Genomic DNA, 93531 nt, shown 5'->3' on the forward strand with positions numbered 1-93531 from the left:
AGAAGCAGCTTGAAATTGAATTTAATGATGAACGCAATAAAATAATTCAGAACAGAGCAAAGGCAAGTGCGGCTGATATTACCCAGTGGTTTATCCTAGGATTAGCATATGTTATGATTTTATTTGATTATCCATTATGGCTAGTTGGAATTACCGTTGGAATTTTCCTTTTATATTACCTAATATCAATTTTCTTTGCGGTTAAATATCAAAAAGAAATGTAAGATTCATTCAAGGGACCGCCGAAATCAACTTGCTAAAGCTTTCCAGACTAAGAAGTGCTATTATATTAGTAGTATTTCAGGAATGGAGATAATTACAATGCCAACAGGAAAGAAACTAATTTATCCGATATTATTGTCAGTTGTCTTATTATGGGGCCTAAATGTTGTAATGATTAAGTTCTTAACCCAGCAAATGTCCCCGATCTTGGTAGCTGCAGTACGAATGCCCCTGGCGGGAATTGTATTGCTGTTGTTCGTTTTTAAGAAATATGGGTTGTACAATCCAAGTAAAAAACAATGGGGATTGCTTTTTTGTATAGGACTAATCTCTGTTTGCCTGCATCAATTGCTTTTGGGGTACGGAGTTTCTGTGACATCATCCACCAATGCTTCACTTATCCTGGCCCTAAATCCTCTGACTACCGCGCTTCTGGCGTCCATATTTGTGCAGGAGAAATTCACCAGGAATTTAGGGCTTGGCATACTACTAGGATTTGCGGGGGTTGTGTTGGTTGTGTTTTCAAAATCTCCGGAGGGTGCTATCCAATTTTCCTTAATCGGTGATGTTGCGATGGTATTAGCCATGTTGACCTATGTCATTGGGGGTTTGCTTATTAAAAAGCTGTTGGAAAACCCGATTCCAACCTTAGTAGTGACTGCCTATTCTACCTTAATAGGGGGACTATTGTTAAATTTGGGGACGCTGGTTTCCTTTGGGCCTGCGGTTTATGGACAAATTCACTTATCATCTACAGCAATACTTGTCTTATTAATATCAGCTTGGGGAGCTACAGCTTTAGGTACCTTAGGATGGAATGACGGTATAAAACAGTTGGGGGCCAACAGAACGGCTATGTTTCTAAATGGTATGCCTTTTGCGAGCATGTTCGGTGGGTTCGTCTTTTTAAATGAGAAAATTGCCTGGATACATATCTTAGCACTTATCCTCACTACGTTAGGGATTGTGATTGGGAGTATTCCTAAAAAGAAGGTCATTCTTTTGGAGTCCTGCAAACAATAGACTTGTTGTTAAATAAGAACAATGGACAAAGGCAGACTTCAGGGATCTTTTTAAGGATCTTGAAGCTGCCTTTTACTTTTACTTGACATGACTCACTCAAGCACTTTCAAGGTAGGAGTTAAATACAGAGTTAGAGGCCGGCCAGTAATGGCCAGGAATAAAGATACAAGTACGTACTTTTTTCTGCCTATATAAAGGGAGGGTAATTAGATTTTAGGTTCCGTTTGAAGATCTTGTATTATTATTTAGTTGAAGGGATAGAGGAACGTTCAGCGAAGAACTATTAATCATAATTTGGCTAAGGGGAACTTGGAGGTGAAAACGAATGAAGCGGAAAATTCTTTTAGCAACAATCATAGTTATTCTACTTACAACCGGATGTGGGAAAACGGCTCCAGCTGATACCAACCCCCAACCCAGGGAGCAATCTGAGGAATCCCCCTCATTAGATACTAAAGCCCAGCCACCGGAAGGGACTTTCCGGTTCACTCCGCATAATCTTAAAGATATCGTGGGCTTTAGGCCCATACAAAATCAATCATTCATGGTGGATTTAAATTCCTGGGGCAAGGTTAAATTCGTCTCCGGAAAATTGACAGGAGGCAACCATATACCTGTAGTCTTTTACCTAACCGATAAAGATGGGGAGATCCTATATGATTTTCAGGCAAATCTTCCTTATATGGTAGACGTTAAAGCCGTTTCCTTTGAAGATGTAAGTCAAGACGGTCTAAAAGATATAATTATTATTGTAGATGATGCTTATCCCGGACAAGGGAATAATCCTCTAGCTACCGTCTACTTTCAAAAATCCGATGGGTCCTTTGCTAATGATCTGTTGTTAGATCAAGAGATAAACGATTCAAAGAACAATAGAGATGTAAAAACTGTAGAAAGCTACTTGGCTGGAAAGTATTGACTTTCTTTCATTCTCTTAGGGGCACTTGATTAAATACTATCGTAGAAAGATCTCCGACCTAGAATCGTCCAATAGTCACTTTGCACCACTCTATCCAGAAAGCGGTTGAGAGTTATCGGGTCGGTGACGAAGCAAAGGTGTATCTGCGGACGCTTAGAGTAAAATAAGGTTGGGCACAGAGCTCAATGAGCGGCAGTAGGTATAAAATCTTGCAAGAAGACCAATGTAAAAGGCACGTAAAGATTGAACTGGTAATATTTAACTAGTTATGCTACGATACAATTAGGATTTGTAAATTAAAGGAGAGGCGGTATGCAAAATAGCGGCTTTTAATAAAATTGTAGATCTTTTACAGGAGTTAAATTCATATAGACCACTTACTGCAGGGGAGCTACAACGATTAAGTGAGGAATTTCTGATTAATTTTACGTATAATTCTAATGCAATAGAAGGCAATACCCTTACCTTACAGGAAACCGCTTTAATCCTCAAAGAGGGAATTACCATAGATAAAAAGCCACTTAAAGACCACTTAGAGGCTGTAGGTCATAAGGAAGCATATCATTATGTTGAGGAATTGGTAAAGCAAAAAGTCCTACTGTCCGAAAAGGTCATCAAAGATATTCATAGTTTGGTTCTAATGGACAACCGTGCGGATAGAGGAATATACAGACGTGTGCCTGTAACAATTATGGGAGCTGTCCATACGCCGCCGCAGCCATATCTTTTGCCTACTCGAATGGAACAACTTATTATTAAATACCAGGGATGTTTTTCTCATGTGGTTGAACGTGTTTCCCAATTTCATTTGGAATTTGAAGCCATACACCCATTTATTGATGGTAATGGCAGAACCGGTCGCTTGCTTTTGAACCTCGAGTTGATGAAGGAGGGTTATCCTCCTATTAACATTAAGTTCAGTGATCGTAAACGATATTATGATTGTTTTACAAGCTATCACATAAACGGGGAAGATCCATCAGAGATGGTTTCTCTTGTCCGGGAATACCTCGAAGAAGAACTGTTAAGGTATATAGAAATTGTCAGAAACGCAAATGAAATGTCAAAATTCCAATAAAAATAGTTAGGGACGATACGAAGGCGTTGTCATTTGAAAAATTCCTCGTTCGGACAGCTTCACCAGCTCGACAGAGAGGATAGCTCATGGCGTTATCGATAATCCAAAGTGTCAATGGTTTTACTTATAACATCAGCCCGGAGACTAAAATCTCTGGGCTGATGTTATTACTGAAGCAGAAACGCCTGCTTCCATGTCGATCATGACATGCTTGATAATCTCAAATTCCAAAGACATTCCCCTGTCAAGCAACTTGATATTTGGACACGCACAGATATATAATTGAATAATAATAAGCAATAATAATACAAAAATAATCATAAATTATTTAAGCCATTTGAAATAAGATGTGACTAAAGTTATCGACTGGCAGCCAAAGCGCAAACAGCGTCGGCAACGAACAGTGTCTCTTCTCGAGTGTTGAAATGAGAGAATGAAAAGCGGACGGAGCCGGATAGTTTGAGTCCATCATGCATTAATGGTGCACAATGGGCCCCTGCGCGTACTGCGATGCCATACTTTTCAAAAAGCAGAGCTGCGACTTGAGCGGAATCATATCCTTGGATATTGAGGGAGACTATGGGTGTACGAAGTGGCGCGGCTAAATCTCCATAGAGGGTAACCTCGGGAATATCCGCCAGGGAATGGGCAAACAGGCGCGCCCAGGTATCCGCCCGGTAGTGGATTGTCGATAGTCCGGTGGACTGTATATATTGCACGCCGGCCAGTAGTCCTGCGATGCCGTGGGCATTTTGCGTCCCGGCTTCCAGGGCATCGGGCAATTCCCCGGGATGTTTGGAGTCGAAGGAATGATGGCCGCTTCCTCCGACATACAGAGATTCGGGCCTGTAATTAGGTCCTAAACAGAGTCCGCCGGTGCCTTGGGGCCCGAAGAGTGATTTATGCCCTGTAAAGCAGAGGGCGGATATGTTTTTCATCTCAATAGGCAAAAGTCCGGCGCTTTGTGAGGCATCAACAATGAAGTCCAGGCCGCGTTCTGCACATAATTCACCGACAGATTGGATATCGAAGACGTTGCCGGTAACATTGGAAGCATGGGTAAGTACTACTGCCCCGGTATCCGGACGGATGGCCGAAGAGATTGCTTCCGTGGAAACGCATCCTAAGCTGTCACAAGGGACAATGGTATAATTATCCCGTTTGTAGATGGGCCGCAGTACCGAATTGTGCTCAGCGGCGGTTGTCACAATATGCCCCCGGATTCCGGAAATGGCGATGTTTAAGGCAACGGTGGCGTTAGGAGCGAATACCACACGCATAGGATCATCAACCCCAAAGAGGGAAGCCAAGGCGATTCGTGCTTCCATCAACATGCGGAGAGCGTCCAGAGCCGGTGCATGTGCTCCCCGAGAAGCGTTGCCAAAGGTATCCATAGCCCGCACAACAGCTTCCTTGACGCAAGGAGGTTTCTGAAGAGTTGTTGCGGCATTGTCCAGATAAATCATTTTTTTCTCCTATCTCTAATAAATGGTGTTTTTATATTTTAGTATAAGTCAAACAACTGTGTAAAGGAAGGGATCTCATGATGAGTTTATTGTCAAACTGTACCTCTGGGGGCTGCGGAGCCAAGATTGGTCCGGGCGAGCTATCCAAGGTGTTGTCCGGCATGCCGGTTTTTGGTAACCCTAATCTGTTGGTGGGCTTTGATGCCTCGGATGATGCTGCTGTTTATCAAATTAATCAAGACACTGCCATTGTTTCCACAGTGGATTTCTTTTCACCCATGGTGGACGATGGTCGCTCCTTTGGCCGAATCGCGGCAGCTAATGCCTTAAGCGATGTATATTCCATGGGAGGTACACCACTTTTTGCTCTCAATCTCGTTTGTTATCCCGAGAGAATGGAACTGGACGCCTTGGGAGAAATATTATTAGGCGGGGCAGAAAAAATCCAAGAGGCGGGAGCGGTACTTTGCGGCGGCCATTCCATCTATGACAAAGAGCCCAAATATGGGCTGGCAGTCACCGGACGTATCGACCCGAAACAAATCTGGCGCAATAATACTCCGGTTCCGGGGGATCAACTGATCCTTACCAAACCCCTGGGGATTGGCATTGTCATGGCTGCCCTGCGGGGAGAAATGGCCGATGATCAAGCCGTTCAGGCGGCGATTTCCTCTATGCAGAGGCTCAATAAATATGCGGCGGAGAAGATGCACAGTTTTCCCATTAGTGCCTGCACAGATATCACCGGTTTCGGACTGTTGGCCCATGCCAGGGAAATGGCTGGGGATGCTACATCCTTGGTCATATATAGCTCGGAATTGCCTTATATCCCTCAGGCTTATACCTATGCCGGAGATTTCTTGATAACTGCGGCTGCCCAGCGCAATCGCAACCATATGCAAGGCTTTGTGGATCTCGGCGATACCCCCTTTGCCTTGCAGGAATTGATGTTCGATCCCCAGACCTCGGGAGGGTTGTTTCTCAGCGCCCCGAAATCCTGTGCTCAAGAGCTGTTAAGTGCCATTCAGGAAGTGGAACCCCAGGCAAGAATCGTAGGAGAAGTGCTCCAACCACAAAATTCACCGATTTTGGTACGCTAAGGAGGAATATTTATGAATAACATTGATTGTCTTGGGCAGGTCTGCCCTATCCCAGTCATAAAAGCCAAAAAAGCTCTGGAGAGCTTGGGGGAAGCAGGCGGTGTGGTAACTGTATTAGTCGATAACGACATCGCCCGCCAAAATCTCCAAAAGATGTCCACAGAACTGGGTTATCAAAGCGAATATGAGCAGAGAGAAGACGGTAATATCCAGGTTACCATCGTAGCAGGAGAAGGCTGCGCTGTGGAAAGCTGCCCGACAGAAGGAGATTCGGGCCTGGTCGTAGCCATCGGTCGGAATACCATGGGGGAAGGAAGTCAGGAACTGGGCCAAATACTGATCAAAGGTTTCATCTTTGCCCTCAGGGAGCTTGTGCCGCCGCCCACCCATGTTTTGTTCTTCAATTCGGGGGCATACCTTACGGTTAGTGAGTCTAACTGCTTGGAGGACCTGCGCGCTCTGGAAGCTGCGGGAACGGTTATTCTAACCTGTGGGACTTGTACCAATTATTTCGAAATTACCGAAAAGCTAGGGGTCGGTGAGATCGCCAACATGTACGGCATCGTCACCGCTATGGCTGGGGCAAAACGGCTTATCAATATCTAGGAGGATTTTTGTGTCTTATATTCTTACGTTTGCCAACACCCATGGGGCTATTTTAGCCGAAAAAACCCTCCTGCAGGCCGGTCATTCCGTAGGGGTGATGCCCTTGCCCTCAGGCATCAAAGCCGGCTGCGGCATCGCCCTTCGGGTAGCGGATTATATTGCCGCAAAGGCCCTATTGCAGGAGACTAACATAGTTGTAGCGGCTGTCTATCAAGCAATGTTAAATTCACAGGAGACGGTGTACAATGAGGTTCAGGGATGAATGAAAAATTTCATGGGATGTGCCCAATAGACGTCCTATGGAGGCATGTAAGGAATGATAATTAGGGGCTTTAGGTATTGAATATAAGAGAAATTTGAACAGCGGCTCTTTGTGGCCCATCTGATGATGTGTTATAATATGGTAATACTTAATGTTGTTCAGATAATCGAATAGTTGATATTATGGGGGCGAGGTTTAATGTCAATATTTCCGCATAGTAGTGATAAGAAATATACCTATGCAGATTATCTTACCTGGACTGATGGAGAAAGATGGGAAATAATTGATGGCGTGCCCCATATGCAATCTGCTCCTACGTGGCAGCATCAAGCCATATCCAGTGAACTTATGTTGCAATTTGGTGAATACTTACGGAATAAGCCCTGTAGAGTTTTTGCTTCACCTTTCGATTTAAGGATACCTGAATTAAATGAAGATGACGAAGAAACAACGTTTGTATGCCAGCCTGATCTTACTATCATTTGTGATAATGCTGGTTTAAAAGGTACTGGGTATTATGGTACTCCCACCCTGATAATTGAAATATCATCTCCTTCAACCGCAAGGATAGATAAGCTTTTTAAGTTTAATAAATTTGAAAAGGCCGGGGTTAAAGAGTATTGGATCATTGAACCGGATGGTAAGTTCGTGAGTGTATTTACCTTACAGAACAATAAGCGCTATGGACGGCCAGCTGTTTATTCAGATGAAGAAAAAATAACCGTGAGTGCCTTGCCGGACTTGATAATTGATCTTAATCCGGTTTTTGCTGCTCTGTAAAATGGACTTTGATATTTGCCGGATTTTAATGAAGAAGTTGAAAGTCTGGCATAATCTTATGCTAAAGCCTAAAGTGATTCACGCTTAAGTGGATCACTTTAGGCTTCAGTTGTTTATCTGAATCTTATTTGGGCAAAAATTTGACAAATCCTCTTTTTGAACTCAGCAATCCAGGTCAAGAATTAGTTCTCCGGTTGATTTATGCTAGATACGGGAGGTGAGAAAATGAATCAGGTTGAAGCAATAAGGGCGGTGCAAAAAATGCAGGATTATATTGAGGATCACATATATGAAGAGATTACCCTTAAGCAGCTCTCAAAGGCTGCCGGATATTCATCCTGGCACTCAGCGAGAATTTTCAAAGAGATAACGGGAAGAACCCCCTTTGATTATATTCGTGCTTTAAGACTAACCAGAGCTGCACTGGTTCTACGTGATGAGGAACGAAAAATTATCGATGTTGCCTTGGATTTCGTCTTTGACTCTCATGAAGGCTTTACTCGTGCTTTTGCCAAAGAGTTTGGCTTGCCCCCCAAAAGATATAGTCAAAATACTCCGCCTATCCAACTTTTTATGCCTGCAAGAGTTTTCGATACCTTCCGAGCATTGCATAATGGAGGAATGAAGATGAGTGAGAAAAAAGCAACTAAAACGGTATTCGTGCAAATTATTGAACGTCCGGCCAGAAAAGTACTTCTCAAGCGGGGAATCAAAGCAACCGAGTATTTTGGATACTGCGAAGAAGTCGGCTGTGATGTGTGGTCCATGCTTTCAAGTGTTAAAGAAGCAATGTATGAACCCATTGGAATGTGGCTGCCGAAAGACCTGATAAAAAGTGGTACTTCCCAATATGTGCAGGGAGTGGAGCTGCCACTTGCTTATAATAATGCAGTTCCCCCTGGATATGATCTGATTGACTTGCCGCCGTGCATGATGATGATATTTCAGGGAGAGCCTTATAACGATGATGACTTTATGGAGGCAATCGGCGAAGTATGGGAGCACATTGAAAAATTTGACCCGAATATTTACGGATATCACTGGGCACCTGAAGCAGCACCGAGATTTCAACTTGCCCCGATGGGGTATAGAGGGTATATTGAGGCTAGACCTGTTGTCTCTCAGTCAATGGGGAGCACGCAAAGACAGGATAAGTAATGCGAAGTCCTTTATGATTGAATCAGAAGGGAGAGGTACAATGGAGTGGCTTAGAGCAATGAATAGGGCAATTGACCATTTAGAAGCAAACATTTTCTTCCCCATTTCATTTTCAGCGGATGTATCATATGCTTTAAAGCATTTCCAAAGCTTTCCTTTCATATTTCAATCAAAGGAGATCAGGATATGGATTACAAATTAATCGAAAAAGACTCGTTTAAAGTGATCGGCAAGACTAAAAGAATAACAACTCAGGATGGAGAAAATTTAAATCTAGTTCCGCTTTTTTGGAAGGAATGCCAGGCAGACGGATCCTATGAAAAGATTTGCTCCATGGCAGGCGGCAGGGGGGTCTTTGGGATCTGTATGGATTTTGAACCCAACTATGAAGCATTTATGTATATGATAGCTGTGGAGGACAATGGGGAAATTCTGGAAGATTTTTCGTCTGCTGAGATACCTGCTGCACGGTGGGCCGTCTTTGAGTCCGTTGGTCCTATGCCGGGTGCCATACAGAAGGTATGGGAACGGATTTATTCCGAGTGGATTCCTGCAACGGGTTATCAGCAAGAGGAAGGACCACAATTGGAGGTTTATCCACTGGGTGATATATCTGCTCCGGATTATAAGTGTGAGGTTTGGATTCCGATAAAAAAGTAAGGTAATGACACCGTAACGTGATTTCCTCACCGCGATTACGCAGTTTTATCCATACCCTGTTATTGGTCTATTCAGCGCTAAAGATCTATTGAAGATTTATGTTACTGTGATAAGGAAAACCACTGAAAAGTTTTTTCAGTGGTTTTTGTCCTGTCGCGCGGGCCTGCTCATCAGTAACTATAATTTTACTTGAAAGTGAAAATTATCGGAAAGAAAATGGTAACGATCAGCGCCCACAGTGAATAGATCGGCAAATATCGCGTAATGGCAGCTTCAATCATCTCCACTTTAACTTTACCCAGTATAAACCGGAAATAATTAACCGTAATCCTCAATAAGTGGACAAATACAATTAGATTCATACCCAAAACGGCCAACCGGTTTGGAGTTATGCCATATGAAGTTAATCTGAACAAGATAGCCGATAATGCTACGCAGTCAATTACTATAGCAACTGTTAACAATGCGAAGATTATTCGGTCATTGAAAGTTATTTTTGAACCAGTTTCTCTTCCCGCGACGGAAAAAATCGTGATTGCTAAGACTAAGATCAGCATTAAGTTAAATATTAATAAGAATTCTCTATCAGTATAAGGATTCTTCTGGGTTACGATAATTGTAGCTAAATAGACACCTAAGGTTATTAAAACTAAAGGACTAAAAACCTTTGCTAAGTATGGCGCAATATTTTTGGTTATGCCCCTGGCCCTCGCTAAATAAGTGCCAACAAAGGGTGCAGCAGCAACTCCATAAATTGCAATGTTGTTCATATAAAAATCTTCTATTTTGACTTGAATTGCCGCAAATAAACCAATGGTCAAAGCTGTTAAAACGACACCACAAATAAGTAACAGACCGGCACTAATTAAAAGCTCACCGTTGTACTTCAGGTATTCCAATACTTTTCCTGGCTGCAGGCGATAGTCTCCCGTGAATGATATGGCAACTAACGACCATAAGAAAAAGGGTAAATGCAGATTAGCCAAAATAATACTATCTGAGTATTTTACAGGTAGAAAGTTTAGGTAAATCAATGTCACCAGATAGAATAGGCTAATTGACAGAATAAGCTTTTTCGAAGGGCGGTTCTTTAAAAGAAAATAGACTGAAAGCAAAGGAAAAATCGAAAAAACAATATTTGCCGGATTAATTAATTCTTTTTCAATGGATGGTAACAAAAACCTGGCAATTGTTCCCGCCAGCAACGAAATCACAATTACTAGCAGAAGGTCTTTCCACCTAGTATCAGTTTCCATCTTTTCATCCCTTGGCATATCAAAATTTAGCCTTTCCTGCCAAACTTTCAGGATGGTTAGATTCTGATTTTCGCTAAATACCTCGGGAAAGGCTTTAATAAATTTCTCCGGCTCCTGCCGATAATACCTTTCCAACTCAGCTGGCTGTTCAAGATTTTCAGAAATGAAGTTTTCCATAATAACCTCCAATAAATCTAATTCTTACTGTATTTGAGACCTTTAAAAACAGTGTTTCTCGATTCATAAACAGCACCTCAGTTATCATAACGTTATCATGAGTTGAGTAAATTGTAATACATTATTTATCGAATATCAATAAATAAATATTGGTATTAGTTGTTTTATTATTTTAATACGATAATTTAACTTGGTGTGATTTTTTTATTAACTTACTTGAAAGACGAGAGGCCACTTTGTAAACCAAGAAGCAATTTTTGTAACCGACAACTGAATATTTGTAAACGAAACGCAGTTTTTGTATCCGAAAAGCCTGTTTTGAAAACGAAAAGCCGCTTTTGTAACCCAAATGCAGTTTGATTTATTCGTTTTTCTGGCGTATTATGAGAAAAATGGGCATTCCAAATGGGGATCGACTCCCTCTCGATTTTATTGTAATCGGAGAATCCACCCCTGTTTATGGATTGTTCATGGAGGGTTGGCGCGTTAGTATTATGGTTCTATCTTTTGAGAAGACTAGGTTTTAACAGGATGTCACTGGCGGCTACCGGCGAACATCCAAGTTTGTGCAAAACTTCTTCTCCATGGTAAAAGCTGAACGTTTCGTAGGGGCTACGATTGTTCAGCTTTTTTCTTTTATAAGAATTGATATGGTTCATCATCCGGGTGACTTCTTCCTGTGTCAGGTGATTGAAGCCTGTCCCTTTGGGAAGCACTCTTCGGATCAGACCGTGATTGACTTTAATGGCCCCTTTCTGGTGAGGGCATCCGGCATCGCAATAGTAAATCTGCGTGCGCAAGCATTCATCCTTTAGGAATTCTGGTCGTTTTTCCGAACATTTCTTGACACTATCCAATCTTTGTATGCCAGAATGCAACCGCCTATCATCAATGGATTCAGTTACTGAATAATGTTCAATTTGAATCGGTTGCATTTCGATTTGCAATTAAGGACGTGGACTAAAAACGTGGACTAAACGTAGGAGGACATTTTTCTAGGGTGCCTATTAACTTACTCTCAAGTTGATAAAAATGTATGGAATGAACATTGACTTAGAGTTAACTCTCAATGTTAAAATACGTAGATGGCAGTTTATCTACAAAAGATGAAAATCATAGATTGGAATTACTATTCACCTAGGGACGTAAATGAAAAGAGGGAAAATATGCGAGTATATTTATTCGGTTTTTTGGTAGTATTGGGTCTTGGACTTATAATGTTTATAAACCTACACCCATCCTTTGGTGGAAATCCATCTAAAAAAGCAAAAGAGATTTATCAAAGTCTTAATAATTATGTTGCAGGTAGATTTGTCAATCAGGTGCCAACAAAAATGAACATGAGTGCCTCTAATATTTTCTCCATGATTAAAGATTATATTTTAGAGGGTACAAACCGCAATCCTACCGGTTCTATTCCTGTTATCACGATTGATTGGAACAAAATTAATGGTGAAGGGGATAGTATCACTTGGCTGGGGCATTCTGCTTTTTTACTAAGTATCGATGATAAAAAGATGCTGATAGATCCAATGCTAGGACCTATTGCCTCACCGGTTTCCTTTGCAGGGAGTAAACGCTATAAATATAGTGAAGACATGAAGGATATTATTGATGAGATGCCACCAATTAACGCAGTGTTTATTACACATGATCATTACGACCACTTAGATTATCATTCTATCCTAAAGCTGAAGAACAAAGTCGGTCATTTCTTTGTTCCTCTTGGAGTAAGTGTACATTTGATCCGATGGGGAATTGCAAAGGATAAAATTACAGAGCTCAATTGGTGGAATGAAGCGGAATTTCAAGGTTTGACCGTTGCCTTGACCCCAGCTAAACACTTCTCCGGCAGGGGGATTTTTAATCAAGATTCCACCTTATGGGGCGGTTGGGTTATTCTTGGAAAACATACACGTTTTTATACCAGCGGAGATGGTGGATATGATGAACATTTTAAGGAAATTGGAAAAAAATACGGATCTTTTGATATCACCTTACTTGAAGGTGGTCAATATGATCAACGATGGTCTTGGGTCCATATGACACCGGAACAAGCAGTTCAGGCTCATCTGGATATAAAGGGCAAAGTTATGATGTTAATGCACTGGGGAGGATTCACATTAGCCTTTCATGGCTGGAATGAACCTATAGAGCGAGCAGTCAATGAAGCAAAAAAGGCAGACATTAACCTGATAGCCCCTAAGATTGGTGAAACTCTCTCCATAAATTCAGACCTATACACTCCTCCTTCACCATGGTGGGAAATGTGTGAGGCATTACAATAAGAGGAGCAATACAATCAATTTTTAACTGAATCTCAGTATGGTCATTCAGAGTAAAAGATATAGTATAAAGAATAAATAGTGTCTATGCGGAAACTATCTCATTTTAATGAGGTAGTTTTTTTGTTGGTAAATACTTTGTTATTAACTTCCCATTGACCCCTATGGCCCCGGGGGGTATAATGTAATTACTGAAGCAAGTAAGCTTGCTGTCGAAGCTCGAAATGGACTCGGAAAATAAACCTAGCATTTCATGCCAAACTATAAGTTACTAAGCTTTTATGGAGGGATATTTTTATGACAAAAAAAGTACTCATTGTCGGCGGTGTAGCTGGGGGAGCTTCTGCTGCTGCGCGCTATAGAAGACTAGATGAAAAAGCCCAGATCATCTTGTTTGAAAGAGATGACTATATTTCTTTCGCCAACTGTGGTTTGCCCTATTACATCGGTGAAACTATCAAGGAACGGGAGAAACTTCTCGTCCAAACTCCTGAGGCTATGAAAGCCAGGTTTAACATTGATGTGAGAATTAATAGTGAAGTCGTTGGCATTGACACAGAAAAGAAAATCGTGACTGTCAGAAGTAAGGATCAAGGGATTTACAAAGAATCCTATGATGCTCTAGTATTATCACCGGGAGCCAAAGCTCTTCGGCCCAATATTCCGCGGATAGACAGTTCGAAAATATTTACTTTGAGAAACATTCCGGACACAGATAGAGTTAAGGCTTATGTTGATCAAAAAGGTATAAGTAGCGCTCTAGTTATTGGCGGAGGTTTTGTCGGAGTTGAAATGGCTGAAAACCTGATCGAGAGAGGTTTGAAGGTCACTTTAATCGAAGCCGCTCCTCACATTTTAGCTCCTTTTGATTCAGACATGGTGGTAATGGCTGAAAAGGAATTAGCTGAAAATGGCGTGGATCTTATCTTGGGTGACGGAGTTAAAGCTTTTAAAGAGGTTGGCAGTCAAATCGAAGTAACCTTGAGCAGTCAAAAAATGGTGACTGCTGATCTAGTCATTCTGGCTATCGGGGTTGCACCTGACACTGCTTTTTTGAAAGACTCGGGAATAGGGTTAGGGGCGAAAGGGCATATCATCGTTGATGAAAGAATGCAGACCAATGCAAAGGATGTTTACGCAGTAGGAGATGCCATCGAGGTTATCGACTTTATTACAGGGGAAAAGACGGCTGTTCCTTTGGCGGGACCGGCCAATAAGCAGGGACGAATCGCTGCGGATAATATTGCGGGTTTGAATTCCATTTATAAAGGCACGCAAGGAACCTCGATCCTTAAAGTTTTCAGCTTGACGGCGGCCAGCACAGGGGCCAATGAGAGAACCCTGCAAAAAGCCAATCTACCTTATCGGGTTGTCTACGTTCATCCTGTGGCTCATGCCTCCTATTACCCGGCTGCTTTACAGCTAACCTTGAAACTGATTTTTAATGATGAAGGCCGAGTATTGGGAGCACAGGGCATCGGTTATGATGGCGTTGACAAACGAATTGATGTTATAGCTGCTGTCATTCGCTTAAAAGGCACGGTAGACGACTTAGCCGAATTAGAATTAGCTTACGCTCCGCCATTCTCATCGGCCAAGGATCCGGTAAATATGGCGGGATTTTCAGCTCAAAACCTACTGGCCGGCAGAACCCATGTTGTGGCTTGGAAGGATATGGAGTTGGGAGATCTTAAGGATTCAATCCTTCTGGATGTGCGAACGGAAGAGGAATATAACAATGGACACTTACCCGGTTCCATCAACATTCCCTTGGACAGCTTAAGAGACAGGATGGACGAGTTAGACAGGAATAAACAGATAATAGAGTACTGTCAAGTAGGCTTAAGGGGCTATATAGCAGACAGGATCTTAAGTCAAAATAGTTATAACGTCTTAAATATTACCGGGGGCTATAAAACTATCTCGTTACAAGAATTCGATCCACAAAAGATAAGCTCTGAGAGTCAACAATCCGATTCAGGACCAGGTGAAGTGGATACCCCTCATGGGCATTTTGATAAAAGTATTGATGCTTGCGGGCTGTGTTGTCCTGGGCCATTAATGCAGGTTAAGGCAGCTATGGATCCGTTGAAACAAGGTCAAATCCTCAAGATTTTGGCTTCTGATCCGGGCTTTTATGAGGATATTAAAGCTTGGAGTAAAAGAACCAATAATCAACTGATAGACGTAGCCAAGGCCGGAGGGGTTATTACGGCCTTCATTAAAAAAGGTGCGCCAAGGGACTCGGTTCGGCAAGAGCCGGCAGCTGCAACTTTAAAGGATAATAAGACAATAGTGGTTTTTAGCGGAGATTTGGATAAAGCTATAGCCTCCTTCATCATTGCCAATGGAGCTGCGTCCATGGGCAAGAAAGTAACGATGTTTTTCACCTTTTGGGGATTAAATGTGTTGCGTAAACATGAAAAGGTCAGCACTCAAAAGGGCTTTATGGATAAGATGTTCAGCATGATGATGCCGAGGGGAAGTAAACGTCTTAAGTTGTCGAACATGAATATGCTGGGTATGGGCGGAAAAATGATCAGAAAAGTTATGAAGGACAAAAATGTTTCTTCTCTGGAAGAGCTCATCAGTGCAGCGATGTGCAATGGAGTAGAGGTAGTAGCCTGCCAAATGTCCATGGATGTGATGGGTTTAAAACAAGAGGAACTGCTGGACGGCGTTAAAATTGGCGGAGTGGGTTATTATTTAGGAGAAGCAGAGGATTCGAACGTTAATTTATTTATTTAGACAAAAGCGAACAGTCATTCCGTCAATAGCTAAGCCCGGAGATTTTTATCTCCGGGCTACCTGATCAATTAAATAACCTAATTCAAACGGTGCCCTCCGGAGTTAATAAATGGCAGATGGCAAATACTAATCATCATAACCTAGTATTAATGAACTTGTGTAAAGACCTCCTTTGTTGTGCAAAGGAGGTCTATGGAATGGGCGTAAAGGACAGATCGATTTTAGTAATTGACAAATAATCTGCCTCAAGGCCTGCTCGGGATAGATTATTTGTCGAAAATCCTAAAAACTCTTTCTTAATGAATCAATCACATAGTCTACATCCTGAAGGGAATTAAAGTGGCTGAAACTAAAGCGGATGGTTCCCTGGGGGAAAGTACCAAGAGTTCGGTGGGCTGCCGGAGCGCAATGCAGGCCGCAGCGGGTCATAATCCCAAACTCCTTAAATAATTGATAACTAACTTCGGCATTATCGTGTTTCAAAAAGTTAAGAGAAGCAATTCCTGTTCGGTCTTGTTTTTGGTCGGGGCCAAGGAGCTGAATACCAGGCAGGGTTTGCACATGTTCTATAAACCTCTGCACAAGACTCAGCTCTTTTTCTCTTATAGAAGGAATCCCTTCGGTGTTTAAGTATTTAAGTGAGGCATTGAGCCCGTAAATCCCCGGTAAGTTTAAGGTGCCCGCTTCAAAACGATCGGGCATATAGCTTGGTTGGAGAACACTTTCTGATGCACTTCCGGTTCCCCCTTCGATCAAGGGTTCAATCAGAGAGGCTAATTTATCATTAAGATAAAAGCCGCCTATTCCTTGAGGTCCCAAAAGACCTTTATGCCCTGTAAAGGCTAAGGCATCAGCATTAAGTGCCAGAAAATCCACGGTTAAGAAACCGGCAGTTTGCGCACAATCAACAATGAAAAACAAGTTATGCTCCCGGCATAGTTGACCGACTTCTTCTAAAGGCAGTATCGTACCACTGACATTGGAAGCATGAGTCATAACAACCGCTTTAGTATTAGACTTAATCTGCAGGCCTAAGTTGCCGGTGGGAAGCTCCCCTTTGTGATTACAGAGAACCGTTGATAGTTCAACCCCTTTTTCGGCCAGTGAAGCCAGGGGCCGCATAACTGCGTTATGTTCCATCGAAGAAACAATCACGTGATCTCCCGGTTTTAACAACCCTTTAAGGATAACATTAAGACTTTCCGTAATATTTTTAGTAAAAATTACATTTTCAGGTTTAGGGAAATTAAACAAGCTGCAGAGAAGTTCCCGTGTTTCATAGACAATGTTGGCTGCTTCAAAGGATGACGTGTAAAGTCCTCGGTTAATATTACAGCCAATATTGGTTAGAAATCCCGCTACAGCTTCAGCCACCCCGGGAGCCTTAGGGAAAGAGGTGGCTGCATTATCTAAGTATAATCCGTTCATGACACCATTCCTTTAGTAAGGGCTTCGTCGTTTAACGAAGCCCTTACTATTATTAAGTTACTCTTTAGCACGATAAACTAATTGGTACTGATTTCCTTCCACAGCATAAATCTTCTCGATTTCCTCAGAAATAATTTCGGTCAGACTCTTGGTAAAGTAAAATTTTACCCCCATGCCGCAACTGGAAGTCAACTTGCGGGGTAAAGGGATCAATTCTCCCGGATAGTTAAACCTTTGAATGAACTTGGCGAATTTGATGGCTGAAGAGTTCGTGTAGAAGAGCACAATGTAAGTCATGGTACTACTTCTTCTTCGCAAATATTTCAAAGGTATTCGTTTCGCCATCCAGTTGGGTAGTATCAATAGTGTAGCCAGTTAAGTTCAAGTATCTTTCCACATTCGATTTTGCTGTTTTGCTATCAACCAGGACGGTAACTTCAGTCGAGTTAACTTCCAGGGCCTTTTTGGTCATCAGAACCGGTTGGGGACAGGACATTCCTCTAGTATCAATTTGCGCCAATCTTAACACCTCCTTGGACAGTTGCTTTGGCATCTCGTTCTATATTGAAATAAGCAATCATAAGTAAGAGAGCAAAACCAATGAGTACTGCGATCTTTCCATTAGGGGAAGGTCCTTGAGCACTGGCGGCAAGGGAAAAGTTATGAGCAAAGGCCGCTCCGGCGGACATTCCTAAAACTGTAATGACGGAATCAACATTTCCTTCGGCAGCCAGAATAAGTTGTCTTAAGGGGCACCCTCCCAGAAGCACAGAGCCCCAACCTGCCAGAGCCATGCCTAGAAAATTCCATAACCCATCAGCATGGGCAACGGATTGACCGGCAAAACCGAGCTTATAAAAACCAAAGTATAAATTTCCTAGGCTGGCAAAAACAATGATCGAGATAAATCCTAAAATTAAATAAGTATCTTTAAAGAGAATAGCATCTCGAATACCTCCGACCATGCATAACCTGGTTCTTTGCACTAAGACCCCGACGATCAATCCTGCAGCAAGAGCAATCCGCACCGGCGCATGCCCGGCTCCCGGGCCTTTGGTACTAAAGAAGATGAAGGCAGGTGCTGTTAAGAGCAGGATGAAAAGCCCGACATTAAACAGGGGGAATAGGTAACCTTCTAATTTGGACAGTTTATAAGTTCTCTTAAGACTAAAGCCATTTTTCAAGAAAATAATGCCAAGAATAATTCCGGCGGCAAATCCAGCCAGGCCAAATAGAGCATTGAGGTCGCCGCCTCCCAGTCTTAAGACCATGCGGAGAGGACAGCCTAAAAACATTAAAGCACCAATCATAACCACAAAACCAAGCATAAAGCGAATGAAGGGTGATGAGCCTCCTCGAACATCAAATTCCTTTTTAGCAACTGATATCAGAAAAGCTCCTAAGACAATCCCGATAATTTCCGGACGTATATACTGAACAACTTCTGCGCGATGTAAGCCCAAAGCTCCCGTAGTGTCCCGAATAAAGCAGGCGATGCAGATTCCCATGTTCACTGGATTACCAAAACGGACTAGGAAAACTGCCAGTATCCCAATAACTGCTCCTGTAAAAATAATTCCTTTTTTACTATCCAATGTTCTTCCTCCCTTTTCTAGAATAAGAGTTTGGAATGTTTAACGTTGAAATCTGTCTTATCCCTCCTTAGTTATAATAATAAGATTATGCAAAACATAATATATATATAATATTAATAATACAACAATTATTCCTATATATCTAGAATTATCCATGAGTTTTGTTTTTTACCATTTTAGGTATTTACTGTACTCGTTTGTTTATTTTTGCGAGATGATCTCTGGAACTTTGTCACTTGTACAGGGATAACGGCAACTGCTGCACCTTTAAAAGAAGAAATTCTGAGAACAGCCCGAGCGGGATATCTTACTGAAACAGATTGCAGAACTTGCCCGGCAGCCTAATGAGGAAAGAATACTTGGGACGGTGGTAAGTATTCGTGTATACATTGTTAATATGGCAACAAGAACGGAAAAATAAAGTATAATTAAAAACATTGAATTATACAAAAGGTTTCATTTCTAAAGAAATTCTTTGTATAAAGTACCTTTGGCAAAGTCGAGTAAATAAGCATGGAGGAAGAAATTTATGAGTAGTTTTAAAAGAGTGATGGTAGCCAATAGAGGCGAAATCGCTATTAGAGTATTTAGAGCTTGTAATGAGCTGGGAATAAGGACTGTCGCGATATATTCCAACGAAGACAAATACTCCCTCTTTAGAAGCAAAGCCGATGAGGCTTATCTCATCGGTGAAGGCAGAAGTCCAGTTGACGCTTACCTAAATATTGAGGAAATCATTAGTCTGGCAATCAAAAAGGGCGTAGATGCAATCCATCCTGGATACGGATTTTTATCGGAAAATCCTGAATTTGCCAAGCGTTGCGAACAGGAAGGTATTGAATTCATTGGACCGACGGCAAAGATGATGGACTCCCTGGGCGACAAGATCAAGTCAAAGATTGTCGCCAAGGAAGTCGGAGTCCCGATCATTCCGGGTTATGAGAAGGATATTAAAACTGTGGCTGAAGCAAGAAGGCACGCGAAAGAATGCGGTTATCCTCTGATGCTTAAGGCAGCTGCCGGAGGCGGCGGAAGGGGAATGCGGATCGTCAGAGACGAAAGTGAGCTGGAGTCTGGCTTTTTAAGCGCTAAAAGCGAGGCGAAAAAAGCCTTTGGCATTGATCATATCTTTATGGAAAAATTCATAGAAAAACCCAAACATATCGAAGTACAAGTCCTCGGGGACAAGTACGGCAATATTGTACACATGTTTGAAAGAGACTGTTCAATCCAGAGAAGGCATCAGAAGGTCGTGGAGTTCACGCCAGCCTTTTCCATCCCTCAGGAAATTAGAGATAATATTTATCAGGATGCTCTGAAGATTGCCAAGGCTGTAAAATACAGGAACGCCGGAACCCTTGAATTTCTGGTAGACGACCAGGGAAGTTATTATTTCATTGAAATGAATCCGCGGATCCAGGTTGAGCACACGGTTACAGAGATGGTAACGGGAATAGATATCGTCCAGGCACAGATCCTGATCGCCCAAGGATACGCCTTGAATTCTCCAGAGATCGGGATAAACTCCCAGGAGGATATCATGCTCAACGGGTATTCCATTCAATGCAGAGTCACGACAGAGGATCCCGCGACTAATTTCGCTCCTGACACAGGAAAAATCGAATCCTACAAGACGGGTTCGGGATTCGGGATCAGATTGGACGGGGGAAACGGATTCACTGGCGCTGAAATCAGTCCCTATTATGATAGCCTCCTCTTCAAGAACATCTCCTGGTCCAGGAGTTTTCAGGATGCCATCAAGAAATCCATCCGATCTTTAACGGAGACACAGATTACTGGGGTCAAGACCAATATGGGATTTTTGATCAACGTTCTCAATCACCCGCAGTTTCTCAACGGAGAATGTCATACTGGTTTCATCGAGGAAAATCCTGACTTAATCTCCCTTACCCAGAAAACGGATGATGAAAGCCGGCTTCTGAAATTCCTCGGCAATGTGGTAGTCAATGAGACCAGGGGGTTAAAGCAGGATTATGACGTTCCCAAGGTACCCGAAATCGAAGGTGTTACTCCGCAGGACCTGAGTGGGACCAAGCAGATCCTTGATGCTCAAGGTGCAGAGGGGCTTGTCAACTGGATAAAATCTCAGAAGAAAGTATTGCTTACAGACACGACCATGCGGGATGCCCATCAGTCGCTGATGGCGACACGGATTAGGACCAAGGATATGATTAAGATTGCCAAGGCAACTTCAGTCTACGGCAAAGATCTATTTTCTCTTGAAATGTGGGGGGGCGCAACCTTTGACGTGGCCTACAGATTCCTCAAAGAGTCTCCTTGGGCAAGGCTGGAGCAGCTGAGGAAACGAGTCCCCAATATCCTCTTCCAGATGCTCATAAGAGGAGCGAATGGGGTAGGCTATAAGAACTATCCGGACAATGTCATCAAAGAATTTATTAAAGAGTCAGCAGCTACGGGTATTGATGTCTTTAGAATCTTCGACTCTCTAAATGAGCTGAGAGGCATGGAACTCTCTATTGAGGAAGTCTTAAAGAACGGGAAGATCGCTGAAGCCTGTATTTGTTATACGGGAGACATCCTCGACAGTAAGAAGGAAAAGTATAATTTAGATTACTATATCAAGCTTGCGAAAGAGATAGAAAAAACCGGTGCCCATATTCTGTGTATAAAAGACATGTCGGCCCTCTTAAAGCCCCATGCCGCCTTTAAGCTGGTCAGCGCCTTAAAAAACGAGATCGGTATTCCCGTTCATCTTCATACCCACGACACCACCGGTAATGGGGTGGCAACTGTACTCATGGCTGTGGAAGCGGGGGTGGATATTGTGGACACTTCCTTTAACAGCATGTCAGGACTTACGAGCCAACCAGCCATGAATTCCATTGCTGCAGCTCTTAAAAATATGGATAGGGACCCGGGAATTGATTTGAAAGGAATCCAAAAGGTGTCAGACTACTGGGAAACGGTACGACCGGTTTATGGCAAATTCGAGTCGGGTTTGAAATCGGGATCTGCTGAAATATACAAGTATGAGATTCCCGGAGGGCAGTACTCCAATCTTAAGCCTCAGGTGGAAAGTTTCGGGCTTGGGCATAAATTTTCCGAGATTAAGGAAATGTACAAGACAGTTAACGAGATGTTGGGAGATATCGTTAAAGTCACTCCGTCCTCGAAAGTCGTAGGAGATTTTGCCATATTTATGGTTCAAAATAACCTCACTTCAGAGAATATTTACGAGAAAGCAGAGCATATGACCTTTCCTGATTCCGTCGTAGCTTATTTTAAGGGGATGATGGGTCAGCCCATGGGAGGTTTCCCGGAGAAACTCCAGAAGTTAGTTCTGAAGGGGGAAAAACCAATCACTGAGCGTCCAGGCGAACTGCTCCCAGATGAGGATTTTGACAAAATCTCTAATCACCTGAGGGATAAATTTGAGTTTGAACCAACTAAAAAGGATATCCTGAGCCATGCCTTGTATCCGGAAGTGTTTGAAGGTTTCTTGAAAATTGTAGCGGAATACGGAGACCTGAGCAGGCTAGGGAGTGACGTGTTCTTCCATGGTCTACATGAAGGAGAGATTATCGAGGCTGAGGTCGCAGAAGGAAGGAGTCTGATGATCAAGCTCCGCTCCGTTGGAAAGCCGGATCTGGAAGGATACAGAACTCTAGTGTTTGAAGTCAACAGGAATAGAAGAGAAATCAAAATCAAGGATAAGAGCTGGAGCGACATAAACCTTCTTAGCCAGTCTGGAGAATACAGTTTGACGGAGATGGCAGACCCTGACAATAAGAATGAGATTGGATCCCCTATTCCAGGGACTGTGGTGACGTTAATGGTAAAAGAAGGAGATCAGGTAGCCCAAAATCAGACCCTGGTGGTTGTCGAAGCTATGAAAATGGAAACAAGGATAACGAGTTCTTTCTCAGGGATTGTCAGATCGGTGAATATAAAAGAAGGACAGCAAGTCAAGGCTGGCGAACTCCTTATTGTTGTCGAATAATGGGTATTAAAAAAGTTGGTTTTCCTGAGGTGAGGAAAACCAACTTCTAAACATTTTTACGGGAATGCCAAGAAGCAGGGAAAAAGTCCTTTGAAGAGGAACAAGTGTATGAGGGAATAATAATCTTTCTGGCACAAAGGAGAGGTTGGAAATGGAAGTAGTCCTAAGAAAATATCAGGATACGGATATACCTGCAATGGTGGAAATTTGGAATCATATTGTTCAAGAGGCCAATGCATTTCCCCAAATGGAACAACTAAGTGAAGAGGGTGCCAAAAATCTTTTTGACTCTCAAACCTTTACTGGAGTAGCTACAGTGGAGAATCAAGTTTTGGGGTTGTACATTTTACACCCCAACAACATAGGAAGATGCGGACATATTGCTAATGCCTCTTATGCTGTTAGTGAAAATTATCGAGGACTTCATATTGGAGAAAAGCTGGTGCGTCACTCTATGAAAGTCGCGCGAGAATCGGGGTTCTTGTTATTGCAATTTAATGCGGTGGTCAGTACAAATGCCGGAGCAATTCATCTTTATGAGCGAATGGGATTTCATAGATTAGGTGTCATCCCGAAAGGTTATTTGCTTGGCAACGGAAACTATGAGAACATTATCCTTTACTATATTGAATTGTAGGATCACCGAGGAGCAATCTCCTTAAGATGGATATAAGTGCAAGAGTGATACAAAACATTAAGACGGGAGTTCAATAAGGGTAAATAACGAAGAGTGACTGGCCTAGGAGTAGGGCGGTCACTCTTCTGGTCTGTGATCTAGTTGTTCGGCGATAGATCCTGGGTTATCAAGAATGAATATTAGAGATATTGCCATAATATCTGAATATATTTAAAATTCTCTTTATAGATGATAAAATACAGTTGGTTGCAGTATGCTTAAGAACCATGTTGTACTCAAAGATATTACAATTGAGGTGTGCTATGATGCTCCTTAAAGATGGAACCAATCCTCGGATTTCATACCTGAACCTCGGCGACAGTATCGGTAAAGCAGTGAGAATTTTCATGGAACTGAAGATTGCTATTATTCCGGTGTTAAATAGAGAGGGCGGACTTTTGAGTATTTTTAGCAGAAGTAGTCTTTATCGGGCAATCTTAGATGGTGCAACTCATAAGGATATCATTGATCCTTACCTGATACACGAAGTAATCAGTATCTCGGACGATATCCCCGACGATCAGTTAGCTGATTTTGTGAAGATGAGTCAAGTAGGCTCTGTTCCGGTTGTTAATAGAGAGGGAAAAGTCGTTGGCCTGTTATGTAAGGCCAATATGGTTATGACCCTATTCAGACATTCGGAGCTATTAAACGTACAGTTGAAAGCAATTTTGGATTCCATGCATAATGGTGTGATTGCCGTCGACGGCCATGGGATCGTCACACACCTTAATATCGGTGCTAGTCGAATATTAGGCTTGAAAGCGGATACATCCCTTAATCGACCCTTTCAGCAATTACTGCCTAAACTAGATTTAACCCCGGCATTAGTTAAAGGTGAGGTTAAAATCGGGCTAAGGTACAGACATTGTAATGTTACAATGGTCGTCAATATTACGCCTTTAAAAATTGGCGGTAATATTGCTGGAGGAATTGTTATTTTTCAAGACCTCACTGACTTGGAACAAGCAGCAAGAGAGTTGGAAACGGTTAAAGCCCTCAATAAGACCTTCGATACAGTTCTCAATATTATTCATGACGGAATCATTGTGGTGGATGAGACGGGAAAAACCACACTTATAAACCAAGCAATGGCGGATTTTTTAACATTAACTCCCCAAGAAGTGATTGGTAAACATATTACAGACATTATTGAGTCAAGCAGCTTACACCTTGTGGCAAGCTCCGGCATTGTGGAAACAAGTGAAGTGCTTACAATACGAGGCAAACCGTTAATTGTTTCACGGTTGCCCATCATCAAAGAAGGAGAAGTGGTTGGAGCTGTCGGGAAAGCGGTATTTCCTCAACTTGCTGAAGTACGGGAGCTGGCTGAAAAGATTCGGCTATTAGAAAATAAGGTGAATTTTTTCCAAGAAGAATTACAGAAAAACAAAACGGCCCAAGAGATTATCAAAGATATTGTTGGCGAGAGTACTGAAATGAAGAAACTCAAAGAAGAGATAACCCTTGTTGCCTCGAGTCGTTCAACGGTGTTAATCACTGGGGAGAGCGGTACTGGAAAGGAAGGTGTGGCTCATGCGATACATCTTTGCAGTGACCGCAGCCAAGGCCCTTTCATAAAAGTCAACTGTGCGGCAATTCCGGAAAATCTAATTGAGGCAGAGATGTTTGGTTATGTTAGCGGTGCCTTTACCGGTGCGGCTAAGGCTGGTAAACCGGGGCGTCTAGAGATCGCTAATGGAGGAACTCTCTTTCTGGATGAAATAGGGGATATGCCCATGGCTTTACAATCCAAGTTATTGAGGGTATTGCAAGACCGTGAATTTGAACGGTTAGGTAGTACAAAGACGATTAAGGTGAATGTCCGTGTTTTAGCTGCTACTAATAAAAACCTTTATCAAGGGATTTCTGAAGGAGAGTTCCGAGCGGATCTTTACTATCGGTTAAATGTGATCAATTTGCATTTACCGCCCCTACGTGAACGTCCGGACGATATTCAACCCTTAACCCAATTTTTCATTACAAAATTTAATAAGATTTTAAAACTAAACGTCAGTGGTATTGCGGATAATGCCATGAAGACTTTGTTGAACTACTCATGGCCGGGGAATATTCGTGAACTGGAAAATGTCGTCGAAAGGGCTGTGAACTATTCACGCAGTGGTTTGCTTTTGTTAGAGCATTTACCCGATCAATTACTGAACAGTAGCTCTAGAGAAAACCCCCTATCCGTGGGAAAGATTCGTCACCAAGAGAAAATCGCTGGTATTGAAAGAAATATGATTGTCCGAGCTCTTGAAAAGGCCGGAGGGAATAAGACGAAGGCTGCAAAACTCCTAAATCTTAGTCGGTCAAGGCTTTACGATAAACTAGATAAATACAATCTCAAATATTGAAGATAGAGTAAAACAAACGTCCCGGAAGCGGACACATTTAGAACAAATGTGTCCGCTTCCGGGACGTTTTTCTAGTTCCAAGACTTAGTTGGATTCGAAGCTTATGAAAATAAGTTGAACAACAATGATTTTTTTGAAGTGGAGAATAACAAGGCCTATGGCTCAATAAATGCTGTAAACCCTAGTGAGTCAAGAATTTAACGCAGAAAACAAAGTCTGTTAAAAGTTAGTTGGCATATTAATTGCAAAATAGTTATATTATTCAGAAAATTAACAAATAAATAAAACTGAATTACTCCCAGTTCAAACATTATTATTTCTAGAGTCTGATCAACTAACAACTGAAGGGGTTAATTATGAAAAACAGTCTGGGTCAAGGCTTCAACCGAATAGTAAGGAGGAAACATTAAATGTCAAAAGTAACCCAAAAACTTGAATTAACTAGAAAAACCTATTATAAGGGTGCGAAAATAAGCGCCTTTGGTGAACGAGTACCGGATTATTCAACCCTGGGCAGAAAAATTGGCAATACCTTTGCCAAACAACGAGAAGTTGTTTGTGTAGAAGCCTGTAGAACTCCTTATGGGAAATCCTTAGGAGCTTTAGTTGAGTTTGATGCTGCCCAGTTAGGAGCATTGGCTATTAAGGAAGTCATACGCAGGACAGAGGGCAAAGTTGCTCCCGGCGATGTGGATTATGTAATCATGGGCCATGTGGTTCAGGCCGGCTGTGGTCAAGTTCCAAGTCGTCAAGCCACTCTTTTGGCAGGACTTCCTGAATATGTGCCTTCCATTACGGTTAATAAGGTTTGTTCCTCTGGGGTTAAAACCATTGACTTGGGGGCCCAAATGATTGCTTTGGGAAGAGCCGAGATCGTCATAGCGGGGGGACAGGAAAGCATGAGTAACATCCCCTTTGCCCTTCCGGATATGAGACAGGGAAAAAGGATGGGTTTTCTAAATGCTGATTGCGAAGATTTGATGGTTAAAGATGGACTCTGGGACTCTATCTACAATCGTCATATGGCCATTCATGGTTCAGAAGTGGCGGATGAATTTGGGTTTAGCCGTGAAGAACTGGATGAATGGGCCTTACATTCTCAGTTGGCTGCAGCAGAGGCTATAGCGTCGGGAAAGCTTGATGATGAAATATTCCCCATTGCAATCCATAAGGGAAAAGATATTTTTGAGCAGGATGAAGGACCACGGGGCAACTCCACAATGGAAGGCTTGGCTAAGCTTGGACCGGTTTTCAATCACTCAAGCGCTGTTACGGGAAAACCCGGCAGTGTAACCGCGGGAAACGCGCCAGGAACTAATGATGGCGGAGATGTGTGCTTGCTCATGAGCCGAGCTAAGGCTGAAGAATTAGGTTTAAAGCCTCTATTCACTATCGTGGATTACGCAGAAGTATCCCAACCTACCAAAGATATTGCCACGGTTCCGGGGCTTTCCATTAAGAAAGTTTTGGAACAAAATCAGATGACCTTGGATGAGGTTAAACTTATTGAGATTAATGAAGCCTTTGCAGCTGTAGCCCTGGTTAGTGCGCGAAGCATCTTAGGGATGACGAAGGATGAGATGCTGGCAAAGGTTAATGTAAATGGCGGCGCGATTGCCTATGGTCATCCCATTGGAGCAACGGGAGCCAGGATTGTTATGACACTGGCTTATGAGCTAAAACGCCGCGGGGGCGGATATGGAATCTGTGGAATCTGTGCCGGTCATGCCCAAGGGGATGCCATGCTTATCCGTGTCGAAGCTGACTAAGAGACAGATTTAGATAACGGTTAGAATTGGAGTGGAGTTAAATGGATTTTCGACTTAGTGAAGAAACCCTTATGGTTAAAGAGATGGTTAAAAAGTTTGCCAAAAGCCAAGTTGAACCCATGGCTGAAAAAATTGATAAAAGTCATGAGTTTCCAATGGAAACCTGGAATAAGATGAGAGAGCTAGGGCTGACAGGATTTCCTATTCCTGAAGAATGGGGTGGGGTGGGAGGTTCTTACCTGGACTTTGCCATCATCATTGAGGAATTGGCCAAAGCCTGTGCCTCAACGGCGGTTATCACCAGCGTACACACTGGTTTGGGATGTATGAGTATATACCTTTATGGCAGTCAGAGATTAAAAGAGAAATATCTGAGAAAGCTCTCCACCGGTGAAATTATTGGGGCTTATGCTTTGACTGAGCCTAACGCCGGATCCGACGCTGCTGCTCTTAAAACAAGGGCGGAAGATAAAGGGGATCATTTCTTAGTCAACGGCAGCAAAATATTTATTACCAATGGCGGGCATGCCACCACCTACTGTACTTTTGTTAAAACAGATCCTTCTCAGCCTAAAGGCAAAGGAATAACCTGCTTGATCATTGAAAAAGACACCCCCGGCTTTGCGATTGGCAAGCCGGTTGCCAAGATGGGTATGAATGCTGATCCCACCTGTGAACTATATTTTGAAAATGTAAAAGTACCGAAAGAGAATGTTCTGGGCGAAGTCAATAATGGCTTTTCCGTTGCCATGGGATTACTGACCGGTGGCCGCATTACCATTGGAGCACAAGGATTAGGGATCGCCGAAGGGGCTTTGGACTACACAAACCATTATATTAAGGAACGACAGCAATTTGATAAGCCCTTGGCAGCTAATCAGGGGGTTCAGTTTATGATGGCAGACATGGCGACAAAAATAGATGCCGCCCAAATGCTTGTTTACAGGGCCGCTTGGCTCAAGGATAATCATCTGCCCCATAACAAAGAAGCTTCGATGGCTAAGTTCTTTGCTACAGATACGGCCATGGAAGTGACGACAAATTGCGTTCAGTTAATGGGCGGATATGGCTATTGCTCAGAGTTTCCCGTTGAACGTATGATGAGGGATGCAAAAATCACCCAAATTTATGAAGGGTCTAATCAAATCCAACGGATGATTATTGGCCGTGAAGTCATCGGTCGTTTTTAGTAATTCTGAAAACGATTCTTGATAAATCTCATTAAGCTCTTAAAAGTCTGATGAATAAATAACTATCTTTAAAGGGGGTTTTAGGAATGGCTAGGCCTAAAATTGTGAGTCTTACTGAAGCAGTAGGACAGATTAAGGACGGAGATATGTTAACCTTTGGAGGGTTTACGGTTTGGCGTCGTCCTATGGCGGCTATTTACGAGTTAATTCGCCAAAAAAAGCGCAATTTGCATCTCGTGGAAGTTAATGGCGGAACTCATGATGACATGCTCGTAGGGGCCGGATGTGTGGGAATATGGGAATCAAGTTGGTGCGGACACGAACTTTATGGCAAATTCGGCAGTAATCTGGCCCGTAAAATAGAAAAAGGAGAGATTCTCTACGAAGACTGGGCACATATTCATATCTTAAACAGACTGACTGCCGGATCGAAGGGACTGCCCTTTTTGCCCACCTATTCTGCCATGGGGTGTGATATGTTAAATCCGGAGAACGATAACCTTGGTAAGGCCGGACTCCGTGACGGATCTAACCCCCATATTGGTAAATTAAAATACGCCATGTACCAAGAGCCTTTTACGAATTCAGAAATCGTTTTGGTTCCGGCTGCTAATCCGGATTGGTGTATTACTCACGTTCAAATGGTCGGCGCGGAAGGCACCGTTCGAGTGGATGGCCTAAAGTTCAGCGATCAAGAAGTTATCAAGGCGTCTAAACACAACATTATTATTGCTGAACAAGTGGTTCCGGAAGAATATTTGCGTCGAGAACCCACCCGCAACATGATAGGGGGGTATCTGGTAGATTATATTGTCGAGCAGCCTTGGGGTGCTCACCCAACAGGTTTGTATGGCGTACACGAACCAGACGGAGAATTTATCTCTAACTTCTTTAAGGCAACCCGCACACAAGAGGGTTTTGATCAGTGGGCTGAAGAATGGATCTTTGGGGTCAAAGACTTCCAAGAATACCTGAGCAAGCTAGGAATTACGCGTTTGGAATCCCTCAAAGCCAATCCGGCTCTAGGCTATTCTTCCACCATGAAAAGGGGGTCAAGATAATGGAAAGCAAAAAAGGCCATTCTAAACCCGGTGAGTTTAAGCCCATTGATCTTTTGGCTTGTGCTGCAGCTCGAGAAGTAAAGGATGGAGAGATCGTCTTTGCGGGAACAGGCCTCCCAATGTTAGCCATCATGGTAGCTCAGCATACCCAAGCGCCTACCGCAGTCTGTATCTATGAATCAGGCTCCATTGACGGTAGACCTATAGATCTACCCACCTCCGTTGCCGATGCCCGCTGTAGTTATCAGGCTGCAGTTGGTGATGGCCTAACTGACGTCTTCGGTCAGCTCCAGTCCGGTAAAGTGGACTTGGCGTATCTGGGTGGTGCAGAAGTGGATCTCTATGGCAATGTCAATTGTACCTTTATGGGCGGTCCTACAGGGAAAAGGCTGACGGGCAGCGGTGGCAACTCTGATATTCATTCCCTTGCTAAGCGCAGCGTTTTAATCATGCCTCAATTTGGTCAAAAACGTCGTTTTGTTGAGAGAGTCAGCTATATTACCTCCCCTGGCTGGAAAATTCCACATTGGCCGGATAAAGAATGGGTTCCCAAACAGGAGGTTTATGGGTCGGCGTTCAATGGCGGGCCAGCTGCTGTTATTTCAGATATGGGTGTTTACCGTTTTGATGCAAAGGGCGAAATGTATCTGGATACGGTTCACCCCGGATTTACGCCGGAAGAATGCCGGGAAAACTGTAGTTTTGACCTGAATAATTTCTAAGTGTAAAGGTGAAACTCTGACTCCTACTTATGAGGAATTAGAACTGCTCTATAAAGTCATTGATCCTGAGGGAATTATTATGAAGTAATGATTAAAAAACATTGACGTCAGTAAGATTTTGTAATAGGCTTATTCTAAATCAATAAATGAAATGCTATAACTTTTGCTGTTTCTGATATCAAACAGCCAGGAGTTATAGCATTTTTTATGTGGGAGGAAGAGATAGCTTGAAAATTAAAAACTTTGCTGAGATGGCCTATCTGTTGGGGCTGATTATTCTGGCCCTAGGCGTGGCACTTATGGAAAAAGCCGACCTCGGCATTTCTATGGTAGTTGCCCCGGCCTATTTAATATCCTTGAAAGTTAATTTTCTCACATTTGGCATGGCTGAATATACTCTCCAGGCCGTTCTGCTAATTTTCGTCTGCCTGTTGTTGGGTCAGTTTAAGCTGTCCTACTGTTTCTCTTTTGTCACGGCAGTTATTTATGGCTTGGTATTGGATGGTTGGATCTGGATGCTGAATGATGTAACCGCTGCTACGCTGAGTATCCGCATCCCTCTATATTTAGTAGGTATGCTCTTCTGCGCCATGGGTATTTCTCTGCTCTTTCACACCTATCTTTCTCCCGAAGTTTATGAGTTGTTCGTAAAAGAAGTGTCTAAAAAGTACCGGATAGATATCAATAAGTTTAAAATTGGCTATGACTGCACCAGCTGTGCAGTTGCCGTGGCCATGTCTTACCTTTTCTTTAATAGCCTGCGCGGTGTTGGTATCGGCACGGTAATCTGTGCTCTGGTCAACGGCCTCATAATTGCTCAATGCAGCAAGTTTTTTGAAAAGTATATTGATTTCTCCCCAAAATTACCTTCTGTGCAAAAATATTTTTGATTGGGATTTCTGAGATAAATCCCCAATCCTGTTTTGCTCAGCTATAATTGACATTTGCTAGAGAAATGTAATAAACTAGGGTATACCTAAAAATGAGAGGATGGTTTTTTTGTTAAATGTGTCTGTAATGGTGATTTTCAACTAAACAGTTGAGAGAGGTTACTTTATAAAACGTGGGTGTTAAACCTGCTTTTTTAAGTGCACCTTTCTGAAAGCGCAACCTTTGCGTTTTTGGATAACGCCTTACAGATTACGTCCTACAATAACCATTTGAGTTATAAACAGTGTCACCCTTTGTCGACCCTTTGTTGTAAGGTCAAAAAGCTGACATTGTAACTATGGCGATTATTATCGTATAGTTTTGTAGAGTGTAACAGGCATGTCCTGTTGCACTCTATTTATTTTTCTCAATAGTGTTAGGTGATTTTATACGTCAGTTAAAATCATTGCCCACAGGAGTATTCTGCGTATTTTTGGGAATTAAATGATCCAGAAAATAAGGTAATCTCTCTTGTGGGCATTTTAATTGTTATAGGGAGGATTTTTGATGAACGTCAACAATACACTGGAATTTAATACTATACTTGAAACTTTAGCTGAGCATGCACGTTCCCAAAAGGCAGTAGAAAAGTTGCTCTCTCTAAAGCCATTTTTAAATGAGCGAGAGTGCAAAGCCAAAATGCAGGAAACAACAGAGGCCCGCATGATTTTAGAGGGTATAGGTACGCCGCCCCTGGCCTCAATGAAAGAGCTGGATAAAATCCTGGATTTAACAGAGAAAGGCTCTATGCTGACCCCTGAACAGCTCACAGGTATCTGTGGTTTTATTTCTTCCTGCAAAAGAATGAAGAAATATCTTAAAAAGGCTGAATCCTTCAATACAGATATAGGGTTTTATGGTCATTCTTTTAGTCCGCTAGATCCGCTTTTTGAGGAAATTGAGCGCTGTATCAGAAATGAAGCGGTTGACGATGGTGCTTCTTCAGTTCTTCGTGATATTCGCAGAAAAATTGAAAACACAAAATCTGCGGTAAAAATAAAGCTTGAAGGTATACTGCGCAGCAAAAAGGAATGGTTTGCAGATGGATATGTCACCATTCGTAATGGGCGGTTTGTCTTGCCGGTCAAAAAAGGCTACAAAAATCAATTGAGCGGAACAGTCATTGATACTTCGAGCACTGGCAGCACCTGTTTTATTGAGCCGACAGCAGTGAGAAAGCTGCAGGAGGAATTGGCGGTTTTACAAATTGATGAAGATAATGAGATTAGAAAAATATTATACACTCTTACTGTGCTTGTTGAAGAGCATATTAATGAGTTGAGAATCAACAAGGACTGCATGGAAACTTTAGACTTTATATTTGCCAAGGCAAAACTGTCTGTTGAGATGAAAGCAGTTCCTGTCTCCATTACAACGGAACGAAAAATCATCATAAAGCAGGGAAGACACCCTTTATTGAAGCCGGACCTCTGTGTTCCTCTTGATTTTGAGATTCGAGGGGGGCGGGGTGATGATGCAATTAACGGTGTTGTGATTACCGGGCCGAATACAGGGGGTAAAACCGTCGCCTTAAAAACCATTGGCTTACTGTCAATTATGGTCCAAAGTGGACTTCATGTTCCTGTGGCCGATGGCAGCATATTTTCTATGCATAACAGTGTTTTCTGCGATATCGGTGATGGACAAAGCATTTCCGAGAATCTATCTACTTTTTCATCCCATATCCAAAATATTGTAGCTATTCTCCAAGAGGTATCAAGGGAAAGTCTGGTTTTGCTTGATGAATTAGGCTCCGGTACAGACCCTGCTGAGGGGATGGGACTGGCAATTGCAATTTTAGCTGAATTAAATCAGAGAGGCTGTCTTTTTGTGGCCACCACCCATTACCCGGAAATCAAGGATTTTGCCAAGAATACAAAAGGACTTATGAATGCTCGAATGGAGTTTGATCGGGAAAACTTACAGCCCTTATACAAACTGCAAATTGGTGAGGCCGGGGAAAGCTGTGCCTTATACATTGCCCAAAGATTAGGCTTTCCGGGGCATATGCTGAAGCGAGCCCAAAAAGAAGCTTATGGCTGTAGATCTTCTGAGTCAAGGGATAGACCAACTATTATGTTTGATGAGGATAACACTAATGAAGAGGACAACACTAAAATTGACACTGTTTCCCACAACAAAATTCAAAAGGAAGTTCCTAAGGAAAAGTCACCCTCACGGAGCGAAAGTTTTAATATAGGCGACTGTGTAAGGGTTTACCCCCAAAAATCCCTAGGCATTGTTTACAAGAGAACCAATGAAAAAGGCGAGCTTGGCGTGCAGATCAAAGATAAGAAGCAACTGATTAATCACAAGCGGCTTAAGCTTTTCCTTCCTGCCAGCGAACTCTATCCGGAGGATTATGATTTTTCGATTATTTTCGATTCGGTGGCAATTCGCAAGGCCAGACACCAGTTAGAAAAAGGGCACGAAGTTATAATAGAATATGAGGAGCGTGATTAAGAGGCAAACAGAGATAGAACTGGGTAATATATTTAAACCTGCTCAAACTCAACAGTCATTTAATCAAAAGTAAAACAGTATAGCCCGGAGATTTTCGTCTCCGGGCTATACTGTTTTACTTTCAGGGCATTTACAACTCAAGTGTATAAGTTATCCTACCTATATAGTTACGAGAAGGAAAAATAGAGATTAATAGAGAAATTGTATATCTGGCGAAATAAAAATCTTTAGCTATATAGAGTAAAATGGAGGAAAGTGTTTTGAATTTGGAAAGAAAGTTTATTAAGATTTTGGTATTAACCCTGATCTTAAATTTAACAATGGTCACAGCCGTAATGGCAAAGCCAAAAACAACAACTTCGCCGCCCCCACCTCAAACGCTGCCTGGAGTGAAACCGATTTTCAGCAGTTCTTTTATCCAATATTGGTACGCTCAAGATTGGGATTTGAACCGCTGGACCCAGGAATTAAGTATGCTTCAAAACACTGGGATTAACGAGATTATTTTACAAGATATCGCAGATACGAAAGCGATGTATGCAGCATACCCCACGCAGATTCCTGGATATACATTTAATGATGTGGATATGGTCGGTAATGCTTTAACCGCTGCCGATTCCCTAAATATGAAAGTGCGCATTGGATTAGGATTTAACGGAGATTGGTGGAAGGTTAATGCCGGCAATATGAATTGGCTCAATGTTGAAGCCTCAAAGAATAAGCTGATTGTGGACGAGATTGTGGATGTCTATGGAATGCATCCATCCTTGGGGGGCTGGTATATTTCATATGAGTTCTCGCAATTAAGTGCTCGAAACATGATCTACCAAGTGAATCTTAATAATTTTTATAAGCAGATTACAGCCGAAATTCAGCTTAAAAGCACTTTGAATATCATGATTGCACCTTTTTATAATTCTAAATACTCCTATTTAGTTTCGCTATCTGGCTGGACAAAAATGCTTAAAAACATTTTAAACGGTACTGGAATCCATATTGTTGCCCTTCAAGACAGTGTAGGTGCGGGTTACAATACTTTATCTCAAGCCAAAAACCTCTTTAGGTATACTAAAAAGGCAACGGATGCCATGGGTATGACGCTTTATGCGGATAATGAAACCTATACCTCGAAATCCTCCGGTAATGCTACAGCAACCCAATCTGATATTCAAGGGAGAATTTCCGCCGCTGCCCCCTATGTTCAAGGGTTTATCGCATTTAGTATTGACCACTACCAAAACAAAAACGAGATATCTCAAGTTTCTAACTATAATTATTACTACAATTATTATCTAAGATATAAATAATTCCACTTGATTTCGGCCCTTTTACAATCTGGATGGCTAATGATTTAAAGTTGGATCTAGTTGTCGATAAGTGTTAGTCAGGGAATGAAAATCCTTTACCTTGCAAAAAGTGCAAAATACTAATTGGCCGCTACAGAAATTGTAGCGGCTTTTAATATTAGGTGAAGATTAGGGAGGACTTTCGCAAAAAATGTTGAATTCTAGTAATTTATGTTAATAAGAATCAATTTCCATAGTTATCAGAGAGTTTTAAAAAAGTTTGGGGTGTGGTTTCCATGAAGTTAACCCAACGGGCCTTGGATTTGTCAACGGCAATCTCTGAAAATCTTATTGTAAAATCAATAAACAAAGGGTTAATACTAATCATCCCATTAATTATTGCCGGGTCTGTAGCCCTGGTTATTAATAATTTTCCCCTTGTTCAGTACCAGGATCTAATGACCTCGCTGTTTGGACCTGATTGGAAAACCTTTGGCCAAAGTGTTTGGAATTTGACATTTGGCTTGATGGGGCTGGCCCTTTCTGTCACAATATCCTATTCTCTTGCCTTAGCTGATCCTCAGATGTCTAAGGACAGGGTCAATCCCATCATAACGTCCCTTGTCGCACTTATCTCTCTGTTAACTATTATTAACACAGGAAGCTCAGGAATACATACAAGCAATGCTGGAGTAACAGGTATATTCTTATCTATTATAGTGACAGTTCTCTCTACAGAATTATTTATTCATCTCAATAGGTGTTTGGATAAGTATTATCTATCGTTTATGGTAGATGCCGATCCGGTTATCCCTAAAGTCTTATTCTTAATTTTTCCCTTTTGCTTAACTCTCGTCGGAGTTTCCTTGTTGCGAGTCCTACTCACCTATATGGGCATTGAAGATATTAACCAACTAATTACTGATTTAACCATGAACGTTTTTTTAAACATTGAAAATCAGTTTGCAGCTTCTATACTCTTTGTTTTCTTGAATCAGGTCTTCTGGTTTTTTGGTATTCATGGGAACAATATCTTGTATTCCGTTTCCCAAGATATCTATTTCAAAGCAATAGATCTAAATCTCAGTGCCCTATCGACAGGAGGGGAACCGGTACATATCCTAACTAAACCTTTTCTCGATGTGTTTGTCCTGATAGGAGGCTCAGGTTCAACATTATGCTTGTTAATAGCAGTTTTTCTGGCTGGAAAAAAGAGCAATACTATAAAATTAGCAAAGATAGCTTTTCTAACCTCAATCTTTAATATTAACGAGATAATTGTTTTTGGTTTGCCTGTTGTCCTTAATCCACTATTTTTGATCCCATATATACTAGTTCCCCTTATCCTAACTATTATTGCTTATCTAACAACATCTATAGGCCTAGTCCCGGTAACCATAGCACCGATTAACTGGACTACACCGCCCCTTCTGGGTGGCTGGCTGGCGACCTCTTCATGGAGGGGCTTGGCCTTGCAGATTTTCAACATAATAATTGGTACCTGTTTGTATTACCCCTTTGTTAGGCTCTATGAGCTGCAAAAACGAAAAGCAATTATTAATAACTATGAGCAATTAGTTCAAACAGTTCTCTGTGATGATTATAGCGCAAAAAAGAGAATTTTATCCAGAAGTGATCAGATAGGGAATACGGCCAATGCTCTAAGTTACGACATTCGAGTAGCTCTTGAAAAAGGAGAATTTTTCCTTGAGTATCAGCCCCAGGTTGATGAAAAGGGAGCGGTTATTGGTGTGGAGGCCTTGCTTCGGTGGAATCATTTGTTCTATGGAAGGGTGAATCCACAGGTAGTTGTTGCTATAGCCGAAGAGGCTGAAATTATAAATAAACTAGGTCGATGGGTTATTGAAGCAGCATGTTTTCAATTGGGGGAATGGAATAAGCAGGGTATTGTTGATATTCGAATGGCCATCAATATTTCGCCGACCCAATTGAATGATCAACTATTAGATATACTAGTCAATATCTTTAGGACTACTCAACTTAATCCCAGAGACATTGAATTAGAAATTACTGAAACAGTTGCCTTTGGGACCAACACCCAAACCGTAGATTTATTAGAAAAGATTAAAGGTCTGGGTGTAAGTATAGCCATGGATGATTTCGGAGCGGGCCACGCCTCCCTTTATTATATGAAGTATTTTAACTTAGATAAGATTAAAATAGATGGTTCCATCACGAAGGATGTTATCGACAATAAAAGTTGCCAGGATATTATTTCCTCAATCACTTACCTGGCAGAATCAATGGAAATCACGGTTCTTGCCGAATACGTAGAAACATTAGAGCAAGCAGAGGTTTTGAAGAAACTCCGTTGCCAGCAATTTCAAGGTTATTATTTCAGCCGGCCCCTTAGTGTATCTCAATGTGTGAAAGTCATTGAAAACTGTAGGCAGGAAATTGAGGGGGATAATGGAATATTAATTAAGGACTAATATCTTTTGATTTGACAACCTTAATCTTAAGGAGGAATGAATCATGGAAAATTTTCGCGCCCCCGAACTTTTTATTGATAAGGATGGGCTATGGTACGCTGATGGTGTGCTGATGATCAATAACGAAATCATTAAGCTATTTGCTTCCCATCTAAAAAATGATGGTCATAAAGAATATCATATTGACTGGCAGAAGCATTTGTACCCTGTGAGGGTGGAGGACGTGCCTTTTTTCGTTCCATCGTTAACTGGGGAGGATGGTCAACTTATAATACAACTCTATGATGGCCGAAGATTTCCCATGCCCCTTGGTAATATTCTCATGAAAAACAATATTCCCTACATCTCTCTGTTCTGGCAGCGTGATACGAAACTGTCTCGACCTGCCTATGCTGAGTTATGTAAAAGTCTGATCGAGCGGGAGGGTCAGTTTTTTATCAAATACGGAGATAATGAATGGCTCGTTGAAGAGGTTGAAGAGAAATAGTATTAAATAAAAGCTGATTTCCATTCTTATAAAGGAAATCAGCTTTTAATAGTTTGCATGCAATACCATAGTTTTAATTTAAAGTGCAATGGCTATCATCGAATATTCGTCGGCACTTAACGGCGTTAGTAGGACTGGCGTGGTAAATGTTATTCTCTACCTCCGTAAAGGGTCTTTAATTCTTCTTCTTTCATCGTAAAACTGTGCTGATCATTAGGAAAAAGTTCACTTCTCACTTCGCTTACATATTCACGTAAGGCGTTAGTCATTTGTTCATCCACATTTGTGTATGCTTTAACGAATTTTGCAACTCGATTTACTCCATAAGTAAGAATGTCATGGTATACCAGGACTTGTCCGTCAGTATGGACACCTGCTCCTATTCCGATAGTAGGTATTGCTAAGGACATTGAAATTTCCTTGGCAAGTTGTTGAGGAATACATTCAAGAACCATTGCAAAGGCTCCGGCTTCCTGGCAGAGTTTTACGTCTGCTAGCATTTTTCTTGCAGCTTCAGCATCTTTGCCTTGTACTTTAAATCCGCCAAGAACTGCGGCGGATTGCGGGGTAAGCCCTAGATGGGAAACAACAGGTATGCCTGCTTTTACAAGTGCTTTTATATGGGGGAGTACATCATCAGCCCCTTCTAATTTCACTGCATGAGCACCTGTTTCCTGAATAAGCCTTGCGCCGTTTATTAGTGTATCTCTGACAGACAGGTGGTAGCTCATAAATGGCATATCTACTACAATGAAAGTGTTAGGGGCCCCACGCTTGACTGCCTTAGCGTGATGAAGCATATCTTCCATTGTTACATAGATTGTTGAGTCATAGCCCAGCACAACATTGCCAAGAGAATCACCCACAAGAATCACATCCGCCTGAGCTTGCTCAACTTGCTTGGCCGAAGGATAATCGTAGGCTGTAACCATTACAATCTTCTTTCCCTGACTTTTTTGTACCCAGAAGTCTTTTGTTGATTTCATTCTTTTTCCTCCTTTTTTAGGAGAGGTGACAAAACAACTTTTGCAGCAAAAAAAGTCCCTATCAGAAGGGACTTTTAAAACATGAAAATGCTTTATCCCTCTGTCCCGGTCCGCAACGGATACAGGCAGTATAATTTAAATGGTTTTCCCGAGGTGCAGTTCTAAGGATACTGCCCAACTTAAGTATATCAGATCAATTCTAACTCGGCTACACTAAGGTATTCGTGCTCGAAAGAATAACGCGAGGCAACTTTTGCTGACGGTACATGATATTGGGTTATCTGTCAGTTGTTAAATGGTTATAATATTGTTGAAAGAAATAGTACTGAAAATGAGTTGAAGCAGGAAAATTCAGCGGATATGTGGAAGTTTTAAAGGTATCGTTCACTAGAAAACAGGAGGGTTAGACTTTGAAAAAAAACTTTTTCATGTTGGATTCATATCATACTGCCGAGAATACTCCGCGTTTCCTGCTAGATAGATTACTGATCAATACACGTCTTTTTTTTATGCTTAACTTCTTTAAGATTGTTCTTAAATCCCGAAGTGCTGCAGTAAAGGGCCACTACGATACAGAGGCCTGGATATTATCTTCCTATGATATTTTTAAGTTGATTGAAGGCTGCGGAGGTAGGTTCCATATCACAGGGCTTGATAATCTGCAAAAGTGTAAAGGACCTGTGGTTTTTATCAGTAACCACATGAGTACTCTTGAAACGATGATTTTTCCTTGTCTGATTGCTCCAATTATGGATGTAACCTTTGTCGTAAAGGACAGCCTGGTTGAACATCCTTTCTTTGGCCCTATCATCAGTGCTCAAAATCCAATTGTCGTAAGCAGGAAGAATTCAAGAGCTGATCTTCAAATTGTCATGAAAAAGGGTCAAGAATTATTAGCCAATGGAATATCGATCGTTGTGTTTCCGCAAAACACCAGGACTGTAAGTTTCGTGCCAAAGGAATTTAATTCACTGGGAGTAAAGCTGGCCAGCAAAGCCAAGGTTGAGGTGGTTCCCATTGCAATAAAAACGGATTTTTGGGGAAACGGTAAATACTTAAAGGATTTAGGTCCCATCAATCGTAAGCAACCCATTCATATGGCTTTTGGAGAACCATTGTCCATCAATGGTTTAGGTAAAGAGGGAAATAGCCAGATTATTGAATTCATTGCTGCTCATTTAGAAGAATGGAACAAAGGATAGTAGAGATCTGCTACCGTTATTAATTTAGCCGATACGGTTTCTTATAAAGATCCTTTTTCTTCAGGCCGTTTTTTCGGGCCATTGTAATCCAACCTCTGCCACCCATGAAATAGTAAATGCGTCTTAATAAAGGATAATTAACCCCAATATAAATTGAATCCATCGGTGTTGAATTCTCAGCTTGAATATCTGCTGCTATGGAGGTAAAAGCAGAGTTGAGTTTTTGGACAGCTTTTTTCATAAAAGGTGCTTCTTTGGCGGCAACCATCATAGGACCTCCACCGATGAGAACGCCGAACCGGAACTCGGCGTTCAGGTGTTGACTAAAACTCTTGATAACTCTGACAGCCTCTAGGTTTATTTCTGGTTCGGGAAATCCACAATTAACCATAGCATATACTTTGACATGTTTTTTAACGTCCCCGCTGGCCGTGTAATAATTATGGTAATCAACTAAAAATCGTGTTAACATGCCTGGCAAGCAAAAATAGTAAAGAGGAAATGAAATGATTATGGCATCGGCTTTGGCAAGGGTTTCAAAATCTTCTGTAAGGTTATGACTTGAAAAGCTTTTCCTGACATCAATAAATGTTTTGCTAAATAGCTGAGAATTGATTTGGCTTCCCAACATTTCTAAGAATTCCTTAGAGACGGATTTTTCGTTTATCTTAGGGCTGGCGCTGACTAAAACAACATTTTTCACAGTAGTCCACCTACCCTTCCAAGTTCCAGTTTATTTAAGGCCTCGATGGTGTTCTCCTTTGGTTCCTGATAGATCAGGACTTCAATACTTCTCCGATGTTTTTTTGTGACATCAATGAACAGTTGTTTATCCTCATCTGAAATTTCATCTCCGTAACCGATGATTATCTGACTGGGGTAGGTATCATACCGGGGTGGGTGCATTGTAGAGCCATCAGGTCGCTTTTCGAAAAATGGCAGTATATTGGGTAAGCCCCTATCTATGACATTTTTGATAGTTGGGCTGAACTGTCCGAAGATGATCGGACTGAGATAAATTACTACGTCGCTGTTCATAACCCTGCGGTTGATCTGGGCCATCCCGTCGTTGATAATGCATTCCCCCGGCTTTTTGATCCAGCAACCAAAGCAACCTCTACAGAAGGTCAGATCTTTCTCACTTAGTTCCGTCATCTCTATCTCATATCCCTTTTGTTTCAAGAACTTGCCTATCAAATCTTTTAGACCTTGATAGGTTTTGGTCAGATACTCCTGATCTGAAATCAACAAGGCTTTCATTTAATTCACTCCTTATTAAATTAATGTTTACAGTGTCAACATAATAATAGCACGGAATGTTTACGGTGTAAACATTTTATTAATTTGTGGTATAATATATTTATGCTTGTTGAGAGGATGTATGGTTGAGTGTCAAACGAAAATTACCATCATGAAAATTTAAAGGCAGATTTGATTAAAAAAGGTTTGAAGCTGCTAGATGAAGAAGGATACGAAAACTTTTCCTTGCGCAAAGTGGCAAAAGCCTGCAGTGTAAGTCACACGGCACCCTATAGGCATTTTGATAGTAAAGACGATCTAATCCTGGCAATTGCTATCGAAGCCCATCTTAAATTCAACCAGTGTCTAGAGGAAGCTGTTAATAAACATCCGAAGGACAATAAGAGCCAGCTTAAAGAAATGGGTTATGCCTATGTTAAGTTCTTTGTGGAAAATCCGGAATACTTACGGCTGTTCTTCCTAAGCGACTTTGCTAATAATCTTAAAAAGATGAATCACGAATCCTTGCTGAATGGGGAGCAACCTTTCAATACTTTTTATCAGGCCATCGAGCGCTGTCAAGGGGAGATCCAAAACCGGGAAGGTGAAAGTGTTGACCCAAATGCCATGGCCTTGTCCTGCTGGGGTTTGGTACATGGAATGGCCATTTTAATTGCCAAAAAGGACTTTTCTTATGACGGTGATTATCTGGAACTGGTTCGAAAGGTACTTTGGGCTGGAACATTTCTAGATTTATAGGATGGTTGCTTTGCTCTTTAATAGTAAGGTAATTATTACTTAAGTTTGTAAAGTTCAATGTCCCACAAATACTTTTTTAAATCAACGCACCCGTTTTCCTTTAAGTGGATACCTTCATTGGACAGGAGTTGTCTTTGATCTGTCCATCCGGGAGCTAAACGACCTTGGTGGTTTACAACTCGATGGCATGGGATGTTGAGGAAATCAGGGACATGATGGAGAGCCTGCCCAACCATTCTCGAGCGCAGTGGGTAACCCGATAACAGGGCAATCATTCCATAGGTGGCAACCTGGCCGGAGGGGATATCTTTGACAATCTCATAAACTTTATCGGAGAATTCTTTTCTGTTCATTCGTTCACCTAAGCCAATCTGTCGATTATCGGTGGTTTTATCACATTTGATTATTCAGGCTGCATTTAACAAGCATAGATAGTCTATTTAATTGCTCATGCTTTTCACCTTAAAGTATACTTTATTTCGAGTCCATTATAAATTAGCCGTACTAGATGGTAACCCTACTCGAAGGGGCTTTAATTTATTACTTTCTTTGGTTAAGATAGTATTTAGAGAGATGAAAACCATCAACTAAGTTGTAAAAATAGGAGGAACGACATGAATTGGAACTATGAAAAGGGACGGATTTATAGCACTGATGAAAAAGGGGAATTGCTCGGTGAGACTACTTTTATTGTTAAAGAAAATGGAGAGGTGAATATAGATCACACCTATGTAAATCCTGTTTTAAGAGGTCAGGGGGTTGCTGGGCAGATGATGGAGGTAGTGGCTGAGTATTTTAGGAAAGAAGGATTTAAAGCTACAGCGACCTGTTCCTATGCCAATATTTGGCTAAGACGACATCAGAAGCAGTATCCGGATATCCTTTCTGAGGATACCCTAGATCAAGCCGTGGCCTGCAAGATTGACGGAAAACATTAATGGGAAGAAGTTCTTTAAGATGGAGTTTTCTTCTTTTGGCATCAATTTATTGATAAGAAAAATGAACAAGTGTGTTTTCCGCTAGCTGATATGCAAGAATCAACTAGCGGATATTTACTGTGTCGGTTCAATACTGGGAATGTACATCAGGTCTTGGGTTGGTGAAGCATATATCCTGTGTGATATACTTATTGCATGTACTACTTGGGTAATTAAACATGCTAGGAGTTCTGTCAATCATGGATTTAAATGAACTAAAGGAAATCCCGCTTTTAAGAGCTTTAAGCGATGAACAATTGGAAATTCTTCAAGGCAATGCTCAAAAAAGAGATTACAAAAAAAATAAACGCATCTTTGAACCGGATAGCAAAGATAACTTCATCATGATCGTGCTAGAAGGTAAAGTCCGCATTTATCTCGCCTATCCGGATGGAAAAGAGTTCACCATCTCTTTTTTGGAACAAGGTGATATTTATAGCAGTCATTCAAAGACCTTCGCCGAAGCGAGAGAAGCTACCAAGATTTTGGCAATAAATGCTCAGGCTTTTCATCTTTTTATGCTTAATAACCCTACCATACTCATCAGTATGGTTAAGGCTTTAGGAGATAGCTTAGGAAATACACTTCGGATTATTGAAAATCTGGCCTTCCTTGATATCGATAAACGACTTGCTCGCTTTTTACTGGATGCGGCCAAAGAAAAGGGAGTTGTTGGACAAGAGGGTACATTTATTAATCTGGGTTTATCGGTAGAGGACCTTGCCTTGGCCGTTGGGAGTTCCCGGCAGACCGCTTCCATGCTCTTGAACCGCTGGGAAAGGGATGGAGTTATCAGACGAAACCGCAAGACCGTGTTCTTACTGGATATGCTTAAGTTGCAAGAATTGGGAGGAAGAATAGATTAAATTAATATTGTCGAAAGAGTATGAAAACCGTCAGATATTTGATGGTTTTTTTATTTGTGATGACCTAAGATATTGTCAGAGAAGAGAAACTTTTTCGACAAGGAGAGGATAAGATGTCAAGACAAGTATTAATTACTGATCTTACAATCGATACTGGGGTACAGGAATTATTAGGGAAAGCAGAACAGGAAAATATTGAAACAGCTTTTCAAAGGGCGAAGGAGCAAGAACCTCATTGTAAATTTGGCCTAACAGGTGTTTGCTGCCGCCGTTGCCTGCAAGGGCCCTGTAAAGTAACCTTTAATGGGAATAAAGGGATAAAACGTGGAGTTTGTGGGGCTACTGCAGACCAGATTGTAGCGCGTAATTTACTGTCCCTGATTGTAGAAGGCACTACTCCCCACGTAGAACATGCCCGGGAGATTCTCCATACCCTTTTAGAAACTGCTGAAGGGAAAGCTCCTTATGAAATTAAGGGCAAAGACAAACTTATAAGTATTGGCAAGAAACTAGGTTTAACGGTTGATGGGGTAGAGTTGGATAAATTAGCCCATGAAGTTGCTCTAATTGCTTTACAAGATTTCCAACAGCAATCCGGTGTTTCCCACTGGCTGCGTCTTCGAGCCCAGGATAAATCTATTGAAACCTGGGAAAAACTGAATATATTGCCCTCCAACGCTCACTTGGAAATAGCTAATGCCATCAATAAAACAGCTATGGGCTGTGAGAGTGATCCCGTTAGTCTTTTGCTGGGGATTATGAAAATGGGATTAGTCGAAGGATATGATGGACTGCATCTTTCCACAGATCTCCAGGATATTTTGTTTGGAACTCCACGGCTTGTGAAAACCCAATACAGAATGGGCGTTATCAAAGAAGATTATGTCAATATTGCCGTTCACGGTCATATTCCCATGGTCTCTGAAAAAGTTCTGGAGTGGAGCCGAAAATTAAATGATGAGGCCAAAGCCTTAGGGGCTAAAGGGATTAACATTGTCGGGATTTGTTGCAGCGCCAATGAACTGTTAATGCGTCAAGGAGTTTCCGTAGCCACAAACTATGCCAGTCAGGAATTAGCGATTATTACCGGTGCCTTAGAGGCCATGGTGGTTGATGCTCAATGTATCATGCCCGGCCTGGCTCAAGTGGCGGAATGTTATCACACAGAACTTATTTCCACCTTGCCAAATATTAAGATCGAAGGAGCCAGCCATGTAGACTGGACGCCCGAAGAGGCGGATAAAATGGGAGAGGAGATTGTCCGCCGTGCTCTGGCCCACTATCCGGAGAGAGACCAAGCTAAAGTTCAGATTCCAGAAGGTACTGTAGAAGCCTATGCAGGTTTTTCTGTTGAGCAGATTGTTGAGCTTTTGGCTGCGTTAAATGGGGCAGACCCCTTACTTCCCCTGATCGAAGCCATCGCTAAAGGCGACATCTTAGGTGTTGTTGCAATTGTCGGATGCACAAATCCTAAAGTGAAACAAGACTTGGCTAATACGGAAGTGGCTAAAGAACTAATGAGAAATAACGTTTTAATCGTTGCTACCGGATGTTCAGCTCACTCCTTAGGGAAAAATGGCTTATTGTCACCTGCTGGCTTAGAGTATTGCGGAGAAAAACTAGCCAATGTTCTGACAGCTATTGGGCAAGCAAACGGTTTACCGGCCTTGCCTCCTGCTCTGCACATGGGAAGTTGTGTGGATAATTCCAGAATTGATGATTTGCTGGTTGCCTTAGCCAATAGATTGGGCGTAGGGGTGAGAGAATTACCCGTGGCAGGCTCCAGTCCTGAAAATCATAGCCCCAAAGCCTTATCCATTGGAACCTTCTTTATTGCTCAGGGAGTGGATGTTCACATCGGGGTTAATGCCCCTATCACCGGTTCGCCGCTGGTGGAACAAGCTCTCACCGCAAATAAAGGCGAGTTCCCCGTGACTACCGATGAGCTTTTCGGGGGAAAATTAATTTACGAAGCAGATCCCATTCAGGCCGCCCAAACAATGATTGCTCGTATTATTCAGAAACGTAAGGCTTTAGGACTTGTCTGTCCGGAAACCACAGAAAGTGCCGCAGAATAAGGAACACCCACTTCTAAAAGAGGGAGTTTCAGGATTGCTCAACTCATTAACTAACGAAACAGACTAACGGGGCTCTCACCTCCACACTGTAGAAGTGGGAGCCTACTATTCATAAGGACGGGGTGAGTATATGAGGGAAAAAAGCCTTAAGATTGCCATTTCCGGTAAAGGTGGCGTGGGTAAAACGACGTTGTCATCACTACTGTGCTATCTTTACGCTCGAGATGGACAGAGAGTTTTGGCGGTAGATGCTGACCCGGATGCCAATTTGGGAACGGCTTTAGGCTTTCCTCCAGAAATGTTGGCAAAGCTAACCCCTATTTCTGAAGAGCGAAAGCTTATCAAAGAACGTACCGGAGCAGAACCGGGAACGATTGGAGCGATTTACAGCCTTAATCCCCAGGTGGAGGACATTCCGGATACCTATGTTGCTGAATATCGGGGAATTAAACTTTTGCGGATGGGGTCAATTACCCAAGGAGGAACCGGCTGTGCCTGCCCGGAAAATACTCTCTTAAAAAGTCTCTTGGATCATATTGTCCTGGAAAGAAATGAAATTGCGATTTTAGATATGGAAGCAGGACTTGAGCATTTTGGACGGGGGACAGCCAGGGGTGTGGATGCCTTTATTGTTGTGGTGGAACCAGGACGACGCAGTATTGAGACAGCCCAGGCAGTAGTAAAACTTGCCAATGACCTAGGGGTTCAAAATGTTTACGCCGTCGTTAACAAAGTGCATGAAGGGCAATTGGCTGAGCTTGAACAAGAGATTAACTTTCTGCCGATTTTAGGGCATTTTCCCTATGATCCTGTAGTTGTAGAAGCTGATTTTCGTGGCAAAAACCTCTTTGATCTAAGCGAAAGCTTTGTTCAAGAAGCTGAAAAGATCAAAGAGAAAATTGATTCGTTGCTTAGGTAGAACACCAACCTTAAAAGAATAGGCCTCCTTCTGTAGACTTTAAACAGCTGCAGGTGGAGGCCTATTTTAATGGAATTTAAAATCACTGACGAAATCGTCAATGGTTTTAAATTCTAATTTGAGGGTTGGCCTAGGATAATAGAGTAAAATGATCAGTCCTCTGCTTTCTTAGAAGTCTGAGCTTGCTCCCAAATCTTATCGGCGACTTCTCCCCAAGCGGATGAAACATCCTGAAGTTTTTTAGTCAATTCCTCTACACTTTCTAGGTCCAGAACTTGAGTGGAATGGGCACCGGATTTATTGACCATCATTCTTAATTTATCGGGATTGTCCATAAGAGGACAAGGGCGCAAATGATTCTGATTAAAGGGCTGATTTTCACGATATTGGGCAAATAGGGGGGATTTTAAGGCCTCTAATATGCTGTTGACACGGATGTTGGTATCAGAATAATGAATGAAAGCACAAGGTTCGATATCTCCATGGGCATTAATATGAAAATAGTTGCGTCCGCCTGCAATACACCCTTCAACATATTCCCCGTCATTCCAAAAATCCAAGGCAAATATGGGCTTAGTATTTCTGATTTCTCGGATCCTATGATACATATACTTTCGTTGCTCAGGCTGGGCAATTAAATCCAGAGCGGCATTCTTTCCGACGGGAACATAGGTGAAGTACCAAGCAAAAAGGCAGCCTTTTTCAATCATTAAGTCTACAAATTCATCAGAAGCTACGGTATTAGTGTTTTGGCGATGGTAGCAGGAGGAATAACCAAACCCTGCCCCTGCCTCCTTCAATAAATCCATGGACTTAATAACTTTGTCATAGGTGCCAATGCCTCGACGCTGATCCGTTGCTTCTCCGATCCCTTCAATACTGAAAGCCAGTACAAAATTACCAACTCGTACTAATTCCTGAGCAAAATCCTCATCCACCAAGGTACCATTAGTAAAGGCTAAAAAAGCACAGTCTTGATGTTTTTCCGCTAAGGCAATCAAATCATTTTTTCTGATTAAGGGTTCTCCGCCAGAGTACAGATACATAAAGATGCCTAGCTTTTTCCCTTGCTCAATGATATTGTCTAGTTCATCAAAGGATAATGAATGGTGCTGTTCATATTCACTGGCCCAACATCCGATGCATTTTAGATTACATGACGAGGTTGGATCCATCAAGATTGTCCAAGGAATATTACAATCATGTAACTTAGCAGTTTTCAGTGCTTTTTCTCGTCCAAGCAAAGTTGCTTTGATAAAAAAGTTTGTCAGGAACTTATTGCGAACATTAGGAGCAAGCTGGGTAAAGACAGCGTCAAATAGCTTATTATAACTACTGGAAGAGTCCACTGCATAGGTTTGTAAATATCTTATGGCCGTTTTAAAATCTTCATCACGAGCAATTCTGCTAAACAATTTTAGAATCACATTCATATTTTTTAGTCTATTTTTCTCGGCATAACCTAAAGCTCTCTTAAAGGCAAAGGTATAAATAAACTCCTTGATTCTTCTCATATCTACTCTCCTTCATCAACGGTTCGAAATTAAGTGAAATGCCATCTCGGCTGGAATAAGAACTAATATGAGAGTACATAATATGCAATTATCCTAAAGGAGTGAATTGGCTGTGATGAACTCCAGCCCCGGTTAAGTATAGGAGAGGCAGCACTTATCCATTGCTTGGTGTGAGGGGAGGAGAAAAATAGTTCTCTTGACATGTGAGAGAATAGAAAATAGAATATAATTAACCGAACGGTTAGTTAAAAGGTGGGATTTAAGATGTCTTCCAATGACAGTAATAGTTCTGTGGAAAAGATCCTTCAAGCAGCGGAAGAATTATTCGCAGAAAAAGGTTTTAATGGTACAAGTGTCAATCTGATAGCGGAAAAAGCAGAAGTTAACAAAGCTATGATCTATTATCATTTTAAAGATAAAAACGATCTTATAAATTCTATGTTTAAACGAATCTTAAGCGAATCTGAGGGCTATGTAAGACGTGCTTTTGCAGCTCACTCTGATAATGGAAAAGAAGCTAGTCATCTGGATCATATTGAAGAGGAACTTAAATTTTTAAGTAAACGAAAAAGGATTATCTCAGTTATGATGATGGAAGCGTTAAAAGGAGATGAGAAAGACAATTATTTCTTCAAATGCGCGGAAAGTGTTTTCAAACATGAATTGAAGGGTTTCAAAAATGAATCTGGTGAAATTGAGGAGAATTCTCCAGAACATCAGCTCGAATTAGTTTACGAATTTTTTACTGGTTTCGTTCCAATGATTGCGTTTGTTGTTTTCAATGAGAAATGGTGTGACTACTTTAAATGTGATTCGGATAAGGCTATGGAGTACTTTTTAGAGTCCTTTCGACAGACTCATTTAGCGCCAAAGCTTTAAAGCAGACAATGACTTTTCAGACTTGGCTTTAATTTCTTCAACACCCATTGCTTCAAGAGGAATATCGAAATGGCTTATTAACCGGACGGTTGGTTAGTAATAAACAGAGGACTTTTCCGAGTTTAGAAGCTTAAATATGAGAGGGGAGCTTATGTATGAGTAACAGTGTTTGCCCATGGTGGTTAGGTTATTTTTTACTTAATCCTGTAAGGAGTATTATTCATAGCCCTGAAAAAGTACTGAAAAGTCATGTCAATAGAGGGATGTCGGTTCTAGACATAGGATGTGGAATGGGTTACTTCAGTTTGCCTATGGCAAAACTGGTTGGCGATAAGGGGCGTGTTCTAGCAATTGATCTCCAAGAAAAAATGTTAACGGCTCTGAACAGAAGAGCTATGAAGGCAAATTTGACAAACAATATAGAAACAAGGCTTTGTTTAAGTAACTCCCTAAACATCGATGATCTAACGGGGACAATAGATTTTGCCTTAGCTTTTGCTATGGTTCATGAGGTTCCCGATAAAGATAGGCTTTTGCTGGAAATACATAAGGCGTTAAAACCGGGCGGCAAGCTTCTAATTGCTGAACCCAAAGGGCATGTTAAGGAAAAAGATTTTAATGATTGTCTAAATTTAGCCCGTAGTATAGGCTTTAATCTTGCAGAGAAACCTGAAGTTGGTAAGAGCTTCTCTGCTCTGCTTACAAAGTAGGCGCTCTTTTCCACGCACCAGTTCCACTAAAGTGGATACCTTCATTGGAGAGGAGTTGTTTTTAATCTCATGTTATAATGAAGGTAGTTGGAAAAAGCTTAGGAGGATTTAGCAATGGACAATAATGATATCCTAATTAGATTAAGATATGCTCTGAATTTTAGGGACAAGGAAATGGTAGAGATATTTAAGCTTGGTGGAGTGGAACTGGATGAAGAAACAGTGAGAAAGCTGCTCATAAAATCAAAAGATGTTTATCGCTACTATAACGAAGTTGACGAACCTAACGACATAGAAGATGAGGAAGAAAACATAAAATGCAGAAACAGTACGCTAGAGTCATTCCTGAATGGTTTTATTATCTATAAAAGAGGAAAGCAAGAGCCTAAACCAGATCAAAGGTCACAGCCGGGGCTGAAAAATAATGACAATCCTAATAATATGTTGCTTAAGAAATTGAAAATAGCCCTATCACTTACCAGTGATGACATGATCGACATCTTAAAAGAAACTGGAGTCATCGTAACCAAAGGAGAATTAGGCGCACTCTTACGAAAGGAAGGTCATAAGAATTACAAAGAGTGTGGGGATAAATACGCCAGAAATTTCTTGAAAGGACTAGCTAAAAAATACAGGGGATAGACACCCTTTAGATTTTTTGGAGAGAAAAGGTTCAGATCCTTATTGTGGGGAAGAGAGGGATCGTTTAACAGAAATGATCTCTGCCAGAATACTTATGGCAATTTCGGATGGGGTTTGAGCATTTATATCTAAACCGATCGGCGCCTTTAAACTTGCCAGAGCTTGAGAAGAATATCCTTTCTCTCGCAAGAAGTTTACAATGGCGGCGATCTTTTTTGTACTGCCCAGCATACCTACATATTTAGTCGGAAAGTTGAGAACCTCCTTGAGGCATTCTGCATCCGTAGGATGACTTCTCGTCGCAATGACAACATACGTATCCCTGTTCGGTTCATACCTCTTGATCCCGTCAGCAAAATCACTGCAGATAACTGATTGGGCACAGGAGAACAACTCCGGCAGGGCAAATGTCGGACGATCGTCAATTACCGACACTTGGAAATCCAGTGCCTTGGCATAAAAAGCAACTTCTCTGGCCACGTGGCCAGCCCCTAAGATTAATAAGCGCTCTGTTTTTTTGACTGGATCCACGAACCAGCGATACTCTTCACTGTTTCCAATCACTTCAGCTGGCTTGCCGGAGATGATTTCTTGCCTTTTTATTGCTGAGAGCACCAATTCGTTTTGAGGTTGCCCCAAGAGAAGATTGCCATTTGTATCAAAGATACTCCTGGAATAAGGCGGAATCAGAGAAGTCACCAACACTGAATCTTTTCCCCTGTTCAGAAGATCCTGAAGGAATTGCCAGAAATTCTTATCTTGGATGGGCTCTAATAAAACATCGATAGTAGCCCCACAAACTGAAAACTTATCAGTGTGGGACTCCAGATTTATGGCTTGGTGAAAAATTTCAACGTAAATTTCTTCGTTGGAGGTTAAGAGTGCTAAGGCTCTGTTGGTGATAAGCTTTTCCGCAGTTCCTCCTCCAATAGTACCAATTGTTTGGCCGGTGTCCATAACCAACATTTGCGTACCTAAATCACGGGGTGTAGAGCCCTCCGTACGAATAATAGTGGCCAGTATAGCTTTTGCTGGCCTAGCTTGCGCCTTTACAATAGCTTGTAAAATAGTTTCCTCCATGGAAGCACCCCCTTGTTGCTGTTTTCTGATATCAAACAGCGATGGATTATAGCTTTTTAAAATTGGAGGGAAATGAAAAACTTTGCGACTCATCGATTCTCTTGTATTATAATCGGCTTATTGTTCTGCTAATTCATTAAGAAAGGATATATTCTAAGAGTTCTTTTACTTCAGTTGGAAGTAGCATTCCCGTGCCGTTGCATTCCTTACAGACAATAAGGGGTGGATCATCTTGTTTTCCTGGTAATTTCTTGTCAACAACGTTTAATCTCTTGCGTGTCGGGTTCACGGTTTTTCCGAGGCCAAAACACTTGGGGCATTTCTTATCAAGAACATATCTTTCAGTCATGGTTAACATCCTCCCTCTCAATTGGTATTATTAATAGCATCATATTCGAAGTAACTATAAAAGAATATTAATTGTGGCATTGAATTATTATATGGTGAGCGAACTTCAAAGAGCTTTGGTCAATAAATTTTCAGATTTTGACATTAACGAATCGTAACCACAAAAGATACGTAAAAGGATGTGTTTTTAAATTATTTAGCTTTAACCTTGTGTGGACTTTTGGCTTGAAGGTCTATAGTACTTCACATATAATATAGCAGATAAAGACTTTTTAATAATACCCAATTAAGCCGATTTTTTACACCTGAGAGTGAGAGTGTGAGGTGTTTAATGGTAACATTAAAAACATTGGATTCCAGCATTATTTCATTTATCATTTTAGTATTGATATATATCAATGTATACAATCGTTCAGAAAAGGTATTTATGCACTATAGACTATTCATTTATATGATACAGGCCAATATGGTTTTAATTATTGTCGACATCTTGGCTTGGGTTTTCAATGGACTACCGGGTACTCTGAACCTAATATCCAATACTGGGTTTAATCTGTTGCTCTATATCCTAGTGCCGGTAGCCCCCTCGCTGTGGGTGATATATGCTAATTTTCATATATTTAGGGATGAAAAGAGAATATTTAAGGCAACTCGTGTGTTGGTGGCTTTTATAGTTATCAACGCTGTGATATCGGTAATGAGTCTTTTCACAGGCTGGTTTTTCATTGTTGATACAGGAAATATCTATCATCGAGGAGAGTATTTTTGGGTTCATGTTGTTTATTGTTATTTGCTGTTAGTCTATTCCTTTTTTTATGTCCTTATAAATCGGAGCCTGATTGAAAAACGTCATTATTATTCACTTTTGTTGTTTTTTATTCCTCAAACCATTGGAACTTCGATTCAGATGCTCTGTTATGGAGTAACATATAATTGGACAGGCATGATGTTGTCTCTGCTAATTATATATTTCAACATCCAAGATCGAGGATTAAATACTGATTATCTCACTGGAGTCTATAATCGAAGACAGCTGGATGGATATATCAATGGGAAAATTCGAAATAGTGCCGACGGAAAATCATTCTCCGCTATCTTGATTGATTTAAATGATTTCAAATCAATCAATGACAAGTTTGGTCATGAAACTGGAGATCAAGCATTAAAAGATACGGTTGGGATACTAAGAAAAAGTCTGCGTCTAAACGATTTTGTGGCAAGGTTTGGTGGAGATGAATTTGTTGTTATCATGGACATCAATAATAGGGAGTTGCTAAAGCAGGCAGTTAACAGAATAAGGAGTAATATTGAAGAGTTCAATGAGAGCAGCATAAAGCCTTATAAGCTAAGCTTTTCGATGGGATATGATATCTATGATTGCAATTCTAAAATGAAATCTGATGATTTTTTTAATCACATTGATACCCTCATGTATAATAATAAAAAGCAAGTACTTTCGGTTGGTAGAGGTGAGCTTTGATGTCGGAGGAATTAGAGAGCCAATTTGAGACGTTTTATCACGAGTACTATGAAAAGTTGTTTAGGACGGCCTTTCGTCTAACGGGTAATAGGGAAGATGCCCAAGATGTCATTCAAGAAGCTTATATCAATGCCTATCGATCCTTTTCGAAGTTTAACCACGCTAGTTCCTTTGGAACTTGGATCTATAAAATACTGCTGAATTGTACCTATCGCTATATGACGAAACGTGATAAAGTTCCAATTCATATTATCACGGCTGAAAGAGGGATATCTGAAACAGAGTTTTGGGAATCAATGAAATCCAAGGAGTCTGTTGAAGAGCATGCTATAGTTGAAGACATCCGCGAAACCTGCCTGCAGCTGTTTCTGAACTGTATCCCTAAGAAACAGCGGATTGCCTTCACTTTGAAAATTCTAATGGAGTTATCAATTGAGGAAGTCGCCGATATTATGGGTATATCTGAGAGTGCTGTCAAAATAAATGTCTATCGAGCAAAACAGCATTTGAAAGACAACATGGAAGACAAATGTTCGTTTATTGATCCGGAAAATCCTTGCCAATGTGGAAACTGGGTGAAGTATCTGATCGATAACGGAAAGATAGACCTTATTTCTCCCCATAACCCAGTAAGAAGGAGAAGTACTGCAGAAATGTCTTCGATCTGGACAGAAATAGATTTTTTGAGAAAAACAATTCGGCTGTATGATCAACAGCCGGGCCATACATCCTATCCAGAATTTAGGGAGAAAATCAGGGAAATCATTGCTCAACAGACTCTAAAAATACTTACATAATTATAAGTTGTTTGTAACTTTTCTCCTCTCTTTGTATCTAAGTAAGTAGAGCAAGAATTTGAGGAGGAACTGGAATGAGTAACAATCAACTGGAAGTAAATCTAAGACTAGTCAATCAAAAAGTTCAATTTATCGGAGTATCTGAATCTAACCCTGACTTCCCACTTACTTTAGACTATTTACCGCCTCTTGGCGACGGGCAAGGGTTTCGAGGCTTAGAGTTATTTCTGATGAGTTTTACTGGGTGTGTTAGCACGGCAATGATGGGTTTATTGCGAAAAATGGGAAAAACGATTTCTGGATTTCATGTAAAGGCCAGCGGGATATCACGGGAAAACCCTTTATCACTCCAAGCAATCCATCTAAAAGTGATTCTGGAATCGCTAGATGCAGTGGTTTCAGACCTTCAAAATGTTATAAAGCTAGCAGAGGAAATATCTCCAGTGTGGTTAGTGCTAAGCAAGAATGTTGAAGTTAAAACTGAATATGAAATTGTCAGGATGGATCCAATTAAAATGACTTCGGCAGTTTGTGGACTATTTTGTCCATCTTGTACGGTATTCATTGCGACAAAAGAGGAACCAGAACGATTGAAAAAAATTGCTTTAACTCTAAATCAAACCATTGAAGAAACTCATTGCGAAGGCTGTCGTTCCATACCTAAAACAGCATATTGCAGTAACTGTAGGATGTTAGAATGTGCTAGGCAAAAAGGAATCGAGTTTTGTGGTGAATGTGAAGAATTTCCCTGTAAAGAAATTAAAACCTTCCAAGCTCTCAAACCCCATCGACTTGATTTATGGCAATCACACCAAAGAATCAAAGATGTGGGGTATGAACAATGGGCAAGAGAAATGAGTGAGCATTATTCCTGTCCAAAATGTCACACACTAAACTCTGCTTATGATTTGGTTTGCCGAAAATGTGGAAATGACCCAAGTTGTGCTTATGTGGGAATGAACAAGGAGGCTATTGTTAGTCATATTTCCAAAGTCGAGTAATCTTAAAGCTAGACAGAAACCAAGAACCTGGAAAGGGGTTAAACGCTTTTTCCGAGAGAAGGCAGTGATAAGTAAATTAAGCTAGGCTGGCTCAGGAGTAACTCTGAACCTAGCCTAGCTTTAACATGTCCTAATGGGCTAAATTGTTTAATTATTTGGCCCTACCGCTTTCTGCATGGGAGATTAAACCAAATGAATTAGAAGAGAATGCGCTACTGAGAAGGTAGTCTTCTCGTGGTTAGCAATTCAAAATTGATAATGACTATGGCAAGAAGAGTTATTAAGCCACCGATAAGCTGGATGGGCAGAATGCTTTCCTTTAAGAAGAGGTAACCACTAAGTACTCCAACAACAGGGATCAGATTTAAATAGATGGTGGTTAGAGCCACATCCAAACGCTTTAGGGCATATATGTACAATAAATAGCCGACAACGGAGCAGAAAACTGCCAGAAACAAAAGATTACTTAAAGCGGTAAGAGAAAAGGGTTTCCATTCTTTATACTCTAAAAGTGACAAAGGAATAAAGAATAAGGTTCCAAAGATAGTTTGGTAAGTAGTTAAAAATAAGCCGGAATATTTTCCTTGCAGGGACTTATTAACCAATGTGAAAAATGCCCAGGATAGCATTGCAAGAATCATTAATAGATTGCCAAGAAAATGGCTGGAATTCAGTTCAACGCTGCCATTGCCTGTAACAGCCAGGTAAGAGCCCCCGACAGCTATTATAACTCCCAGTAGTTTCAGAAACGATAATCTGCCTTTAAAAAACAGTACATCTAATACAATTGTAATAACTGGAACAACAGAGACAATCAGTGAAGCATTTGTTGCTGTAGAGAATTTGACTCCGATGTTCTCAAAGATGAAATAAAGGGTGATGCCAAAAATTCCGCCTAAAATCATTTTAGGCAGATCGGATTTGTGTAGCTTCGCCTGGGGTTCAACCCTCTGAATGATAATCCAGAGCATCAAGGAAGCCATCGCGAAACGGATAAGTGCCATTGTTATGGGAGGGATTTCAACAACCGCTACTTTAATACTAACATAGGAAATTCCCCAAACTATTATTACCGCAAGCATCGCCAAATTGGCCGTAAATTGTCCTCTTGAAAGAAGAGCAGGGATTCTCCCGCTTCCTTGAAGCTCTTTGTTTAAAACGCTTTTCATCATGTTACCTCTGTTCTAGTGGTCGCAACCATTGATTCTGCAATTAATTAGATACCCTTAGTTAGTGATGTGTTTTCGAGTACGTATAATACTACCATAATTGGTGCTTCATTGGTAGCAAAAAGGAGATTCTACACAGGACCTGAATGTTCAGAGTAAAAAAAAGCTCTTACTGTATATACTACAAATATCAACTAATTGTCTCCTAATATTAAACAGAAAGCTAAGGGAATCCTATGAATGACTTGAACTTTAAAGCCTTTGCAGTAACCAATGAAATCGATTTGAACAAAATTGCCGTGGAATGTAATATTCGAAAGAAATATACCTGGGAGGAGCCTCTTCTGCTCCAAGACCAGGTGTTAAAAGTAATCCTGGGAGAGGAGCCAGGTAAAGATGAAAAGATCTTAGTTTTTTCTTTTGGGAGTATTGTTTTTATTAACTCGACTCAACAGCATATCGAGATATTGATGCGCTATCTAAAAACAATAAAACCGGATGTAGATATAGGGCGTTATGATAGGTTTCAAGACGTCTATGTGCTTCATCCGGTTGCGGGTGAAGAGATTGAGTTTACAGATCGCTTTGTGCAGATTCCCAATATGGAGTTGTTTTATCCGGAGTTGATTTCAATCGTGATTGCCAAATCTGTAGCCCTGGAAAAGATTGAAGAACAGCTGGGTAAAATTCTGGATGATCTGGAAAGTAAGATTGATAACCTGGAAAAGGGAAAACTTAATATTGGACACAAAGAGCTGGCTAAGACAACTTCAAGGATTGTCAGGCATGAATACAATACTATTGCCTATATTATGATTCTTGATAAACCAGACATTACCTGGATTAACAGTGATGCTGCAGACTTCTACGAGAAGATGGCAGAGTTTTTTGAGCTGAACGACCGGTACGAAGTGATCAAAAGTAAGACTGAGATATTGAAAAGCATCATTGACGGGTTTGGAACAATTAGCCATTCCATACGCGGATTGTTCGTGGAGTGGGTAATTGTGCTTTTGATTGTTATTGAAGTTGTACTTATGCTATTTGATCTATTAAGGTAAAGACAGACGGGTGTAATTATGGAAAAAATAGTATTCAATACTTATAAAGTAGCAGTAAGGCTACCTCTCCTGCGGATAGCATCCTTTATTAATCTAGAGAAGGGTGTGAGTTGGAAGGAATATATTAAACTTGATGAGTCAGAGGTAGAAAAAATCTTAAAATATGCTTCAGCCAACAAATCAGTCTACATATATAGATACGGCTGTATGACCTTTCTAAATTGTAATCAAGACGAGATCGCGATTGTTCTTGAGTATTTGAGAACCTTGTATGTTGATATTGATTATGAATTGTTACATAAGTTTAATGAAACCCATGAGATCCCTGGCTCCAGGGATAATTTCGTAAACCTGTGGCCAGAAAGTGAGCTGAACTTTCATTATCAGTCCCTCGTGGATGATATATTGGCAGGAGTCCTAGCAAAGTCGGTCGAGCTTTACAACATTGAAACCGAGCTTTCGGAGGTGCTGGATGCCGCGGGTCATTTCATAAGTCATCTAAATAAAGGTTATCTAAGGGCAAATACTAAAAAGGTGGTTTCAACCCTTACCAAGAGTATCCGGTTTAAGTACAGGAGCATAGAAAGCGTAAGGCTTCTAGATCGACCTTCAGAATTTAACAAAACTATAGAAGCAAGGCAGATATTTGACAGGCTCAGTGAGTACTTCGAAGTTAATAAACGCTATGTTGTTCTAGCCAATCAAATCAATATTTTAGACTCTATAACGCGAGAATATTTCAGTTTTAGAACCCAACAATCAGAGAGGAGGCTGCTGCTCTTTGAGATATTGCTCCTTGCCAGCTTTCCGCTTCTGCATATCTTGTCGTGAGTGACGGATAAAGCCGAGTGCTCAGATAATTTGGTTCCCTTTCTATAGAGGGTGGTTAAGAGGGGTTTGAGTAATTTTAAGATATTTGCAAATAATGCTATATAAAAGACTACATTCAGCTTTAACAACCTAATAGATCTGAAAGGGTGAACAATATGAGTCAACCAATCATAGACTTAACTCGGTCTTTATATGATCTAACTGAGGATTATCCTGAGTTGATCCCAATTCTTCATGAGATGGGCTTAGAGGGAGCCACGAACTCAATTCTTAGAAAAACTGTCGGGCGAAAATTACCCGTTGCGGAAGGTCTAAAACGTCACGGTATATCATTGGAAGAGGCAAAACGCAAGTTAGAAGCTAAGGGCTTCTGCGTGGTTAGTGAAGATGATCCGTCAAAAAATCGTAAAGAACGCAGGGAGCAGCTTAAAGAAATTATTCGAGATATTCATCGTCAAGAAGATCCAGCAGAATTACGGGAAAGATTTAAAGATTTACTGAGGGATGTGGGGGCTACAGAAATAGCCCAATTGGAACAAGAATTAATCCAAGAGGGATTACACGAGACGGAGATCAAATCTTTGTGTGATGTCCATGCAGCGGTCTTCGAGGAAGGGCTTAATAACCAAGTTGTGGAAGAGGTGCAGGGCGGGCACCCCGTTCATACCTTTAAAAAGGAAAATAGAGAGATCGAAAAGATAGTTGCCGAACTTGGTAAGTTGTTTGAACTTTTAAGCCAAAGTGAAAAGACACCTGCAAAACATGATTTAGTTGAATGGCAGCAACTTCATGAACGATTATGCGAAATCGAGAAACACTATAGCCGCAAAGAAAATATCTTATTCGCTTACCTTGAGAAACATGGTGTAAACGCTCCTCCAAAAGTAATGTGGGCAATTCATGATGATATTCGTGCGCTTTTAAAAGAAGTCAGCAAGTTTTTGCAAGATCACCAGCCAAACAATCAAGAGGTTAAGCAGATGATCGAAAGAAATGCTCGCCCGGCTTTAAAAATGATCACAGATATGATTTACAAAGAAGAAAATATTATGTTCCCCATGTGCCTAGACACGTTAACGGATGTGGAATGGGCAGAAATCGTGGAGCAAAGTGCGGAGATAGGATATCTGGTTAACCCAGATGTTGGCTGGAAACCAGTTGAAGTACCAGAAGGAGCAGCCTCATTGAAACAGCCCCATATAGGGGGCGGGGCACTTGGAGGTTCTGAGGCTGAAATATCCTTTGAGACAGGGGTACTCACTCAGAAACAATTAAATCTTCTGCTTAATAACTTACCCGTAGACATTACCTTTGTAGACGAACAGGACAGAGTAAAGTATTTTACCTTTGGCAAAGAACGTATTTTCCAACGCAGCAAGGCAATCATTGGGCGTCAAGTACAAAACTGCCACCCGCCGGATAGTGTACATATCGTGGAAGAAATTTTGGAGGATTTCCGCAGCGGTAAAAACGATAATGCTAAGTTTTGGTTACACTTAGGAGATAAGTACGTTTATATCCAGTATTTCGCCCTGCGTGATGAACACGGCAATTACGCCGGAACTATCGAGGTTTCTCAGGATATTCAGGGAATTCAAGAGATACAGGGTGAAAAAAGGATTTTATAAATGGTCTTAGTATAACGTATCAACACCCTTGGGAAGGTTTAATTCCCAAGGGTGTTTTAGATATTACATGTTAACAGCCTTAGATTGGGGCGAGATTCTATCAGAGCTGCTAATAATATAGTTTACCACTTTGACAACAGTAGCCGGTGAATAGGTTAGTTTAACAACACGAAATTCTCTGGATTTTTCACCATATAATACTCTTAGTATTCCTAATACTTTAGCTTTTGTATCAATGAATCCAGCCTCGTCACTAGCACTACGTGAATCTGGTATGCGAAGTTGTTCGATTTCATGGGACAACTGTAAAAGTTCTGTAAGGTAATGGAAATGCATAGGAGCCTCCTTAGAGTTGATTTATAAATACGCACGCTGTTATTATACGCAGATTGCCTTTTTTGGTGTTTAATTAACCAATTGAAACCCACTTGATTCTAAGTGGAAAAGGTTTTACTAAGGTAGTCATTGTCAATGATATATAGATGAGGTACATTAAGATAAACTTATTTAAGAAAGCAAAAACATGTTAGTGTTTAAATAGCTTCTAAAAGAGATGGGTGTGGAGGTTACAATGAAAATCGACTGGAATCGGCAATACACTACGATTGCTATGTATAGCTTCATTGTCATTGCGTCAAGTATACTGTTCTTTCTTACAATGTCAGGACTGGAATACTTCAATCGAATATTGGCAGGTTATTATTCCGCCCTCTATCCCTTTATTTATGGGTTCATAATTGCTTATCTGGTTAATTTCCTATTAAATTTCATCATAAAGCTTTTAAGGAAAATTCCGGTAATGAAAAGAATCAAAAAATCCCAGTTCCATATCCTTTCGATTCTCCTAGCTTATCTGATTTCAGGTTTTTTTGTCTATCTCTTCCTAGCCTTTATTTTTCCACAGCTTATGGCTAGCGTCATAGGGCTTGTCCGCAACATCCCAGGCTATGTGCGATCTGCCGCAGAATATATCGAAACTATTTCTGACGATATTCTTCTTCCACCGGATGTCGTAGATTTTATCAATAAACGCTTAGACGAGTTGGCGATTTTTATCAGCGAGATCGCACGGGATCTGGTTCCCATGGTACTATATTTTCTTCGTAGCACAGCTCTCTCCCTTTGGAACGTATTTCTCGGCATCATCATCTCCATTTATATGCTGGTAGAAAAAGAACGGTTCATCAGTATGGCTAAAAAAGTCAATTATGGTGTATTCAGCGTTAAGACTGCCGATAAAATCATTGAGCTCTCAAAGCGCACTCAAAAGATCTTTAGCCGTTTCTTGGGTGGGAAAATAGTTGACTCTTTGATTATCGGATTCATAGCGTTTATCGTACTGACCATCGTCGATATGCCCTATACTCTATTAGTTTCATTCATTATCACAGTAACTAACGTCATTCCTTTTTTTGGTCCTTTTATCGGGGCTATTCCCTCGGTGATCATCATCTTCTTCGAGTCGCCGACTATGGCTTTTTGGTTCCTGATTTTTATTTTTATCCTTCAACAACTGGATGGCAATGTCATTGGACCGAAAATTTTAGGAGATTCTCTGGGAATCTCTTCATTCTGGATTCTCTTTGCGATTCTTTTAGGTGGCAAGTTCTTCGGGTTTATCGGTCTGATCATTGGTGTGCCGCTCTTTGTCCTTATCTACTCTATTATTAAAGAGGTTATAGAAATGCGTTTACAAGCCAAAGGACTACCAATCGACACAAAAGATTATGGTAATGAATAGCGAGCCAAGAATCACTGAAATAAACCTAGGGTAAATCAATTTTGAAAAATTCTAGAACTTTATAGGAAAGATAAAGTTGAAATAATACATCACCATCATTCAAATCTACATCCAAAAGATCTTGGATTTTTGCAACCCTATGAAACATAGTGTTGCGATGGATTTTCAAACTATTGGCTGAGTCTTTGATGTTTTTGAAATTGCAGAGATAAGTGTAAAAGGTTAACACATAATCCGTTCCGTTTTCCCTATCATATTCAATCAATCTTAACAAAGAACGGTGAATCAACCTCTTCGCCTTTTCCCCATGGGAATAGTTGCTTATAAAATCAAAAATAATATAATCTTCATATTGGTAGAAGTGTTGTTCACTATTTATGGCATTACCTAATTTTATCCCTTCGAGTGACTCAAAGTAGTGCTCTTTAACCTCCGTTAATTTAGAAAATGGTCGACTGATGCCTGCCAGCAGATTATTGGTCTTAATAAATTCTTTTAAAGGTTTTAGTTCTATTTCTTTAAAATGCCTTTCATTGTCAAAGCTGGCCAGCATTATAATGTTTTGCTTATAGACTATCGCTTTAGCATAAGATAATTTGTGTTCAACTTCATCTCTTATGTAAGGCAGAGTTGACCTTGATTTATCAAGATTCTGTATATCAATGCTTATAATGAACAGCTTGCTTTTGAACTTTAGGCCTAAGATTTTTATTCGTTCAAGGATTATTCCTTCGTCTTCGAACTTACTATCCAGCAAATCCTGCAAAAAGCTCTGATGAGTCAGTCCCTGAGAGACATCATTATACTTAGCTTTTTGCAATTCAATTGAAAAAGCATCGCAAAGCAAGGCGACGACTTCCTTATCCCTTTCTTCAAAATCTCTATTATGGGCGCAAACCACCATATTAGCAAAATCCCTGTTGTTGATACGTATCTTCCCGATTAGCCTGGGGTATTTGCAGTAGGGATCTGACCAGTAAAAAGGAACTTCATTGCTCGCAATTTCGCTAAACAAACTACTTTTTACATAGTATGTGTAGGTCTGGAAGATAAAGTTATTGTTCATCTTAAGCTCATTCCAGACGGGGTCATCAGTCACCGTTGTATTGCCGGTTGTAGCTAGTAGCTTTACACTGAAGTCGGTGATCGTAAAAGGGTTGCCCAGAGTTTTATACCCTAGATCAACCAGGGCTTGTAGGCCAGAATCGTTACTAAGGGTTTTGATTAAGCTCAAGGAAAGTTGAGAAAGAAGGGAATTTTGTTCCATAAAGACCTCCTTGTCCTAGGTCGAGTGCAAAATATACAGTCCACACCTTAAATTTTGTCATATTGCCCAAAGGTAATAGTTCGAAAAAAGCGAATATTAATTCATATATACAACTATACAACTATTCGGAAAAGAAAGGGGATTAAGGTTACTAATATTTTAGCATGAAACATTGGATGAACGTAATTGATTAACGCAACCGATTATTCAAAAATGGGGGTGACTGAACTTTGATAATTATTGGTGAAAAGATCAACGGAGCAATTCCTTCCGTAGCAAAGGCAATTGCTGCAAAGGATGCAGACTTTATTCGAAATCTGGCTAAAGCTCAGTCAGATGCAGGATCCGCCTTCATAGATGTGTGTGCCTCGGTGGAGAACAGCATTGAACTTGAAACGATAAAGTGGCTTATTGGCTTGGTACAGGAGGTTACAGATACTCCCATTGCCATTGACAGTCCTAATGTACGTATCTGTGCAGAGGCTATGAAATTCTGCAAAAAGCCAGGTCTTATAAATTCAGTCTCCATGGAAGGAGATAAAATTGAGGTTATATTTCCGTTAATAGCTGATTCAAAATGGGAATGTGTCGCTCTCTTATGCGATGACACAGGTATTCCCCAAGATTCAGAAAAACGTCTGGAAGTTTTTGCAGGAATTATGAAAAAAGCTAAAGAATATAACATTGATCCCTCCCGCTTGCATATTGATCCTTTAGTTCAAATGCTTTGTACCTCGGAAGACGGAATCAATACGGTTGTTGAAGTTATCAAAGAAATTAAAAAACAGTATCCGAACATTCATGTCACAGGAGGAGCAAGCAACATTTCTTATAATCTCCCTGTAAGAAAGCTTGTAAACCAGGCATTCCTCGTACTGGCCATCAACTCAGGAATGGACAGTGGGATTATTAACCCGTTAAACAGAGATATGATGGGTATGATCTATGCCACGGAAGCACTCTTAGGACAGGACGAATACTGCATGGAATATATCGGAGCATACAGGGAAGATAAATTTGGCCCCCAAAAATTATCATAATTTCAAGGAGGAATTGAAAATGACAAAGATCGCTGAAGTAAAGGCTAAGGTAGAGGCTGGAAAGGCTAAACTTGTTCCGGCTTTAGTACAGGAAGCAATTGATGAAGGAAATGCAGCAGGAGATATTCTCCAGGCTATGATTGACTCTATGAGTGTGGTAGGTGACAAATTTTCGGCAGGAGAAGTATTTGTCCCTGAAATGCTAATGGCTGCTAAAGCTATGTCCAAGGGAGTCGATGTACTCAAACCTCTTCTCACAGGGACGAGCACCTCTTCTTTAGGAACTTGTGTTATAGGTACAGTTCAAGGTGATCTTCACGATATCGGTAAAAACCTTGTTTCCATGATGATCGAAAGTGCTGGATTTAAAGTACTGGATCTGGGTGTAGACGTTTCCGCAGAAAAGTTTTTGAATGCTGTTAAAGAGAATGTAGGTGTTACCATTGTAGCATTATCGGGGCTGCTTACAACTACACTGCCGGCGATGAAAGAGACCGTTCAATCCCTGAAATCTAGTGGGTTAGCAGGATTCAAGGTTATCGTTGGCGGTGCGCCTGTAAGCCAGGAGATGGCGGATGCAATCGGAGCAGATGGTTTCGCTCCAGATGCAGGGAGTGCTGCTGTAAAAGCCAAAGAACTGGTAAGTGCTTGAAATGACATATTGGCTTAGGTTATGCTTGAACTAAATTAAAGGAGGCCGAAAAGGATGTTAACGAAAAGGCAGAATTTATTGGAGACCATCAAAGGTGGAAATCCGGATCGATTTGTAAATCAGTACGAATTTATGGATATTATCCTGGAAGTCCCGGTACAACTGATGTGTCCACCAGGCTCAGAGTTCAAGAATAGTTGGGGGATTACTTTCAGATGGCCGGAAGGTCAGCTCGGCCAGTTTCCGGTGCATGATGATGAACACAAGGTCTTGAAGGATATCACTGAGTGGAGAAAATACGTTAAAGCTCCGGTCATTGATAATTCTGACGAAGCTTGGGCGGCAGCTGTAGCCCATGCCAATTCAATTGATCGCAATGAACAATTTGTAACCGCTTTCGTCGCCCCCGGTGTCTTTGAAATGTGTCATCACCTGATGAGTATGGAAGATGCCTTAATGGCACTCTATGAAGAACCGGAAGCAATGCATGAGCTTATCGATTATCTTACGGAAGCTGAGCTAAATTATGCAAAAATCCTGATCGATCGTCTCCATCCGGATGCGCTTTTCCATCATGACGACTGGGGCAGCCAAAAATCATCCTTCATTTCACCGGCCATGTTTGAAGAGTTCTATTTGCCCGCTTATAAGAAAATCTATGCCTTTTACAAAGCCAATGGTGTCGAGTTGATCGTTCATCACAGCGATTCCTATGCGGCTAACTTGGTTCCCTATATGATCGAAATGGGAATTGATATCTGGCAGGGAGTTATGACAACTAACAACACACCAGAATTGATCAAAAAATATGGGGGCCAAATCAGCTTTATGGGAGATATCGACAGCGGCGTTGTTGATTTTCCGGGGTGGACACCAGAAATCGTGGCCAAAGAAGTGGAGAGGGCCTGCAAAAACTGTGGGAAGTTATACTTCATTCCTAATTTAACTCAAGGTTTGAATTTTAGTTCCTTCCCTGGCGTATATGACTCTGCAAGTGAAGCGATTGACAAAATGAGTAAAGAAATGTTCTAGAAAACGAAAGACCTCCGAGGTACGTCTTCGGAGGTCTTAGTTGCCAGCCCGGTAAGGAATTGATGTTTAAACCGATGCTTTAGTTCAAAGGAGTTGAATGTATGAGCTCAGGCATAGATAATCTGATGTCTTTGCTTAAGTCTCTGGGTGTGAATCAATCAGCTATTGTTGCAGTGGAAGATGTTCAATTTAATGAAGACTTTAGAAAACAATGCGAGCAAAACTCATGTGGAAGTTATAATAAGAACCGGATGTGTCCCCCAGCGGTGGGTTCCATTGAAGAGTTAAAGCTGAAAGCATTAAAGTTCAAACTTGGGCTATTATTTCAGACGGTGTATCAACTCGAAGATTCTTTTGACTACGAAGGTATGCAAGAGGGCATCGAAAAGCATACAAAGATATTAAGACAGGTAATAGACAATATTAAGGGAACAGGCGTTTTCACGGAATTCCTCCCTCTGAATGTTGGACCGTGTACTTTTTGTAGCCGCTGTGCTTTTCTTGACAGTCAGGAGTGCCGTTTTCCTGAAGAAGCTATTTCCTCCGTCGAGGCCTACGGGATAGATGTCATGGCCTTAGAGAAGAGTTGTGGGATGTCCTATAATAACGGCAAAGATACTATTTCATGCATCAGCCTTATTTTGTTCAACCAGGATTAGTTTATGAGAAAAATTGCTAACTATTATTTTTGCGGGCTGAGCTCCATAAAGGAGTTTTTACCTCCTTCATGCCTAATCCTCAATTGAGGGTTTTTTATTTAGAATGTAATCGGTTTCTATTCCTAACAATTTAAGAACAAATGGAATTAGATTCTAGCCTCTAATCTTAAGATATTAGAGGCTAGTGCTTTTTGAAGTAGTGTTTAGTTTCCGAATGGGTTGTCCCTTGTCCACTAAGTTGGATGGCGATCGTTGCCGCGCTTTGAGCAGCTCCATGAGTTTAAATAACATTATTAGTTAAACACAATTAGAGCATAATAAACCTGGATTATAATCGATTTAATAATTATTCAATGGAGGTGAACATTGTGTCAGGTCACAAATTTAATCCTGAAAATCGAAAAAAACTAACTGGCAAAGAACGGGAACGAATTTTGCCAACAGCTCAAGTCAGTCGTGGCAATGGTCAGAAAATTTCATAGGAGTTGAGTACAGCAAGATTTCCTAACAGGATATAAGTATGAGTTCTTGAATTGCTATACGTGCTTACTACTTAGTCTTAATCGGCATTTTGCTGAGCCATTATACTCCGGTGTGATGGGAGTAAAATGCTGATTAGCAAAGTTGCAATTGAAATAGCGAACACCAAGATAAAGACTACGTGCAAGCCTTGGGCCATACCGCTTTGGTTCATGGTATTATTGAAGACAGTACCAAACACAGCAACGCCTACCGTTTGTCCCAGCGATCGCGAAAAAGTATTGGAGGCAGTAGCCGCACCGCGTAAATTCCAACCGACAGCTGACTGGACTAGAACGGTTAAAGGAGTAAAAGAGCACCCCATCCCAAAGCCTATGACAACCATGACCCCAACGAAATACCAATAAGGGGAACCCGTGTGGACAAGTAGCAGCCAGGCTGAACCTGCCATAATTAGCACTGCACCGAATACAGCTGTAGCTTTTGAGCCGATTCTGTACATAAACTGCCCTGCCAACGTTGATGCCAGCGGCCAAGCGAATGACATGGGCATCAGCGTTAGTCCGGAACTAGTGGCGCTATGGCCAAGTAGTGTCTGTATCCAGATAGGCAAATATACATTGACGCCAATCAATACACCACTGGCCACAAAGCCCACAGCATTGGATACAGCAATAACTGGTATCTTAAAGAGTGATAGCGGAAGCATGGGTTCCTTCGTCTTAGTCTCCACATAGAGAAAGGCTGTCAGAAAAGCAACTGCGGCAGTAAATAATGAGATGATCTCTACGGAATCCCAGGCATATACTTGTCCCCCACTAATTAAGGCGAAGAGAAGTGAGCTCATAGAAAGGGTAAACAGTGCTGCTCCCCAATAATCAATAATTTTTTTTGATTTTTCAAGGGGTGTTTCGTGCAGAAAACTAAGTACTAAGAAAATCGCCACCATCCCAATCGGGACGTTAATATAAAAAATCCAGCGCCATGAGATGTGATCAACAAAGAGGCCGCCTATTAAAGGTCCAAGCAATCCGGCAACGCCCCAAACTGAGCTAAAGACGCCTTGCATTTTTGCACGGGCTTCTCCCGGATAGAGATCGGCAATAATTGTAAAGGTCAGCGGCATCACGGCACCGGCGCCGAGACCTTGAAATCCACGAAATATAATTAGTTGATACATTGTCTGTGCCATACCGGAAACCATGGAACCGATGACAAAAAGTACTATCCCGAAGATAAAAATGGACTTTCTGCCGAATAAATCAGCAAGTTTTCCATAAATCGGAGTGGTTACCGATGATGTAAGTAGATAAATAGCAAAAACCCAACTAAGTAGATTCAAGCCGCCCAGTTGTTCAACAATGTGCGGCATAGCGGTAGTAACGATAGTCGTATCGATAGCAACCAGTAAAATTGATACAAGCATCGCAGTTGTGACCATTTTGCGCTGTGTTGTTTTCTCCATTAATCAATAATCTCCTCTAAAATTATTAGCAGTGTAATTATTATTACTTTCGAAATTATACCACTTCCTATGTATGTAACATAATCTGATGTTCAGTAAATATCTGTACTTAAGTTCAGACCCTTAGTTACGAAGAACAACCGACTGATTATAGATTTAGTGCTAATAGGCTGATTAGTCATTCATGACCAATGGTTAAGAATCCTCAAATTTTCTAACGGTAAATTTGTTGTGAGGTAGAAAATGATCGGAAAATTAAGGATGTATGGAGTCTTTACTCGTAAATCTTTTCAAAGGGCAGCAGCTTATCGTTTTGATGCTTGGACAAGAATTCTCGGCAATGTAATGATGCTCTTCATGTGGGGGTTTGTTTGGTATGCACTTTATCACGGAAAAAGGGTCAATAGAAAGTGTAACCTTCCATTCGATGTTGAGCTATATCTTAGTAAGCCAAGCCCTTCAGGGAATTCATGGACACAGTGAGTGCAGCTTAATTGATTAGCCAGATCTCGGAGAACTATGAAATTAAGGATTTATCAATCCAAGACCCAGAAATTGAGGTCATGATTCGTAACATTTATGAAACTGGAATCACCATAGTCTAGGAATTGCTATATAGTACTAGTGTTAGTACTTTCAAGTAATCCCGAATCTGAACAGGAATTGCTAAAGGCCAGAGTAATAGTCATGTCAACGAGTAGAAAGAGGCCAAATGGTGCACCGGTGCACCATTTGATTTTACTCTAAGTGCACGGTGTTTGACACAAGAAAAAAGCTCCTTAAGGAAGCAAGTCAGCTAGGATGACTGGCTTTTTTTTACCTACAGTGATTGATTGCCAATTTGTGATTGCGAGAGTTTAATAGATTTGTCCTGAAGGTTAAATTTCTAAGTACTTATTTCGAAGTGACAAGCATAGGTTATTTACAAGGTATTAACTGGAGGTGGATGATTTTGGAGACTTATTTTCATAATGATCCCCGAATTAGAAAGTGGATTAATCAAATCATTGAGAGGATCTTTACCGTCTGTATATTAAAAGGGGTGGATTCAGAAGAAGAATTTCAAAGAGGATGTCAGATCGTTATAAAGCTTATATTATTATTAAAGAATACTCCAACCCTCCCATCCGAATTGTTAGAGGATGGTGTTAAGCAACTTCTACAACAACAGCTTCCTGATGTACGTGTTATTAATAACTTTCCTGAATTTCACAACATTATGGAAAAAATGTTACGTGAGGGGATAATGAAAGCCACTGAAATTCATAACCAAGAGTCAATAGAAAGTATTAACAAAACAGTTTATGCAACAGATATTCAAATTCAATCTCATCGCTTGGATCATTCTGCTGTTTCAATAACCCACACTGACATAATGGCAACAAAATTGGAAAAGCAAGCGGAAGCAGATGCCCAGGCTTTAGCAGGGGCACGAGAACAAGTTAAGGCTTATGCCCTAGCAGAAGCTAAGGCTAAATCCGAATCAGAGACACTTAGAGAGACACTCGCGCAAGTTGAAGCCCAAGCAAGATTGGATGCAGCAGCACTCAATGAGAAACTTGCGCAGGTTGAAGCTGAAGCAAGAGCGGAAGCTGAGGCACTCAATGAGACTCTTATCCAAGTTAAAACTCAAGCGAGAACCGAAGTAGCGTCACTTGCAGAGAGACTTATCCAAGTCGAAGCTCAAGCGAAAGCGGATGCAGAGAAGTTAGCAGAGGTGCTTGCCAAGGCGGAAAAACAAGCGGAGGCGGATGCCCAGGCGCTAGCGGAGGCACGAGCACAAACAGAGACTCGTGCCCAAGGGGAAGACCATGCAAAAGCAGCAGCTGCGTTACTTAGTGATAAACTTGCCCAAGTCGAAGCTCAAGCGAAAGCGGATGCAGAGAAGTTAGCAGAGGTGCTTGCCAAGGCGGAAAAACAAGCGGAGGCGGATGCCCAGGCGCTAGCGGAGGCACGAGCACAAACAGAGACTCGTGCCCAAGGGGAAGAACATGCAAAAGCAGCAGCTGCGTTACTTAGTGAGAAACTTGCCCAAGTCGAAGCTCAAGCGAAAGCGGATGCAAAAAAGTTAGCAGAGGTGCTTGCCAAGGCGGAAAAACAAGCGGAGGAAGATGCCCAGGCGCTAGCGGAGGCACGAGCACAAACAGAGACTCGTGCCCAAGGGGAAGAACATGCAAAAGCAGCAGCTGCGTCACTTAGTGATAAACTTGCCCAAGTTGAAGTTCAAGCAAGAGCGGAAGCTGAGGCACTCAATGAGACTCTTGTCCAGGTTAAAACTCAAGCGAAAGCGGAAGTAGCAGCACTCACAGAGAAATTTATCCAAGTCGAAGCTCAAGCGAAAGCGGATGCAGAGAAGTTAGCAGAGGCTCTTACCAAGGCCGAAAAACAAGCGGAGGCGGATGCCCAGGCGCTCGCGGAGGCACGAACACAAATAGAGACTCATGCCCAAGGGGAAGAACAAGCAAAAGCAGCAGCTGCGTCACTTAGTGAGAAACTTGCCCAAGTTGAAGTTCAAGCAAGAGCGGAAGCTGAGGCACTCAATGAGACTCTTGTCCAGGTTAAAACTCAAGCGAAAGCTGAAGTAGCGGCGCTCACAGAGAAATTTATCCAAGTCGAAGCTCAAGCGAAAGCGGATGAACAGAAGTTCGCAGAGGCTCTTACCAAGGCCGAAAAACAAGCAGAGGCGGATGCTCAGGCGCTAGCGGAGGCACGAGCACAAATAGAGACTCATGCCCAAGGGGAAGAACAAGCAAAAGCAGCAGCAGCGTCACTTAGTGATAAACTTGCCCAAGTTGAAGTTCAAGCAAGAGCGGAAGCTGAGGCACTCAATGAGACTCTTGTGCAGGTTAAAACTCAAGCGAAAGCGGAAGTAGCAGCACTCACAGAGAAATTTATCCAAGTCGAAGCTCAAGCGAAAGCGGATGCAGAGAAGTTAGCAGAGGCTCTTACCAAGGCCGAAAAACAAGCGGAGGCGGATGCCCCGGCGCTAGCGGAGGCACGAGCACAAATAGAGACTCATGCCCAAGAGGAAGAACAAGCAAAAGCAGCAGCTGCGTCACTTAGTGAGAAACTTGCCCAAGTTGAAGTTCAAGCAAGAGCGGAAGCTGAGGCACTCAATGAGACTCTTGTCCAGGTTAAAACTCATGCGAAAGCTGAAGTAGCAGCGCTCACAGAGAAATTTATCCAAGTCGAAGCTCAAGCGAAAGCGGATGAACAGAAGTTCGCAGAGGTGCTTGCCAAGGCCGAAAAACAAGCAGAGGCGGATGCTCAGGCGCTAGCAGAGGCACGAGCACAAATAGAGACTCATGCCCAAGAGGAAGAACAAGCAAAAGCAGCAGCTGCGTCACTTAGTGATAAACTTGCGCAGGTTGAAGCCCAAGCAAGAGCGAAAGCTGAGATGCTTACAAAGAAACTTGCCCAAGTCGAAGCCCGAGCGAAAGCGGATGCCCAGAAGTTTTCGGAGGCTCTTGCTCAGATAGATACAAAGTTAGAAGTAATAAATAGGATAGAACGCTTTGGACTGAGTGAACCCATGTCTCCGTCAAAGGATTATTTCCTAGAACCTTGTAGTAAGACTGATAAGCTTTTCGATGTTGTAAATAACCTACAACCTGATGAAAATATAAAAGTCCCTGCATTATTAACATCCATTAACTCCAAAATTTCCCAATTATCCAGCACTTCTATAGTTCCTAAGCAGGCAGATACTCTTAGACATGTTCTAAGCAACATCTTTCCAAAAGGGACAGTGTATTGGAATAAAAGAATAATGGGCAAGACATTTCTGGCCCAAGTTGAAGATATCTTGATTTGCTTGGATGATCCAGAGCATCCAAAAGATCTTAATCAATTTAATTCGGATGGCTGGAAGGTACTGGTTTTTAATAATGAAGATTTATTATTTCCTCGCAGATTGGAAAGACGAATCAGACAGACTCAGCGTTTAGGAAAAATATCGATAAATGTATAGTAAAGTTTCTAGCATCTTCTGAGTTGCAGGCACAAAAAAGCAGCTAACTAAAAGGTTAGCTGCTTTAATTATCCCCGTATTAATGTTTTATGAAGATTATCATTTGTTTCAATTGAAATGACTAGTTGCTTATTCTGTTTTGGAAAGTGGGAGCATGGCCGGAGGAGTCAGAGCAACAATAACTTTCGCAGGGACGCCTGCAGCGTTTTGGCAAAGGTGGGGATAACTTCCATCCCAGTGAATACTATCTCCTTCTTCCAAAATTGCCGAAAAGTCCCCTTGGATAACCTTCACTTTACCAGAGACTACCATAATCCACTCTTCGCCGTCGTGAGTATGTGCACAATTACCGGCTTGATATCCAGGAGGTAACTCTACCATTAAAATCTGTAGTTGCCTGCCAAAGGGTGCAGATAAAATTTCTAGTTCAGGTTCATTCCCGAATTTTATCTTAGGACGGGCGTTTTTTGGGACAAGTTCTGGTGGAAAAGGTTCCTCTGCTAAGAAATTTCTAACAGGTACTTTTAGGGCAATAGCCATTTTTTGAAGACTGTCTAAGGAAAGGGAAACCTTGTCATTCTCTACTTGACTGATGAAACCCCTTGATAGTCCTGTCATATCTGCCAACTGCGGAATCGTTAAATTCAATTCTTGGCGGAATGCTTTAATTTTTGGCCCAATAGACATAATTACATCCTCTCGGAGTTTAGTGTGATGAAAAAAATATTGACATCACCAATAAAGATTGTTAACATGTTAGCACAATAATATTATTATAACAAATATATTATTTCTTTCACTAAAGCACAAGTAGTAGAGGAAACTTTTTAGTATTGTAGCAACAAGGAGGAGAAAAAATGGGTACTAGCATTCATTGGTTGCACCAAACTCTAACAACTCTGGTTCTATTAATGGTATTATGAAGAGCCTTTGTAACTTCACTGGGACAGTGGAGAGGAAAACAGGTATGGGGACATAAAATGGTAAGTGTTACGGCGAATGCCCTCTTGGATACTCAAATATTATTAGGTGCCATTATTTTGTTGTTTGGCGGGAAACCGTCTCTAAACCACATACTATTAGCGGTAGCAGCTACTGTCATGGCTCACTATAGCTATTCTGTGGAGAAGCGCCGCGGAGGCAGTATTGCTACATTGGCAAGTGCATGGGGAGCAGCAATTCCCGTGTTAATTCTTTATTTCTAGCGATAGAAGTGAATATATAGACTTAAGAGTAGGGTGCAAAGTAATTATTTTCAGAGAAACCTCATTGAAATTGCTTCTCGGAGAAATTTCAATGAGGTTTTCAGCACTCAGTAAAGGATACAAAATTATGGGCAGGAACGTGAGGCGTTAAGGGAATTTTAGCATAGACATTAATTTACTGGGCAAAATTACCGTTTTTGAAGATGGGGACTTCTTTACCGTCGTAAGTAGTTCCTAAGATTTCCAGATCCCTGGTTCCGATCATAAAGTCTACGTGTACCAGGGATTCGTTGATTTCTAGTGTTGTAAAGTCTTCTGGAGTTAGATTTTCACTATTTTTCATACAAACAGGATAAGCTTTTCCTAAAGCCAAATGGCAGGACGCATTTTCATCGAAAAGGGTATTATAGAACAAGATTTTTGAATTTGAAATAGGAGAATCAAAGGGGACTAAAGCAACCTCTCCGAGAAAATGAGAGCCCTCATCTGACTCAATAATTGACTTTAGTGTCTCATAACCTTTTTCTGCACTAAAATCTACAATTTTGCCATTTTTAAATGTCATTGAAAAGTTCTCTATGAGATTTCCATTATAGTTTAGAGGCAATGAACTGACGACTTTGCCATTCACACCTGTCTTTTTAGGTAAGGTGAATACCTCTTCTGTAGGCATGTTAGCTATAAACGCTATACCTTCCGGGGTATACTCAGAACCGCCGAGCCAGATATGGTCTTCAGGGAGCTCGATTGTTAGATTAGTTCCTAAAGAATTTGTGTAACGGAGTGATCTTAAGGTTAGAGAGTTCAAAAAGTCCATTCTTGCTTTAAGGTTAGTTGTATGTTCTTGCCAAGAGAGAATAGGGTTTTCAGTATCGACTCGTACCGTTTGAAAAATAACTTCCCATAGTTTTTCCATCGACTCTTCTGCAGAAAGGTGTGGAAAGACCTTCTCGGCCCAAGCTTCTGTTGGTATTGAAACAACGCACCAGGTGTTTTGATTGCTCATAAGCCGATCTCGATAATCCTTGAGGGCAATGTTGCTTGCTTTTTGCGCCTTGGTTATTCTTTCGGGGTTAACGTCCTTCATCAACTCAGGGTCTGAAGCTGCTATACTTAAGAAAGCGGCTCCTTGGTGTACATAAGAAAGGTAAAATTCCTTTTGCCACTCTGGAAATTCCTCGAAAATCTCTTCTGGAGCATGGAGATAGCGGATCTTTGAAAATAATTCATCTCGCCATTGGATGACAACATCTCGTGCGCCTTCTAGGTAAGCTTTTTCTGCGACTATTCGTGTAAAGAGTGCACATTCAATAGGAGCAGAAATAACAAGAGTTTGATTTTCTTGGAGGTTTAAACCGGTTTTAACAATAAGTTGAGCATATTTCTCTAATGAATTTTTATTCATAGCTTACTCCTTTTAATTAATATAAATCCCAAACTTGGAAAAATTATACCATGGACATTTCGAGAAAGACAAACAGGCTTAAGTTTATCTTTTGAGAGAATCAAGATATTTAACCTTAGTTCACAATTTATGCTATAATCTTAATTAATTTAACTATGAAGGAGTACTGATATGATTAAACATTTTGAAGAGTTAAGAACAGATTCAGTATCTAACTTCCGCGGGGGCAAAGGCGAAATTCAAATGACACACTTTCTTGAAACGGAAAAAGATGAGTTTAAAGGTAAAGGTCGGCTATTTGCTAAAAATGTGTTGAAACCTGGAACCTCCATCGGTCTTCATGAACACGTAGGTGATTTTGAAACTTATGTTGTTCTAAGTGGTGAAGGTATGGTCGATGACAACGGAGAGCACAAGTCGGTTAAACCTGGTGATGTAATTATTACAAAAAACGGAGAAAAACATTCAATTGAAAATACTGGGTCAGTGGATTTAGAGGTTATGGCTTTAATTTTATTTGACTAGAAATAACATAAAAATCCTTAGTAATAACCGCCAGCTTAGCCGGCGGTTATTCTATTCGGAATGCCTCCCATATAAATAGTGACTAGAGTATTAACTCTTGACCTTTTTGAGAGAACTTTACAATTCTACTGGGACTATCCTTCATCTTGGCTTCAAACTTCGTGACAATGTCAGGGCTGTCGGCAAAGTGCATTGGGATAAAAATTCGGGGGGAAAGTTCTTGAATGAAGTACTCGGCTCCTGCACTATAGTTTAGTTCAAGTCTTGGATCAACAGGGAAAAAAGCCACATCAATCGCTTCCCCTTTGATTTTTTGAATTTCTTCTTTAAAGTTCTTTTCAGCTTTCATCATTTCCTCAGGGCTGTCAATCCAATACCACCAGTTTAAATCTCCGGCATGAAAGTATCGTATTTCCTCATCTTGGACAAGGAAGGCTACACCTAGGTCCGTTGAATTATAAGCCTTGATACTTAAGTTGCCTATTTTAAGAGTCTGGTAGGGTGCTATGAAATTTACATTTATATTTTGTTGAGGGACATTGATGTCATTGCTGAGGATATATTGAATGTTGGGTCTGCATTTATGCCATTCTAGTATTATTGGATTGTAATGGTCAGGATGACTATGTGAGGAAAAGATGAAAATATTCTTATTAGGACTTTCTTTTAATAGACTATCGACCGAACCTTGATAATAATCAAATATGAGTAGATTTGTATTCGTTTCTACTAAAAAACCACTGTGATACAAATATTTGATTCTCATTGAATTAGTCATTGTTATCACCCCGATCTAATTATACAATAATTATAAACTCTATTATTAAACTTGCAGAAGTATTTTCCAAATATGATAATCCAATCGTTAATGAGGGAGGGTAAATAATTATGAAATTTCGATTTGAGCATAACAACATTAATGTTTTGAACCTTGAAAAGAGTCTTGATTTTTATAAGGAAGCACTAGGCTTAATTGAGGTTAAGAGGCATGTCCAGGCTGAGGGAGAGTTTATCCTAGTTTATTTAGGAGATGGTGTTACACAGCATAGCTTGGAATTGACTTGGCTGAGAGATCGAACTGAAGCCTATGACTTAGGAGAAAATGAATTTCACATTGCTTTTAGAGTCGACGATTTTGAAGCAGCGTATGAGCATCATAAGAGAATGGGTTGTATCTGTTACGAGAACCGAGAAATGGGTATATACTTCATTAATGATCCGGATAATTACTGGCTAGAAATTCTCCCTACACGATAATGATGATCAAAAATGCGTATTTAATTTGATAACAGGTTCTTTCTTACTCTGTAAGAAAGAACCTGTTTTTGCAATCATTATAATCTGGTAAATCACTCGAGTTATTAGCAAATATAATAAAAAGCCGCTTCGTAGCGGCTGTAATATATAAGAGCACGTAATGATCTACCTAACACCAGTAGAGATCGCTGATTACCTAACTAGGATCTTCCGACCATAATCAAGCAGGTTACCACCCATACTCATGATTCGTTCGACCTTACAAGATATCTACTCAGCTATAGACAACCTCTCGGCTGAATATAACCGAATCCTTACACATGCATATATCATGCGACATATGACTGAGTAAGAAACTCAACACCCGGTAAAATCTTAGCTCGACCCGCTAGAATAAGTGAGAACCTTAAAACAATCAAAAAAGACTGACATAAAGCCCTTTTCCTACCCCAAAAGATCTTCCCTCCGACTATATACAAGCGTTTTACCACCTGAATATAATCTTTGGCCGACCCATATACACCCGACTAAGAGCATATATAAATCTTGGCTCAACCATTACGTACCCTTATGATCGTATTATGGCCTGTTGAGCTTTTAATTATGCATGAAAGATTTCATAAATAATCCAAACATCATTCCTGTAATTAAGGAAATACTGTAAAGGTATTTTAAGTTGAAATTAAAAGGAGGTTACAAAACATGACTCATAAGAATGAATCAAGAAGAGAGAATTTAGCAGATAAATTTCCTGAGATGGATGAGCATTTTCAAGAGCTGAAAAAACAGGATTATGAACCTAAGATTGAACGTTTAGGGCAGACAAAAAAAGACCAAAGAGCAAGAACAGAAAAGTAATCGAGAGAATCTTTTACCGATCAAATTAGACACCCTTGCGAAGTCCGAGTATTTCCAAGGGTGTTTTTTAATTAATACATACTTCTGTCTGGAATTCTATTGCCGAACAAATTTAATAATACGTTCATAAGAGCGTTTAGTATCTTCATACCCTTGTTGAAGTAGTCTTTGAAGTTTTTGAGGATCTTTTTCTAAGCGGTCAACTTCTAATTCTTTCGATGGCCTTATGACAATAACTTGTCCTATGTTTTCAAGGTGATCAATATAATCTAAGGTTTCATTGTAATTCTTATACCGGTTTAACATGGTTTCGATTAATTGAGGGTAATTTCGATATTTTAGTTTGAGCAGAGCATTAAATCTTCCGGGCTGCTTTTTATAGCCTTTATTTCTGGTTAAAACAACTATATTCTTGAGGTTTCCGTCTGCAATGGATTTTTTGAGAGGAATGGCATCGGAAATTCCACCATCTAAGAGTTCAAGTCCCTTATAGTTGATGATAGGTGATATCATTGGCAGAGAAGCAGACGCCCTTAGAGCCTGGAATTGATCGCCTAAATCATCTTTATTAAGATATATTGGCTTACCAGTTTGACAATCAGTTGCCCCCACTAAAAAATCACCTGGATATTCATAAAATGCTTTAAAGTCAAAGGGAACATGCTTATTGGGAATTTCATCAAAAATAAAGTCCATACCAAAGTAAGATTTACTTAGAAATAGATTTCTTAGACTCATGTACCGCCAGTCCTTAACGAAGCCAATGATAACCTTTTCATTTCTTTTCTGTTGCCGAGAAATATATGAGGCAGCATTGCAAGCTCCTGCTGATACACCTATGACATATGGAAAATATAAATTGTTTTCCATAAAATACTCTAATACACCGCAGGTGTATAGCCCTCTCATGCCTCCGCCTTCAAGTACAAGTCCTACATTTTTCATTGGATCACCCCACCATTTGTTATCTCTACTAATAAAGATAAGCACTTAACTAGAATAACTATAACATGGCAACTTTTAACATTCAATTAAGACTAAATGCACTAATTATGTATTAGTTAGTAGTTATGGTATATTATAGGTATTAAACTTAAAGCAGTCAGTGGGTATCTTTAATTATTAAGAAACCTTAAAAATTGGGCATACTGACTTAATTAAAACCAATTTAGGAGGGAAACTTTATGAACGGAAAAACTTTAGACAATTTGATGGAGGCTTTTGCAGGAGAATCACAGGCTAATCGAAAGTATCTTGCCTACGCAAAGAAAGCTGAAGCAGAAGGTAAAAAGAACGCGGCGAAGCTTTTTAAAGCCGCTTCAGATGCTGAAGCGATACATGCTCAAAAGCATTTCGAGGTTGCAGAAAAAATTAAAGAAACTGCTGAAAATCTAAATGACGCAGTGGCAGGTGAAAATCATGAATACCAAAGCATGTATCCAGAGTTTTTGAAAGTGGCTCAAGAAGAGGGTAATCAAGCTGCAATAAGAACTTTTACATATGCTTTAAAAGCTGAAGAGGTTCACGCTAGACTTTATCAAGAAGCAAAAGACAATTTGGATCAGGAAGAAGAAGTGTATTATTATCTTTGTCCAATTTGCGGGAACATTGAGAAGGTTGTTCCTGAGAAATGTCCAATTTGTGGTGCTTCAGGGTCGAAATTTATAGAGTATTAATTAATTTATTTCATAATTCATAAAAAATGTGAGAAACAAAAATCCTTACCTATCAATGGTAAGGGTTTTTGTGTATGATTGGGAAAAAGTGTGACTTGCCAGGAATAATCTCTTAAGCTATAGTTTTAAAAGAATATATTAAATATTCTAAGTATTCTTGGGGTAATTAAAATAAGGTTGTCAGATAATTAAACAGCTAATAATCAACCTTGATAGATTTTGGGTTAAGAGGAGAAAAAATAATATTGGAGGGCCTATGATTGATGATAAAGCTTATAGTCTATCAAAAATTGAGCTGCTTTCAGATTTATCATCAACTGAGTTAGCAGAGCTCGCTTTTGACTTTCAATGGGAAAATTATGGTGTCGGCGCTGAGATCATTAAACAGGGTCAAGCAGAACATTCTTTTTACATTCTGATTAAGGGAAAAGTCGATGTTATGATCAGAAAAGAAGGACAACGTGTAAGGCGAGTCAGATCCATTGAGTCAGGAGGTAGCTTTGGAGAATTTTCGTTGCTTGATGGAAAGCCTGCGGCCACAACAATTCTTTGTCAAGAAGAATGTTCAGTTCTTATGTTGGATGCAGAGGGTTTTGCCCGTATGCTTTTGCGCTGGCCATGGTTGTATCAAAGGTTTATAGGTAAATTGACTCAAAATTTAAATGAGGCAAACCTTATCTTATCTGAAGCAAAGTATAAAGAAGTACTGCGCTCTGCTTTGCAGCTCACCCAATATAAAGATAAATTTTATGGACTTTGGGGAGGTCCCCGTACAACGGCTGAGATAGAAAGAAAGCTGGAAGAATTCTCCCAAGCCAAAGGACATATACTTCTGACAGGTGAACGAGGAACCGGTCGCCAGATGATGGCTTGGTACATTCATCAGCGCCAGGCTTTGACAGAGGCCCCATTCGTAGTAGTGGATGGACGACGCTTTGATCAACAGTGGAGAGATTTAATCCTTGAATCTGACAACCAAGAGAATCCTTCTTCCATTTATAATTCAAATCTTTTTGATATTGCAGAAGGTGGAACCTTATTCATAAGGGAAATAAATCTCCTTTCACCCCATACCCAGCTTAAACTCGCTCAAGCCATCAACTTCCAGAAAAACAAATGCATTGTTATTGGCAGTCTGAACTCGGAACCCGATGATTTAGACAGAGTTATAATTCCTGAGTTAAGAAAGTGCTTTGCCCACACCTACGAAATCGCTCCTCTTCGGAAACGCAAACGTGATATTCCAATATTAGCCCAAGGATTTCTAGAGAAACTTGCTAAAAAAAACCAGAGAAATGTCCCTGTCCTCAGTCAGGAAGCGACTCAATTGCTGCTGTCCCACCATTACCAACAAGGTAATGTCTCTGAATTAATTCAAGTTATTGAAAGATCCTTTCATATTTCTGAACAAGATGTTATCGGGTTAGAGCAAATTTTCTTCGGCCCAACTGCTGAACAAAATGGGCATACGATTAATCTTTTAGGATGGCCAACATTGAAAGGATTGCTTATGAAAGGGAGTCTTATTGGTTGGCTAAGGAGATCAGTGGCAACTATGTTTATAGCGTTGGTCTTACTATTGCTATTTAGGCCTGAAGTTGCTGTCTCCACAAAAGTCTTTGCTTTGGTCTGGGGGTTATGGTGGCCGGCCTTGGCTCTGATTTCTCCCTTTTTAGGTAGATTATGGTGTACGGTTTGTCCCTTTTCGACCATTATGGATTTTGTGCAGAGAAGAATTCATAAGAACCATCCGATACCTCAGGTGATCATAAAGTACGATTACCTCATATTCAGTATTTTGTTTCTCACAATCTTTTGGGTTGAAGTTATTACTGACATGCGTTTTAATCCCGGTTATACAGCAATTTTATTAATATCAATCCAAGCTTGTGCGATCTTTATAGCAATTCTTTTTCCACGCCATACGTGGTGTAGACACTTTTGTCCTTTGGGAGGATTCATCGGAACTGCTTCAGTAGGTGCAATGTTAGAGGTTCGCGCGGATACTTCAGTTTGCCTGAATAAGTGTACAACATTTGAGTGTTATGTAGGGACTAAAAGTGTTTCTGGTTGCCCAATGTCCCAACACCTTCCTTATTTAGATAATAATCTGGATTGCAAACTTTGCTTTAATTGTGTGAGGAATTGTCCAAATGGTTCTGTTCAAGTGAATTTGAGATTAGTAGGCCGCGAGGTATGGCATTTAGTTCGCGTTAACCAAGGATTTGTGGTCTTTATCGGAGTAATGCTGGGGATTTTAGTACCGCTAAACTACTTTGGAGCGTTTCAAACAAAGGAATTATCCGATGCCTGGAAGGCTTGGTTTACATTATTTTATTGGGGATCCGGATTCATTGGTGGAATTGTTGCGTGGATAATAGCTAAACCCTTTAAGACAAAGTCAGCATCCTTGCGTGTCAAGCTGATTTTCGCCTTAACTCCTTTAGTCCTTGCTGGCCATATTATTTATCAAGTGGCTTATATTCCGGGTATTCGTTCTCTTTTTTTCGCGGTTGTCTATAAGACCCAAGCGGGCTTAGAGATGTACAATATTTCAGCCGCATTTTTAGCCTATAGCATTGTCAGTGTTTTTGGTTTGGTTTTAACAGGGATAACCATTGCATTAGTGCTGTTGCGTACAAAGATAAAGCGCTCAAGTCAATCAACCACTTAATAGACCGGTAAGATATATAGAGCAATACTAAGATTGATTGTGCATTCAGGGGATTTGCTTCTGTGAGGGCTCATACACTAGGCTACCTGTTAAATAATACACTTTCTATCCAATGCTTCTTATGATAAACTCTTATTGGAAATGGATGGTTTTGAAGGATTATTTTGAGGAGGTAAGTATTATGATTGCTGAAGTTAACAAAGATGAATGCATTGGATGCGAATCTTGCCCTGCATTCTGCCCCGAGGTTTTTAAAATGGAGGATGATGGTTTAGCAGTTGCATATACTAACCCTGTCCCCGCTGAGTTCGAAGAATCTTGCAAAGAAGCTGTCGAAGGCTGCCCAGCCCATTGTATATCTCTGACATAAAAAGTTGTTAGTTAAGATATAACCAATGAATGGCGCTATCAACTAATTGTTAAGTTCTAATGTCTAAGTTGCGGTGATCTACGCTTTGTAGATCACCGCTTGTTTTTTGTCGGGTTTTTTATATTAACTGTCCTGAGACAAGATTTATTAACGTAATTGGTGCAAAGTTAAATAATAAATACAAATAAGAAAAGTCAAATAACAAGAAAAATATAACATTACACAAAAAACTAAAAAAAAGAAAACAATAAGAAATTAACAACATTAAAATTTCCTTATTTTACTTAGGTTATGAGCTTGAAATATAATTATTTTTCTATAAGATTAAAGTAAATTGCTGTTTAATTCTATTGGTTTATATAATTATTAAATTGAGGAGCTCTAGACATGAATATTACTCTATTTAAGCAGATGGCACTAGACACGAGCTTTTTAGTAACTATTGCTTATCTATTAAGTCTTACTCCTTTATTTAAGAAAACTATGCGAGGGATGATCAATACACGAGAAAGAATCATTCTTATTCTGATATTCGGAATTATTGGGATAGTAGGAACCTATATGAGTCTGCCAACGAAAGGTGCTCTAGCAAATTCTAGAGTTGTGGGAGTAGTTGCCGGAGGACTTTTGGGTGGTCCGGTTATTGGTTTAGGTTCAGGTATCATTGCAGGAACCCATCGATATTTTTTAGGTGGGGCTACATCTTTAAGCTGTGCTATCGCGACCATTATTAATGGCTTAATAGCTGGACTTTTAGCGAAAAATTCCTCGAGCAAACTTTTGAGTTGGAAACAGACTGTCTTAATCGGTTTTGGATCAGAGATTTTAGAGATGTTAATGATTTTGGCAACCTTACCAGCACCAGATGGTTGGGACGTTGTTAAAACTATGGGCCCCCCCATGATAATTATGAATGGAATAGGAATTGCAATTTTTTATGGAATAGCTCAAAATTCGATTTTGGAAGAAGAGCGAATTGGTGCTCTGCAGGCACAAAAGGCTTTATATATCGCTAATCTAACATTGCCTATCTTACGCCTGGGCTTGAGTGAAGAGACCGCGGAAAAAGTATGCGAAATAATTTTCAAACGTGCCGATTTTGCAGCAGTAGCCATTACAAGCGATCAGAGAGTTTTAGCTCATGTAGGTAAAGGGTCAGATCATCACACAGCTGGATTAGAGCTCCAAACAAAGGCGACCATCGAGGCAATTAGCACCGGGGAGATAAAGTTAGCAGTGAATAAAGAAGAAATTGGCTGCTCAGATAATTCATGTTGTTTAGGATCCGCCTTAATTGTACCTTTACGCTTTGAGAAAACTGTAGTAGGGACACTTAAAATATATAGGCAGGGGAAACGGAGTTTAACGAAAGTTGACCGTGAATTCGCTGCAGGGTTAGGACAGCTATTTTCGACTCAATTAGAACTGGCTGCTTTGGAAACTAGGGCAAGTTTAGTTAGTAAGGCAGAACTGAAGGCTCTGCAGGCTCAAATCAATCCACACTTTCTTTTTAATGCTATTAATACGATTGTTTCTTTTTGCCGAACGAATCCCAGAAGAGCAAGAGATCTATTATTAGAACTAGGGGACTTTTTTAGAAAAAATTTGCAAAGTGGCGATCGTTTTGTTTCATTGCGAGAAGAATGTGATCACATACGTGCCTATTTAGCCATTGAGCAAGCGCGTTTTTCAGATCGGTTAAATGTTATTGAAGAAATCTCTGAAGAGGTGCTAAACTGGCAGATTCCAGGGCTGACGCTTCAACCGCTAATAGAAAACGCCATTAAACATGGAATATATCCACTTAACTCAGGGGGGCAGATTATAGTCTCGGCTGAACAAGAAAAAGGATTTTTGCTCCTTAAAATCACGGACAACGGAGTAGGAATACCAAACGAAAAACTGAAACTTTTACACTCTGGGGAAACGGTTCAAAGTAAAGGGTTGGGTATAGGTCTAAAAAATGTTGAGCAAAGATTAAAATATGCTTACCATGGACAAGCAGATTTTATGATTACAAGTGTTTTTGGACGAGGAACTGTGGTAACTTTAAGAATTCCAGAAAAGCCTCATTTTGAAATAGCTTAAGGGAGTGGAATAAATGAGAGTTATCGTAGCAGATGATGAACAACCTTCAAGAGATGAATTAATCTATTTGTTAGGTAAAATTCCGGAGATAGATATAATCGGAGAAGTCTCCACAAATGAGGAAGTACTGAAAAAAGTAAGTGAATTGAAGCCGGATGTTGTTTTTTTGGATATAGAAATGCCGGATGGATCTGGTATAGATACAGCCATAAATATTTCCAGGAATATTGAATATTCGCTAAGACCTGCTTTCGTTTTTGCAACAGCATACAACAATTATGCAGTTCAAGCCTTTGATTTAAACGCGGCAGATTATATACTAAAGCCATTTAAAGAGGAACGGCTAGCTGACACTGTTCAACGACTAAAAACTCGTCTTGAGAAACAAACCAATGTTAAAGAAGCTGAAGAAGGAACAATCCCCAATGAATTTATGGATAAACTAGATAGAATCTACTCGATTCTCCATCCTAATAATGGTATGTCGAAACTCAAGGTTGAGGAGAATGAGAAGATATACCTAATTCCATTTGAAGACATTCTTTACGCCACGATAGAAGATCGGTCTGTTCGAGTATTTATTGAGAAGCGGAGTTACTTGACAAGCTATACTTTAAATGAATTAGAAAGTATTTTGGGTGAGTCCTTTTTAAGAGTTCATAAAAGTTATGTGGCAAATTTGAATAAGGTTGAGGCTGTAATTCCTTGGTTTAATAACACATGCAATTTGACGATGAAAGACGGCTCGGAAATCCCTGTGAGTAGGACTTATGTAAAATCACTACGTCAACATTTAAAATTATAGGATTCCTTTTAGGCAGGATTTTTGGCTGTTCAGTCAAAGAATCCTGTTTTTTTTGTTCGATTTATGCTGAAGAATGTATTTATTTTGTACAATCTGAATTGCAAATATAAAATATGGTTTTGCGAATTCTCAAGAAAGGATGGTGTAAAATAGTCTCCTGAATTTTTAGAATATTTTATTTAGTAAAGAAAAGAGATGAATGTAAATGCCTTGGAGTCAAAATTATGCAGCTTTGAACAATAGCATAGGGCTTACTGCACTTGTAGTTTCTATTCCGATTTTTTTCTTATTTTGGGCACTCGCTGTCAAACGGATGAAGGGCTATATTGCAGGCATATTAACCTTAGCAATAACCCTAGTTGATGTGGTACTTGTCTATAAAATGCCAGTAGGAACTGCTCTTTCAGCAAGTTTCTTAGGAATTACTAATGGGTTATTCCCAATTGCATGGATTGTTATTGCAGCCGTATTTTTGTATAACTTAACCGTTGAATCCGGACATTTTGATATTATTAAAAGTTCTATCGCTACAATTTCAGATGATCGTCGTATCCAGGCCTTATTGGTAGCATTTTCCTTTGGTGCTTTCTTAGAGGGAGCGGCAGGTTTTGGTGCACCGGTTGCAATTTCCGGCGCTATTTTAATTGGTTTAGGTTTTGAGCCTTTATATGCTGCCGGATTATGCCTGATTGCCAATACTGCACCAGTTGCTTTTGGTGCAATTGGAAGTCCGATTATTGCTGCCGGAAGTGTAACAGGTATAAGTGATTTCGTTATTTCTCAAGCTGTAGGACGACAGTTGCCATTTTTATCCGTATTGATTCCTCTCTATCTAATTATACTTATGGCAGGCTGGAAAGCAGCAAAAGAAGTTCTTCCTGCTATTTTAGTAACAGGCGTATCCTTTGCCGTTGCCCAATGGTGGTCTGCAAACTACTTGGGAGCTTATTTACCGGATATTATTTCTTCATTGACTTCTTTATTAGCGACAACTGTGTTCTTGAAGTTCTGGAAACCTAAAACTGTTTGGCGTTTTCCAAGTGAGAAAAAGGCTGCGGTTAATACGACCCATTACAGCACAGGTGAAGTTATGAAAGCTTGGTCCCCCTTCGTAATCTTAACCGTTATGGTGGCAATTTGGGGAACTCCAAGTTTCAAGAATTGGGTAACTAAGGACTTACAGTGGTTTATCAATATACCCCATTGGCCTGGTCTTGATGGTTTAGTTTATAAAGTTTCACCAATTGTGTCGAAGTCCACTGTTTATGCGGCATCCTATAAGTGGGATTTCTTTTCGGCTGGTGGTACGGCAATTCTCATAACAGCCATCATTTCCATGTTTATTTTAGGTGTATCTCCTGCAAAAGCGGCTTCAGTTTTTGGTAAGACCCTCAAGCAGTTGATATATCCAATTATCACCATGGGATCTGTGCTTGGCTTTGCTTATTTAGCAAATTACTCAGGACTTTCCTTTACCCTTGGACTATTGTTTGCTTCAACCGGAAAAGCATTCCCATTCCTTTCTCCTGTTCTAGGATGGGTGGGTGTATTCCTGACAGGCTCCGATACCTCGGCCAACGCCTTGTTTGGAAAGCTCCAGCAAGTTACGGCTGAACAAATTGGAGTTAATCCAGTACTAACTGTTGCGGCAAATAGCTCAGGTGGTGTTGTTGGAAAAATGATCTCGCCACAATCTATTGCCGTTGCGGCTGCAGCCACGTCCCTCGTCGGGAAGGAATCGGATCTCTTCCGCTTCACAGTTAAACATTCCCTCATATTCCTTGTGATAGTTTCGGTGATGATCGGTCTACAAGCTTATGTAGTACCGGAGATGATCCCTACCGTGGCATCAGTGCTTAAATAGTTCTGCTACATTGCAAACGGTTTAAGAATCAAAACTTAATTTAAAATTAATTTATGAATGGATCAGGATAAAGAAAATCTTTACCTGATCCATTTACATATATTAGTGATTTTCATTTGTTTGAAATGTGCTATAATCAATAATGAACGGAGGTTCTATAATGCAATATTTGAAGGATGAGGTCAAGCAGAGGATTTTAGAATCTGCTTTAGCAGAATTCAGTTCTATGGGTTACACGGATGCTTCGATGCGTAAGATTGCGAAAAATGCCAAGGTGGCCTTAGGGAATGTCTATCACTATTGTACTAGCAAACAAGAGCTGTTTAACTCTTTGGTTGGCCCGGTCTATGATGGGCTAATGAATTCTATTCAAGAGATCAAGGAGATGGAAGGTGACGGAAGTTATTTTGGAATTAATGAATTGGTTGAAACCTTATTAGATATTTGCCAAAAACATAATACTGAATTACTTATCTTAATGGAAAAGAGTAAAGGGTCAAAGAATAGATACGAAAATACGAAGCAGGATCTTATTGATTTAATTGACGAGGTTTTGGCTAAAAAGATGCTTCTAAACTTTACCAATAGTGGCTTTGTGGTAAACAACTATCTTACCACTATACTATCTACAGCATTTATTGAGGGTTTTTGCTGTATCTTGAAAAAGTATAATAATGGAATCGAAGTCAAGGTATTAGTTGATCAATTAATCGCTATCTTTTTTAAAGACATCTCTTTGAGGTTGGCTTAATTTTTTGAGTTAATAATGAACAGTTGTTCTAAATTATTTTTTAGGAGTGAATTAAAGTATGAAAACAATGCTAAAAGGACGCTGGGGGATTGTACTCTTCTGGTTACTGGCTACCGCTGTTTTAACATGGTTTACCCCTAATCTTGATCCAATTATTAATCAAAGAGGGAATTTATCCTTTGCTGATAAATATCCTTCTCAGACAGCCCAAGAGATGATAGATGAAATTTCAACTGCCTCAGGGGATTCGGGGATTTTTGTATTTTATGATAAGGATACTTTAACAACTCAGGATTTTGATGACATTCAGGCGACTCTTGAAAAACTAAAAACGAACAAAGAAACCCTTGGCATAACAGGATTAGTTGACGTTTATGATTACCCTGAGGCTAAGGAAAAGCTGGTCTCTAAAGATAATACAACTATGATTGTGCAATTCACTTATGAAAAAGGCAGCCGTGATACTCAAGTTATTGTTACGGAGCTTGAGAAAAGCCTTGAAGATCTTCAAGTGGAGCATTATATAACAGGTGGGGCCTTTATCACCAATGATTTCCTGAAGCAGACTAATGCAGGAGTCGAGAAAAGTGCTGTCATAACGGTTTTGTTTATCTTTATAGTGCTTGTTGTAATGTTCCGCTCCCCGGTAACTCCTCTTATATCCCTAATTACGGTAGGTATCACTTATTTGACGTCAATGGGAATCGTCGGACAGCTCATAGATAAATTCGGGTTCCCCGTAACCAGTCTGACAAGAATGTTTTTAATCCTGATACTATTCGGAATTGGAACGGATTATAATATTCTTTTATTCAACCGCTTTAAAGAAGAACTTAGTAATCATCCTAAGAATATTGATAAAGCAATCGCCACTACCTATAAGACAGCAGGAAAGACGGTCATTTATAGTGCCCTAACCATTTTTATAGCCTTTCTAGCTCTCAACTTTGTAAAATTTAGTGTTTATCGTTCGGGAGTAGCTGTAGCAGTGGGGATATTTGTTCTTGTTGCACAGTTAATGACCTTGACTCCAGCTATATTGCGGATTCTCAATACCCGATTATTCTGGCCTTCAAAGAATGTGGCGGGACACAGTCAAAGTAAAACCTGGACAAAGGCGGCTATGTTTTCGGTGAAACGTCCAGCCATTGCAATAGCGGCGATAGCAGTTTTACTAATTCCGATTTTCATGGCGAGTTCTTATAAACTGTCCTTTGATAATCTTCAAGACATGAGTAATGAATATCCTTCAGTTATGGGATTTAACATTGTAGCTGAACACTTTAACAAGGGAACCAGCATGCCGACAACGATTGTGCTCAGCAATGCATCTCCGTTAGATAACAATACTGATCTAGCTGTTCTTGACGGACTGACGAAAAAAATCGAAAAGATTGATGGAGTTAATGCAGTTATGGGACCAACCCAGCCACAGGGGTATGAAATTGCTGATTTTTATTCTGATAGTCAGACCAAAAAAGTTGTAATTGGCATGACCTCAGCAAATAATGGGGTTCGAGAGATAACTGATGGACTTGGTACAATCCAAGAAAAACTAACGACGCCAGATTTTTCCGAGGTTGATCAACTTGTAGATGGTACCTCTAAACTACAAACGGGATTAGGAAGTCTGGCATCGGCGCTCAAACAAGTAAGTTCGGGAATTGGAGAAGGTGCTTCCGGTGCTGAAGAAATTGCAGATGGAATTGAGCAAATTAAGTCTAACCTGTTGATCGTTAATGGAATGGTTAATCAGTTGCATTCAGGATATGCAAGCCTAGAATCCGGTTATGAAACTTTCGGCAAGAACTATAAATCATTACAACAGTCTCTTCGGGGTCTGGCGCAATTAGCTGCCGGTATTAATCAAATTGTTGCAGCAAATCCGACCTATGCTGATTTGCTAGTACAAGTTTCTCAGATGAATGAGGGACTGGCTGAACTCGATTCTGGATTTGCGGCTTTGAATGATCAGTATAACCTTACGCTTGACTCATTCTCAAAACTTAATGAGGGCCTAAGTCAGTTATCAGGCGGAATAATACGAATAAGTGAGGGATTATCCCGGCTTGAAAACGGACAGCGAAGCTTAGCGGAAGGTCTGAAGCAAGGGAATAATGGGGGAGATTTCATTGTTTCCAACATGGAAGAGATGACGGAAGGACTTGCCCAAATTTCCGGCGGGCAGCAACAAATGGCAGGGGGTCTGTCTAGTCTTGGTGGCTCATTAACCCAATTAAAAAGCGGTATCGTTGCCAGTAGTGATGGCTTAGGACAGATTTCGGAGGGAATTGATCAATCAAATGATTTCCTGACAGGGTTTGAATCTACTAAGGTATTCTATCTGCCGGAAGAGGCTCTGCAATCCAAGGATTTTCAGAAAGCTCTTGATGCCTATATGTCAAAGGATAGGAAGACGGTGAAGCTTCTTGTAACTCTTGACGATGATCCCTATTCTGATAACGCCATTAACACAATTGCGAGGATTAACCAGCTTATACCCTCATCCCTTGCTGGTACCTCTCTGGCCGATGGGCAATATGCCATAGGCGGTGAGACATCAACAACCAACGATTTGCACGGAATAGCCATCAGTGATATGAAAACAACTCAGGTTATCGTGCTTATTGGAATCTTTATAGTGCTTGTGTTAATTATCAAGTCATTTTGGATTCCAGTTTATATCATTGCTTCACTACTTTTGTCCTTTTACACTTCTATCAGTCTAACCAGCCTATTTGCAAAACAATTTTTGGATTCCAGTGAACTTGCCTGGAATGTACCGTTTTTTGGTTTTGTCATGATTGTTGCGTTAGGTGTGGATTACAGTATCTTTTTAATGATGCGATTTAAGGAATATAAAGGGATGACTCCTCATGAAGGAATTATTAAGGCATCTGGCAATGTAGGAGGAGTTGTTTTATCAGCGGCTATTATTCTTGCTGGTACGTTTGCAACACTGGCTCCTTCAGGAATCAATACCTTAATAGAGTTGGCTGTTTGTGTCTGTCTGGGTATCATAATTCTTAGCGTCATATTATTGCCTTTCGTAATCCCTGCGTTTATCTCTATTCAGGATAAGCTAGTTAAAAAGTATTCATATGAGCAAAATGATATTTATCCAGAACTGACTAACAGCAATTCTCAAGTTTAATAAAATAATAGGACAGGCTCTTGTTGTAGTTTTACTGAAAAAACAACAGTGCCTGTCCTATCTAGGATGAAAATAAGTAAACCATTATTTATGCTATAGCAAATGCCTCTTTTACGAAAGAGAGATATTCTGGTGCTTTATTAATATCCGGTTGGCCGTGAGTTTGCGCTAAGCCATGCCGTATTGCTCGCTTGATAACTGTCTCAAAAACCTTAATGTCTGGAGTTTCGGCAAAACGTTTTCGTAAATCTTGGAGCATAACATGATGGAGGTTGGTATGGTCTTGAACCATAGTAGGCAAAACTCCTAATATATTGACCTTAGCGCCTTGTTCCTGAATGGTCTTGACTAAATTGATTGTTTCGTGAATCCCATCAATTGAAAGCCCCTCAGGCAGAACCGGTATGATTATATCCGTGGAAGCTAATAAGGAATTTATAGTGGGCATATCATTGCTGGGAGAAGTATCAATTAAGATGTAATCATAATTATTCTTAATTTGACCAATGGTATTTTTCAAAAGGAATTTGGGAGCGGGAAATTGTTTCGAATTTTGCTGACCAATTACTTTGGGTCCCAGTTCAGAAAGAGAATTGTTTGATAGGTACAGATCGACTCCAAAAGCGGTATGTTTAATATCTTTCATTCTCGCTTCACCAATTAAAACCTCATAAATCGTTCTTTTCAAGTTAATCTTTTCAATTCCAAAAGAAAGCGCAATATGACCTTGAGCATCCATGTCTATAATTGCTGTCTTATATCCGAGACTAACTAACCCTACGGCCATGTTTGTCACAGTTGCTGTTTTGCCAACCCCGCCTTTTTGGGAGGCAACACATATTACCCGTGCTGATTTTGTGTTATTAACAGTGTTATTAGCGATTTTAGAATGTTTAGCCATATGATACAACCCCTTCTTTAATATGTATAGGATAATATTACCATATACTTCCAATCTAGTACATACCTGGAATGAGATTAGGCATAAAAAAACAGAAACCTTTCGGAATTTACTAAAAGGTTTCTGTTTTTTTATGGATTATCTCTGGAAAGGTTAGTACGGTTTACTTCGTTTTCTCAGTTCCACTAATAAGTTATATTTTAAGCGGGCCTCTTCGAGTTTTTTGGCTATAGTTTTTGTTGCTTCTTGACTGACACGCTGGGTAAGTTGCTCACTCAACTCATCTATGTCCTTTAATAGTTGTGCTTCTTCAGGTAAGAACCCCCCGTTTTTTAATAACATATAACCAGCACGTATTTCTTCCGGAAGGCTGGCCCAGTAGGTAAGATCGATTGGTTTGCCTTGAGAAGGGAGGTTATCAAATTCTCCATTTCTCATTGCCTCTTGAATCCTTCTTTCAACGAGTTCATTAAAAATATCAAACATGAGCCTCAGCTCCTTATCAATGAGTTTGTCCTATAAAGAAACCTTTTCCTAGCTATTTGATAGAATGATATCCCTTAATCCTTTATCAAGTCAACCCTTTCAAGCAGTTAAAATGTTTTTCAAAAGTTACATTGTGTTAAGGAGTACTGAAAAATTAGCACTAAAATTATTAGATCAAAAAAGGATTTCGTAAATACATAAAGAATAATAGAGAAATAAATCGTTTTGTGTCGTATTATATTATATAAAAATTTCGTTATAATTGCGGTGAGATATTTGTGTTGCACTCGTTACCTTGAGTTACTTCGATAAGGGGAGAGTAAAACTAATGAAAAATGCACGATTAAATATATTTTGGATTATGGGGCTGGTATTTGTACTTATTTTCCTATCTCTTATTCAGCCGGTAGCCGCTTCTGATATAAAAAGTATTAGTGTGGTAATGGATGACAACTATCCTCCTTATGCATTTAGAGATAGTCATGGAGAGTTACAAGGAATTACCCTTGATCAATGGAAGCTTTTTGAACTGAAGACAGGGATTCAAGTAAATATTACCGGCATGACTTGGAGCAAAGCTTATGAAAGCATGACTCAAGGGAAGTTTGATGTTATTGACACTATCTCCTATCGAGAGGAGAGAACTACAATCCTTGATTATGCAGAATCATATGCTACTATTGTGGTTCCGATATTCTTTCAGAATAGTATTTCTGGAATTACTAATGTCAACTCCTTAAAAGGTTTTACTGTAGGAGCAAAAAAAGGGGATAACTGTATCAATGTTTTGAGGGATTACGGGATAACTGTAAGCGGTCAAGTAAAATGACCGTTTTTTGGACACAAATTGATCGGTTTTTTGACCGCCTTCATCTCTAAATCTTTAGGGGTGGATTACAAA

General features: G+C 40.6%; 80 protein-coding genes and 3 pseudogenes. 59 read left to right on the forward strand and 24 right to left on the reverse strand.

What is annotated here, in order from left to right; translation table 11 throughout:
* From BLS16_RS15345 to BLS16_RS15360, 4 genes and pseudogenes are all read left to right on the forward strand, one after another.
* Positions 1–224 (forward strand): annotated as a pseudogene (locus BLS16_RS15345) (hypothetical protein); the annotation flags it as partial.
* Between the two features lie 97 nt (positions 225–321).
* Positions 322–1245 (forward strand): DMT family transporter, encoded by a 924-nt coding sequence (locus BLS16_RS15350; protein WP_092334565.1) that lies wholly within the window; start codon positions 322–324, stop codon positions 1243–1245.
* 325 nt (positions 1246–1570) lie between these two features.
* A complete protein-coding gene (locus tag BLS16_RS15355; RefSeq protein ID WP_143015542.1) occupies positions 1571–2164 on the forward strand; it encodes a hypothetical protein in 594 nt (197 codons plus the stop codon).
* A 577-nt stretch (positions 2165–2741) separates the two neighbouring features.
* Positions 2742–3242, forward strand: coding sequence for a Fic family protein (locus tag BLS16_RS15360; RefSeq protein WP_427846380.1), 501 nt, complete (start codon positions 2742–2744; stop codon positions 3240–3242).
* A 359-nt stretch (positions 3243–3601) separates the two neighbouring features.
* Here BLS16_RS15360 and BLS16_RS15365 read toward each other — a convergent pair whose 3' ends face one another.
* Positions 3602–4708 carry an aminotransferase class V-fold PLP-dependent enzyme gene (locus BLS16_RS15365; protein ID WP_092334567.1) on the reverse strand — a complete coding sequence of 369 codons (1107 nt, stop codon included), beginning with the start codon at positions 4706–4708 and terminating at the stop codon, positions 3602–3604.
* 77 nt (positions 4709–4785) lie between these two features.
* Between BLS16_RS15365 and selD the strand changes: the two genes are divergently transcribed.
* The 6 genes from selD to BLS16_RS15395 all read left to right on the forward strand — a co-directional run bounded on the left by selD (position 4786) and on the right by BLS16_RS15395 (position 9274).
* Positions 4786–5808 carry a selenide, water dikinase SelD gene (selD, locus tag BLS16_RS15370; RefSeq protein WP_092334568.1) on the forward strand — a complete coding sequence of 341 codons (1023 nt, stop codon included), beginning with the start codon at positions 4786–4788 and terminating at the stop codon, positions 5806–5808.
* A gap of 12 nt (positions 5809–5820) precedes the next feature.
* Complete coding sequence (gene yedF, locus BLS16_RS15375; RefSeq protein WP_092334569.1) at positions 5821–6414, forward strand: sulfurtransferase-like selenium metabolism protein YedF; 594 nt, start codon at positions 5821–5823, stop codon at positions 6412–6414.
* Between the two features lie 10 nt (positions 6415–6424).
* Positions 6425–6676, forward strand: coding sequence for a putative Se/S carrier protein (locus BLS16_RS15380; protein ID WP_092334570.1), 252 nt, complete (start codon positions 6425–6427; stop codon positions 6674–6676).
* 198 nt (positions 6677–6874) lie between these two features.
* Entirely contained in the window at positions 6875–7456 is a 582-nt protein-coding gene (locus BLS16_RS15385; RefSeq protein WP_092334571.1) for a Uma2 family endonuclease, read from the forward strand.
* Between the two features lie 225 nt (positions 7457–7681).
* Positions 7682–8614 (forward strand): helix-turn-helix domain-containing protein, encoded by a 933-nt coding sequence (locus BLS16_RS15390; protein ID WP_092334572.1) that lies wholly within the window; start codon positions 7682–7684, stop codon positions 8612–8614.
* Positions 8615–8800: 186 nt separating this feature from the next.
* The gene (locus BLS16_RS15395) at positions 8801–9274 is read left to right on the forward strand and encodes a GyrI-like domain-containing protein (RefSeq protein WP_345788537.1); all 474 of its coding nucleotides are present in this window, start codon (positions 8801–8803) and stop codon (positions 9272–9274) included.
* A gap of 185 nt (positions 9275–9459) precedes the next feature.
* On the opposite strand, the gene BLS16_RS15400 is transcribed toward BLS16_RS15395, so the two are convergent.
* Both BLS16_RS15400 and BLS16_RS15405 read right to left on the reverse strand, forming a co-directional pair.
* Positions 9460–10707 (reverse strand): DUF4153 domain-containing protein, encoded by a 1248-nt coding sequence (locus BLS16_RS15400; RefSeq protein ID WP_092334573.1) that lies wholly within the window; start codon positions 10705–10707, stop codon positions 9460–9462.
* A gap of 500 nt (positions 10708–11207) precedes the next feature.
* Positions 11208–11507 (reverse strand): annotated as a pseudogene (locus BLS16_RS15405) (IS30 family transposase); the annotation flags it as partial.
* A gap of 366 nt (positions 11508–11873) precedes the next feature.
* Here BLS16_RS15405 and BLS16_RS15410 point away from each other — a divergent pair.
* The gene (locus tag BLS16_RS15410; protein ID WP_092334574.1) at positions 11874–12995 is read left to right on the forward strand and encodes an MBL fold metallo-hydrolase; all 1122 of its coding nucleotides are present in this window, start codon (positions 11874–11876) and stop codon (positions 12993–12995) included.
* 294 nt (positions 12996–13289) lie between these two features.
* The gene (locus tag BLS16_RS15415) at positions 13290–15740 is read left to right on the forward strand and encodes a DsrE/DsrF/DrsH-like family protein (protein WP_092334575.1); all 2451 of its coding nucleotides are present in this window, start codon (positions 13290–13292) and stop codon (positions 15738–15740) included.
* A 282-nt stretch (positions 15741–16022) separates the two neighbouring features.
* On the opposite strand, the gene BLS16_RS15420 is transcribed toward BLS16_RS15415, so the two are convergent.
* The 4 genes from BLS16_RS15420 to yedE are packed head-to-tail and all read right to left on the reverse strand — an operon-like array spanning position 16023 to position 18763.
* Positions 16023–17168 carry an aminotransferase class V-fold PLP-dependent enzyme gene (locus BLS16_RS15420; RefSeq protein ID WP_092334576.1) on the reverse strand — a complete coding sequence of 382 codons (1146 nt, stop codon included), beginning with the start codon at positions 17166–17168 and terminating at the stop codon, positions 16023–16025.
* 57 nt (positions 17169–17225) lie between these two features.
* Positions 17226–17465 carry a putative Se/S carrier protein gene (locus BLS16_RS15425; RefSeq protein ID WP_092334577.1) on the reverse strand — a complete coding sequence of 80 codons (240 nt, stop codon included), beginning with the start codon at positions 17463–17465 and terminating at the stop codon, positions 17226–17228.
* Between the two features lie 4 nt (positions 17466–17469).
* Positions 17470–17697, reverse strand: a complete 228-nt coding sequence (locus tag BLS16_RS15430; RefSeq protein WP_242876313.1) for a sulfurtransferase TusA family protein — start codon at positions 17695–17697, stop codon at positions 17470–17472.
* A complete protein-coding gene (yedE, locus tag BLS16_RS15435) occupies positions 17675–18763 on the reverse strand; it encodes a YedE family putative selenium transporter (RefSeq protein ID WP_092334579.1) in 1089 nt (362 codons plus the stop codon). Before yedE ends, BLS16_RS15430 begins: the two co-directional genes overlap by 23 nt.
* A gap of 529 nt (positions 18764–19292) precedes the next feature.
* Here yedE and BLS16_RS15440 point away from each other — a divergent pair.
* The 12 genes and pseudogenes from BLS16_RS15440 (at position 19293) to BLS16_RS15495 (ending at position 38139) form a co-directional block, all read left to right on the forward strand.
* Entirely contained in the window at positions 19293–22745 is a 3453-nt protein-coding gene (locus BLS16_RS15440) for a pyruvate carboxylase (RefSeq protein ID WP_092334580.1), read from the forward strand.
* A gap of 151 nt (positions 22746–22896) precedes the next feature.
* Entirely contained in the window at positions 22897–23382 is a 486-nt protein-coding gene (locus BLS16_RS15445) for a GNAT family N-acetyltransferase (RefSeq protein ID WP_092334581.1), read from the forward strand.
* A 305-nt stretch (positions 23383–23687) separates the two neighbouring features.
* On the forward strand, positions 23688–25778 hold the full coding sequence (locus BLS16_RS15450) for a sigma-54-dependent Fis family transcriptional regulator (protein ID WP_092334635.1): 2091 nt from the start codon (positions 23688–23690) through the stop codon (positions 25776–25778).
* A gap of 410 nt (positions 25779–26188) precedes the next feature.
* Positions 26189–27547, forward strand: a complete 1359-nt coding sequence (locus BLS16_RS15455) for a thiolase family protein (protein ID WP_092334582.1) — start codon at positions 26189–26191, stop codon at positions 27545–27547.
* Between the two features lie 41 nt (positions 27548–27588).
* Entirely contained in the window at positions 27589–28737 is a 1149-nt protein-coding gene (locus BLS16_RS15460; protein ID WP_092334583.1) for an acyl-CoA dehydrogenase family protein, read from the forward strand.
* A gap of 86 nt (positions 28738–28823) precedes the next feature.
* The gene (locus tag BLS16_RS15465; RefSeq protein WP_092334584.1) at positions 28824–29798 is read left to right on the forward strand and encodes a CoA transferase subunit A; all 975 of its coding nucleotides are present in this window, start codon (positions 28824–28826) and stop codon (positions 29796–29798) included.
* A pseudogene (locus BLS16_RS15470) lies at positions 29798–30608 on the forward strand (CoA-transferase subunit beta). Before BLS16_RS15465 ends, BLS16_RS15470 begins: the two are co-directional and overlap by 1 nt.
* A 139-nt stretch (positions 30609–30747) precedes the next feature.
* Positions 30748–31410, forward strand: coding sequence for a DUF6198 family protein (locus BLS16_RS15475; RefSeq protein ID WP_092334585.1), 663 nt, complete (start codon positions 30748–30750; stop codon positions 31408–31410).
* A 547-nt stretch (positions 31411–31957) separates the two neighbouring features.
* Complete coding sequence (locus BLS16_RS15480; RefSeq protein WP_092334586.1) at positions 31958–33913, forward strand: endonuclease MutS2; 1956 nt, start codon at positions 31958–31960, stop codon at positions 33911–33913.
* Positions 33914–34173: 260 nt separating this feature from the next.
* Positions 34174–35220 carry a DUF4434 domain-containing protein gene (locus BLS16_RS15485; RefSeq protein WP_092334587.1) on the forward strand — a complete coding sequence of 349 codons (1047 nt, stop codon included), beginning with the start codon at positions 34174–34176 and terminating at the stop codon, positions 35218–35220.
* 275 nt (positions 35221–35495) lie between these two features.
* Complete coding sequence (locus BLS16_RS15490) at positions 35496–37652, forward strand: EAL domain-containing protein (RefSeq protein ID WP_092334588.1); 2157 nt, start codon at positions 35496–35498, stop codon at positions 37650–37652.
* 43 nt (positions 37653–37695) lie between these two features.
* Positions 37696–38139: a DUF1285 domain-containing protein gene (locus BLS16_RS15495; protein WP_092334589.1), complete on the forward strand. Its 444-nt coding sequence runs from the start codon at positions 37696–37698 to the stop codon at positions 38137–38139.
* 149 nt (positions 38140–38288) lie between these two features.
* Here BLS16_RS15495 and panB read toward each other — a convergent pair whose 3' ends face one another.
* Positions 38289–39125 (reverse strand): 3-methyl-2-oxobutanoate hydroxymethyltransferase, encoded by an 837-nt coding sequence (gene panB / locus BLS16_RS15500; protein ID WP_092334590.1) that lies wholly within the window; start codon positions 39123–39125, stop codon positions 38289–38291.
* 410 nt (positions 39126–39535) lie between these two features.
* Here panB and BLS16_RS15505 point away from each other — a divergent pair, with 410 nt between their 5' ends.
* The gene (locus BLS16_RS15505; protein ID WP_176786190.1) at positions 39536–40327 is read left to right on the forward strand and encodes a lysophospholipid acyltransferase family protein; all 792 of its coding nucleotides are present in this window, start codon (positions 39536–39538) and stop codon (positions 40325–40327) included.
* A gap of 19 nt (positions 40328–40346) precedes the next feature.
* Here BLS16_RS15505 and BLS16_RS15510 read toward each other — a convergent pair whose 3' ends face one another.
* Together BLS16_RS15510 and BLS16_RS15515 are read right to left on the reverse strand one after the other, a co-directional pair.
* The gene (locus tag BLS16_RS15510) at positions 40347–41030 is read right to left on the reverse strand and encodes an NADPH-dependent FMN reductase family protein (RefSeq protein ID WP_092334591.1); all 684 of its coding nucleotides are present in this window, start codon (positions 41028–41030) and stop codon (positions 40347–40349) included.
* Positions 41027–41587, reverse strand: coding sequence for a flavodoxin family protein (locus BLS16_RS15515; RefSeq protein WP_092334592.1), 561 nt, complete (start codon positions 41585–41587; stop codon positions 41027–41029). Before BLS16_RS15515 ends, BLS16_RS15510 begins: the two co-directional genes overlap by 4 nt.
* A gap of 129 nt (positions 41588–41716) precedes the next feature.
* On the opposite strand from BLS16_RS15515, the gene BLS16_RS15520 reads away from it, so the two are divergent.
* A complete protein-coding gene (locus tag BLS16_RS15520; protein ID WP_092334593.1) occupies positions 41717–42325 on the forward strand; it encodes a TetR/AcrR family transcriptional regulator in 609 nt (202 codons plus the stop codon).
* Between the two features lie 35 nt (positions 42326–42360).
* Here BLS16_RS15520 and BLS16_RS15525 read toward each other — a convergent pair whose 3' ends face one another.
* Positions 42361–42678, reverse strand: a complete 318-nt coding sequence (locus BLS16_RS15525; protein WP_092334594.1) for an MGMT family protein — start codon at positions 42676–42678, stop codon at positions 42361–42363.
* Positions 42679–42939: 261 nt separating this feature from the next.
* Between BLS16_RS15525 and BLS16_RS15530 the strand changes: the two genes are divergently transcribed.
* From BLS16_RS15530 to BLS16_RS15545, 4 genes are all read left to right on the forward strand, one after another.
* Positions 42940–43263: a GNAT family N-acetyltransferase gene (locus BLS16_RS15530; RefSeq protein WP_092334595.1), complete on the forward strand. Its 324-nt coding sequence runs from the start codon at positions 42940–42942 to the stop codon at positions 43261–43263.
* A 239-nt stretch (positions 43264–43502) separates the two neighbouring features.
* Complete coding sequence (locus BLS16_RS15535) at positions 43503–44168, forward strand: Crp/Fnr family transcriptional regulator (RefSeq protein ID WP_092334596.1); 666 nt, start codon at positions 43503–43505, stop codon at positions 44166–44168.
* Between the two features lie 113 nt (positions 44169–44281).
* Complete coding sequence (gene cooS, locus BLS16_RS15540; RefSeq protein ID WP_092334597.1) at positions 44282–46246, forward strand: anaerobic carbon-monoxide dehydrogenase catalytic subunit; 1965 nt, start codon at positions 44282–44284, stop codon at positions 46244–46246.
* A gap of 130 nt (positions 46247–46376) precedes the next feature.
* Positions 46377–47165, forward strand: a complete 789-nt coding sequence (locus BLS16_RS15545) for an ATP-binding protein (protein ID WP_092334598.1) — start codon at positions 46377–46379, stop codon at positions 47163–47165.
* A 152-nt stretch (positions 47166–47317) separates the two neighbouring features.
* On the opposite strand, the gene BLS16_RS15550 is transcribed toward BLS16_RS15545, so the two are convergent.
* The gene (locus tag BLS16_RS15550) at positions 47318–48679 is read right to left on the reverse strand and encodes a radical SAM/SPASM domain-containing protein (RefSeq protein WP_092334599.1); all 1362 of its coding nucleotides are present in this window, start codon (positions 48677–48679) and stop codon (positions 47318–47320) included.
* A 264-nt stretch (positions 48680–48943) separates the two neighbouring features.
* On the opposite strand from BLS16_RS15550, the gene BLS16_RS15555 reads away from it, so the two are divergent.
* The 3 genes from BLS16_RS15555 to BLS16_RS15565 all read left to right on the forward strand — a co-directional run bounded on the left by BLS16_RS15555 (position 48944) and on the right by BLS16_RS15565 (position 50910).
* Positions 48944–49558: a TetR/AcrR family transcriptional regulator gene (locus BLS16_RS15555; protein WP_092334600.1), complete on the forward strand. Its 615-nt coding sequence runs from the start codon at positions 48944–48946 to the stop codon at positions 49556–49558.
* A gap of 155 nt (positions 49559–49713) precedes the next feature.
* A complete protein-coding gene (locus tag BLS16_RS15560) occupies positions 49714–50268 on the forward strand; it encodes a class I SAM-dependent methyltransferase (RefSeq protein WP_092334601.1) in 555 nt (184 codons plus the stop codon).
* Between the two features lie 114 nt (positions 50269–50382).
* On the forward strand, positions 50383–50910 hold the full coding sequence (locus BLS16_RS15565; protein ID WP_092334602.1) for a YehS family protein: 528 nt from the start codon (positions 50383–50385) through the stop codon (positions 50908–50910).
* Between the two features lie 39 nt (positions 50911–50949).
* Here the strand turns inward: BLS16_RS15565 and BLS16_RS15570 are convergent, their stop codons facing one another.
* Positions 50950–51990: an XdhC family protein gene (locus BLS16_RS15570; protein WP_092334603.1), complete on the reverse strand. Its 1041-nt coding sequence runs from the start codon at positions 51988–51990 to the stop codon at positions 50950–50952.
* Between the two features lie 136 nt (positions 51991–52126).
* Positions 52127–52339, reverse strand: a complete 213-nt coding sequence (locus BLS16_RS15575) for a hypothetical protein (protein ID WP_092334604.1) — start codon at positions 52337–52339, stop codon at positions 52127–52129.
* 330 nt (positions 52340–52669) lie between these two features.
* Here BLS16_RS15575 and BLS16_RS15580 point away from each other — a divergent pair, with 330 nt between their 5' ends.
* The 3 genes from BLS16_RS15580 (at position 52670) to BLS16_RS24345 (ending at position 55616) form a co-directional block, all read left to right on the forward strand.
* A complete protein-coding gene (locus BLS16_RS15580; protein WP_092334605.1) occupies positions 52670–53818 on the forward strand; it encodes a GGDEF domain-containing protein in 1149 nt (382 codons plus the stop codon).
* Positions 53818–54615 (forward strand): RNA polymerase sigma factor, encoded by a 798-nt coding sequence (locus BLS16_RS15585; protein ID WP_092334606.1) that lies wholly within the window; start codon positions 53818–53820, stop codon positions 54613–54615. The genes BLS16_RS15580 and BLS16_RS15585 overlap by 1 nt, the downstream gene beginning before the upstream one ends.
* A 74-nt stretch (positions 54616–54689) precedes the next feature.
* On the forward strand, positions 54690–55616 hold the full coding sequence (locus tag BLS16_RS24345; RefSeq protein WP_242876308.1) for a DUF3795 domain-containing protein: 927 nt from the start codon (positions 54690–54692) through the stop codon (positions 55614–55616).
* 212 nt (positions 55617–55828) lie between these two features.
* On the opposite strand, the gene BLS16_RS15595 is transcribed toward BLS16_RS24345, so the two are convergent.
* A complete protein-coding gene (locus BLS16_RS15595; protein WP_242876309.1) occupies positions 55829–56788 on the reverse strand; it encodes a DMT family transporter in 960 nt (319 codons plus the stop codon).
* A gap of 233 nt (positions 56789–57021) precedes the next feature.
* Between BLS16_RS15595 and BLS16_RS15600 the strand changes: the two genes are divergently transcribed.
* From BLS16_RS15600 to BLS16_RS15610, 3 genes are all read left to right on the forward strand, one after another.
* Entirely contained in the window at positions 57022–57846 is an 825-nt protein-coding gene (locus BLS16_RS15600; protein WP_092334608.1) for an RMD1 family protein, read from the forward strand.
* Between the two features lie 18 nt (positions 57847–57864).
* Positions 57865–58677 (forward strand): RMD1 family protein, encoded by an 813-nt coding sequence (locus BLS16_RS15605; RefSeq protein ID WP_092334609.1) that lies wholly within the window; start codon positions 57865–57867, stop codon positions 58675–58677.
* 155 nt (positions 58678–58832) lie between these two features.
* Positions 58833–60305 (forward strand): DUF438 domain-containing protein, encoded by a 1473-nt coding sequence (locus BLS16_RS15610; RefSeq protein ID WP_092334610.1) that lies wholly within the window; start codon positions 58833–58835, stop codon positions 60303–60305.
* A 63-nt stretch (positions 60306–60368) separates the two neighbouring features.
* Here BLS16_RS15610 and BLS16_RS15615 read toward each other — a convergent pair whose 3' ends face one another.
* Positions 60369–60641, reverse strand: coding sequence for a hypothetical protein (locus BLS16_RS15615; RefSeq protein WP_092334611.1), 273 nt, complete (start codon positions 60639–60641; stop codon positions 60369–60371).
* Between the two features lie 235 nt (positions 60642–60876).
* Between BLS16_RS15615 and BLS16_RS15620 the strand changes: the two genes are divergently transcribed.
* Positions 60877–62046 (forward strand): AI-2E family transporter, encoded by a 1170-nt coding sequence (locus tag BLS16_RS15620; protein WP_092334612.1) that lies wholly within the window; start codon positions 60877–60879, stop codon positions 62044–62046.
* Between the two features lie 25 nt (positions 62047–62071).
* Here the strand turns inward: BLS16_RS15620 and BLS16_RS15625 are convergent, their stop codons facing one another.
* Positions 62072–63313 carry a PucR family transcriptional regulator gene (locus BLS16_RS15625; protein ID WP_092334613.1) on the reverse strand — a complete coding sequence of 414 codons (1242 nt, stop codon included), beginning with the start codon at positions 63311–63313 and terminating at the stop codon, positions 62072–62074.
* A gap of 230 nt (positions 63314–63543) precedes the next feature.
* Between BLS16_RS15625 and BLS16_RS15630 the strand changes: the two genes are divergently transcribed.
* From BLS16_RS15630 to BLS16_RS15645, 4 genes are all read left to right on the forward strand, one after another.
* The gene (locus BLS16_RS15630; protein ID WP_092334614.1) at positions 63544–64353 is read left to right on the forward strand and encodes a methyltetrahydrofolate cobalamin methyltransferase; all 810 of its coding nucleotides are present in this window, start codon (positions 63544–63546) and stop codon (positions 64351–64353) included.
* A gap of 19 nt (positions 64354–64372) precedes the next feature.
* A complete protein-coding gene (locus tag BLS16_RS15635) occupies positions 64373–65005 on the forward strand; it encodes a corrinoid protein (protein WP_092334615.1) in 633 nt (210 codons plus the stop codon).
* Between the two features lie 54 nt (positions 65006–65059).
* On the forward strand, positions 65060–66037 hold the full coding sequence (locus BLS16_RS15640; RefSeq protein WP_034601186.1) for a uroporphyrinogen decarboxylase family protein: 978 nt from the start codon (positions 65060–65062) through the stop codon (positions 66035–66037).
* Positions 66038–66138: 101 nt separating this feature from the next.
* A complete protein-coding gene (locus tag BLS16_RS15645) occupies positions 66139–66696 on the forward strand; it encodes a DUF2284 domain-containing protein (protein ID WP_092334616.1) in 558 nt (185 codons plus the stop codon).
* A 559-nt stretch (positions 66697–67255) separates the two neighbouring features.
* On the opposite strand, the gene BLS16_RS15650 is transcribed toward BLS16_RS15645, so the two are convergent.
* Entirely contained in the window at positions 67256–68617 is a 1362-nt protein-coding gene (locus tag BLS16_RS15650) for an MDR family MFS transporter (RefSeq protein ID WP_242876310.1), read from the reverse strand.
* A gap of 267 nt (positions 68618–68884) precedes the next feature.
* Here BLS16_RS15650 and BLS16_RS15655 point away from each other — a divergent pair, with 267 nt between their 5' ends.
* Entirely contained in the window at positions 68885–69124 is a 240-nt protein-coding gene (locus BLS16_RS15655) for a hypothetical protein (protein ID WP_242876311.1), read from the forward strand.
* Positions 69125–69593: 469 nt separating this feature from the next.
* On the forward strand, positions 69594–72611 hold the full coding sequence (locus BLS16_RS15660) for a hypothetical protein (RefSeq protein WP_092334618.1): 3018 nt from the start codon (positions 69594–69596) through the stop codon (positions 72609–72611).
* Positions 72612–72740: 129 nt separating this feature from the next.
* Here BLS16_RS15660 and BLS16_RS15665 read toward each other — a convergent pair whose 3' ends face one another.
* Positions 72741–73298, reverse strand: coding sequence for a helix-turn-helix domain-containing protein (locus BLS16_RS15665; RefSeq protein ID WP_092334619.1), 558 nt, complete (start codon positions 73296–73298; stop codon positions 72741–72743).
* A gap of 293 nt (positions 73299–73591) precedes the next feature.
* On the opposite strand from BLS16_RS15665, the gene BLS16_RS15670 reads away from it, so the two are divergent.
* On the forward strand, positions 73592–73816 hold the full coding sequence (locus BLS16_RS15670; protein WP_092334620.1) for a hypothetical protein: 225 nt from the start codon (positions 73592–73594) through the stop codon (positions 73814–73816).
* 175 nt (positions 73817–73991) lie between these two features.
* Here BLS16_RS15670 and BLS16_RS15675 read toward each other — a convergent pair whose 3' ends face one another.
* A complete protein-coding gene (locus tag BLS16_RS15675) occupies positions 73992–75221 on the reverse strand; it encodes an aminopeptidase (RefSeq protein ID WP_092334621.1) in 1230 nt (409 codons plus the stop codon).
* A 171-nt stretch (positions 75222–75392) separates the two neighbouring features.
* Here BLS16_RS15675 and BLS16_RS15680 point away from each other — a divergent pair, with 171 nt between their 5' ends.
* Entirely contained in the window at positions 75393–75746 is a 354-nt protein-coding gene (locus BLS16_RS15680) for a cupin domain-containing protein (RefSeq protein WP_092334622.1), read from the forward strand.
* An 82-nt stretch (positions 75747–75828) separates the two neighbouring features.
* Here the strand turns inward: BLS16_RS15680 and BLS16_RS15685 are convergent, their stop codons facing one another.
* Entirely contained in the window at positions 75829–76524 is a 696-nt protein-coding gene (locus BLS16_RS15685) for an MBL fold metallo-hydrolase (RefSeq protein ID WP_092334623.1), read from the reverse strand.
* 110 nt (positions 76525–76634) lie between these two features.
* On the opposite strand from BLS16_RS15685, the gene BLS16_RS15690 reads away from it, so the two are divergent.
* Complete coding sequence (locus BLS16_RS15690) at positions 76635–77003, forward strand: VOC family protein (protein WP_092334624.1); 369 nt, start codon at positions 76635–76637, stop codon at positions 77001–77003.
* Positions 77004–77705: 702 nt separating this feature from the next.
* Complete coding sequence (locus BLS16_RS23725) at positions 77706–77861, forward strand: hypothetical protein (protein ID WP_176786192.1); 156 nt, start codon at positions 77706–77708, stop codon at positions 77859–77861.
* Positions 77862–77957: 96 nt separating this feature from the next.
* Here the strand turns inward: BLS16_RS23725 and BLS16_RS15695 are convergent, their stop codons facing one another.
* Positions 77958–78806, reverse strand: a complete 849-nt coding sequence (locus BLS16_RS15695; protein ID WP_092334625.1) for a patatin-like phospholipase family protein — start codon at positions 78804–78806, stop codon at positions 77958–77960.
* A 239-nt stretch (positions 78807–79045) separates the two neighbouring features.
* Between BLS16_RS15695 and BLS16_RS15700 the strand changes: the two genes are divergently transcribed.
* The 8 genes from BLS16_RS15700 (at position 79046) to BLS16_RS15735 (ending at position 91243) form a co-directional block, all read left to right on the forward strand.
* Positions 79046–79537, forward strand: coding sequence for a rubrerythrin family protein (locus BLS16_RS15700; protein WP_092334626.1), 492 nt, complete (start codon positions 79046–79048; stop codon positions 79535–79537).
* 256 nt (positions 79538–79793) lie between these two features.
* Positions 79794–82211, forward strand: a complete 2418-nt coding sequence (locus BLS16_RS15705; RefSeq protein WP_092334627.1) for a cyclic nucleotide-binding domain-containing protein — start codon at positions 79794–79796, stop codon at positions 82209–82211.
* Between the two features lie 181 nt (positions 82212–82392).
* A complete protein-coding gene (locus BLS16_RS15710) occupies positions 82393–82581 on the forward strand; it encodes a ferredoxin (RefSeq protein ID WP_014903965.1) in 189 nt (62 codons plus the stop codon).
* Between the two features lie 387 nt (positions 82582–82968).
* A complete protein-coding gene (locus BLS16_RS15715; protein ID WP_092334628.1) occupies positions 82969–84669 on the forward strand; it encodes a LytS/YhcK type 5TM receptor domain-containing protein in 1701 nt (566 codons plus the stop codon).
* Between the two features lie 13 nt (positions 84670–84682).
* Positions 84683–85474 carry a LytR/AlgR family response regulator transcription factor gene (locus tag BLS16_RS15720; RefSeq protein ID WP_092334629.1) on the forward strand — a complete coding sequence of 264 codons (792 nt, stop codon included), beginning with the start codon at positions 84683–84685 and terminating at the stop codon, positions 85472–85474.
* A 205-nt stretch (positions 85475–85679) separates the two neighbouring features.
* On the forward strand, positions 85680–87338 hold the full coding sequence (locus BLS16_RS15725) for an L-lactate permease (protein WP_092334630.1): 1659 nt from the start codon (positions 85680–85682) through the stop codon (positions 87336–87338).
* 160 nt (positions 87339–87498) lie between these two features.
* Positions 87499–88089, forward strand: coding sequence for a TetR/AcrR family transcriptional regulator (locus BLS16_RS15730; RefSeq protein WP_176786193.1), 591 nt, complete (start codon positions 87499–87501; stop codon positions 88087–88089).
* A gap of 58 nt (positions 88090–88147) precedes the next feature.
* Positions 88148–91243, forward strand: a complete 3096-nt coding sequence (locus tag BLS16_RS15735) for an MMPL family transporter (protein ID WP_092334632.1) — start codon at positions 88148–88150, stop codon at positions 91241–91243.
* Positions 91244–91331: 88 nt separating this feature from the next.
* Here the strand turns inward: BLS16_RS15735 and BLS16_RS15740 are convergent, their stop codons facing one another.
* A complete protein-coding gene (locus tag BLS16_RS15740) occupies positions 91332–92144 on the reverse strand; it encodes a ParA family protein (RefSeq protein WP_092334633.1) in 813 nt (270 codons plus the stop codon).
* Between the two features lie 153 nt (positions 92145–92297).
* Positions 92298–92630: a DnaJ family domain-containing protein gene (locus BLS16_RS15745; protein ID WP_092334634.1), complete on the reverse strand. Its 333-nt coding sequence runs from the start codon at positions 92628–92630 to the stop codon at positions 92298–92300.
* A 328-nt stretch (positions 92631–92958) separates the two neighbouring features.
* Between BLS16_RS15745 and BLS16_RS15750 the strand changes: the two genes are divergently transcribed.
* A complete protein-coding gene (locus BLS16_RS15750; protein ID WP_242876312.1) occupies positions 92959–93459 on the forward strand; it encodes a transporter substrate-binding domain-containing protein in 501 nt (166 codons plus the stop codon).
* Positions 93460–93531 lie beyond the last annotated feature (72 nt).

The organism is Desulfosporosinus hippei DSM 8344, from assembly GCF_900100785.1.
GTDB classification, from domain to species: Bacteria; Bacillota; Desulfitobacteriia; order Desulfitobacteriales; family Desulfitobacteriaceae; genus Desulfosporosinus; species Desulfosporosinus hippei.

Excerpts from the sequence above, each read along its gene's own strand:
- BLS16_RS15350 (WP_092334565.1), top strand. The coding sequence starts at position 322 with ATGCCAACAGGAAAGAAACTAATTTATCCGATATTATTGTCAGTTGTC.
- BLS16_RS15355 (WP_143015542.1), top strand. The coding sequence starts at position 1,571 with ATGAAGCGGAAAATTCTTTTAGCAACAATCATAGTTATTCTACTTACA.
- BLS16_RS15365 (WP_092334567.1), bottom strand. The coding sequence starts at position 4,708 with ATGATTTATCTGGACAATGCCGCAACAACTCTTCAGAAACCTCCTTGC.
- selD (WP_092334568.1), top strand. The coding sequence starts at position 4,786 with ATGATGAGTTTATTGTCAAACTGTACCTCTGGGGGCTGCGGAGCCAAG.
- yedF (WP_092334569.1), top strand. The coding sequence starts at position 5,821 with ATGAATAACATTGATTGTCTTGGGCAGGTCTGCCCTATCCCAGTCATA.
- BLS16_RS15385 (WP_092334571.1), top strand. The coding sequence starts at position 6,875 with ATGTCAATATTTCCGCATAGTAGTGATAAGAAATATACCTATGCAGAT.
- BLS16_RS15390 (WP_092334572.1), top strand. The coding sequence starts at position 7,682 with ATGAATCAGGTTGAAGCAATAAGGGCGGTGCAAAAAATGCAGGATTAT.
- BLS16_RS15395 (WP_345788537.1), top strand. The coding sequence starts at position 8,801 with ATGGATTACAAATTAATCGAAAAAGACTCGTTTAAAGTGATCGGCAAG.
- BLS16_RS15400 (WP_092334573.1), bottom strand. The coding sequence starts at position 10,707 with ATGGAAAACTTCATTTCTGAAAATCTTGAACAGCCAGCTGAGTTGGAA.
- BLS16_RS15410 (WP_092334574.1), top strand. The coding sequence starts at position 11,874 with ATGCGAGTATATTTATTCGGTTTTTTGGTAGTATTGGGTCTTGGACTT.
- BLS16_RS15415 (WP_092334575.1), top strand. The coding sequence starts at position 13,290 with ATGACAAAAAAAGTACTCATTGTCGGCGGTGTAGCTGGGGGAGCTTCT.
- BLS16_RS15420 (WP_092334576.1), bottom strand. The coding sequence starts at position 17,168 with ATGAACGGATTATACTTAGATAATGCAGCCACCTCTTTCCCTAAGGCT.
- BLS16_RS15425 (WP_092334577.1), bottom strand. The coding sequence starts at position 17,465 with ATGACTTACATTGTGCTCTTCTACACGAACTCTTCAGCCATCAAATTC.
- BLS16_RS15440 (WP_092334580.1), top strand. The coding sequence starts at position 19,293 with ATGAGTAGTTTTAAAAGAGTGATGGTAGCCAATAGAGGCGAAATCGCT.
- BLS16_RS15445 (WP_092334581.1), top strand. The coding sequence starts at position 22,897 with ATGGAAGTAGTCCTAAGAAAATATCAGGATACGGATATACCTGCAATG.
- BLS16_RS15450 (WP_092334635.1), top strand. The coding sequence starts at position 23,688 with ATGCTCCTTAAAGATGGAACCAATCCTCGGATTTCATACCTGAACCTC.
- BLS16_RS15455 (WP_092334582.1), top strand. The coding sequence starts at position 26,189 with ATGTCAAAAGTAACCCAAAAACTTGAATTAACTAGAAAAACCTATTAT.
- BLS16_RS15460 (WP_092334583.1), top strand. The coding sequence starts at position 27,589 with ATGGATTTTCGACTTAGTGAAGAAACCCTTATGGTTAAAGAGATGGTT.
- BLS16_RS15465 (WP_092334584.1), top strand. The coding sequence starts at position 28,824 with ATGGCTAGGCCTAAAATTGTGAGTCTTACTGAAGCAGTAGGACAGATT.
- BLS16_RS15480 (WP_092334586.1), top strand. The coding sequence starts at position 31,958 with ATGAACGTCAACAATACACTGGAATTTAATACTATACTTGAAACTTTA.
- BLS16_RS15490 (WP_092334588.1), top strand. The coding sequence starts at position 35,496 with ATGAAGTTAACCCAACGGGCCTTGGATTTGTCAACGGCAATCTCTGAA.
- BLS16_RS15495 (WP_092334589.1), top strand. The coding sequence starts at position 37,696 with ATGGAAAATTTTCGCGCCCCCGAACTTTTTATTGATAAGGATGGGCTA.
- panB (WP_092334590.1), bottom strand. The coding sequence starts at position 39,125 with ATGAAATCAACAAAAGACTTCTGGGTACAAAAAAGTCAGGGAAAGAAG.
- BLS16_RS15515 (WP_092334592.1), bottom strand. The coding sequence starts at position 41,587 with ATGAAAGCCTTGTTGATTTCAGATCAGGAGTATCTGACCAAAACCTAT.
- BLS16_RS15525 (WP_092334594.1), bottom strand. The coding sequence starts at position 42,678 with ATGAACAGAAAAGAATTCTCCGATAAAGTTTATGAGATTGTCAAAGAT.
- BLS16_RS15530 (WP_092334595.1), top strand. The coding sequence starts at position 42,940 with ATGAATTGGAACTATGAAAAGGGACGGATTTATAGCACTGATGAAAAA.
- BLS16_RS15535 (WP_092334596.1), top strand. The coding sequence starts at position 43,503 with ATGGATTTAAATGAACTAAAGGAAATCCCGCTTTTAAGAGCTTTAAGC.
- cooS (WP_092334597.1), top strand. The coding sequence starts at position 44,282 with ATGTCAAGACAAGTATTAATTACTGATCTTACAATCGATACTGGGGTA.
- BLS16_RS15545 (WP_092334598.1), top strand. The coding sequence starts at position 46,377 with ATGAGGGAAAAAAGCCTTAAGATTGCCATTTCCGGTAAAGGTGGCGTG.
- BLS16_RS15550 (WP_092334599.1), bottom strand. The coding sequence starts at position 48,679 with ATGAGAAGAATCAAGGAGTTTATTTATACCTTTGCCTTTAAGAGAGCT.
- BLS16_RS15555 (WP_092334600.1), top strand. The coding sequence starts at position 48,944 with ATGTCTTCCAATGACAGTAATAGTTCTGTGGAAAAGATCCTTCAAGCA.
- BLS16_RS15560 (WP_092334601.1), top strand. The coding sequence starts at position 49,714 with ATGAGTAACAGTGTTTGCCCATGGTGGTTAGGTTATTTTTTACTTAAT.
- BLS16_RS15565 (WP_092334602.1), top strand. The coding sequence starts at position 50,383 with ATGGACAATAATGATATCCTAATTAGATTAAGATATGCTCTGAATTTT.
- BLS16_RS15570 (WP_092334603.1), bottom strand. The coding sequence starts at position 51,990 with ATGGAGGAAACTATTTTACAAGCTATTGTAAAGGCGCAAGCTAGGCCA.
- BLS16_RS15575 (WP_092334604.1), bottom strand. The coding sequence starts at position 52,339 with ATGACTGAAAGATATGTTCTTGATAAGAAATGCCCCAAGTGTTTTGGC.
- BLS16_RS15580 (WP_092334605.1), top strand. The coding sequence starts at position 52,670 with ATGGTAACATTAAAAACATTGGATTCCAGCATTATTTCATTTATCATT.
- BLS16_RS15585 (WP_092334606.1), top strand. The coding sequence starts at position 53,818 with ATGTCGGAGGAATTAGAGAGCCAATTTGAGACGTTTTATCACGAGTAC.
- BLS16_RS24345 (WP_242876308.1), top strand. The coding sequence starts at position 54,690 with ATGAGTAACAATCAACTGGAAGTAAATCTAAGACTAGTCAATCAAAAA.
- BLS16_RS15595 (WP_242876309.1), bottom strand. The coding sequence starts at position 56,788 with ATGATGAAAAGCGTTTTAAACAAAGAGCTTCAAGGAAGCGGGAGAATC.
- BLS16_RS15600 (WP_092334608.1), top strand. The coding sequence starts at position 57,022 with ATGAATGACTTGAACTTTAAAGCCTTTGCAGTAACCAATGAAATCGAT.
- BLS16_RS15605 (WP_092334609.1), top strand. The coding sequence starts at position 57,865 with ATGGAAAAAATAGTATTCAATACTTATAAAGTAGCAGTAAGGCTACCT.
- BLS16_RS15610 (WP_092334610.1), top strand. The coding sequence starts at position 58,833 with ATGAGTCAACCAATCATAGACTTAACTCGGTCTTTATATGATCTAACT.
- BLS16_RS15615 (WP_092334611.1), bottom strand. The coding sequence starts at position 60,641 with ATGCATTTCCATTACCTTACAGAACTTTTACAGTTGTCCCATGAAATC.
- BLS16_RS15620 (WP_092334612.1), top strand. The coding sequence starts at position 60,877 with ATGAAAATCGACTGGAATCGGCAATACACTACGATTGCTATGTATAGC.
- BLS16_RS15625 (WP_092334613.1), bottom strand. The coding sequence starts at position 63,313 with ATGGAACAAAATTCCCTTCTTTCTCAACTTTCCTTGAGCTTAATCAAA.
- BLS16_RS15635 (WP_092334615.1), top strand. The coding sequence starts at position 64,373 with ATGACAAAGATCGCTGAAGTAAAGGCTAAGGTAGAGGCTGGAAAGGCT.
- BLS16_RS15640 (WP_034601186.1), top strand. The coding sequence starts at position 65,060 with ATGTTAACGAAAAGGCAGAATTTATTGGAGACCATCAAAGGTGGAAAT.
- BLS16_RS15645 (WP_092334616.1), top strand. The coding sequence starts at position 66,139 with ATGAGCTCAGGCATAGATAATCTGATGTCTTTGCTTAAGTCTCTGGGT.
- BLS16_RS15650 (WP_242876310.1), bottom strand. The coding sequence starts at position 68,617 with ATGGTCACAACTGCGATGCTTGTATCAATTTTACTGGTTGCTATCGAT.
- BLS16_RS15655 (WP_242876311.1), top strand. The coding sequence starts at position 68,885 with ATGATCGGAAAATTAAGGATGTATGGAGTCTTTACTCGTAAATCTTTT.
- BLS16_RS15665 (WP_092334619.1), bottom strand. The coding sequence starts at position 73,298 with ATGTCTATTGGGCCAAAAATTAAAGCATTCCGCCAAGAATTGAATTTA.
- BLS16_RS15670 (WP_092334620.1), top strand. The coding sequence starts at position 73,592 with ATGGTAAGTGTTACGGCGAATGCCCTCTTGGATACTCAAATATTATTA.
- BLS16_RS15675 (WP_092334621.1), bottom strand. The coding sequence starts at position 75,221 with ATGAATAAAAATTCATTAGAGAAATATGCTCAACTTATTGTTAAAACC.
- BLS16_RS15680 (WP_092334622.1), top strand. The coding sequence starts at position 75,393 with ATGATTAAACATTTTGAAGAGTTAAGAACAGATTCAGTATCTAACTTC.
- BLS16_RS15685 (WP_092334623.1), bottom strand. The coding sequence starts at position 76,524 with ATGACTAATTCAATGAGAATCAAATATTTGTATCACAGTGGTTTTTTA.
- BLS16_RS15690 (WP_092334624.1), top strand. The coding sequence starts at position 76,635 with ATGAAATTTCGATTTGAGCATAACAACATTAATGTTTTGAACCTTGAA.
- BLS16_RS23725 (WP_176786192.1), top strand. The coding sequence starts at position 77,706 with ATGACTCATAAGAATGAATCAAGAAGAGAGAATTTAGCAGATAAATTT.
- BLS16_RS15695 (WP_092334625.1), bottom strand. The coding sequence starts at position 78,806 with ATGAAAAATGTAGGACTTGTACTTGAAGGCGGAGGCATGAGAGGGCTA.
- BLS16_RS15700 (WP_092334626.1), top strand. The coding sequence starts at position 79,046 with ATGAACGGAAAAACTTTAGACAATTTGATGGAGGCTTTTGCAGGAGAA.
- BLS16_RS15705 (WP_092334627.1), top strand. The coding sequence starts at position 79,794 with ATGATTGATGATAAAGCTTATAGTCTATCAAAAATTGAGCTGCTTTCA.
- BLS16_RS15710 (WP_014903965.1), top strand. The coding sequence starts at position 82,393 with ATGATTGCTGAAGTTAACAAAGATGAATGCATTGGATGCGAATCTTGC.
- BLS16_RS15715 (WP_092334628.1), top strand. The coding sequence starts at position 82,969 with ATGAATATTACTCTATTTAAGCAGATGGCACTAGACACGAGCTTTTTA.
- BLS16_RS15720 (WP_092334629.1), top strand. The coding sequence starts at position 84,683 with ATGAGAGTTATCGTAGCAGATGATGAACAACCTTCAAGAGATGAATTA.
- BLS16_RS15725 (WP_092334630.1), top strand. The coding sequence starts at position 85,680 with ATGCCTTGGAGTCAAAATTATGCAGCTTTGAACAATAGCATAGGGCTT.
- BLS16_RS15730 (WP_176786193.1), top strand. The coding sequence starts at position 87,499 with ATGCAATATTTGAAGGATGAGGTCAAGCAGAGGATTTTAGAATCTGCT.
- BLS16_RS15735 (WP_092334632.1), top strand. The coding sequence starts at position 88,148 with ATGAAAACAATGCTAAAAGGACGCTGGGGGATTGTACTCTTCTGGTTA.
- BLS16_RS15740 (WP_092334633.1), bottom strand. The coding sequence starts at position 92,144 with ATGGCTAAACATTCTAAAATCGCTAATAACACTGTTAATAACACAAAA.
- BLS16_RS15745 (WP_092334634.1), bottom strand. The coding sequence starts at position 92,630 with ATGTTTGATATTTTTAATGAACTCGTTGAAAGAAGGATTCAAGAGGCA.
- BLS16_RS15750 (WP_242876312.1), top strand. The coding sequence starts at position 92,959 with ATGAAAAATGCACGATTAAATATATTTTGGATTATGGGGCTGGTATTT.